Source organism: Pseudomonas sp. S3(2024), from assembly GCF_036861315.1.
GTDB lineage: Bacteria > Pseudomonadota > Gammaproteobacteria > Pseudomonadales > Pseudomonadaceae > Aquipseudomonas > Aquipseudomonas putida_A.
The window spans coordinates 767,493-879,947 of sequence record NZ_JAZAQQ010000001.1 but is presented as its reverse complement, the minus strand read 5'-3'; the positions used below and the strand labels follow the sequence as shown (position 1 = coordinate 879,947).

Sequence of the window (112,455 nt, the reverse complement as noted above, 5' to 3'; positions counted from 1 at the left end):
CTTCGCAACTGAGCATAGGCGTCAGGAAGTTATCCGGGTCGCCGTTGTCGCCCGCCCATCCGGCCGAAACCATGTCGTGCTCGCCGGCCTTGGCGCGTTTGAGCATTTCGCCCCATTCCATGACGCGGATGTCGATCTTGATTCCGACTTTCGCCAGGTCAGCCTGCATCATCTGCGCGCCGAGCATCGGATTCGGGTTGGTCGGGCCGCCGCCGTTACGGGTAAACAGGGTAAACACGGTGCCTTCCGGAACCCCGGCTTCCTTGAGCAGGGCGCGGGCCTTGTCCAGATCGCGTGGCGGGTTCTTCAGGTCGTGGTTGTAGCCCAGAAGGGTCGGCGGGTACGGGTTGACCGCTACGCTGGCGTTGCCTTTGCCGAACAGCGCGTTGACGTAGGCTTCCTTGTCGAAGGCGATGTCGATGGCCTTACGCACGCGCACGTCGCTGATGTACTTGTGCTGGGTGTTCATGGCGATGTACGAGACGGTCATCGCGTCCATCTCGTCGACTTTCAGGTTGCTGTCTTTCTTGATGCTCGGGATGTCATCCGGTTTCGGATACAGCGCGATCTGGCACTCGTTGGCCTTGAGCTTCTGCAGACGCACGTTGTTGTCGGTGGCAATCGCCAGGATCAGCGCGTCAGCCGGGGCCTTGCCACGGAAGTAGTCCGGGTTGGCCTTGAAGCGCACCTGCGCATCCTTGGCATAACGCTGGAAGATGAACGGGCCGGTGCCGACTGGTTTGTTGTTGAGGTCGCCGGTCTTGCCGGACTTGAGCAACTGGTCGGCGTATTCGGCCGGGTAGATCGAGGAGAAGGCCATGGCGATGTCGGCCAGGAACGGCGCTTCGCGGCGGGTCAGGGTGAACTTGACCGTGTTGTCGTCGACTTTCTCTACGCTTTTGAGCAGTTCCTTGAAGCCCATGCTTTCAAAGTACGGGAAGCCCACGCTCGACAGTTTGTGCCACGGGTGATTCGGGTCCAGCTGACGCTGGAAGCTCCAGACCACATCGTCGGCGTTCATGTCGCGGGTCGGCTTGAAGTATTCGGTGGTGTGAAACTTGACGCCTTTGCGCAGGTGGAACGTATAGGTCAGGCCGTCTTCACTGATGTCCCAGGATTCGGCCAGTGCCGGAATCACTTCGGTGGTGCCGGGCTTGAAGTCGGCCAGGCGGTTGAAGATCGTTTCGGCCACCGCATCGGCAGTGACTGCAGTTGTGTACTGGACCATATCGAAGCCTTCCGGACTGGCTTCGGTGCAGACCACCAAGGGTTTGGCCGAGACGCCGATGGCGGCGCTCAACAACGCGGCAGCGACGGCCGCACGTAGGGGAAGCATTTTCATCGATAACCCTCTGCAATCGGTTGAAGACAAAAAACCGAACGGCCGACTCGTCATGAGTCAGCCGTCGGTCGGCGGTTTTTACAGGATGTTGAATGGAATCGTGGTCACGAGACGGAACTCGTTGATGCTGCCATCGGACTGGTTTTCGCTGGCGCGGTGAGCGGTGTAGGTGCCACGGATGGTGGTCGCCTTGAGTGGGCCGCTCTGTACCGCGTAGGTTGCACCAATGCCGTATTCGTAGTGGTGCTCGCCGTCCATGTTGCGTACGTCATACGCAGTGCCAGTGTAATGAGTGCCGTCGATGCCCCAGCCGCGAGCCTGATAGATGTTGAACTTCAGACCTGGCACGCCGTATTCGGCCATGTTCAGACCGTAGGCAACCTGGAAGGATTTCTCGTTCGGGCCGTTGAAGTCCGACAGCAGGGAGTTGGCCAGGTAGATGCCGTTGGTTTCGTGCAGGTAGTCGAAGTACTCGTCACCGTTGATGGCCTGGTACGAGAAGGTCAGGCTGTGGGCCTGGTGAGTCAGGCCGAACGACAGCGAGTAAGTGTCGTTGTCGATTTCACCCATCTCTTTTTTGCCGGTATCGACGGTTTTGTAGTAGTTCAGGCCGGTAGTCAGGCTCACGACATTGCTGTCACCCAGTTCGTGGGTGGCGCCGAAGTAGTACTGGTTCCAGAAGTCTTCCACCTTGGAGGCGTACAGGCTGGTCTTCAGGCTTTTCAGCGGCTGATAGTTCAGGCCGACAATGCTGACGCGATCGGTTTCAGCGTTGTTGTTGGTGTACTCGGAGCGGAATTTCGACAGGCTTTCTTCGGTACGTGGCGATACGCGGTCGAAGCTGCCGGCGTCAAACGACAGGTTGTTCAGTTCTTCGCTGTGCAGGCTCACACCTTCAAAGCTCGAAGGCAGCGCACGGTTGCCGATGGTGTCGACGATCGGGGTGCTGAAGTTCTGGCGACCGGCGGTCAGGGTTGTGTTCGACACGCGGAACTTGACGTTGGCCAGGCCCAGTTTGCTCCACTGGCCTTCAGCGTCGCCGCCTTCTTTGGTCAGCGTACGGTTGTTGCCCGCGCCTGGACGAGAACCCGGTGCACCACCGTTGTTGGAGGCCAGATCCTTGCGATTACGCTCCAGTGCTACAGCGTTGTAAGCGGCAATTTCAGTGCTGACACCGACGGTGCCCTCAGTGAAGCCGGAGCTGAAGTTGACGATGGTGCCCTGTACCCAGTTGATACGACGATCGGTCGGGGTGGCGACGCCATCTTTGCGGTAGGTGAACTTGCCGCCGCGCTTGAGTTGCTCGTTGGCGTACCAGTTGCGGGTCGTGCCGCTGATTGTCGAACCTTCGAGGAAACCTTTGGCGTCAGCCTGGGCGCTCTTCTCGTTGACGGTCACCGGGGTGAACGCCTGGCTCTGCTCTTCCGCATACGCGGTGGCGGTGACGCTGCTTATGGCCAGGGCCAGGATTGCGGTGCTGCTCAGTTTCATGGGTGAAGCTCCTTTACTTTCTTTTTATGCCGGCTTTTTTGGGTGGGCCGGTTATTGGTTTAGAACTCATTTCACACATCGCAAACGTTTGCAAAATGCCGGATCGGCGAATTTCGGCAAAGCGCTTGCGTGAGGGGGTAGACAGTCCCCTCAGCGTTGCGGCTAATCGGTTGGGTTAATCGATACTGACGCCTGAAAACACATTGCGACCGAAGGGGCTGACCTTGAAGCCTTCAACCCGGGCGCTTAACGGCTGGTTGACCGTCGAGTGGGCGACAGGCGTGATCGGCACTTGCTGCTTGAGCAACTGCTGCGCCTGTTTGTAGAGCGTGGTGCGCTGGTCGCGGTCGGTGACGACCTTGGCCTCTTTGATCAGCTTGTCGTAAGCCGGATCGCACCACATGGAGTAATTGTTGCCGCCGATGGCATCACAGCTGTACAGGGTACCCAGCCAGTTGTCCGGGTCCCCGTTGTCGCCGGTCCAGCCGATCAGGCTGATATCGTGCTCGCCATTCTTGGTGCGCTTGATGTACTCGCCCCATTCGTAGCTGACGATCTTCACTTTCAGACCGATTTTCGCCCAGTCTGCCTGGAGCATTTCGGCCATCAGTTTGGCGTTCGGGTTGTATGGACGCTGTACCGGCATCGCCCACAGGGTGATCTCGGTGCCTTCTTTCACACCGGCAGCCTTGAGCAGCTCGCGGGCTTTTTCCGGGTTGTAGGCGGCGTCTTTGATGCTGTCGTCGTAGGACCACTGGGTCGGTGGCATGGCGTTGACCGCCAGTTGCCCGGCGCCTTGATAAACAGCGTTGAGAATCCCCTGTTTATTCACCGCCATGTCCAGCGCCTGACGTACTTCGAGCTGGTCGAAGGGCTTGTGACGCACGTTGTAGGCGATGTAGCCGAGGTTGAAGCCCGGCTTGGAAATCAGCTGCAGTTTCGGGTCGACCTTCAGTGCTTCGACATCGGCAGGGCGTGGATGCAGGGTGATCTGGCATTCGCCGGCCTTGAGCTTCTGCACGCGTACCGAAGCGTCGGTGTTGATCGCGAAGATCAGGTTCTTCAGCTTGACCCGGCTCGGGTCCCAGTAGTGCTCGTTACCGGTGTAACGGATATTCGAGTCTTTCTGATAGCTCTTGAACACGAACGGCCCGGTGCCGACCGGCTTCTGGTTGATGTCGCTCGGCTTGCCTTCGGCCAGCAGCTTGTCGGCGTATTCGGCGGACAGGATCGCAGCGAAGCTCATGGCGATGTTCTGGATGAACGCGGCGTCGACGCTGTTGAGCGTGAACTCCACGGTCAGCGGCCCGGTCTTTTCGACCTTGGCAATGTTCTTGTTCAGGCTCATCCCGTTGAAATACGGGAATTCGGTCGGATAAGCCTTACGGAATGGCTGTTGCGGATCGAGCATGCGGTTAAACGTGAACAGCACGTCGTCGGCGTTGAAATCGCGCGTCGGTTTGAAGTACGGCGTTGTATGAAATTTCACACCTTCACGCAGGTGAAAGGTGTACTTGAGACCATCCTCGGAAATATCCCACTTGGTTGCCAGTCCCGGTACGACGTTGGTCGCGCCTTTTTCAAACTCGACCAGGCGGTTGTACAGCGGCTCGGCGGCATCGTTATCGGTGGCCGTCGTGTATTGCGCGGTATCAAAACCCGCCGGGCTGCCTTCGGAGCAGAACACCAGGCTGTTGCTGGCGGCGTAACTGGCGGACGTGGCGGCCAACAGGCCGGCGCCCAGCAGTGCGGAAAAAACCAAGGTATGGCGCATGACGCTCCCTCTTTTTTGTAGTGTTGTTCAATGCACCGCGGTCCCGTCCAGGGACGTTGAGGTGGCATCGAGCTCAATCCAGCACGTACGGCAAGCCGGTGGCACACGCAGAAACTGGTCAGAACCCGACGGTAGGGGCCGTGGGTCTGGCAGTAAATGCGTAATTGCCTGAAAACTCGTAGGAAAAGTCGACACGTCCTATGCCACTGCAGTCATCCGCAGCGGAATTGGCTGTAGGCAAATTCCTGACTTCCCGGCAGCTAAAGCAAGGGCGACGTCATGAACGTCGCCCTTGCAATGGCTTAATTGCTGACGCTGACGCCGTAGAAGGAATTCAAGCCGAATGGGCTGATCTTGAAGTCCTGCACGTTGGCGCGCATGGGTTGATACACCGTCGAGTGAGCGATAGGTGTCATTGGGACTGCATCTTTGAGGACGTGTTGCGCCTGTTTGTACAGTTCGGTGCGCTTGCCCTGGTCGGTCGTGCGCTTGGCTTCCTTGACGAGGCCGTCGAACTTCTTGTCGCACCACTTGGAGAAGTTGTTGCCGCTGAGCGAGTCGCAGCCGAACAGCACGTTCAGCCAGTTGTCCGGATCACCATTGTCACCGCTCCAGCCAATGATCATGGCCTGGTTCTCGCCACCTTTGGAACGCTTGATGTACTCGCCCCACTCGTAGCTGGTGATCTTCACGTTCAGGCCGATCTTCTTCCAGTCGGACTGGAGCATTTCAGCCATCAGCTTGGCGTTCGGGTTGTACGGACGCTGCACCGGCATCGCCCACAGAACGATCTCGGTACCTTCCTTGACGCCAGCTTCCTTGAGCAGCTGTTTGGCTTTCTCAGGATCGTACTTGGCGTCCTTGATGGTGGTGTCGTAGGACCACTGGGTCGGTGGCATGGCGTTGACGGCCAGCTGGCCGGCGCCCTGGTAAACCGAATCGATGATCTGCGGCTTGTTCACCGCCATGTCCAGCGCCTGACGTACGCGCAGGTCAGCCAGCGGGTTAGCCTCGTTGCTGCCCTTGACCTTGTCCATCACGTTGTAGGCGATATAGCCCAAGTTGAAACCGGCCTGGTCAGGCATCTTCAGGGTCTTGTCGGCCTTGAGCGCCGCGAGATCCGCCGGACGCGGGAACAGGGTGACCTGGCACTCGTTCTTTTTCAGTTTCTGGATACGTACCGACGGGTCGGTGGTGATGGCGAAGATCAGGTTGTCGATCTTCACGTCCTCAGGTTTCCAGTAATCCTTGTTGCCGGTGTAGCGGATGTTCGAGTCTTTCTGGTAGCTCTTGAACACGAACGGACCAGTGCCGATCGGCTTCTGGTTGATGTCGGCAGCCTTGCCTTCCTTGAGCAGCTGGGCAGCGTACTCGGCGGACTGGATCGAGGCGAAGCTCATGGCCATGTTCTGGATGAACGCGGCGTCGACTTCTTTCAGCGTGAACTTAACGGTGTGGTCGTCGACTTTATCGATCTTGGTGATGTTGGTGTCCATCCCCATGTCGGTGAAGTACGGGAATTCGGTCGGGTACGCCTTACGGAACGGGCCATCCTTGTTAATCATGCGATTAAAGGTGAACAGCACGTCGTCGGCGTTGAACTCACGAGTCGGCTTGAAATACGGGGTGGTGTGGAACTTGACGCCTTCACGCAAGTGGAAGGTGTAAGTCAGGCCATCCGGGGAAATGTCCCAGCTGGTGGCCAGACCCGGGATAACGGCGGTGCCGCCACGCTCGAACTGACTCAGGCGGTTGAACATGGTTTCGGCTGAGGCGTCGAAGTCGGTTCCGGTGGTGTACTGGCCTGGATCAAAACCGGCCGGGCTCCCTTCGGAGCAGAACACCAGGTTAGTCGCAGCGGATGCGAAAGGTGCGGAGGCTAACAAGCCTGCGCCGACTAAAAACGGAATGACCGCGTGTTTAAGCATGTTGGCCTCATGATTTGTTGTCATTTTTTAATATTGAGGTACGACCTCGTGAGTCGTGCCTGCGGATACTTATGCAGGGGCCATACCCAATGCAAGATCCAGAGTGTGAGCGAGCGTTAAACGGTGGCACGTACGTACCTTAATGTCGCATCTGTATAACTTTTGACGCATTTGACCGTTTGCGGGTGCATTTTACGGTGCAAACGAAGCCCCAAAACGGTGCGCCGGTCACGTTGTGCGCGCCGCATTGGGGCTCGGTGTTACTTATTTATACCCACGCCGTAGAAGGGCGTAAGGCCAAACGGACTGATCTTGAAGTCGGTCACTTCCTTGCGCAGCGGCTGGAACACCGTGGAGTTGGCGATCGGGGTGATCGGCACCTGCTGTTTAAGGATCAGTTGCGCCTGTTGATACAGTTTTACCCGTTGCGCCTTGTCGGTGGTCACCTTGGCCTGCTGCACCAGTTTGTCGTAGGCCGGGTCGCACCACTTGGCGTAGTTGCTGCCCTTGACCGCGGCGCAGCTGTAGAGCACGCCGAGCCAGTTGTCCGGGTCGCCGTTGTCACCTGTCCAACCATAGATCATCGCGTCGTGTTCGCCATTTTTCGCACGCTTGATGTACTCGCCCCATTCGTAGCTGACGATGTTGGCCTTGATGCCGATTTTCTCCCAATCCTGCTGGATCATCTGCGCCGACATGCGTGCATTCGGGTTTGAGGCGCGCTGCACCGTCATCGCCCACAGGTTGATGGTGGTACCCGGCGCAACCCCGGCTTCCTTGAGTAGCGCCTTGGCTTTCGCCGGGTCGTATGGCGCGTCCTTGATGTTCGGGTCATACGACCATTGCGCCGGCGGCAAGGCGTTCTGCGCCAGTTGGCCGGCACTCTGGTAAACGGCTTTGATGATTGCCGGTTTGTCGATGGCCATGTCCAGTGCCTGACGGACCTTGAGCTGGTCCAATGGCGGGTGAGTGGTGTTGTAGGCGAGGAAGCCGAGGTTGAAACCGGGCTGCTTGAGCACGCGCAGATTCGGGTCTTGTTGCATCACTTCGATGTCGGCCGGGCGCGGGTAGCCGCTGACCTGGCATTCGCCGGCCTTGAGTTTCTGCAGGCGTACGGCGGCGTCGGGGGTGATCGAGAAGATCAGGTTGTCGATCTTCACGTCTTCCGGTTTCCAGTAGGTCGGGTTGGCGGCGTAGCGGATCTGCGAATCTTTCTGGTAGCGCTTGAATACGAACGGGCCGGTGCCCACCGGTTTTTGGTTGAGGTCGGCGGCTTTGCCTTCCTTTAGCAGTTGCGCGGCGTATTCGGCCGATTGCACCGAGGCGAAGCTCATGGCGAGGTTTTGCACGAACGCGGCGTCGACGTTGTTGAGGTTGAAGCGCACGGTCTGATCGTCGATTTTTTCTACCGATTTGATCGTGGTGTTCAGGCCCATGTCGGTGAAGTACGGGGACTCGGCGGGGTAGGCCTTGCGGAAGGCGTTGTCGGGGTCGAGCAGGCGCTGGAAGGTGAACAGTACGTCGTCGGCGTTGAAGTCGCGGGTCGGGGTGAAATATTCCGTTGTGTGGAATTTTACGCCTTGCCGTAGGTGGAAGGTGTACTGGAGGCCGTCCGGGCTTACGTCCCAGTTGGTTGCCAGGCCGGGTTCGACTTCGGTGCCACCGCGTTTGAATTGGGTGAGGCGGTTGAAGACGGTTTCGGCGGAGGCGTCGAAGTCGGTGCCGCTGGTGTATTGGCTGGGATCGAAGCCTGCCGGGCTGGCTTCGGAGCAGTAGACCAGGGTGGTGGCTGCGTTTGCGATCGGGGCTATGGCGGTTAGTGCGAGGGTGATTAGTAGTGGTTTTAGGGTGAATCTTTCCATGGAGTCCCCGGGATTTGGAGGTGGTTGTTTTTTCAGGTTAGCGGGGATTTGGGTGTGTTCGGAAATATCGTTTTTCCTGTTGAGATGTCTATCTCGGTATATCTGGGGCTTTTGGGTGCATATCCGTTGCTGCGGTAACGGCGGCTTGGGGTTCCGCCCTTACGGCGGGTCACTTTTTCCAGACGCCGAAAAAGTAACCAAAAAGGCTTGCTCCTGCGTTCGGCCCGCTCGCTGGGGCTCGGGGTGCCTTCGCTGCGGGATCGATCCGGGCGCAGCGCCTACGGTTTGCTTCGCTGCACCTCCTCTCGCTGTGTTTGGCTGCGCCAAACGGTCGCTGCGCTCCCACCCCCGGATCAATCCCTCCACTCAGCCTTCCGACGTCGCCCGTGGATCAAGATCAAAAGCGGTACTCGAGCTAACGCTCATCGTGTTGAGTGGTGAAAAGCGGGTGCGGCGACTGGCTAAGTGATGGCGGCCTGACAGCCGACCAATCTCTAACGGCCTGCACGCCATCCACTGTGGGAGCGGGGTTGCTCGCGAAGAGGCCCGTCCAGTCACCTGATAAAATTGGCTTGTTTAAAGTCGTTTCAAATAACCAGAACCTTCCCACAAGGTTTTCAGGTTGTCCCTCGGACGTCAGCTCTCTAGCCTTGAACTGTCGCTGAAAACTCAGCGACCGGGTGTGAGAACCCGCAGGAACTGTTAATCCACAATCAGTACCACCATAATTGCCGCCAGCATTTCTGCTGCTGCAATGTTCTATGGCGGCTGTGTGCGGGCGGGCTTCGGTCCGGCCGGGCTTGTTCCTACCGGTTTCTCACCCCGCACATTGCTGCCACCACTCCGCCGCGTGAGAAACGGCGAGTGAATGGCTATTGATTAGGAACGCTATCAATGTCCAAACCCGTCCCAGATCCACCGCTCGAACCCACAACCCCACTCACCGAAGCCCTCCACGCCGAAGACCTCGCAAAAAACCGCGAAGCGATCAAGCGCGCCCTCGACTTCTACCTCAGCCCCGAAGCCACAAAACCGCGTCCGCCCAGTTCGATGTTCCTCGTCCATCCGGGCATCGACACGGAAAGTCTGCTGGCCCACGCCTGTGAATCCCTGGCCTCGGCCAACACCATGGCCAGTGATTTCGCCGATCAGCTCAGTCGCCCGCAGCGCAACACGGCGCTGGCTATTCAGCAGATCATCATGCTCGCTGAGCTGGCGGTGAATCGGGCGCTGGATCGGGTTGATCCGTAGACCTGAGACCGCGTTATCGTTCATCGCGAGCAGGCTCACTCCTACAGGGGAACGCATTCCAAATTGTAGGAGTGAGCCTGCTCGCGATGGCGGCGGAACATTCACCACAAAATCCAGGCACAAAAAAACCGGCGATCATTCACTGATCGCCGGTTTGTCATTCAGCCCACATCAATTCACCGCATCAGCACTTCAATCGAGCCATCGGCGGTCAGGCTGACCTGGCTGGTGCCGGCTTCTACTTCCGGCGTGACCGGTGCCGAATCCGCCATGCCGGCGGCTTTCATCATCATCGGGGCGCGCATGTACGGTTGTGGATAACCGTTGCTGTTGAGGTTCAGGTTGACGATTTTGTACCCCTTGCCGCCCAGTGCGTCAGTGGCCAATTGCGCGCGGGCCTTGAAGGCGCTGACGGCTTCTTTCAGCAACTTGTCCTCGCTGGCCTTGCGGGTCGGCTCGGCGATGGCGAAGTCCATGCCGCCCATTTTCAGGTCGGTCAGCAGTTCGCCGGTGAGTTTGGACAGGGCGGCGAAGTCGGCGCTTTCCAGGCGCAGTTCGGCGCGTTCACGCCAGCCGGTGATCTTCTGGCCTTTGGTGTCGTAGATCGGGTAGCTGTTGCGGCTGCCCTGGCGCAGGGTGATGTCTTTGACTTGCTTGGCCTGTGCGAGTGCCTTGTTCATGGTGGTGCTGACGTCCGCGGCGAGTTTGGCCGGGTCGGTGTTTTGCGCTTCGGTGTAGAGCGTCACGATCATCAGGTCGCGGGCCACTTCCTGGCTGACTTCGGCGCGCAGGGAAATCTGGTTGTAGTGCAGCTCATCGGCGGCCAGCGCCGGAAGGCTGGCGATGCTGCCGACGGTCAGGGCGAGAAGGGCGGCGCTGCGGCGAAAGGTGTGCATGAAGGCTCCTTGAATAATGCGCAGGTGTTGGTTCGTCCCTGCGTGAAACCATCAGACTCTAGCTTCTGCGATCCGGTTCGCCCAGTTACAACTTCTATACAGATGCAGCGGGCCGCTGCGCGGCCATTCGCGAGCAGGCTCGCTCCCACTTTTGAAATGCATTCCTCTGTGGGAGCGAGCCTGCTCGCGAAGGCGCCCTTATAGCCGCCGAAAATGTTTTCGCCATGTGGTCATTTGCCGCACTTTCGCCTCTCAAAGGCGCGGCTTGGTTATACTCCGTGCGATCCGCCTGGAGCGCTCATCAGGAGAGCTCATGCTCGCCCCCGTACAACTGACTTCCGCCACTCGCCAGAACCTCTGGCGGCTGACCTTCATTCGCACCCTGGTGCTCGCCGCGCAGGCCGGTTCCGTCGGCCTGGCTTACTGGCTGCAACTGCTGCCGTTGCCGTGGGTGCAACTGGCGATGACCCTCGGCTGCTCGATTCTGCTGTGCGTGTTCACCGCCGTGCGCCTGCGCACTTCATGGCCGGTGACTGAACTCGAATATGCCCTGCAACTGGCCTGCGATCTGGTGATCCACAGTGCGTTGCTGTATTTCTCCGGCGGTTCGACCAACCCGTTCGTTTCCTATTACCTGGTGCCGCTGACCATCGCGGCGGTGACGTTGCCGTGGCGTTATTCGGTGATTCTGTCGGGTATCGCGCTGGCGCTGTACACCGTGATGCTCACGCGTTTCTATCCGCTGGAAACCCTGCCGGTGGCCCGCGAGAACCTGCAGATCTACGGCATGTGGCTGAGCTTCGCGCTGGCCGCTGCGGTCATCACGTTTTTCGCTGCGCGCATGGCTGAAGAGCTGCGCCGTCAGGAAGAATTGCGCGCGATTCGCCGCGAAGAAGGCTTGCGCGATCAGCAATTGCTCGCCGTCGCCACTCAGGCGGCCGGCGCCGCGCATGAACTCGGCACGCCGCTGGCGACCATGAGTGTGTTGCTCAAGGAAATGCAGCAGGATCATCCCGACGCGATGCTGCAGGATGATCTGAAGGTGCTGCAGGATCAGGTCAAACTCTGCAAAGAAACCCTGCAGCAACTGGTGCGCGCCGCCGAAGCCAACCGTCGTATGGCCGTGGAGATGCAGGACGTCACCCAATGGCTCGACGAAGCGCTGAACCGCTGGCACCTGATGCGTCCGGAAGCCAGTTACCGTTTCCAGCGTCTCGGCCAAGGCACCGTGCCGCGCATGGCGCCGCCGCCGGACCTGACCCAGGCGCTGCTCAATCTGCTGAACAACGCCGCCGACGCCTGCCCGGAAAACCTTCAGGTGACGCTGGACTGGGACGCGGAAACCGTGACCATCAGCATTCGTGACCACGGCGCCGGTGTGCCGCTGGCCATTGCCGAGCAGATCGGCAAACCGTTTTTTACCACCAAGGGCAAAGGTTTCGGCCTGGGCCTGTTTTTGAGCAAGGCCAGCGTGACACGCGCCGGCGGCTCAGTGAAACTCTATAGTCATGAGGAAGGCGGCACGCTCACCGAGCTGCGCCTGCCCCACGGCGCCCGAGGAGACCAACATGAGTGACGAAATCCAAGTCGAAGGCGAAGAACTGCCGCATTTGCTGCTGGTCGACGACGACGCAACGTTCACCCGAGTAATGGCCCGTGCCATGGCTCGTCGTGGCTTTCGCGTCAGCACCGCAGGTTCCGCCGAAGAAGGCCTGACCATCGCCCAGGCCGACCTACCGGACTACGCCGCGCTGGACCTGAAAATGGACGGCGACTCTGGCCTGGTGCTGCTGCCCAAGCTGCTGGAGCTGGATCCGGAAATGCGCGTGGTGATCCTCACCGGTTATTCGAGCATTGCCACCGCGGTCGAAGCGATCAAGCGCGGCGCCTGCAACTACCTGTGCAAACCGGCCGACGCCGATGACGTACTGGCCGCGCTGCTCTCCGAGCACGCCGACCTCGACAGCCTGGTGCCGGAAAACCCGATGTCGGTTGACCGTCTGCAATGGGAGCACATCCAGCGTGTGCTGACCGAGCATGAAGGCAACATTTCCGCCACTGCCCGCGCCCTGGGCATGCACCGCCGCACCCTGCAGCGCAAACTGCAGAAGCGCCCGGTTCGTCGTTGAAAGGTTTTCTGGCCAAATGAGCTGGATTGAATGAAACAGGCGCTACCCTGCATTCGGGTAGCGCCTGGGTTCAAGCTACGACCGTGAAGAACATTTTTGGCGATGAGTATTTTTTTCCACCCAGAGTCGCTTCGCATTGCGCGTAGAGATCCAGCCCCAACCAGCTTTTCACGGTAGCTTTTGATACCGGGAGAATGAGCTCGTTGTTTTTACCGCCTTTCTGTTCGGATTTCTTTTCGGAGGCATATCCGATCCAGGCAAGATGGATATCAACCTTGGGGTTATCGGAACTGAATTTGACTGTAATCCCCGAATCACTCACCTCACTGATAGACAGTTTGCCATTCTTGATCGAATCGCTGGTTGGAGCATTAAGCGGGTTTTCTACTTTGTTCATGACCAATTCCTTTCGTTGTCAGAGGGGTAACCTGCTCTCCTGATTCACAGCGAATTCCTTGCAGGAGGCCAGCCCAGTTGATCAGCCTGAATAGCCCCCCTCTACTGTCAACTCTGACAGTCCCGATGAACGGTACGTGCGCTCGCTGCGATACTGAAACCCCTGCAAATCTGAACAATCCCTGAATGAGCCAGTCCCACTCTGGCGATGAAACGAACCGATCAACTATGATCGGTGCGTGTCTGTTCTTTTCTTTATCGAGCCTTTTCCATGAATCAGAACGCTGAATATTCCGCGGTCAACGATGCTGTGCGCGGGCAGTTTTTTCGCAAGGTGTGGGCGATCATCACGCCCTACTGGCGCAGTGAAGAGAAGGGCAAGGCCTGGACGCTGCTGATCGCGGTGATCGCACTCTCGCTGCTGAGCGTGGGCATCTCGGTGTGGTTCAACACCTGGTACAAGGATTTCTACAACGCGCTGCAAAAGAAAGATGAGGCGGCGTTCTGGCGCTTGATTCTGTATTTCTGCGGGATTGCAGCGGTGGCGATTGTCGGTGCCGTGTACCGGCTGTATCTGACCCAGATGCTGACGATTCGCTGGCGGGCGTGGCTCACCGAAAAGCATTTTTCCCGTTGGCTTGCCGACAAGAATTACTACCAGCTGGAGCAGGGCGGTTACACCGATAACCCGGACCAGCGGATTTCCGAAGACCTCAATAACTTCACCTCCAACACCCTTGAACTGGGGATCGGCCTGCTGCGCAATATCGTCAGCCTGGTGTCGTTCTCGATCATTTTGTGGGGCGTGTCGGGCAGCATCGAAGTCTATGGCATCACCATTCCCGGCTACATGTTCTGGTGCGTGCTGGTCTACGCCGTGGTGGGCAGCTGGCTGACTCATTTGATCGGTCGTCGCCTGATCGGCCTGAATAACCAACAACAACGCTTCGAAGCCGACCTGCGTTTTTCCATGGTGCGGATTCGCGAGAATGCCGAAAGCATCGCGTTGTATAACGGCGAACCGAATGAGAACCGTCGCTTGAGCAACCGTTTCGGCATGGTCTGGCATAACTTCTGGGACATCATGAAAGTGTCCAAGCGCCTGACATTTTTCACTGCCGGTTACAGCCAGGCTGCGATCATTTTCCCGTTTATCGTTGCGTCGCCGCGTTACCTCGCCGGCAAGATCGAACTGGGTGAGCTGATGCAGATCAGCTCGGCATTCGGCAACGTCCAGGAGAGTTTCAGCTGGTTTATCAGTGCGTATCAGAGCCTCGCGTCCTGGCGTGCCACCTGTGATCGTCTGCTGAGTTTCCGTCAGGCCATGACCGATAACGAACAGCGTACGCCGGCCATCGACGTGCAGAATCAGGGCAGTGAATTGCAAGTGCACAACCTCGGTCTGGACTTGGCTGATGGTCGTCACCTGCTGACCAATGCCGACATGACGGTGGAGCCGGGCGAGCGGGTGATGCTCAGCGGCCGATCCGGCAGCGGCAAGTCGACATTGCTGCGAGCGATGGGACACCTGTGGCCGGCGGGGCACGGCAACATCCGGCTGCCAGCGGCGCGCTACCTGTTCCTGCCGCAGAAACCGTATCTGCCGATCGGCACCTTGCGCGAGGCCTTGAGTTATCCACAACCGGGCGATACCTACGCGACGGAACGTTACGCGCAGGTGCTGGAGACTTGCCGTCTGCCGCATCTGGTTGCGCGTCTGGACGAAGCCAATCACTGGCAGCGCATGCTGTCGCCGGGTGAGCAGCAACGCCTGGCCTTCGCCCGCGCCATGCTTTACGCGCCGCAATGGCTGTACATGGACGAAGCGACCTCGGCGATGGATGAAGAGGACGAGGCGACGCTGTATCAGGCGCTGATCGATCAGTTGCCGGGCCTGAGCATTGTCAGCGTCGGCCATCGCAGTAGCCTCAAGCGTTTCCACCCTAGACATGTGCGGATCGACAGCGGGCATCTGGTGGAGCAGGCCGTGACCGCTTGATCACCACAACCCCCTGTGGGAGTGGGCTTGCTCGCGAAGGCGTCTCTTCAGTCGACAAATCGGTTGCCTGACACACCGCCTTCGCGAGCAAGCCCGCTCCCACATGGGGTAATGTGAGGCGGGATGTGATCGTACAACTCGCCTGAGCTATGATGCTCACCAAGCCGAATTTTCGAGACCAGACGTTGACCATGGAAAACCCGATCGACACCCCACGCCTCCCACGCAAGCGCCGCAGCCTGGCTCAGGAGCTGGTGACGGTGCTGACCGAGCAGATCCGCGACGGTCTGCTCAAGCGCGGCGACAAATTGCCCACCGAGTCGGCGATCATGCAGGAGCACGGCGTCAGCCGCACCGTGGTGCGCGAGGCGATCTCCCGTTTGCAGGCCGCCGGCCAGGTGGAAACCCGCCACGGCATCGGCACCTTCGTGCTCGACACGCCGAGCCCCAGCGGTTTTCGCATCGACCCGGCCACGGTGGTCACCCTGCGTGACGTGCTGGCGATTCTCGAATTGCGCATCAGCCTGGAAGTGGAGTCCGCCGGCCTCGCCGCGCAACGCCGCAGTCCCGAACAACTGGCGACCATGCGCGCCGCCCTCGATGCGCTGAACGACAGCGTCGCCCACGCCAGCGATGCGGTGGCCTCGGACTTCGCCTTCCACCTGGAAATCGCCCTGTCCACCGGCAACCGCTACTTCACCGACATCATGACCCACCTGGGTACCAGCATCATCCCGCGTACGCGGCTGAATTCGGCGCGTCTGGCCCATGATGATCAGCAGCACTACATGAATCGTCTGAGCCGTGAGCACGAAGAGATTTATGACGCAATTGCCCGCCAGGATTCCGATGCGGCGCGGGCGGCGATGCGCCTGCATTTGACCAACAGCCGCGAAAGACTGCGCCAGGCTCATGAAGAGGCGCAGGCGCAGCGGGGATGAGTTTGCAGGTTTGATTCATGTGTTGATTGATCTCCCGCTTTCGCGAGCAAGCCCGCTCCCACCCTGGATTTTCGGTAAGCCCGGACTTTGAGTGCAGCCGAGATCCATTGTGGGAGCGGGCTTGCTCGCGAATGGGCCGCTGACTTCAGCGCGGCAATATCGAGCGATCCACCCTCACCGCCAGTTTCGCTTTACCCGGCTTGGCAGCAAACGCCACCTCGCCTGATTGATCCACAATACCCCGCGCAATCGGCTTGCCATCTGCCAGCAACTCCAATGGTGCACCTTGCAGCGACTGCCCCGACGCCAATTCCAGTTTCAATGTGATCGTCATGCTCATTCTCCTTGATTGACGTTGCCCGTCGGGTGGTAGTCCTTGAGCAGCAGGTAGGTGCTCCAGCCCCACCAGTCATCGATGGTGGCGGTGTCGTTGAGGTTGTTCACGTCTTTGCGCCGCAGCACCTTGCCGCCCTCGACGCGGAACAGCGGCGCGAAGTTATTCGAAAGATTCAGCACCGCCGTCAGATCCGGCAGGCGTTGCAGCGCGGCAAATGCCGAAGGGGCGGGCACGTTGCCGCTGAGGTAGGCAGCAAAGATTTCGTCCGCTGAAGCTTGCACCGCCAGATTGACCTGGGTGCGGTTGTCCGCATCGCTGGCCTCGAAGTAGCGTTTGTCGCCGTAGGCGCGCCATTGATCGCCATGGGCGTTGCGCACTTTGAGGCCGAATTTGCTGTCCTCGTCGTGCATGAAACGGGTCACCAGCGAGCCGAGATCGCTCGGCGTGACCACCGTCGCCATCTCTTTGCGCGGCACCCGCAGGTGGCCGGCAGAGAACAGGTCAGTGAGGAAGTGGTCGGCAAACGCGTTCATCGCATAGGCCCGTTTCAGTTGCTGCTCATCGTGAGTGGCGCGGGCCGCGACTGCGGTTTGCAGGGCGGCGGTGTGGCCAGCGATGTAGGCCAGTCTGGCCCATTCGCCGAAGTGGTCGGCGTTGTTCGCCGCCAGTTTCAGATAACGTCCGAGCGGGAACAGCGCGGAGACAAAACTGCCGCCACCGGTGATCTTGTTCCACTCTTCGGACAACGTATCTCCGAGCGCGTCGTAGGCTTCGTGCGGTGCTTTGCCGTCCTTGATCGCCTGCTTAACCGCGTCGATCTCTTTTTGCATGACCGCGAGAATCTGCGTGGCCTCGGCGCGGGAGGCCGGCAGCACGGCGAGAGAGTCGAAGGCAGCATTGAACCGGTTCAGGCGATCAGCCGGGGTCGCGCCTTCGTTGATCGGTCGATCGACAGCGCCGTAGAAATCTCCAGCCAGCGCCACCACCTGGCCGTAGGTCAGCGCTAGACCGTTGGGCAAGTGCAAGGGCAGGTTTTGCGCGCGAATCGGTTCGGCGTTTTCGCTGAAGCGCAGCAGGGTGTTATCGCCGATGGACGTGTGTTCAGCGCCTTCGAAGCGCAATGGCGGCCGAATATTCAACGTTTTGCCGGGGAGGGCGGTGGCCGGTTCGACATCGCTGTGGGCGTCGGCGATGTGCAGCAGCAGATGCGGATTGTCAGCGTTGAAGTGGATGCCATTGATAGTGAAAAGGTCATCGAAACGGGCGATGACCGGTTTGGGTCTTTCCTGTGGTTTTGCATGCAGTCCGGACATTTCTGGCTCCTTGATATGTCGTCGGTGGATTTATTTTTAGCTGTATGGATATACAGTCAAATCGAGCCTAGCCCAGATTTTTCCTACGTCAAGAACGAATCTTGTCCGACAAAAAGTGTGAGGCGACGATGAAATGCAGTTGACGGTTATCTTTTAAGTTGTACGATGACCTACAACTTCAGCGCTGGCTGAACCATAAAACTCACAAAAAATGTTGCTACCCAGGGTGTTCGAAAAATGAATCCACAAGAACTGAAGTCCATCCTCTCCGCCGGTCTGCTGTCGTTCCCGGTCACCGATTTCAATGCCCAGGGCGATTTCAACCGCGCTGGCTACATCAAACGTCTGGAATGGCTGGCCCCGTACGGCGCGTCGGCACTGTTCGCCGCCGGCGGCACCGGTGAGTTCTTCTCCCTGGCAGCCAGCGAATACTCGGAAATCATCAAGACCGCGGTCGATACCTGCGCCACCAGCGTGCCGATTCTGGCCGGTGTCGGCGGCTCGACCCGCCAAGCCATCGAGTACGCCCAGGAAGCCGAGCGTCTGGGCGCCAAAGGCCTGTTGCTGCTGCCGCACTACCTGACCGAAGCCAGCCAAGACGGCGTCGCCGCCCACGTTGAAGCGGTGTGCAAATCGGTGAACATCGGCGTGGTGGTCTACAACCGCAACGTCTGCCGCCTGACCGCGCCACTGCTGGAACGTCTGGCCGAGCGCTGCCCGAACCTGATCGGCTACAAGGACGGTCTGGGCGATATCGAGCTGATGGTGTCGATCCGTCGCCGCCTCGGTGATCGCTTCAGCTATCTGGGTGGTCTGCCGACCGCCGAAGTCTACGCCGCTGCCTATAAGGCTTTGGGCGTGCCGGTTTACTCGTCGGCGGTGTTCAACTTCATCCCGAAAACCGCGATGGATTTCTACCACGCGATTGCTCGCGAAGATCACGCCACCGTCGGCAAGATCATCGACGACTTCTTCCTGCCGTACCTCGACATCCGCAACCGCAAAGCCGGTTATGCCGTGAGCATCGTCAAGGCAGGCGCCAAGATCGCCGGCTATGACGCAGGCCCGGTGCGGGCGCCGCTGACCGACCTGACCGGCGAAGAGTACGAAATGCTCGCTGCGCTGATCGACAAGCAAGGCGCGCAATAAACACCGACCCACAAGGCCGCTGAGCAATCAGCGGCTTTTGCGTAGAGAGGAGAATTTTCTGTGGCTGATTCCAAGCGTTACGACAACTACATCAACGGTGAATGGGTCGCCGGTGCCGACTACTCGGCGAACATCAATCCGTCCGAGTTGAGCGACACCATCGGCGATTACGCCAAGGCTGACCTGACTCAGGTTCACGCCGCCATCGATGCGGCCCGCGCCGCGTTCCCGGCGTGGTCGACGTCGGGTATTCAGGCCCGTCACGATGCTCTGGATAAAGTCGGCACGGAAATCCTCGCCCGTCGCGAAGAACTCGGCACCCTGCTGGCCCGGGAAGAGGGCAAGACCCTGCCCGAAGCTATCGGCGAAGTGACCCGCGCCGGCAACATTTTCAAGTTCTTCGCCGGTGAATGCCTGCGTCTGTCCGGCGATTACGTGCCGTCGGTGCGCCCGGGCGTCAACGTTGAAGTGACCCGCGAAGCCCTCGGCGTGGTCGGTCTGATCACCCCGTGGAACTTCCCGATTGCGATCCCGGCATGGAAGATTGCTCCGGCATTGGCCTACGGCAACTGCGTGGTGCTGAAACCTGCGGATCTGGTACCGGGTTGTGCCTGGGCGCTGGCGGAAATCATCTCCCGTGCAGGCTTCCCGGCCGGCGTGTTCAACCTGGTAATGGGCAGCGGTCGAGTGGTCGGCGAAGCGCTGGTCAACAGCCCGAAAGTCGATGGCATCAGCTTTACCGGTTCGGTGGGCGTGGGTCGGCAGATCGCTGTTAATTGCGTGTCGCGCCAGGCCAAGGTGCAGCTGGAAATGGGCGGCAAGAACCCGCAGATCATTCTCGACGACGCCGACCTCAAACAAGCGGTCGAGCTCTCGGTGCAGAGCGCGTTCTACTCCACCGGCCAGCGTTGCACGGCGTCGAGCCGCCTGATCGTCACCGCCGGGATTCACGACAAATTCGTCGAAGCGATGGCCGAGCGCATGCAGTCGATCAAGGTCGGCCACGCGCTGAAATCCGGCACCGATATCGGTCCGGTGGTCTCCCAGGCGCAGCTGGAACAGGACATGAAGTACATCGACATCGGCCAGTCCGAAGGTGCACGTCTGGTCAGCGGCGGTGGTCTGGTGACTTGCGACACCGAAGGCTACTTCCTCGCGCCAACGCTGTTTGCCGACAGCGAGGCGTCGATGCGCATCAGCCGTGAAGAGATCTTCGGCCCGGTGGCCAACGTCGTTCGCGTGGCCGATTACGAGGCGGCGCTGGCGATGGCCAACGACACCGAGTTCGGTCTGTCGGCTGGTATCGCCACCACGTCGCTGAAGTACGCCAACCACTTCAAGCGTCATTCGCAGGCCGGGATGGTGATGGTCAACCTGCCGACCGCCGGTGTCGATTATCACGTTCCGTTCGGTGGCCGTAAGGGTTCATCCTATGGCTCACGTGAGCAAGGGCGCTATGCGCAAGAGTTCTACACCGTGGTGAAAACCGCCTACATCGCTTCCTGATACACGCAATACCTGTGGGAGCTGGCTTGCCAGCGATGCGGACGACGCGATATGCCCTCGTACCGCGGTGATGCCATCGCTGGCAAGCCAGCTCCCACAAAAGCAACACCAAAGAAGATTCACCCGCGCATAAAAATAATCAGTGGGAGTACATCTACATGCAATCGTCCAAGCCGACTCACGTCCGCTATTTGATCCTGCTCATGCTGTTTCTGGTGACCACGATCAACTATGCCGACCGCGCGACCATCGCCATCGCCGGTTCCAGCCTGCAAAAAGACCTCGGCATCGACGCGGTCACCCTCGGCTACATCTTCTCTGCTTTCGGCTGGGCCTACGTTGCCGGGCAGATTCCCGGTGGCTGGCTGCTCGATCGCTTCGGCTCGAAAAAAGTCTATGCCCTGAGCATTTTCACCTGGTCGCTGTTCACCGTGCTGCAAGGCTTTGTCGGTGAATTCGGCATGTCCACGGCGATCGTTGCGCTGTTCATGCTGCGCTTTCTGGTGGGCCTGGCCGAGGCGCCATCGTTCCCCGGTAACGCGCGGATTGTCGCGGCCTGGTTCCCGACTGCAGAACGCGGTACCGCCTCGGCGATCTTCAACTCGGCGCAATATTTCGCCACCGTGCTGTTTGCACCGCTGATGGGCTGGATCGTGTATCGCTTCGGCTGGGAGCACGTGTTCATCGTCATGGGCATCCTCGGTATCATCTTCTCGCTGGTCTGGCTCAAGGTTATCCACAGCCCGCGTCAACATCCGCTGGCCAACGAAGCCGAAGTGCAGTTCATCGCCGACAACGGCGGCATGGTCGACATGGACGTCAAGCAAGGCAAAAAATCCGACGGTCCGAAGTGGGATTACATCCGTCAGTTGCTGACCAACCGCATGATGCTCGGTGTATATCTGGGTCAGTACTGCATCAACGGCATCACCTATTTCTTCCTGACCTGGTTCCCGGTGTACCTGGTGCAGGAGCGCGGCATGACCATCCTCAAGGCCGGTTTCATTGCCTCGCTGCCGGCAATCTGCGGTTTCATCGGTGGTGTGCTTGGCGGGGTGATTTCCGATTACTTGCTGCGCAAAGGGCATTCGCTGACCTTCGCCCGCAAGGCACCGATCATCGCCGGTCTGCTGGTGTCCAGCAGCATCGTCGCTTGCAACTATGTTGATGTGGAGTGGATGGTGGTTGGCTTCATGGCTTTGGCATTCTTCGGCAAAGGCGTGGGCGCGCTGGGTTGGGCGGTGGTGTCCGACACCTCGCCGAAACAGATCGCCGGTCTGAGCGGTGGCCTGTTCAACACTTTCGGCAACATCGCTTCGATCACCACTCCGATCGTGATTGGCTACATCATCAGCTCCACCGGTTCGTTCAAATGGGCGCTGGTGTTCGTCGGTGCCAACGCACTGGTTGCGGTGTTCAGCTACCTGGTGATCGTCGGCCCGATCAAACGTGTGGTGCTCAAAGAGCCGCCAACCAACGGTGGTTCTGAAATCACCGGCAAATTGTCTCAAGCGCATTCCTGAGGAGCGGCGTCATGCAGTTGATTGAACATTCCGACTCGCCGCGCTACATCCGCCTGCACGAGCGGGACAACGTAGTGATTGTGGTCAACGATCAGGGCGTACCGGCCGGCACCGAGTTCCCGGACGGTCTGGTGACCGTGGACTTTGTGCCGCAGAGCCACAAGGTGACTCTTGAGGACATTCCCGAGGGCGGCCAGGTGATTCGCTACGGCCAGACCATCGGCTACGCGTTGCAGCCGATCCCGCGCGGCAGCTGGGTCAAGGAAGATCAACTGCGCATGCCGACCGCGCCGCCGCTGGACAGCCTGCCGCTGTCCACCGAAGTGCCGGCCGCGCAGGCCCCGCTGGAAGGCTTCACGTTCGAGGGTTATCGCAACGCCGACGGCACCGTCGGCACGCGCAATATTCTCGGGATCACCACCACGGTGCAGTGCGTGACCGGCGTGCTCGATCACGCGGTGAAACGCATCAAGGACGAGTTGCTGCCAAAATACCCGCATGTCGATGATGTGGTGGCGCTGACCCACAGTTACGGCTGCGGCGTGGCGATCACCGCCACTGACGCCTACATCCCGATCCGCACCGTGCGCAATCTGGCGCGCAACCCGAACCTCGGTGGCGAAGCGCTGGTGATCAGTCTGGGCTGCGAGAAATTGCAGGCCGGGCAGGTGATGCACGAGGACGATGCCTCGGTCGATCTCAGCGAGCCATGGCTGTATCGCCTGCAGGATTCCAGTCACGGTTTCACCGAGATGATCGAGCAGATCATGGCGCTGGCCGAAGTCCGTTTGAAGAAGCTCGACCAGCGCCGCCGCGAAACCGTGCCGGCCTCCGAGCTGATCCTCGGCATGCAGTGCGGCGGCAGCGATGCGTTCTCCGGCATCACCGCCAACCCGGCGCTGGGTTATGCCTCGGACTTGCTGCTGCGCGCAGGGGCGACGGTGATGTTTTCCGAAGTCACCGAAGTGCGCGATGCGATTTATCTGCTGACTTCCCGTGCCGAAACCAAAACCGTGGCGCAGGAACTGGTGCGTGAGATGGACTGGTACGACCGCTATCTGGCCAAGGGCGAAGCGGATCGCAGTGCCAACACTACGCCGGGCAACAAGAAGGGTGGGTTGTCGAACATTGTCGAGAAGTCGCTGGGTTCGATCGTCAAATCCGGTAGCAGCGCGATCAATGGCGTGCTCGGCCCGGGCGAGCGTTTCAAGCAGAAGGGTTTGATTTTCTGCGCCACGCCGGCGAGTGATTTTGTCTGCGGCACCTTGCAGTTGGCCGCGGGGATGAACCTGCATGTGTTCACCACCGGGCGGGGTACGCCGTATGGTTTGGCGATGGCGCCGGTGGTCAAGGTTTCGACCCGCACCGAGCTGGCGCAGCGCTGGCCGGACCTGATCGACATCGATGCCGGACGTATCGCCACCGGGCGCGCGACCATCGAGGAATTGGGCTGGGAGTTGTTCCACTACTACCTGGATGTGGCGAGCGGCAAGCAGCAGACGTGGGCGGAGAAGCACAAGCTGCATAACGACATCACCCTGTTCAATCCGGCGCCGATTACCTGATACCGCGTCATCGTTCTTCGCGAGCAGGCTCGCTCCCACATTTGAAATGCATTCCCCTGTGGGAGCGAGCCTGCTCGCGAAAGCGATCCAACAGACGCCAAAGGATCGGGTGGCTTATCATTAAGCCCTGACGACGCTCACCCAAAGGCTCCCCCGGCATGCTGGCAATCTTCCTCGAAACCCTGAACATCACCGCGCCGGTGTTCGCCATGCTGTTCCTCGGGGTGTTGCTCAAGCGCATCGACTGGATCAACGACAACTTCATCCACACCGCCTCGGCGCTGGTGTTCAACGTCAGCATGCCGGCGCTGCTGTTTCTCGGGATTCTGCATGCGGATCTGCACGCCGCACTGCAACCGGCGCTGCTGATCTATTTTGCGATCGCGACGCTGGTGAGTTTTGCCCTGGCCTGGGGCTGGGCGATCATCAAGTGCCCGCGTGAGGATCGCGGCATCTACACCCAGGGTGCGTTTCGCGGCAACAACGGGGTGATCGGTCTGGCGCTGGCGGCGAGCATGTACGGCGACTACGGGATTTCCCTCGGGGCGATTCTCGCGGCGCTGGTGATCCTGTTTTACAACACCCTGTCGACCATCGTGCTCGCGGTGTACAGCCCGGTGATCAAGTCCGATCCGTGGAGCATCTGCAAAAGCGTGTTCAGCAACCCGCTGATCATCAGCGTGATTGCCGCCGCGCCGTTCGCGTATTTTCAGATCAGCCTGCCCGGCTGGCTGGAAACCTCCGGCCAGTATCTGGCGCAAACCACCTTGCCGCTGGCGCTGATCTGCATTGGCGGCACGCTGTCACTGGCGGCGCTGCGCAAGAGCGGCAGCATGGCGCTGAGTTCGAGTCTGGTGAAGATGATCGGCCTGCCGGTGCTGGCAACGCTGGGGGCGTGGTTGTGGGGCTTTCGCGGGGCGGAGCTGGGGATTCTGTTTCTGTACTTCGGCAGCCCGACGGCGGCGGCCAGTTTCGTCATGGCCCGGGCGGCGCAGGGCAATCATGAGCTGGCGGCAGCGATCATTGTGCTGACCACGCTGATGGCGGCGGTGACCACCAATATCGGGATCTTTCTGTTGCAGTGGGGTGGGTGGATCTAGCCTGAGACTCGGGTTGCTCCTGCGGGCCTCTTCGCGAGCAAGCCCGCTCCCACAGGTTTTTGTGTTGTTAATCAGATTTCAACAACACCAAAGAACCCTGTGGGAGCGGGCTTGCTCGCGAAGGCGTCAGTCCTTTCACTCAGGTTTCTGGTAACTGTCGATCACTTCCTGCGCCGCACGAAACGCATCAATCGCCGCAGGCACCCCGGCATACACCGCGCAATGCAGCAGCGCCTCGCGAATCTCCTCGACCGTGCAGCCATTGTTCAGCGCACCCCGCACGTGGCCTTTCAATTCCTGTGGGCACTTCAACGCGGTCAGCGCAGCAAGGGTGATCAGGCTGCGGGTCTTCAGCGGCAGACCTTCGCGATTCCACACCCCGCCCCAGGCATGTTCATTGACGAAATCCTGCAACGGCTGAGTGAATTCGGTGGCGTTGCCCAGCGCGCGATCAACGAACGCATCACCCATTACCTGACGGCGGATTTCAACCCCGGTTTTCTGCGAATCGGTCATGGCACATCCCTCTTGTGGTGTTGGCGGCGCCAGGCGCGTACGGACGTGAACAACAGAAACGCCAGCAGCGTCGGCAGCACGTAGAACAGCATCAGTTTTTCCAGTTTGCCGGCCAGCGGCATGCCGGTGGTGAACGACACCACGTGCAGCCCGTAAGCCGCGTACAAACCGAGCAGCAACAAACCTTCGGCGCGGGTCACACGATAGCCGGAATAGAACACCGGCAGGCACAGCGCGGCGACGCCGAGCATCACCGGCAAGTCGAAATCCAGCGCATTGGGCGAGACCGACAACGGTGTCGGCGCAATCAACGCAGTGACCCCGAGCACCCCGAGCAGGTTGAACAGGTTGGCGCCAATCACGTTGCCCACGGCGATATCGCGTTGCCCGCGCAATGCCGCGATCAGCGAGGTGGCGAGTTCCGGCAGCGAGGTGCCGACCGCAACCACCGTCAGACCGATCACCCGTTCGGAGAAGCCCAGATCGGTCGCCACCGCCACCGCTGCGCCGAGCAGTAAATGTCCGGCGAACACCAACAGCGCGAGGCCGACGATGATCATCAGCAGACTGCTGAACCACGGCACCTGCGGAGGTTGTGGCGATTCCGAATGCGGGCGCGCCGAGTGTCGCGACTGGCGCAGCAACAGGCCCAGATACAACGCCAATGCCGCGAGCAACAGCACGCCGTCGAAGCGGCCGATCTGTTCATTCCAAGCAAGGACGAACACCAGCAGGCTGGCGCCGATCATCAGCGGAATATCCAGGCGCACCAGTTGCCGCGAGACTCGCAGCGGAATGATCAGCGCCGACAGGCCGAGGGTCACGAGGATGTTGAAGATGCTGCTGCCGATCACACTGCCGACGGCGATGTCGGGGTTGTGCGTCAGGGTTGCTTGCAGGCTGACCGCCATCTGTGGGGCGCTGCTGCCGAGGGCGACGATGGTCAGGCCGATGATCAGCGGTCGCACATGCAGGCGCGCGGCGAGACGCACGGCGGCGCGCACCATCAGTTCGGCGCCGAGGATCAGCAGGATCAGGCCGCTGAGCAACTCGATCACGTTGATCAGCGGTAAGTCGGCTAGAGCAAAAATGGTCAGCGCTCCATCAGTCGTCGAGGGCCTGAATGCGCACCCGCGCCGTGCCGCTACCGAGCATGCCGAGGCGTTCGGCGGCTTCACGCGAGACATCGATCAAGCGGCCGCGGGTGTGCGGGCCGCGATCGTTGATGCGCACAACGCAGGATTTGTCGTTTTTCAGGTTGGTGACCTTCACCCGGGTGCCGAATGGCAATTGGCGGTGGGCGGCGGTCAGGGAATGCTGGTTGAACGGCTCGCCACTGGCGGTGCGTTTACCGTGGTGCTTGGCACCGTAATAGGAGGCGACGCCGGTCTGGTCGTACCCGTGCGGGTCGATGATGTCGTTGCTGGCGCAACCGGCGAGCAAGGAGAGCAGGGCGCAGGCGCCGAGCAGACGTTTCATTCGAAAGCTCCCAAAATAATTGTGGCGAGGGAGCTTGCTCCCGCTCGGCCGCGAAGCGGTCGCAAAACCGGCAACCGTATTCTTTCTGGAAGAGTGCGGTTGCCGACTTGGGTCTGCTGCGCAGACCAGCGGGAGCAAGCTCCCTCGCCACAGGGGATCAGAGCCAGTAATAAATGCTGGCTCCATTGTGGTCAGCCTTCGAGCTTGCTTTTCAGCAGTTCGTTCACTTGCTGCGGGTTGGCTTTGCCTTTCGAAGCCTTCATGGCCTGACCGACAAAGAAGCCGAACATCTTGCCGCGTTTGGCTTCGTCTGCCGCACGGTATTGTTCGACCTGCTCGGCGTTGGCCGCGAGCATTTCGTCCAGCACCGCGGAGATCGCGCCGCTGTCGGTCACTTGCTTCAGACCGCGCTTGTCGATGATCTCGTCCGCCGTGCCTTCGCCGTTGGCCATCGCTTCGAACACCACTTTGGCGATCTTGCCGGAGATGGTGTTGTCCTTGATGCGCTGCAGCATGCCGCCCAACAGTTCAGCGGAAACCGGCGACTCGTCGATGTCCAGGCCTTGCTTGTTGAGCAGGCTGCCCAACTCGACCATCACCCAGTTCGCCGCCAGTTTGGCGTCGCCGCCGATGGCTGCGACCTTCTCGAAGTAGTCCGCTTGCTCACGGCTGGTGGCCAGCACGTTGGCGTCGTAGGCCGACAGACCGAACTGGCTCTGGAAGCGCTCGCGTTTTTGCGGTGGCAGTTCCGGCAGGGTGGCGCGCACCTCGCCGAGGAACGACTCTTCGATGACCACTGGCAGCAGGTCCGGATCGGGGAAGTAACGGTAGTCGTTGGCTTCCTCTTTGGAACGCATCGGACGGGTCTCGTCCTTGTTCGGATCGTACAGACGGGTCTGCTGGATCACTTTGCCGCCGTCTTCGATCAGCTCGATCTGCCGCTGGATCTCGGAGTTGATGGCCTTCTCGATGAAACGGAACGAGTTGACGTTCTTGATCTCGCAGCGGGTACCGAACTCGACCTGGCCTTTCGGGCGTACCGAGACGTTGCAGTCGCAACGCAGCGAGCCTTCGGCCATGTTGCCGTCACAGATGCCCAGATAACGTACCAACGCGTGGATCGCCTTGACGTAAGCCACGGCTTCCTTGGCGCTGCGCATGTCCGGCTCGGAAACGATTTCCAGCAGCGGCGTGCCGGCACGGTTCAGGTCAATGCCGGTGGCACCGTTGAATTCTTCGTGCAGGCTCTTGCCGGCGTCTTCTTCCAGGTGCGCGCGGGTGATGCCGACACGTTTGACGGTGCCGTCTTCCAGCGCGATGTCCAGGTGACCCTTGCCGACGATCGGCAATTCCATCTGGCTGATCTGGTAGCCCTTCGGCAGGTCCGGGTAGAAGTAGTTTTTGCGGGCGAACACGTTGTGCTGACCGATCTCGGCGTCAATCGCCAGACCGAACATCACCGCCATGCGCACCGCTTCCTGGTTCAGCACCGGCAATACGCCGGGCATGCCCAGGTCGATCAGGCTGGCCTGGGTGTTCGGCTCGGAGCCGAACTGGGTGGAACTACCGGAAAAGATTTTCGACCGGGTAGTGAGCTGAGTGTGAATCTCCAGCCCGATCACGACTTCCCATTGCATGTGTGTCTCCTCAGAAGCCGGTTGGGGTGCGGGTGTGCCAGTCAGTGTTCAACTGATACTGGTGCGCAACGTTGAGCAAACGGCCTTCCTGGAAATACGGCGCAAGCAACTGCACGCCCACCGGCAGACCGTCGACAAAACCGGCCGGCATCGACAGGCCCGGCAGGCCCGCGAGGTTGGCGGTGATGGTGTAGACGTCTTCCAGATAGGCAGCGACCGGGTCGCTGTTCTTCGCGCCGAGCTTCCAGGCCGGGTTCGGCGTGGTTGGGCCGAGGATGATGTCGACTTCATTAAAGGCCGCCATGAAGTCGTTCTTCACCAGACGACGGATCTTCTGCGCTTTCAGGTAGTAGGCGTCGTAGTAACCGGCAGACAGCGCGTAGGCGCCGACCATGATCCGGCGCTGCACTTCCGGCCCGAAGCCTTCGCCGCGGGAGCGCTTGTACAGGTCGATCAGGTTTTCCGGGTTCTCGCAGCGATGGCCGAAGCGCACGCCGTCGAAACGCGACAGGTTCGAGGACGCTTCGGCCGGGGCGATCACGTAGTACGCAGGAATCGCGTGCTGCATGTTCGGCAGGCTGATTTCCTTGATCACGGCACCGAGCTTCTGCAGCTCTTTGATGCTGTTCTGGATCAGCTCGGCGATGCGCGGGTCGAGACCGGCGCTGAAGTATTCCTTCGGCACGCCGATGCGCAGGCCCTGCAGCGAAGTGTTGAGGCTGGCGGAGTAATCCGGAACCGGCTCATCGATGCTGGTGGAGTCGTTCTGGTCGAACCCGGCCATACCTTGCAACAAAATCGCGCAGTCTTCGGCCGTACGCGCCAACGGGCCGCCCTGATCGAGGCTGGAGGCGTAAGCGATCATGCCCCAGCGCGAAACACGACCGTACGTCGGTTTCAGGCCTGTGAGGTTGGTGAATGCAGCGGGCTGACGGATCGAACCACCGGTATCGGTGGCCGTGGCCGCCGGCAACAGACGAGCGGCAACCGCCGCCGCCGAACCACCGGACGAACCGCCCGGCACGTGTTCCAGGTTCCACGGGTTTTTCACCGCGCCGTACCAGCTCGACTCGTTGGCCGAACCCATGGCGAATTCGTCCATGTTGGTCTTGCCCAGGGTCACGGCGCCGGCAGCGGCCAGTTTCGCGACCACGGTGGCGTCGTACGGGGCCTTGAAGTTGTCGAGCATCTTCGAACCGCAGCTGGTGCGGATGCCTTGAGTGCAGAACAGGTCCTTGTGGGCGATCGGCGCACCGAGCAGGGCGCCGCTCTCACCGTTGGCCCGGCGTGCATCGGCGGCTTTCGCCTGCTCGAGTGCCAGCTCTTCGGTGAGGCTGATGAAACTGTTGAGCTGCGGATCGAGCTGGGTAATACGCGCCAGCAGGACTTTGGTCAGCTCTTCGGAGGAAAACTTTTTATCGGCGAGACCGCGGGCGATCTCGGCCAGAGTCATTTGATGCATTGCAGGCTCTTTCCCTTTAGTCGATGACTTTCGGAACCAGATACAGGCCGTTTTCGACCGCTGGTGCGATGGACTGATAGGCCTCGCGGTGATTGGTCTCGGTCACGACGTCGGCGCGCAGGCGCTGACTGGCTTCCAGCGGGTGGGCCAAAGGCTCGATACCGTCGGTATCGACGGCCTGCATTTCGTCGACCAGCCCGAGAATGCTGTTGAGGGCGGAAGTAATGTGCGGAAGATCGGCATCATTCAGGCCAAGGCAGGCCAGATGTGCGATTTTTTCCACGTCGGAGCGTTCTAGCGCCATCGGGATTCTCCAGTGGAAAACAGAACGGACGGCGTCCGTGTGTTAGATTGTCGGAACACTACCGCACTTCTACGGTCATAAGGCCGCGATTGTGGGGCTTGGTGCACAGAAAAGCGGCCAATTTAACATATTGGCGCCTTGCCCAAAATCCCTGTCGTTGTTAGAGTTTGCCGCACTTTTTTACCCACGCGTTGCCTAGGGTCCCTTTCCCATGTTCAAGAAACTGCGTGGCATGTTTTCCAGCGATCTTTCCATTGACCTGGGCACTGCCAACACCCTTATTTACGTGCGCGAGCGCGGTATCGTCCTGAATGAGCCATCGGTTGTGGCCATTCGGACACACGGTAACCAGAAAAGTGTCGTTGCTGTCGGCACCGAAGCCAAGCGCATGCTCGGCCGTACGCCGGGCAACATTGCTGCCATTCGTCCGATGAAGGACGGCGTGATCGCCGACTTCAGCGTCTGCGAAAAGATGCTGCAATACTTTATCAACAAGGTTCACGAAAACAGCTTTCTGCAGCCCAGCCCTCGTGTGCTGATCTGCGTTCCATGCAAATCCACCCAGGTTGAGCGTCGTGCCATCCGTGAATCGGCCCTCGGTGCCGGTGCCCGTGAAGTGTTCCTGATCGAAGAGCCGATGGCTGCTGCGATCGGTGCCGGCCTGCCGGTTGAAGAAGCACGCGGTTCGATGGTCGTCGATATCGGTGGTGGTACCACTGAAATCGCGCTGATCTCCCTGAACGGTGTGGTCTACGCCGAATCCGTCCGCGTGGGCGGCGACCGCTTCGACGAAGCGATCATCACCTACGTGCGCCGCAACTACGGCAGCCTGATCGGTGAATCGACTGCCGAGCGCATCAAGCAGGAAATCGGCACGGCCTACCCGGGCGGCGAAGTTCGCGAAGTCGACGTTCGCGGTCGCAACCTGGCCGAAGGCGTTCCACGTGCATTCACCCTGAACTCCAACGAAGTGCTGGAAGCTCTGCAAGAGTCCCTGGCCACTATCGTTCAGGCGGTGAAAAGCGCGCTGGAGCAATCGCCGCCGGAACTGGCTTCCGACATCGCCGAGCGCGGCCTGGTGCTGACCGGTGGTGGCGCGCTGCTGCGTGACCTCGACAAGTTGCTGGCCCAGGAAACCGGTCTGCCGGTGATTGTTGCCGAAGATCCGCTGACCTGTGTTGCTCGCGGCGGTGGCCGTGCATTGGAAATGATGGACAAGCACACCATGGACCTGCTCTCCAGCGAATAAGCGCCGGTTTGCAATACGTGGGTGAGCGCACAGGCAGCACTTTGCAGTGCTGCCTGTTGGCGTTTATCTTCTGTCAGTCTTCATCCAGGCCGGTTTGATGCCGTATGAATAAACAGAACATTTGCCTGGGAGGAGCGGCTTATTAAACCGCTTTTCGCCAAAGGCCCTTCGTTGGGTGTGCGCCTGTTGGTGCTGGCCGTGCTGTCGGTCGCGCTGATGGTGGTCGATGCCCGCTTCGACCTGCTCAAACCCGCGCGCAAACAAGCGTCGCTGGTGTTGATGGACGCCTACTGGATCACCGACCTGCCCGGACGGCTGTGGGAAGGGATCGCCAGTCAGTTCGGCAGCCGCACCGAGCTGGTCGCCGAAAACGAAAAACTCAAGACCGAGAACCTGCTGTTGCAGGGGCGCATGCAGAAGCTTGCCGCCCTTACCGAGCAGAACGTGCGGCTGCGCGAGTTGCTCAATTCCTCCGCACTGGTCAACGAAAAGGTCGAGGTGGCCGAGTTGATCGGCATGGACCCCAATCCCTTCACCCATCGCATCATCATCAATAAAGGTGAGCGCGATGGCGTGGTGCTCGGTCAGCCGGTGCTCGATGCACGCGGCCTGATGGGCCAGGTGGTCGAGTTGATGCCGTACACCTCCCGGGTGCTGCTGCTGACCGACACCACTCACAGCATTCCTGTGCAGGTGAACCGTAACGGTCTGCGGGCGATTGCCAGCGGCACCGGTAACCCGGAACGCCTGGAACTGCGCCATGTCGCCGATACCGCCGACATCAAGGAAGGCGATCTGCTGGTCAGCTCCGGCCTCGGTCAGCGTTTCCCGGCCGGTTATCCGGTGGCGACGGTCAAGGAAGTCATTCACGATTCCGGCCAGCCGTTCGCGATTGTCCGCGCGGTGCCAACCGCTGCGTTGAACCGCAGCCGTTATCTGCTGCTGGTGTTCAGTGACAACCGCACCGCCGAAGAGCGCGCCAACGATGCGGCGCAGGCCCAGGAAAATCTCGATGCGCAGGGCGGTGGCCCGATGCTTCCGGCCACAGTGCCGAAAGTCGTCAACACACCGGCAGCGGCGGCAACGCCAGCTGCGCCGACCGCTCCAGCGCCCGCTGCTGCGGCCAGCACCACGCCGGCCAAACCTGCGGCCAAGCCAGCGGCGGCAAGCAAGCCGCCAGCTTCCCAGCCTGCTGCGCGTCCGGCGGCGAAACCGCCCGTAACTGCGCCGGGCAACACAGGGAGACAAGAATAATGGTCGGCGCTACCGCTTCGCGTAACGGCTGGATTGTCTGGCTGACGTTTGTCTTCGGCATCCTGCTCAGCGTTTCACCGCTGCCGATGTTCATGGAAATCCTGCGTCCCCTCTGGCTGGCCTTGCTGCTGACTTTCTGGGCGTTGTACATGCCGCATACGGTCGGCATGGTCACCGCGTTCTGCCTGGGGCTGGCCGAAGACGTGCTGCAGGGCGATCTGCTTGGCCAGAATGCCTTGATCCTGACGCTGATCACTTTCCTCGTGCTGTCGTTGCAGCAGCGTCTGCGGATGTTCCCGATGTGGCAGCAATGCCTGGTGATCCTGGTGATCTTCGGCCTCGCTCAACTGGTTCAACTGTGGCTCAGCGCCTTGACCGGCAATCGTCAGCCCACCCTGGCGCTGGTACTGCCGGCACTGGTCAGTGCCTTGCTCTGGCCTTGGGTCAGCTTCGCTTTGCGTGGATTGCGCCGGCGCTACAAAATCAACTGATTCGGTCAGGCATGTGCCCGCACCTCGACAAGGGAGATGTCTTGATGAAGCCGCTTTACCTCGCCTCTGGTTCGCCGCGTCGGCGTGAGTTGCTCACGCAGATCGGCGTGCCGTTCTCCGCCATCAGTGCGGACATCGATGAAACCCCGATCCCCGAAGAATCGCCCTCGGCCTATGTCGAACGCCTGGCGCGTGGCAAGGCCGAGGCCGGCCGACGCACGCTGGTGGCCGACGCGGCGTTTTGCGTTCTGGGCGCGGACACCGCCGTGGTGCTCGAAGGCAAAATTCTTGGCAAACCGGTGGACGAAGCCGATGCATGCGCCATGCTGATGATGTTGTCCGGCAAGGAGCATGAAGTGCTGACCGCCATCGCCGTGCTCGAAGGCGAGCGCTGTGAGTCGCGCGTGGTGCGCAGTCTGGTGCGGTTCCGCCCGATCAGCCGCGAAGAAGCTGCGGCCTACTGGGCCAGTGGTGAACCCCGGGACAAGGCCGGCGGTTATGGCATTCAGGGCCTCGGCGCGGTGTTTGTCGCCGGGCTCAATGGCAGCTATTCGGCGGTGGTCGGGCTGCCGGTTTGCGAAACCGCAGAACTGTTGGGCCATTTCGGCATACCCTGTTGGCAAAACCTGAACGCGCAATGAGCGTCGTACGAATCAAGATGCGGCCATTATCGTGAACATGCCTGAACGAGACCCTGCCATGAGTGAAGAGATTCTGATCAACATCACGCCGATGGAATCGCGCGTGGCGGTGGTCGAAAACGGTGTGCTGCAAGAAGTCCACGTTGAGCGCACGCAAAAACGCGGGATCGTCGGCAACATCTATAAGGGCAAGATTGTCCGGGTGCTGCCGGGCATGCAGGCGGCATTCGTCGACATCGGTCTGGATCGTGCGGCATTCATCCACGCCTCGGAAATCTCCCTTCGCGAAGGCCCGGCGGTGGAAAGCATCAGCGCGCTGGTACACGAAGGTCAGAGTCTGGTGGTACAGGTGACCAAGGACCCGATCGGTTCCAAGGGCGCGCGCCTGACCACGCAGCTGTCGATTCCGTCGCGTTATCTGGTGTACATGCCGCGCACCGCCCACGTCGGCATTTCCCTGAAAATCGAAGACGAAGCCGAGCGCGAGCGCCTCAAGCAGGTGGTCAGCGATTGTGTGGCCAAGGAAGGAATCAAGGAGGCCGGTGGCTTCATCCTGCGTACCGCCGCCGAAGGTGCCGGGGCCGATGAGATCCTCATGGACATCCGCTACCTGCGCCGCCTGTGGGATCAGATCAATGCGCAGATCCAGACCATCGGCGCGCCAAGTGTGATCTACGAAGACCTCGGTCTGGCCCTGCGCACGTTGCGCGATCTGGTCAGCCCGAAGATCGAGAAAATCCGCATCGACTCCAGGGAAACCTTCCAGAAAACCACGCAGTTTGTGGCCGAACTGATGCCGGAAATCGCCGATCGTCTCGAACACTATCCGGGCGAGCGGCCGATTTTCGACCTGTATGGCGTCGAAGACGAAATCCAGAAAGCCCTCGAGCGCAAGGTGCCGCTCAAGTCCGGCGGCTATCTGGTGGTCGATCCGGCGGAAGCCATGACCACCATCGACGTCAACACCGGCGCGTTTGTAGGCCATCGCAACCTTGAAGAAACCATCTTCAAGACCAACCTCGAAGCCGCCACCGCGATTGCCCGGCAGATGCGCCTGCGCAATCTGGGCGGGATCATCATCATCGACTTCATCGACATGGAAGATGAAGAGCATCAGCGCCAGGTGCTGCGCACCCTGGAAAAACAGCTCGAACGTGATCACGCCAAGACCAACATCATCGGCATCACCGAGTTGGGCCTGGTGCAGATGACCCGCAAGCGCACCCGCGAAAGTCTTGAACAAGTGCTGTGCGAGCCGTGCAGCAGTTGCCAGGGCCGGGGCAAGTTGAAGACCCCGGAAACCATCTGTTACGAGATTTTCCGCGAGATTCTGCGCGAAGCCCGCGCCTATCAGGCCGAAGGTTACCGGGTGCTGGCGAACCAGAAAGTGGTGGACCGTTTGCTCGATGAAGAATCCGGTAACGTCGCCGAGCTTGAAGGGTTTATCGGCCGCACCATACGCTTTCAGGTCGAAACCATGTATTCCCAGGAACAATATGACGTGGTGCTGCTCTGAACCCCTGCAGCACAACTAATCCACAACGGCTGGCCTCAGCTTTCAGTAGTTTTTTTGCCATGGGAGCCAACTGACATGGAGCGTCTGACACGCATTTTGGCCGCACTGACCCGCTGGGGGCTGGGCCTGTGCGCGTTGGTTCTGGTGTTGATGGCGTTGTACGTCAGCCTCGGTCGGGAACTGACGCCACTGGTGGCGGAATACCGCACCGATATCGAAGACAAGGCCACGGCTGCGCTCGGCATGCCGTTGCAGATCGGCGAACTGGAAGGCAACTGGAGCGGCTTCGCGCCGATTCTGCTGGCCCATGATGTGATGGTCGGTGACGGCGCCAATGCCTTGCGTCTGGATCGGGTGCGCGTGGTGCCTGACCTCTGGGCCAGTCTGCTGTCGCGCGAAGTGCGTATCGCCCATCTGGAATTGAACGGCCTGAAGATCAGTGTCAAAGAAGCACAGGACGGCACCTGGGCGCTGGAAGGCCTGCCGGTGCAGAACGACCAGCCGCTGGATCCCGAACAATTGTTCAAGCGCTCGCAGATGGTTCAGCAACTGTCGGTGCTCGACAGTCAGGTGACCGTGCAGCCGCTGGATCAGGCGCCGATGACCTTTACTTATGTCGGTCTAAATCTGAAAACTGGCAGCAGCCGTCAGCGTCTCGATGCTCGTCTGACCTTGCCCGATGGGCAACCAGTGGCGATGAGCCTGCGTACACGGATTCGCCCCTCTCAATTGCCGAACAGTTCGGTGGAAGGTTATGTCAGCCTGCCGCAAAGCGACTGGTCGAAGTGGCTGCCTGAGCGTGTGACTCAACAGTGGAATTTTTCCGAGATCAAAGCGGGCGGCGAGCTGTGGGTGAACTGGAACGACGGCGCTCTGCAAAGCGCCGCCATCCGTTTGAACGCACCACAGGTGACCGGCGCTTATGCCGAGCGCAAGCCGATCAAGATCAGCAATCTGGCGCTCAACGGCTATTACCAGCGCGATGACGAGGGCGCGATTGTCACTCTCGATTCGCTGGCGATGAACTTCGGCGAGACCCGCTGGGAATCCCATGTGCAGCTCAAGCAGACGGTGGCCACCGATAAAACCGATGAGTTGTGGCACTTGCAGGCCGACCGCCTCGACCTGACACCGATCACGCCGTTGCTCAATGCGCTGGGGCCGTTGCCCGAAAACGTCGCTACGGTCGTCGACCACCTGAAGGTGACGGGTGGACTGCGCAACGTGCTGCTGGATTTTCGTCCCAATGCCACCGACGGCTCGAAATTCGGCTTTGCGGCCAACCTCGATAATGTCGGTTTCGATGCCTATCACGGTGCCCCGGCGGCGCGAAACGTCAGTGGCAGCCTCAGCGGCAACCTCGACGGTGGCGAGTTACGCCTGGACAGCAAGGATTTCGTCCTGCACCTCGACCCGATCTTCGCCAAGCCATGGCAATACATCCAGGCCAATGCCCGACTGACCTGGAAGCTCGATAAAGAAGGTTTTACCCTGATCGCGCCGTACCTGAAAGTGCTGGGCGAAGAGGGCAAAATTGCCGGCGACTTCCTGATCCGCCTGCACTTCGACCATAGCCAGGAAGACTACATGGACCTGCGCGTCGGGCTGGTCGATGGCGATGGTCGCTACACCGCCAAATACCTGCCCGAAGTCTTGAGCCCGGCCCTCGACGAGTGGCTGCGTACAGCGATCCTCAAGGGCACCGTGGATCAGGGCTTCTTCCAGTACCAGGGTTCGCTGAGCAAAAACGCCAAGGACGTGGATCGCAGCATCAGCCTGTTCTTCAAGGTGCATGACGCCGAGCTGGCGTTCCAGCCGGGCTGGCCGCACGTGAGCAAGGTCAGCGGCGATGTGTTCATCGAGGACAGCGGCGTGCGCATCGTGGCCGACAAGGGCCAGTTGCTCGACACCCAGGTCAGCGACGTTTTCGTCAACATTCCCCATGTGCCGGCCGGGCAGCCCACCCATCTGTTGCTCGACGGCGGATTTGTCGGCGGGCTGGGCGATGGCTTGAAGATTCTGCAGACCGCGCCGATCGGTACCGGCGAAACCTTTGCCGGCTGGGAAGGCGAGGGTGATCTGCAGGGCAAGGTCAAACTCGACATTCCGCTGGAAAAGGGCGATCTGCCGAAGATCCTCGTCGATTTCAAAACCGCCAATGCGCGCCTGAAACTGGCCGAGCCGAAGCTGGAACTGAGCCAGCTCAAGGGCGATTTCCGTTTTGACAGCGCCAAGGGGCTGAGCGGGCAGAACATCGCCGCCAGGGCCTTCGACAAGCCGGTGACCGCGCAGATTTTCGCTGATGGCAGCCCGAACAAGCTCAAGACTCGGGTCGCGGCTTCCGGGCAGGTCGAGGTCAAGAAGCTCACTGACTGGCTGGGCGTGACTCAGCCGTTGCCAGTGTCCGGGATCCTTCCGTATCAGTTGCAGGTCAACCTCGACGGCACTGACAGTCAGCTCACTGTCAGCTCCAGCATGAAAGGTGTGGCAGTGGATCTGCCGGCACCGTTCGGCATGTCGGCCGAGCAGGGTCGTGACACGGTGTTCCGCATGACGTTGCAAGGTGCGGAGCGGCGTTACTGGGTCAACTACGATCAACTGGCGAGCTTCACCTTCGCCGCGCCGCCGAGCAATATCGCCGATGGTCGCGGTGAGCTGTTCCTCGGTACCGGCGACGCACTCCTGCCGGACGCCAAGGGCCTGCGCATCCGCGGTGTACTGTCAGAGCTGGACGTCGCGCCGTGGCAGGATCTGGTCAGCAAATACGCCGGCAACGATCCGGGCGGCAGTGCCAAACAATTGCTCAACAGTGCCGACTTCAAGGTGGGCAAGCTCACCGCCTTCGGCACCACGCTGGATCAGGCAGCGGTACAGGTCAATCGCAAACCTTGGGCGTGGAATCTGGCGCTCGACAGCCAGCAGGCCAAGGGCTCGGCCAGCCTGCCGGACGCCAAAGGCGCGCCGATCGCGGTCAATCTGCAATACGTACGTCTGCCGGCGCCGGATCCGACGGTGCAGGCTGACGAGAATTCGCCTGATCCGCTGGTTTCGGCCGACCCGACGAAGATTCCCGCGCTGGATATCACCATCAATCAGTTGTTTCTGGGCCAGGATCTGGTGGGCGGCTGGTCGCTCAAGGTTCGACCGACGGCCAAAGGCATTGCCCTGAGCAATCTCGATATGGGCCTCAAGGGCATCCTGTTGCAGGGCAATGGCGGCTGGGAAGGGGCGCCGGGTTCGACCAACAGTTGGTTCAAGGGCCGGATCAGCGGCAAGAACCTTGCCGATGTGCTCAAGGGCTGGGGCTTTGCGCCGAGCGTGACCAGTGAAGAGTTCCACATGGATGTCGATGGCCGCTGGCCGGGCTCGCCGGCATGGCTGGCAACCAAGCGCTTCTCCGGCACCCTGGATGCCTCGCTCAATAAAGGTCAGTTCGTTGAAGTTGAGGGCGGCGCGCAGGCGTTGCGGGTGTTCGGTCTGCTCAACTTCAACTCCATCGGCCGTCGTCTGCGTCTGGACTTCTCCGACTTGTTTGGCAAAGGCTTGAGCTACGATCGGGTCAAGGGCCTGTTGGTGGCTAATAACGGCGTGTATGTCACCCGCGAGCCGATTCGCCTGACCGGTCCTTCGAGCAACCTTGAGCTGGACGGTACGCTGGATCTGGTCGGCGATCAGGTCGACGCCAAATTGCTGGTGACCTTGCCGGTGACCAACAACCTGCCGATTGCCGCGTTGATCGTCGGCGCGCCGGCGGTCGGCGGGGCGTTGTTCCTGATCGACAAGCTGATCGGCGACCGCGTGGCACGCTTCGCCAGCGTCAAGTACACCGTCAAAGGCCCGTGGAAAGAGCCGAAAATCACCTTCGACAAGCCTTTTTGAACAGCCACATCCCAGGCCTATGGAGTAGCATGGCCGCATACCTGTCACGGAGTGCGCCATGTCTTTAGCGGTGATTCAAATGGTCAGCCAGAGTGATGTGCTGGCCAATCTGGCGCAGGCTCGACGCCTGCTCGAACAGGCCGCGGCCGGCGGCGCGAAGCTGGCGGTGCTGCCGGAAAACTTCGCTGCCATGGGCCGTCGCGACATCGCCGACATCGGCCGTGCCGAAGCGCTTGGCGAAGGTCCGATCCTGCCATGGTTGAAACAGACCGCCCGCGACCTCAAGTTATGGATAGTGGCCGGCACCTTGCCGTTGCCGCCGCTTGGGCAACCGGACGCCAAGTCGCATGCCTGTTCGCTGCTGGTCAACGATCAGGGTGAAACCGTGGCACGCTATGACAAGTTGCACCTGTTCGATGTTGATGTGGCGGACAATCGCGGGCGGTATCGCGAATCCGATGACTATGCTTATGGCAGTGGCGTGGTGGTCGCAGACACGCCGGTTGGCCGAGTCGGCCTGACCGTGTGTTACGACCTGCGCTTTCCGGAGCTGTACAGCGAATTGCGCGCCGCCGGTGCCGAGTTGATTACCGCCCCGTCGGCCTTCACCGCAGTGACCGGTGCGGCGCACTGGGATGTGCTGATTCGCGCCCGGGCCATCGAGACGCAGTGTTATGTGTTGGCGGCAGCACAGGGCGGGACCCACCCGGGACCGCGTGAGACCTTCGGTCATGCGGCGATCATCGATCCGTGGGGCCGTGTGCTGGCGCATCAGGATCAAGGCGAGGCGGTATTGTTGGCCGCACGCGACAGTGATGAACAAGCGTCTATCAGGGCGCGAATGCCGGTGACGAGTCATCGGCGGTTTTTCTCGCAGGGCGCCCAGCGGCCTGCTTCAGAACATGAATTTAAGGCGTAAACCTATGAGCGAGTTGTTGTCCTCAGTCAGTGATCACCTGTTGGCGCCCGGCGGCGTGACCATCGAGAGCCTGCAAGGTGTGCTCGGCGATCTGGCCGGCCCGGGCATCGATGCTGCCGATCTGTATTTCCAGGGCCAGATCTCCGAGTCGTGGTCGCTGGAGGACGGTATCGTCAAGGAAGGCAGCTTCAACCTCGACCAAGGTGTTGGCGTGCGTGCGCAGTCCGGCGAGAAAACCGGTTTTGCCTACAGCAACGCGATCACCCTCGAAGCCCTGGGCGCTGCGGCCCGTGCCGCCCGCTCGATTTCCCGCGCCGGGCAGAACGGCACGGTGCAGGCGTTCAGCACCCAGGACGTCGCGCAGTTGTATGCGCCGGACAATCCGCTGGAAGTGCTGAGCCGCGCCGAGAAAGTCGAGCTGCTCAAGCGCATCGACGTCGCCACCCGCGCCCTCGATCCACGGATTCAGCAGGTCAGCGTGAGCATGGCCGGGGTCTGGGAACGGATTCTGGTGGCGTCCACCGACGGTGGCCTGGCCGCTGATGTGCGTCCGCTGGTACGTTTCAACGTCAGCGTGATCGTCGAGCAGAATGGCCGTCGCGAGCGCGGCGGACATGGCGGCGGCGGGCGTACCGACTACCGTTATTTCCTCGCCGAAGACCGTGCCATGGGCTATGCCCGTGAAGCACTGCGTCAGGCCCTGGTGAATCTGGAAGCGATTCCGGCACCGGCCGGCACCTTGCCTGTCGTCCTCGGTTCGGGCTGGTCCGGTGTGCTCCTGCACGAAGCGGTCGGTCACGGTCTGGAAGGCGACTTCAACCGCAAGGGCAGTTCGGCCTATAGCGGGCGCATGGGCGAAATGGTTGCCTCCAAGCTCTGCACCATTGTCGATGACGGCACGTTGAGCGGTCGTCGCGGCTCGCTGAGCGTCGACGACGAAGGCACTCCGACCGAGTGCACCACGCTGATCGAAAACGGCGTGCTCAAGGGCTACATGCAGGACAAGCTCAACGCACGCCTGATGGGCGTAGCCCGTACCGGCAACGGTCGTCGCGAGTCCTACGCGCATCTGCCGATGCCGCGCATGACCAACACCTACATGCTCGGAGGCGAGAGCGATCCGGCGGAAATCATCGCTTCGGTGAAGAAGGGCATCTACTGCGCCAACCTTGGCGGCGGTCAGGTCGACATCACCAGCGGCAAGTTCGTGTTCTCCACCAGTGAGGCGTACCTGATCGAGGACGGCAAGATCACCGCGCCGGTCAAGGGCGCGACGTTGATCGGCAACGGCCCCGAGGCGATGAGCCGGGTGTCGATGGTCGGTAACGATCTGGCGCTGGACAGCGGTGTGGGCACGTGCGGCAAGGACGGGCAGTCGGTGCCGGTGGGTGTCGGTCAGCCGACGCTGAAGATCGATGCGATTACCGTGGGTGGCACGGGCGCATAAATAAACCAGCTGTAGGAGCTGCCGCAGGCTGCGATCTTTGCTTTTTCAAGATCAAAAGATCGCAGCCTGCGGCAGCTCCTACAAGAGCGAGATATCAACGCAGGCCGCGTTGGGTATCGTCCAGCTCACGGATGTACTTGAAGATCTTGCGGCTGGAAGCAGGAGGTTTGTTGTGTGCAACCTCGTGCTGAGCCTGACGGATCAGGGAACGCAGTTGCTGGCGATCGGCGTCGGGGTATTCGACGACGAATTTCTCCAGCACGGCATCGTCACCGGCGATCAGGCGGTCACGCCAGCGTTCGAGGTTGTGGAAACGCTCGTTGTACTGACGGGTGGAGGCATCGAGTTGATCGAGCAGGACCAGAATCGCGTCAGTGTCCTGATCGCGCATCAGTTTGCCGATGAACTGCAGGTGCCGTTTACGCGCGATGTTCGCGGTGTGCTTCGGCGCATCAGCCAGGGCCCGGCGCAAGGCGTCGGTCAATGGCAGTTTTGCCTGCAAGTCGGGCTTGAGTGTTGTAAGGCGCTCGCCAAGGTCAACCAGAGCATGCAGCTCGCGTTTGACCTGAGATTTGCTTTTTTCTCCCGTATCGAGGGAGTCGTCGTAAGAATCAACCATGGTGGCAGTCCGCAAAGAAACGCCGCCATGATAACCAGTCGGGGGCCGCTTGTCCGGCCCGGTCGCTCAATGGCCCCAGCCGAAAGCAGAATTTGAGTGGAGATGAGCATGAGTGCAGTTCAAAGCGTCGGCCCGCAAGCATTGCCGGCACTGCAGGAACAGGTCGAGCAGATCATCGCCGAAGCCAAGCGTCAGGGCGCCAGTGCCTGCGAAGTCGCGGTGTCGCTGGAGCAGGGTTTGTCGACGTCGGTGCGCCAGCGTGAGGTCGAGACGGTCGAATTCAATCGCGACCAGGGCTTTGGCATCACCCTGTACGTCGGCCAGCGCAAAGGCTCGGCCAGCACGTCCGCCACCGGGCCGGACGCGATTCGTGAAACCGTTGCCGCTGCACTGGCGATCGCCAAACATACCTCTGAAGACGAAGCCTCGGGCCTCGCCGATGCCGCGCTGATGGCCAGGGATGTGCAGGATTTCGACCTGTTCCACGAATGGGACATCACCCCGGAACAGGCCATCGAGAAGGCGTTGCTCTGTGAAGCCGCCGCGTTCGACGCCGATGCGCGAATCAAGAACGCCGACGGCACCACCCTCAGCACCCATCAAGGCTGTCGCGTGTATGGCAACAGCCACGGTTTCATCGGTGGTTACGCGTCGACCCGGCACAGCCTGAGCTGCGTGATGATCGCCGAAGCCGACGGCCAGATGCAGCGCGATTACTGGTATGACGTCAATCGTCAGGGCAGTTTGCTGGCGGATCCGGTGAGCATCGGCCAGCGTGCCGCGCAACGTGCCGCGAGCCGTCTGGGCGCGCGTCCGGTACCCACCTGCGAAGTGCCGGTGCTGTTTTCCGCCGAGCTGGCGGGCGGCTTGTTCGGCAGCTTCCTGTCGGCGGTGTCTGGCGGCAGTCTGTATCGCAAATCGTCGTTCCTCGAAGGCACGCTGGGGCAGAAGCTGTTCCCCGAATGGCTGACCATCGATGAGCGTCCGCACCTGATGCGCGCCATGGGCAGTGCGTCCTACGACGGTGATGGTCTGGCCACCTACGCCAAACCGTTCGTCGAGAAGGGCGAGTTGGTGTCGTACATCCTCGGCACGTACTCCGGGCGCAAACTCGGCATGCCGAGCACCGCCAACGCGGGTGGCGTGCACAACCTGTTCGTCACTCACGGTGATGAAGACCAGGCGGCGCTGTTGAAGCGCATGGGCCGTGGCCTGTTGGTTACCGAGTTGATGGGCCATGGCTTGAACATGGTCACCGGCGACTATTCGCGTGGGGCGGCGGGGTTCTGGGTCGAGAACGGCGAAATCCAGTTCGCGGTGCAGGAAGTGACCATCGCCGGCAACATGCGCGACATGTTCAAGCAGATCGTTGCAGTCGGTAATGACCTGGAGTTGCGTAGCAATATTCGCACGGGTTCGGTGCTGATCGAGCGGATGACTGTCGCGGGCAGCTAAGCCCCAGCGGTCAGACAAGAAAGGCGCGCCACCTCATCGGGTGGCGCGCCTTTTTTCTTGGCTCCGCACAAAACCTTGTGGGAGCGAGCCTGCTCGCGAAAGCGATAGCAGTCTACTGCAGCGGTGACTGACACGACGCCTTCGCGAGCAGGCTCGCTCCTACAATGGAGTCTGTGTAACCAGGTGCTCTTGTTTTGGTTCTCATTATCATCTAATAATAAATCTCATCTCCGAACGAGTCCCGGATCATGAGTTCTGCCTTGCACGAGCAGCCGTACCTCGAAAGCTGGCGCTGGATGAGTCGCCAGATCCGTTGCGCGATGGATCCTGACGAACCGCGCCTGATCGAACATTACCTGGCCGAAGGCCGTTATCTGGCCTGCTGTACGGCGACTTCCCCGTGGACCATCGCTGAAACCTCCTTCCGTCTGCTGCTCGACACGGCCACCGACATCGCGTTGCCGTGGCACTGGCGCAGCCTGTGTCTCGATCAAGCCTGGCGGCCGTTGCGTGAAATGGAGCGCCTGTCGCTGTGCAACTGCCGGCTCCAACGCTGGCAGCGCTACACCTGGCAACTGGCGACCTGCGAGTTGCTTCCCTCGATCCCTCTCATTGAATTAGTCCAAGGATTTACCGATGACCAAGACACGTATTGAGCGCGACAGCATGGGCGAATTGCAGGTGCCGGTGGACGCTCTCTACGGCGCGCAGACCCAGCGCGCAGTGGATAACTTCCCGATCAGCGGCAAACCGATGCCGACGCAATTCATTCGCGCACTGATCCTCGCCAAAGCCGCTGCCGCCCGGGCCAACGTCGAACTCAATCAGCTTAGCGCCGCGCAAGGCAAAGCCATCAGCGATGCCGCGCAAGGCCTGCTCGAAGGCGATTTCATGCAGCATTTCCCGGTGGATATCTTCCAGACCGGCTCCGGCACCAGCTCCAACATGAACGCCAACGAAGTGATTGCGACCCTCGCCAGCCGCCTGCTCGGCGAGCCGGTCAACCCGAACGATCACGTCAACTGCGGCCAGAGCAGCAACGACATCATTCCGACCACCATCCACGTCAGCGCGGCGTTGGCGTTGCACGAACAACTGCTGCCGGCGCTGTTGCATCTGGTGCAGGTCATCGAAAACAAAGCCGATCAGGTGCACCACCACGTCAAAACCGGCCGTACGCACTTGATGGACGCGATGCCGGTGCGCATGAGCCAGGTGCTCAATGGCTGGGCGCAGCAGCTCAAGGCCAACATCGGTCATCTGCAGGATTTACTGCCGAGCCTGCAATCGCTGGCGCAGGGCGGTACGGCGGTCGGCACCGGGATCAATGCGCATCCGGAATTCGCCGCGCGTTTCAGCCGCCAGCTCAGCCAACTGACGAATGTGCAATTCACTCCGGGCAAGGATCTGTTCGCCCTGATCGGCTCGCAGGACACCGCCGTCGCCGTCTCCGGTCAGCTCAAGGCCACCGCCGTGTCGCTGATGAAAATCGCCAACGACCTGCGCTGGATGAACTCCGGTCCGCTCGCCGGCCTTGGCGAGATCGAACTGGAAGCCCTGCAACCGGGTTCGTCGATCATGCCGGGCAAGGTGAATCCGGTGATCCCGGAAGCCACCGCCATGGTCGCCGCACAAGTGATCGGTAACGATTCGGTGGTCACCATCGCCGGCCAGTCGGGCAATTTCGAACTGAACGTGATGCTGCCGATCATCGCCCAGAACCTGCTGAGCAGCATCGAACTGCTGGCCAATGCCAGTCGTCTGCTCGGCGACAAGGCCATCGCCAGCTTCAAGGTCAACGAGTCGCGGCTCAAGGAAGCGTTGTCGCGCAACCCGATTCTGGTGACCGCGCTCAATCCGATCATCGGTTATCAGAAAGCCGCGGAAATCGCCAAGCAGGCCTACAAGCAAGGGCGTCCGGTGATCGACGTCGCCCTGGAACACACCGACCTGTCGCGCAGCCAACTGGAAGAGTTGCTCAACCCCGAGAAACTCACCGCCGGCGGCGTGTAAACCCCGCAACCGCTTTGGAGGCTCACCATGGAGCACTGGAAACGCACGATCGAACGGGCCAATCGCTGCTTCATGTTGGGCGAGCTGATTGATGCCCGTGAAGCTTATCTGCAAGCCCTGGCCCTGGCGCAAGTACTGTTCGAACGCTGGGCGGACGCCGACGAAGCGGTGGCGGCCTGCGTCATCTCCCACCACAACCTCGCGGATCTGCACCTGCGCCTGAATCAGCCGGAGGAGAGCGCCGAGTACCTCTGCGCGATTCATCAACGGCTGTTGCAGACCATGCAGGACGAGCGCCTGCGCCCGGCCCTGCGTGAGGCGGCGTTGCGCCAGAGCAGCAAGACCTACGTCGAACTGCTGAATTTCATCAGCGAATACGGCGAATACCCGCGCACCCAGCGCCTGCTGCACCCGGACACCGGCAATGCACGCCGCGCGTCAGCCTCACATCACCATGGAGTCCACTGAAATGGCTTTTACCTTGCCTGCCTTGCCGTACGCCTACGATGCCCTGGAACCGCACATCGATGCGCAAACCATGGAGATCCACTACACCAAGCACCACCAGACCTACATCAACAACCTCAATGCCGCCGTCGAAGGCACTGAGTACGCCGAATGGCCGGTGGAAAAACTGGTCGCCAGCGTTCAGCAGTTGCCGGAAAAACTCCGCGCGGCGGTGATCAATCAGGGTGGCGGGCATGCCAACCATTCGCTGTTCTGGGAAGTCATGGTGCCCAACGGCGGTGGTAAGCCGGACGGCGCGCTGGCCAAGGCCATCGAGGCGCAACTGGGCGGCCTCGACAGCTTCAAGGAAGCCTTCACCAAAGCCGCGTTGACCCGTTTCGGCAGCGGCTGGGCCTGGCTCAGCGTGACCCCGGAGAAAAAACTGGTCGTGGAAAGTAGCGGCAATCAGGACAGCCCGTTGATGAACGGCAACACGCCGATTCTCGGTCTGGATGTTTGGGAACACGCCTATTACCTGCTTTATCAGAACCGTCGCCCGGAATACATCAACGCGTTCTACAACGTGATCAACTGGCCGGAAGTTGCTGCGCGCTACCAGGCTGCACTGGTTTAAGTCTTCTATAAAAACAATCCAGGGCTGACTATGGGCACTGAAACACTGGCGATTGGCGGTGGGCGTATGTTTCGTTACGCGGTCGGGTCGCTGTTGCTGCTGGCGGGCATGACCCTGCTGGCCGTGCACGGGCTGGAATGGCTGGATCTGCAGCCGCGATTGTCACGCGCATTGCAGGGCGGCGCGATCTGCGCCCTCGGCACGGCGCTCGGCGCGGTGCCGGTGCTGGTGATCCGGCGTATGCCGCAGAGGCTCAGCGATACGCTACTGGGTTTCGGCGCCGGCGTGATGCTGGCGGCGACCGCGTTTTCGCTGATCGTGCCGGGCATCGCTGCTGCCGAAAGTCTGGGCCTGACACCGTTGGCCGCCAGCGGGCTGATTTGCTTCGGCATCATGCTCGGTGCGTTCGGTTTGTATCTGGTGGATCTGAAACTGTCCGGCGCCTCACCGGAAATGCTCGTCGGTACCCCCGAGCACCCGGTGATTCCGCCGGGCATCTGGCTGTTCGTCTTCGCCATCATTGCTCACAACATCCCGGAAGGCATGGCGGTGGGGGTGTCCGCTGGCGGCGGCATGCCGGATGCCGACAGTCTGGCGATGGGCATCGCCTTGCAGGATGTGCCAGAGGGATTGGTGATTGCGCTGGTACTGGCGGGGGCAGGAATGTCGCGGGTCAAGGCATTCTTGATCGGCGCGGCGTCAGGACTGATCGAACCGGTGTTTGCACTGCTCTGTGCCTGGCTGGTCAGTCTGGCGGAGCTGTTATTGCCGTTGGGGCTGGCGCTGGCAGCGGGGGCGATGTTGCTGGTGGTGACGCACGAAGTCATTCCGGAATCGCGCCGCAATGGTCATGACAAGCTGGCCAGTCTTGGCTTGCTGATCGGGTTTTGTCTGATGATGGTGATGGATACGGCGTTGGGTTGAATATCAAAAGATCGCAGCCTGCGGCAGCTGTTGCCAAGGCTGCGATCTTCGGTGCTGGGCTGTCAGCCCCCTTCATCGAAGTAGTTGTTGATCAGCTCCACCAAAGCAATCATGGCCTCCTCAGCCTGTTCACCTTCGGTGCTCAAATGGATCTTGGTGCCCTTGCCGGCCGCGAGCATCATCATCGCCATGATGCTTTTGCCGTCTACTGCTGTCTCGGGTGTGCGACCGACTCTTATCGTGGTCTCCGGAAACTTGCCGGCCACGCCGACGAATTTGGCCGATGCCCGGGCATGCAGACCCAATTTGTTGATGATTTCGATTTCACGAGCAGGCATCGCGGTGTGAATCCTTTAAGTGAGGTCGCGGTGGCGAACCTGGACGTTCTTCAGGGTTTTCTGCAGGGCCTGACCCAGGCGTTCGGTCAGGTAAACGGAGCGGTGATGCCCGCCGGTGCAGCCAATGGCAATGGTGACGTAGGCGCGGTTGCTCGCGGCAAAACGCGGCAGCCATTTGTACAGGTAGCCGTAGATGTCTTGAAACATCTCCTCAACCTCCGGTTGCGCAGCCAGGTACTCGGCGACCGGTGCGTCGAGACCCGATTGTGCACGCAGTTCCGGTTTCCAGTAAGGATTGGGCAGACAGCGCACATCAAACACCAGATCCGCGTCCACCGGCATGCCGCGCTTGAAGCCGAACGACTCGACCAGAAACGCCGTACCCGGCTCCGGCTGGTTCAGCAGGCGCAGTTTGATGGTGTCACGCAACTGGTACAGATTCAGATTGGTGGTGTTGACCTTGAGGTCGGCCAGGTCGGCGATCGGGCCGAGCAGGGCGGTTTCATCTTCGATCGCTTCGGCCAGCGAGCGGTTGGCAGTGCTCAATGGATGGCGCCGGCGGGTTTCCGAGAAGCGCTTGAGCAGGGTTTCTTCGTCGGCATCCAGATACAGCACATCGCACTGGATGTGCCGGGCACGGACTTCTTCAAGCAGTTCGGGGAAACGCGACAGGTGGCTCGGCAGATTGCGTGCATCGATCGACACGGCCACCAGCGGCTGGGCCAGTTCGGTGTGAATCAGGGCGCGTTCGGCGAGCTCCGGCAGCAGACCGGCCGGCAGGTTGTCGATGCAGTAGTAGCCGTTGTCCTCAAGGACATTCAGGGCGGTACTTTTACCCGAGCCGGAGCGGCCGCTGACGATGATCAAACGCATGATTAATGACCGTTCTGCTCGCTCAGGACGACCTGATACAAGGCTTCGTTGCTCGGTGCGCTGCGCAGTTTTTCGCGCACTTCCTTGCGATCGAGCATGCTGGCGATCTGGCGCAGTAATTCCAGGTGGGCATCGGTGGCCGCTTCCGGGACCAGCAGTACAAACAGCAGGTCGACCGGTGCGCCGTCAATGGCATCGAAATCGATGGGGGCATCAAGGTGCATCAACGCGCTGATAGGCGCTTCGCAGCCTTTGAGGCGGCAGTGGGGAATGGCGATGCCGTTGCCGAAACCGGTGGATCCGAGTTTCTCACGGGCTACCAGGCTCTCGAAAACATCCTGCATGGCCAGATCCGGCACTTCTTTATGGATGAGGTTGGCAATCTGTTCGAGGGCTTTCTTTTTACTGCCGCCCGGCACGTTCACCAGGGAACGGCCGGGGGTCAGGATACTTTCAAGTCGGATCATGGGTTGGGAGTGTTAACGACCTGTCGCGCCCTGAAGGAGGCTCTGGGTCTTTTCCTTATGCTTTTTGAGTTGGCGATCCAGCTTGTCGGTCAGTGAGTCGATCGCAGCGTACATGTCGGTATCTTCTGCGTTGGCGACCACTTCGCTGCCGGGTATATGCAAGGTGGCTTCGATTTTCTGCTTGAGCTTTTCGACGCACATCGTGACTTGCACGTTGGTGATCTTGTCGAAATGGCGCTCCAATCGTTCGAGTTTCTCGTTGATGTAGGTGCGCAGAGGTTCGGTCACTTCCAGTTGGTGTCCACTGATGTTGACTTGCATACAGCTTCTCCTTCGTTGCCAGTGCATAAAGCGGCAGGCCGAAGAGCCTGCCACTGGAACGCTGTAACGTGGCTTACATCAACCGCTTGCGTTCGCTCGAAGGCGCGATCCCGAGGGATTCGCGGTACTTGGCGACGGTGCGGCGAGCCACCTGAATGCCTTGTGCCTCCAGTAAACCAGCGATCTTGCTGTCACTCAACGGCTTTTTCTGATTTTCCGCCGCAACCAGTTTTTTGATGATCGCGCGGATCGCCGTCGACGAGCATTCACCGCCTTCGGAGGTGCTGACGTGGCTGGAGAAAAAGTATTTCAGTTCATAAATACCGCGCGGGGTATGCATGAATTTCTGCGTGGTGACCCGGGAAATCGTCGATTCGTGCATGCCGACCGCCTCGGCGATGTCATGCAGGACCAACGGCTTCATGGCTTCATCGCCATACTCCAGGAAGCCGCGCTGATGCTCGACGATCTGGGTGGCCACCTTCATCAGGGTTTCGTTGCGGCTTTGCAGGCTCTTGATGAACCAGCGTGCCTCTTGCAACTGGTTGCGCATGAAGGTGTTGTCGGCGCTGGTGTCGGCGCGACGGACGAAACCGGCGTACTGCGCATTGACCCGCAGACGGGGCACTGACTCCTGATTCAGCTCGACCAGCCAGCGTTCGTTATCCTTGCGCACAATGACGTCGGGCACCACGTACTCGGCTTCGGTCGATTCGATCTGCGAGCCCGGACGCGGATTGAGGCTTTGCACCAGTTCGATGACCTGACGCAACTCGTCTTCCTTGAGCTTCATACGCCGCATCAACTGGCTGTAGTCGCGACTGCCGAGCAGATCGATGTAATCGCTGACCAGACGTTTGGCTTCGTTGAGCCACGGGGTCTTGGCCGGGAGCTGACGCAGTTGCAGCAGCAGGCATTCGCCGAGGTTGCGCGCGCCGATACCGGCCGGTTCGAACTGCTGAATGCGGTGCAGAACGGCTTCGATCTCGTCCAGCTCGATGTCGAGCTCCGGATCAAAGGCGTCGAGAATTTCTTCGAGGGTTTCGTCCAGGTAGCCCTGATTGTTGATGCAATCGATCAGGGTCACGGCGATCAGGCGGTCGGTGTCGGACATCGGCGCCAGGTTCAATTGCCACAGCAGATGGCTTTGCAGGCTTTCGCCGGCGGACGTGCGGGTGGTGAAGTCCCACTCGTCGTCATCGCTGCTGGGCAGGCTGCTGGCGCTGGTCTGGTAGACGTCTTCCCAGGCGGTATCGACTGGCAGTTCGTTAGGGATGCGCTCGTTCCATTCGCCATCTTCCAGGTTGTCCACCGTCGGGGCGGCTTCCTGATAGGACGGTTCCTGAATGTCGGTGTTGGGTTTTTGTTCGGCGTTGTCGGCCAAAGGATCGGTATTGTCGAAGTCGTCGCCTTCTTCCTGGCGTTCGAGCATCGGATTGGATTCCAGGGCCTCCTGGATTTCCTGTTGCAGGTCCAGGGTCGACAATTGGAGCAGGCGGATGGCCTGTTGCAGCTGCGGTGTCATCGTCAGCTGCTGGCCCATTCTCAAGACTAGCGATGGTTTCATGGCAGGGGCTTAACACCTTATTCGCCGGCGCGCATGCGCCATCCACTACAGGGCGCCGGAGCGCCAAACTTAAGCAAATTATATGCCTGAAACTGTCGTGTTTGCCTAGAGCGCTGTAACAATAAAAGCGTATAAAACTTTGTTGACGCATCGCGTCGGAGCACGGTGAACATCTTTGAGGCGTCGTGTCTGCCTAGAGCGCTGTAACAATAAAAGCGTATAAAAGCCTGCTTCATCGATACAGCACCCGGAGGCTGGCCAAGTGCCTTGGTGCTTACAGGCGGAACTCGTGGCCCAGATACACTTCCTTCACCAGATCGTTGGCAAGGATGGTCGCAGCATCGCCTTCGGCGATCAGTTGACCGTCGTTGACGATGTAGGCGGTTTCGCAGATATCCAGGGTCTCACGCACGTTGTGGTCGGTGATAAGAACACCGATGCCCTTGGCCTTGAGGTGATGGATGATCTGCTTGATGTCGCCGACCGAAATCGGGTCGACACCGGCGAACGGTTCGTCGAGCAGGATGAATTTCGGTGCGGTCGCCAGGGCGCGGGCGATTTCCACCCGGCGGCGTTCACCACCGGACAGGCTCATGCCGAGGTTGTCGCGGATGTGGCTGATGTGGAATTCCTGCAGCAGGCTTTCCAGTTCCTTGCGACGACCGGCCTTGTCGAGTTCCGTGCGGGTTTCGAGGATGGCCATGATGTTATCGGCCACCGACAATTTGCGGAAGATCGACGCTTCTTGCGGCAGATAGCCGATACCGGCCTTGGCACGGCCGTGCATCGGCTGATGGCTGACGTCCAGATCATCGATCAGCACGCGACCCTGATCGGCCTGCACCAGACCGACGATCATGTAGAAGCAGGTGGTCTTGCCGGCGCCGTTCGGGCCGAGCAGGCCAACGATCTGGCCGCTGTCGATCGACAGGCTGACGTCGCGCACAACCTGGCGGCTTTTATAGGCCTTGGCCAGGTGTTGAGCTTTCAGAGTTGCCATTACTGGGTTTTCTCGTCGGTTTTCTTCTTCGGCTGGATCACCATGTCGATACGCGGACGCGCTTCGGTGACTTTGCTGCCGGTAGCGCGACCGGCACTGGCCAGTTTCTTCACCGTGTCATAGACGATTTTCTCGCCCTGAGTGGTGTTGTTGTCCTTGTCGACAACCTTGGCCTTGTCGATCAGCACGACGCGGTTTTGCGCGGCGTGGTACTGAATCGTCACGCCCCAGCCCTGAACAGGCTTGGCGTCACCCTGGGTTTGCAACTGCTCGAAGTAGGCAAGGTTGCCCACCGAGGTCACCACGTCGATATCGCCGGTCGGAGTACGGGTGATGGTCACCGTATTGCCCTTAACGATCATCGAGCCCTGGGTGATGATCACATCACCTTTATAGGTGGCGATGCCGTTCTTGTCGTCCAGCTGGGCGTCGTCGGCCTGAATGCGGATAGGTTGCTGCTGATCGTTCGGCAGAGCCCAGGCGCTCACGCTTCCCAGTGCTGCGCCCAGACTGAGCAAAATAGGGAGGGTTTTAACGAGCCTCATACTGTCCTCTTACGTTCGATTGCAGGTGTATCCTGCTTTCCTTCAAATACGCCTTCATTCCCACGCCAGTCGATACACCGCCAGCGCCGTCGATTCTAACGGGTTGCTCGGTCTGCGCATATTGCTGCTGAGGGAACACCGTCATGCGTGTGCTGGTGATCAGGGTGTCGCGTTTCTTTTCATCGGTGCGCTTGATGCGTACCGAGTCGATCAATTCTACCTGCGTTCCGTCCGGATTCACTTCACCGCGCTCGCTGGTCACGTGCCACGGAAACTCGGTGCCGCGATACATGTTGAGGTCGGGTTTGGTAACCAGAGTCACATCCGTCGCTTTCAGGTGTTCGGCCTTGTCCGACGTCATTTCGTACTGCACTTTGCCGTCCGGCAGATATTGCAGGGTATGCGTATTGGTGGCGTACCAGTCGATGGCAGTGTCTTCGACCTTGGCCACAGGCTTGTCGAGGAAACGTTCCGGACTGATGTTCCAGTAGCCGACCGCCGCAAACATCGCAGCGATGCAGCCGAACAGCAGGAAGTTGCGAAATTTTTTGCTAAACATGATTTGGCTCACAGGTACGCGGCGTTGGCCGCATCGAGGCGGCCCTGGGCGCGCAGGATCAATTCGCAGAATTCACGAGCGGCACCTTCGCCACCGCGGGCCCGAGTGACGCCATGGGCGTGTTCGCGCACGAAGTCGGCAGCATTGGCAACGGCCATGCCCAGGCCTACGCGGCGGATCACCGGCAAGTCAGGCAGGTCGTCACCCAAGTAGGCGACCTGTTCATAGCTTAGGCCCAGTTGCGCCAGCAGGCCGTCCAGAACCACCAATTTGTCTTCGCGACCCTGAAACAGGTGCGGGATACCGAGGTTCTTCGCCCGGCGTTCAACCACCGGGGTCTTGCGGCCACTGATGATGGCAGTCTCGACACCGGCATTCATCAGCATCTTGATACCCTGGCCGTCGAGGGTGTTGAAGGTCTTGAATTCGCTGCCGTCTTCGAGGAAGTACAGGCGCCCGTCGGTGAGGACGCCGTCGACGTCGAACACCGCCAGTTTGATCGCTTTGCCGCGTTGCAGCAGATCGGTGGTCATTACATCACTCCTGCACGCAGCAGATCGGAGAGGTTGAAGGCGCCGATCGGGCGATCTTCTTCGTCCACGACAACCAGTGCGTTGATTCGGTGGTCTTCCATGATTTTCAGGGCTTCGGCGGCGAGCATCTCGGGCCGTGCGGTCTTGCCGTGTGCGGTCATGACCTGGTCGATGGTGGCGCTGCGGATGTCGATGCTGCGGTCCAGCGTGCGGCGCAAATCGCCGTCGGTGAAGATTCCGGCCAGTTTGCCATCGGCTTCAACGATCGCGGTCATGCCCAGACCCTTGCGGGTCATTTCCACGAGCGCGTCCTTGAGCAGGGTGCCGCGCTGCACTTGCGGCAGCTCTTGCCCGGCATGCATGACGTTTTCCACTTTCAGCAGCAGGCGTCGACCCAGAGCGCCGCCCGGGTGTGAAAAGGCAAAATCTTCGGCGGTGAAACCACGCGCTTCCAGCAGCGCCACGGCCAGGGCATCGCCCATGACCAGCGCGGCGGTGGTCGAGGAAGTCGGTGCCAGGTTCAGCGGGCAGGCTTCGTGTTCGACATGAACGTTGAGATTGACTTCGGCAGCTTTGGCCAGCGGCGACTGCGGATTGCCGGTGAGGCTGATCAACTGGATGCCGAGGCGCTTGATCAATGGCAGCAGGGTGACGATTTCGTTGGTCGAGCCGGAGTTGGAGAGGGCGAGGATCACGTCGTCGCGGGTGATCATGCCCATGTCGCCATGGCTGGCTTCGGCCGGGTGGACGAAAAATGCCGGGGTGCCGGTGCTGGCCAGGGTCGCGGCAATCTTGTTGCCGACGTGCCCGGATTTGCCCATGCCGACCACGACCACACGGCCTTTGCTGGCCAGAATCATCTCGCAAGCGCGTACGAAATCGGCGTCGATATGGGGCAACAAGCCTTGTACGGCTTCCACTTCGAGGCGGATGGTGCGTTGTGCCGATTGAATCAGGTCGCTGGATTGGCTCATGTCAGAAATCGTATAGCCCGATGAAAAGGCGGCGATTATAGCGGTTATGTTGAAAAGCCTCACGCAAGTTCGTCGTGCTTTGTCATTCCGCGTCAGCAAAACCCCGAAAAAGTGCCATCAGGCCTGTCATATCGTTGAACGCGGAGGGGCGGGGCCTTGGGCGCTTGGCGTTTGCAGTGATATAGTTCGCCGCCAGTTCGGCCTGCCCGGGAGGTATGTGCTTTCTGCGGAAAGCCAGGCGTCCGAGTGAGAGGCTGCATCGCAAGGAGTTTAGATGAGTGCCGATAACGCCTACGCGGTCGAGCTGAAGGGAGTCTCCTTCAAGCGCGGTGCGCGCAGCATTTTCAATAACGTCGATATTCGCATCCCGCGTGGCAAGGTTACCGGCATCATGGGACCTTCCGGGTGCGGCAAGACCACTTTGTTGCGCCTGATGGGTGCGCAGTTGCGTCCATCCAGCGGCGAAGTCTGGGTCAACGGCCAGAACCTGCCGACGCTGTCGCGCAGTGATCTGTTCGATGCGCGCAAGCACATGGGTGTGCTGTTTCAGAGCGGCGCGCTGTTCACCGATCTCGATGTCTTCGAGAACGTCGCTTTCCCCCTGCGCGTTCATACCCAATTGCCGGATGAAATGATCCGCGACATCGTCCTGCTCAAATTGCAGGCGGTCGGTTTGCGCGGTGCCATCGAGCTGATGCCTGACGAGCTGTCCGGCGGCATGAAGCGTCGGGTCGCCCTGGCCCGGGCGATTGCGCTCGATCCGCAGATTCTCATGTATGACGAGCCTTTCGTCGGCCAGGATCCGATCGCCATGGGCGTGCTGGTACGCCTGATCCGTCTGCTCAACGATGCGCTGGGGATCACCAGTATCGTGGTCTCCCACGATCTGGCCGAAACCGCGAGCATCGCCGACTACATCTATGTAGTGGGTGATGGTCAGGTGCTGGGTCAGGGCACGCCGGACGAATTGATGAACTCGGATGAACCGCGTATTCGCCAGTTCATGACCGGCAACCCCGATGGCCCGGTGCCGTATCATTTTCCAGCGACGGATTACCGCGCAGATCTTCTGGGGAAGCGCTGATGCGCAGAATTTCATTGATAGAACGCGTACGCCGGTTCGGCGAGGCGGCGATCGACGCCGTCGCGGTGTTTGGCCGCGCGACCCTGTTCCTGTTTCACGCCCTGCTCGGTCGTGGCGGTATCAGCGGCGGTTTCGGCCTGCTGGTCAAGCAGTTGCATTCGGTCGGCGTGATGTCGCTGGTGATCATCGTCGTGTCGGGGATTTTCATCGGCATGGTGCTGGCGCTGCAGGGCTTCAGTATTCTGTCGAGCTACGGTTCGGAGCAGGCGGTGGGGCAGATGGTGGCCCTGACGTTGCTGCGTGAACTGGGGCCAGTCGTGACGGCGCTGTTGTTTGCCGGGCGTGCCGGTTCGGCGCTGACCGCAGAAATTGGCAACATGAAGTCCACCGAACAGCTTTCCAGCCTGGAAATGATCGGTGTCGATCCGCTCAAATACATTATTGCCCCGCGTCTGTGGGCCGGTTTCATTTCCCTGCCGGTGCTGGCGATGATTTTCAGCGTGGTGGGAATCTGGGGCGGTTCGTGGGTGGCTGTCGACTGGCTTGGCGTGTATGAAGGCTCCTACTGGGCGAACATGCAGAACAGCGTGAACTTCACCAGCGATGTGCTCAACGGCGTCATCAAAAGTATCGTTTTCGCCTTCGTCGTGACCTGGATCGCCGTATTCCAAGGCTATGACTGTGAGCCCACTTCCGAGGGCATCAGTCGCGCCACCACCAAGACCGTGGTATTCGCCTCGCTGGCGGTACTGGGCCTGGACTTTATTCTGACCGCTTTGATGTTTGGAGATTTCTGATGCAAAACCGCACCCTGGAAATCGGTGTCGGCCTGTTCCTGCTGGCAGGGATCCTGGCTTTGTTGCTACTGGCTCTGCGGGTCAGTGGCCTGTCTCCGACCTCGACCACCGACACCTATAAACTGTATGCCTACTTCGACAATATCGCCGGTTTGACGGTCAGAGCCAAAGTGACCATGGCTGGCGTAACCATCGGCAAGGTCACGGCTATCGATCTGGATCGCGACAGCTTCACCGGTCGGGTAACCCTGCAAGTGGATAAAAAGGTCGACAACCTGCCGACCGACTCCACAGCGTCTATCCTGACCGCTGGCCTGTTGGGCGAGAAGTACATCGGTATCAGCGTGGGCGGCGAAGACACCCGTCTGAAGGATGGTGGAACCATCCACGACACCCAGTCGTCTCTGGTACTGGAAGACCTGATCGGTAAATTCCTGCTCAATACCGTTAGCAAAGACGCCAAATGAGGAGCTTTTGAATGATCTCTACCTTGCGACGTGGCCTGTTGGTGTTGCTTGCGGCACTGCCGATGCTGGCTAGCGCTGCGCCCGGACAGTCGGCGCACGACCTGATTCAGGACACCACGAACCGGATGCTGGCCGACCTGTCGGCCAATAAAGAGAAGTACAAGAAGGATCCGCAGGACTTCTACACGGCGCTGAACACCATCGTCGGACCTGTGGTGGATGCCGAAGGCATTTCCAAGAGCATCATGACGGTCAAGTATTCGCGCAAGGCCACGCCGGCGCAGATGCAGACCTTCCAGGAAAACTTCAAGCGCGGCCTGTTCCAGTTCTATGGCAATGCCTTGCTCGAATACAACAACCAGGGCATCACCGTTGATCCGGCCAAGGATGAGTCCGGCGATCGCACCAGCGTCGGCATGACCGTCAAGGGCAACAACGGCGCGATCTACCCTGTGCAGTACACGCTGGAGAAGATCAATGGCGAGTGGAAACTGCGCAATGTGATCATCAACGGCATCAACATCGGCAAGCTGTTCCGTGATCAGTTCGCCGACGCGATGCAGCGCAATGGCAACGATCTGGACAAGACCATCAACAATTGGGCTGGCGAAGTGGCCAAGGCCAAGGAAACCACCGAGAAAGCTGCCGAGAAGCCAGCGCAATGAATGAGGCGGCAGTTCGTATAAGTGATGTCGACGAGCTATTGCTCAGCGGAGTGCTGGACTATCGCACAGGTCCCGACCTGCGCAAGGAAGGCCAGGCGCTGATCAAGTCCAGCAAGGCGGCATCGCTGGTCATCGATTGCTCGGCAGTGAAGAAGTCCAGCAGCGTCGGCTTGTCCTTGCTGCTGTGCTTCATGCGCGATGCCCAGGCGGCCGGCAAAGCCGTCAGCATCCGTGCGATGCCGGAAGACATGCGCGAAATCGCTCAGGTCAGTGAACTGACCGAGTTGCTGGCGCACCCCTGAACCCGCATCGATAAACAAGCCCCCCGTCAGAGTCCTGCCAATGCGGGGTTCGCAGGCGCGGGGCTTTTTTGTATGATGTCCGACCCGTGCGCACAGGGCGCCGATTGAGGTTGAGCATGCAGGCCGTAGAAGTGAAGAGCTTCCTTGAAGGAAAGCTGCCAGGAACGCAGGTGGAAGTTGAAGGCGAAGGCTGCAACTTCCAGCTGAACGTGATTAGTGATGAACTGGCGGCGTTGAGCCCGGTCAAGCGTCAGCAAAGCATCTATGCCCATTTGAACCCTTGGATCGCCGATGGCAGCATCCACGCGGTCACTATGAAATTTTTCAGCAGCGCGGCCTGGGCCGAGCGCACCTGAGCCCTAGGGCGTCGAGATTCTTATGGATAAATTGATTATTACCGGTGGCGTTCGTCTTGATGGCGAAATCCGTATCTCCGGGGCGAAGAACTCCGCCCTGCCGATTCTGGCTGCCACCCTGCTGTGCGATGGCCCGGTGACCGTTGGCAACCTGCCGCACCTGCACGACATTACCACCATGATCGAGCTGTTCGGTCGCATGGGCATCGAGCCGGTGATCGACGAGAAGCTCAGCGTCGAAATCGACCCACGCACCATCAAGACCCTGATCGCGCCGTACGAACTGGTGAAAACCATGCGTGCCTCGATCCTGGTACTGGGCCCGATGGTTGCGCGTTTCGGTGAAGCCGAAGTCGCCCTGCCTGGCGGTTGCGCCATCGGTTCGCGTCCGGTCGACCTGCACATTCGTGGCCTCGAAGCCATGGGCGCGGTGATCGACGTCGAAGGCGGCTACATCAAGGCCAAGGCGCCTGAAGGCGGTCTGCGCGGTGCGCACTTCTTCTTCGATACCGTCAGCGTGACCGGTACCGAAAACATCATGATGGCAGCCGCCCTGGCCAAGGGTCGCAGCGTGCTGCAGAACGCTGCGCGCGAGCCTGAAGTGGTTGACCTGGCGAACTTCCTCAACGCCATGGGCGCCAAGGTATCCGGCGCCGGTACCGACACCATCACCATCGATGGCGTCGAGCGTCTGGGTTCGTGCTTCTACAAAGTCATGCCCGACCGTATCGAAACCGGCACCTACCTGGTGGCCGCTGCGGTCACCGGTGGCCGCGTGAAGGTCAAGGACACTGATCCGACCATTCTTGAAGCGGTCCTGGAAAAGCTCCGTGAGTCCGGTGCGGAAATCACCTGCGGTGAAGACTGGATCGAGCTGAACATGCACGGCAAGCGCCCGAAAGCGGTCAACGTGCGTACCGCGCCGTACCCGGCGTTCCCGACCGACATGCAGGCGCAGTTCATCTCGCTCAACGCCATTGCCGAAGGCACCGGTGCAGTGATCGAGACGATCTTCGAAAACCGTTTCATGCACGTGTACGAACTGCACCGCATGGGCGCCAGGATCCAGGTCGAAGGCAACACCGCGATCGTCACCGGTACTGAAGTCCTGAAGGGCGCGCCAGTGATGGCCACCGACCTGCGTGCTTCGGCCAGCCTGGTGATCTCGGCACTGGTGGCCGAAGGCGACACCCTGATCGACCGCATCTACCACATAGACCGTGGTTACGAGTGCATCGAAGAAAAACTGCAGATGCTGGGCGCCAAGATCCGTCGCGTTCCGGGCTGATTGCTGCATGCGGACACAGGGACGTGTCCACTGAATTTGTTTCGAGTCGAGCCGGTATCCGGCTCGATGTGTGTCCGGCGCCGATTGCGACCGGACATGAGTACCTTGATAAGGACTGACGTTTCCCATGTTGACCATCGCACTGTCCAAGGGCCGCATCCTTGACGACACTTTGCCGCTTCTCGCTGAAGCCGGCATCGTGCCGACCGAGAATCCGGACAAGAGCCGCAAGCTGATCATCCCCACCACTCAGGATGACGTACGTCTGTTGATCGTGCGTGCCACCGACGTGCCGACCTATGTCGAGCATGGCGCGGCCGACCTTGGCGTCGCCGGTAAAGACGTGTTGATGGAATACACCGGCCAGGGCCTGTACGAGCCGCTGGATCTGCAGATTGCCCAGTGCAAGCTGATGACCGCCGGCAAGATCGGCGCGGCCGAGCCCAAGGGCCGCCTGCGCGTGGCGACCAAGTTCGTCAACGTCGCCAAGCGTTACTACGCCGAGCAGGGCCGTCAGGTCGACATCATCAAGCTCTACGGCTCGATGGAACTGGCGCCGCTGATCGGTCTGGCCGACAAGATCATCGACGTGGTCGACACCGGCAACACCCTGCGCGCCAATGGCCTGGAACCTCAGGAACTGATCGCCACGATCAGCTCGCGCCTGGTGGTCAACAAGGCTTCGATGAAGATGCAACACGCCCGAATCCAGGCGTTGATCGATACCCTGCGCAACGCAGTGGAATCGCGACACCGCGGCTGATGTACCTGCCCGACCCCTGGTCGCGCCGTCTATCCGCCTCATAGCCAGAATTCTCAGGTGCCCAAGCGGATCGAATGATAGTTTCGGGCGCCTGAGTTTTTTGCCATTCCTATGAGGCTCTCGCTATGACCGCACCGACTGCAATTCGCCGACTCAACGCTGCTGACCCGGATTTCGCGCATCATCTGGATCATCTGCTGAGCTGGGAAAGTGTGTCTGACGACTCGGTCAATCAGCGCGTGCTGGACATCATCAAGGCGGTGCGCGAGCGCGGCGACGCGGCGCTGGTCGAGTTCACCCAGAAGTTCGACGGCCTCGAAGTCGCCTCGATGGCTGACCTGATCCTGCCGCGCGAGCGTCTGGAACTGGCCCTGACCCGCATCACCGTGGCACAGCGCGAAGCGCTGGAAAAAGCCGCGGCGCGGGTGCGCAGCTATCACGAAAAACAGAAACAGGACTCCTGGAGCTACACCGAGGCCGACGGCACGGTACTCGGGCAGAAAGTCACGCCGCTGGATCGCGCCGGCCTGTACGTACCGGGCGGCAAGGCGTCGTACCCGTCGTCGGTGTTGATGAACGCGATTCCGGCCAAGGTCGCTGGCGTGACCGAAGTGGTCATGGTCGTGCCGACCCCGCGCGGTGAGCTCAATGAACTGGTGCTGGCGGCGGCGTGCATTGCCGGCGTTGATCGGGTGTTCACCATCGGCGGTGCGCAAGCGGTTGCCGCGCTGGCTTACGGCACCGAAAGCGTGCCGCAGGTGGACAAGGTCGTCGGCCCGGGCAACATCTATGTGGCCACCGCCAAGCGTCACGTGTTCGGTCAGGTCGGCATCGACATGATCGCCGGCCCGTCGGAAATCCTTGTGGTGTGCGACGGCCAGACCGATCCGGACTGGATCGCCATGGATCTGTTCTCCCAGGCCGAGCACGACGAAGACGCGCAGGCGATTCTAGTCAGCCCGGACGCCGAATTCCTCGACAAGGTCGCTGCGAGCATCGACAAACTGCTGCCGACCATGGACCGCGCAACCATTATCGAAACCTCGATCAATGGTCGCGGTGCACTGATTCATGTGCGCGACATGGCGCAAGCCATCGAAGTCGCCAACCGTATCGCCCCGGAACACTTGGAGCTGTCGGTCGCTGATCCACAAGCGTGGTTGCCGCAGATCCGTCACGCCGGTGCGATCTTCATGGGCCGTCACACCTCCGAGGCGCTGGGCGACTACTGCGCTGGCCCGAACCACGTGTTGCCGACCTCCGGCACCGCGCGGTTCTCCTCGCCGCTGGGTGTGTACGACTTCCAGAAACGTTCGTCGATCATCTTCTGCTCCGAGGCCGGTGCTTCCGAGCTGGGCAAGACCGCTTCGGTGCTGGCCCGTGGCGAATCCCTGAGTGCGCACGCACGCAGCGCCGAATACCGCATCAAAGCTGAGCAGAAGGGGAACTGATCATGAGTAAATTCTGGAGCCCGTTCGTCAAGGATCTGGTGCCGTATGTGCCGGGCGAGCAGCCAAAGCTGACCAAACTGGTCAAGCTCAACACCAACGAAAACCCCTACGGCCCGTCGCCAAAAGCCCTGGCGGCGATGCAGACCGAACTCAACGACAACCTGCGTCTGTACCCGGACCCGAACAGCGATCTGCTGAAAAACGCCGTCGCCAACCACTACGGCGTGCAGAGCAATCAAGTGTTCCTCGGCAATGGTTCGGACGAAGTGCTCGCGCACATCTTTCACGGTCTGCTGCAACACGAGCAGCCGCTGCTGTTCCCGGACATCAGCTACAGCTTCTATCCGGTGTATTGCGGTCTGTACGGGATCCAGTTCGATGCCGTGCCGCTGGACGCGCAGTTCCAGATCAACCCGGCGGACTACGCCAAACCGAACGGCGGGATCATTTTCCCCAATCCGAACGCACCGACCGGTTGCCTGCTGGCGCTGGAGGCGGTCGAGCAGATCCTCAAGGCCAGCCCTGATTCGGTGGTCGTGGTGGATGAGGCCTACATCGACTTCGGCGGCGAAACCGCGATCAGTCTGGTGGACCGTTATCCGAACCTGCTGGTGACCCAGACCCTGTCCAAGTCGCGCTCGCTGGCCGGCTTGCGCGTCGGTCTGGCGGTGGGGCACCCGGATCTGATCGAGGCGCTGGAGCGAATCAAGAACAGCTTCAACTCCTATCCGCTGGATCGTCTGGCGATTGTCGGCGCGGCGGCGGCGTTCGAGGATCGCGAGTACTTCGACAGGACCTGCCGTCTGGTGATCGAGAGCCGTGAATGGGTGATCGCGCAATTGCAGGCCAAGGGCTTTGAAGTGCTGCCTTCGGCGGCGAACTTCATCTTCGCCCGTCACCCGCAACACGATGCCGCGGGTCTGGCGGCCAAGCTGCGCGAGCAGGGTGTGATCGTGCGTCACTTCAAGCAGGAGCGGATTGCCCAGTTCCTGCGGATTTCGATCGGTACGCCGGAGCAGAATCAGGCGCTGATCGACGGCCTCGGCAACCTCTGACCCGCCGCTGAACCTGTGGGAGCGAGCCTGCTCGCGAAAGCGGTTTTTCATTCAACATCCTTGCTGAATGTTTTGCCCCCTTCGCGAGCAGGCTCGCTCCCACATTGGTTTTGTGTTGGTTATTCGTGATGCGGTTCGCCAAGGAACGTCAGCGAACTGAACAGCCCGCGACTGTTCACATCCGCGCTGTCCTTCACCGGCACTTCCACCTGCGCCGCAATCACATTCAACCCTTCATTACGCACCAGCACTTGCGCACGACCGTCCTTGTCCGTTTCAGTGTTCAGGGTGTTCGGTGCATTGCGATAGTCGCCAATCAGCTTCACGCCCGCTGCCGGTTTGCCATCGAGCAGCACCCGTACCGGCAGTGATTTGCCCGGGCCGACGGTCAGCGGGTCGACCTCCGGCAAAATCAGCAACTTGATCTGCTCAAGCCTGGGCAACTTTGCTCCCGGTTGATAAATCGCCAGGCTGTACTTGAGCGTCTCGGTGGCTTCGACAGCACCCGGCACTTTGCTGCGGCCTTCGTTGATCCATTTTCTGTCGGCGGTTTGCGACCACATGCCGTTGTTCAGTGCGACGGCCATGACCGCCGGTGTTTTTAGCGGCTTCAGGAGCGCGTGATCGGGCAGGCGTTCGACACTCACCGGGATCATTTTGCCGCTTGTGTCATAGGCCCAGGTGCCGCTGATTTTCTGCGCCTTGAAGGCATTGTCCTCGGCGCCGTGGCCGTAGATCACTTCGATGTTGCCGCGCCGTTGTTCGGTCCACAGGCCGTGGGCCGAGGCCTGAGTGGCGAACAGGGCGGCGATGATCAGTAGGGTTTTGCCGTATTGCATGGTGACGTCCTTTTACAGGTTGAGTGTCAGGCTGACGGTGAAATTGCGCGGCTCGCCGGGGTTGACCCAGTAGTTGCTGTAGGAGCGCTCGTAGTATTTTTCGTCGAAGAGGTTGTTCAGGTTCAGGCCAACCGTGACGTTGTCGCTGGCCTTGTAATGGGCCAGCAGATCGACGGTGTGATAGGCCGGCATTTCAAAATCACCGCCGGCTTCACCGGAGCGATCGCCGACATAGGTGAACGCCGCGCCGACGTCCGAGCCGCGCAAATGGCCGTCCTGAAATTCGTACACACCGAGCAGGCTGCCACTGCGCTTGGCCACGCCGAGGATGCGGCTGCCGGTCGGGATTGCCGCGTCGCCCTTGGTCACTTCAGCGTCGATGTAAGCGAAGGCACCCATCACCCGCACGGCATCGGTCACTTGCCCGGTCACTTGCCAGTCGAAACCGCGACTGCGCGCCTTGCCCATTGCACGGCTGGTATCGGTGTTCGGATCGAGGGCGAGGACGTTTTCCTTGTCGATGTGGAAGAAGGCGAGGGTGCTGCTCAGGCGCTCGTCGAACAGTTCGTTCTTGATCCCGATTTCGTAGCCGACACCTTCTTCGGGATCGAAGGATTTGCCGGAGGCGTCGAGGCCGTTATTCGGTTTGAACGAGGTCGAGGTGTTGGCGAACAGGCCGGTGTTCGGCGTCAACTGATAGAGCAGGCCGGCGCGTTGGGTGAGGGCGTCGTGAGTCTGCTGGCTTTTGGCATCGCGGGTGTGATCGTCGATGCGTTGATCAAAGTGTTCGAAGCGTGCGCCGATCATCCCGCGCAGTTTGTCGGTGAAGATGATTTGATCCTGCAGGTTCAGTGCGTGGCTTTCGACGTGTTCGAAGAAGTCAGTACCCGAGCGTGGGCCGTTGGGTTTCGGTTGGCCGTAGATCGGCTTGTAGATGTCGATGGCGTAGGGACCGCCGGCGATGGTAGTGACGCGTTCGTTCTTGCGGTAGTTCTCGTACTCGGTGCCGATCAGCAGTTCGTGCTGCCATGGGCCGAGGTCGAACAGACCGCGCAGCTCCAATTGGGTGATGCTGTCGTGCCAGTTAGTGTCCCGTTCGCGGTAACGTCGGTTGACCGTGTGACCATCGGCGTTCAGCGCACGACTTTCAGACGCGTCGCCCCACAGTTTGCCTTCCTTGTAGTGGCTGGCCAGACGCAGTTTCCAGCTGTCGTTGAGGTGATGTTCGAGGGTGGCCTGGAGCAGGTTGTTGTGGTTGTCGATGTTGCCGTCGTTCGGTTCACCGAGGAAGGTCGAGCGCGAAACGCCGCTCCATTTGTTGTTCGGTGCGACGATTCCTCGGTCGAACGTGGAGTTGTGCCGGACGATTTCGCTTTCCACCAACAACGAAGTGTCCGGGCTCAGTTGCCAACTGATCGAAGGTGCGACGAAGACCCGCTGGCTGTCGACGTGATCACGGAAGCTGTGGTTGTCTTCGACCGCAAGGTTGATTCGCGAGAGCACGTCCCCCTGCTCGTCGAGCTGCGTGTTGACGTCCAGAGCCGTGCGATAACGATCCCAACTGCCAGCGCTGGTCTGCAGGGTGGTGAACGCTTCGGGCTGCGGCTTTTTGGTGACGATGTTCACCGTGCCGCCAGGATCGCCACGGCCATACAGGCTCGCGGCCGGTCCTTTGAGGACTTCGATGCGCTCCACATTGGCCGCGTCCGGCGTGCTCGGGTAGCCGCGATTGGCGCTGAAACCGTCCTTGTAGAACTCCGAGGTGATGAAGCCGCGTACGCTGTATTCGTACAGCGTCAGGCCGCCAAAATTGTTCTGCTTCGACACGCCGCCGGCAAATTCCAGTGCGCGTTCGACATTGTGGCTGCCCAGATCCTTGAGCACGCTGGCCGGCACCACGCTGATCGCTTGGGGAATGTCGCGGATGGCGGTGTCGGTTTTGGTTGCACTGGCGGAGCGCGTCGCGCGGTAGCCGCTGACCGGCCCGCTGGGGGATTCATAATCGGAAGTGACGCTGATGGCGTCGAGTTCGAGGGGTTGCGGATCTTCGGCGAAGACCGGATCGCCCAGCAGGCCCAGGGTCAGGCCAAGCAGCGAAGCCTTTTTTCGAGACGACATGTTATGTTGTTCCAATCGTTAAATTGAAACAATATAACATGCCTGTTGAGAGTGTCTTTCATTCGCGCACTCGGCGCGAATAAAGTTTTACTCTTCTTCTTTCACCGGTGCAGGCGGCGGACGCAGGCCGATTTCAGCGGTGAGCTTCAGTTCTTTGCCGTTGCGCATGACCTGAATGGTCACTTTGTCAGTCGGCTTGATCCGCGCCACCTGGTTCATGGACTTGCGGCCATCACCGGCCGGTTCGCCGTCGATACTTAGAATCACGTCACCCAGTTGCAGGCCGGCCTTCTGTGCCGGGCCATCGCGGAAGATCCCCGCCACGACAATCCCCGGACGCCCGGACAGGCCAAACGACTCGGCCAGTTCCTGGGTCAGCGGTTGCACTTCAATACCGAGCCAGCCACGAATCACCTGACCGTGCTCGATGATCGATTTCATTACTTCCATCGCCAGTTTCACCGGGATCGCAAAACCGATGCCCTGCGAGCCGCCGGACTTGGAGAAGATCGCCGTATTGATGCCGGTGAGGTTGCCGTTGGCATCGACCAGCGCGCCGCCGGAGTTGCCCGGGTTGATCGCCGCGTCGGTCTGGATGAAGTCTTCGTAGTTGTTCAGGCCCAACTGGTTACGCCCGGTGGCACTGATGATGCCCATGGTCACGGTCTGGCCGACGCCGAACGGGTTGCCGATGGCCAGCGCGACATCGCCGATGCGGATGCTGTCGGAGCGGCCGACGGTGATCGCCGGCAGGTTTTTCAGGTCGATCTTCAGCACCGCGAGGTCGGTTTCCGGATCGCTGCCGATCACCCGGGCGAGGGTTTCGCGACCGTCCTTGAGTGCCACCACGATCTGGTCGGCGCCGGTGGTCACGTGGTTGTTGGTCAGAATGTAGCCTTCCGGGCTCATGATCACCCCGGAACCGAGGCTCGATTCCATGCGTTTCTGCTTCGGCGAGTTGTCACCGAAAAAACGCCGGAACTGCGGGTCTTCAAACAGCGGGTGCGCCGGTTTGTTGATGACCTTGGTGGTGTAAAGGTTGACTACCGAGGGTGCGGCGATGGTCACTGCGTCGGCATAGGACACCGGCCCCTGCTGCACGCTGGTGGTCTGCGGAGCCTGTTGCAGGTTGACATCGAGGCTCGGCAGCCCGACCCACTGCGGGTAACGCTGAATAATCAACAGAGCGATAAGCACACCGGCCAACAGCGGCCAGCCGAAAAAACGCAGCGCCTTGAGCATTAAGCACGTCCTGGAAAAGTTGCAGGCGGGGTCAGACCGCCCATAATGTCGCGCATTATACGAGGCCGCGCGCGCCTCTGAACGGGATTTTCAGGAGTCTTTCATGGCCGTCGCCCTCAGCACCCTCGTCGAAGAAGCCGATCGTTACCTCGGCAGTGCGAAAATCGCCGATTATTGCCCCAACGGCCTGCAGGTCGAAGGCCGTCCACAGGTGATGCGCATCGTCAGTGGCGTCACCGCCAGTCAGGCCTTGCTTGACGCGGCGGTGGAGGCCGAGGCGGATCTGGTGCTGGTGCATCACGGTTATTTCTGGAAAGGCGAGAACCCGTGCATCACCGGCATGAAGCAGCGGCGCTTGAAGACTTTGCTCAAGCACGACATCAGTCTGCTCGCCTATCACTTGCCGCTGGATCTGCATCCGGAGGTCGGCAACAACGTGCAACTGGCGCGTCAGCTGGACATTACCGTTGAAGGGCCACTGGATCCGGACAACCTCAAAATTGTCGGACTGGTCGGGTCGTTGAGCGAGCCAATGACCCCAAGGGATTTCGCCCGCAAGGTTAAAGACGTCATGGGCCGCGAGCCGCTGCTGGTCGAGGGCAGTGGGATGATTCGTCGGGTCGGCTGGTGCACCGGTGGCGGGCAGGGCTATATCGATCAGGGCGTGGCGGCGGGTGTCGATCTGTTCCTCAGTGGTGAAGCCTCCGAGCAGACCTTCCACAGCGCGCGGGAAAACGACATCAGCTTCATCGCCGCCGGCCACCATGCTACCGAGCGCTATGGCGTGCAGGCGTTGGGTGACTATCTGGCGAAGCGCTTCGCCCTCGAACACATCTTCATCGATTGTCCGAACCCGATCTAAGGCTAAACCTTATTTCAGTGTGGGAGCGGGCTTGCTCGCGAATGCGGTGGTTCAATCAGCGGCGATGTTGGATGACACACCGCTTTCGCGAGCAAGCCCGCTCCCACAGGAACAGCATTGCCCGGCCGAACCGGCAGGCATATTCATATGCCCTTTCGATCTAGTAGGCGTCCTGATTAGAAGAGGTCGCTGTGCTAGGATTCCCCGCTCGAACACGGCCCGCTGGCCGTTCATAAGAAAGCTTTCGTGAGTAGCCATGGTCGACAAACTGACGCATCTGAAACAGCTGGAGGCGGAAAGCATCCACATCATCCGCGAGGTGGCCGCCGAGTTCGACAACCCGGTGATGCTGTACTCCATCGGTAAAGACTCCGCCGTGATGCTGCATCTGGCGCGCAAGGCGTTCTTCCCGGGCAAACTGCCGTTTCCGGTGATGCACGTCGACACTCGCTGGAAATTCCAGGAGATGTACAAGTTCCGCGACAAGATGGTCGAAGAGCTGGGCCTGGACCTGATCACCCACATCAACCCCGATGGCGTGGCGCAGAACATCAACCCGTTCACCCACGGCAGCGCCAAACACACCGACATCATGAAGACCGAGGGCCTGAAACAGGCGCTCGACAAGCATGGTTTCGACGCCGCGTTCGGCGGCGCCCGTCGCGATGAAGAGAAATCCCGTGCCAAAGAGCGCGTGTACTCGTTCCGCGACAGCAAGCACCGCTGGGACCCGAAAAACCAGCGCCCTGAGCTGTGGAACGTCTACAACGGCAAGGTCAACAAGGGCGAATCCATTCGGGTGTTCCCGTTGTCGAACTGGACCGAACTGGACATCTGGCAGTACATCTACCTCGAAGGCATCCCGATCGTGCCGCTGTACTTCGCCGCCGAGCGCGAAGTGATCGAGAAGAACGGCACGCTGATCATGATCGACGACGACCGTATCCTCGAACACCTGTCTGACGAGGACAAGGCACGCATCGTCAAAAAGAAAGTGCGTTTCCGTACCCTTGGCTGCTACCCGTTGACGGGCGCGGTGGAGTCCGAGGCTGAAACCCTCACGGACATCATTCAGGAAATGCTCCTGACGCGAACTTCCGAGCGCCAGGGCCGGGTCATCGACCACGATGGCGCAGGCTCGATGGAAGACAAGAAACGTCAGGGTTATTTCTAAGGGGTTGTCATGTCGCACGCATCTGATTTGATCAGCGAGGACATCCTCGCCTACCTGGGCCAGCACGAACGTAAAGAGCTGCTGCGCTTTTTGACCTGCGGTAACGTCGATGACGGCAAGAGCACCCTGATCGGGCGCCTGCTGCACGACTCCAAGATGATCTACGAAGATCACCTGGAAGCGATCACTCGCGATTCGAAGAAAGTCGGCACCACCGGTGACGACATCGACCTGGCGTTGCTGGTCGATGGCCTGCAGGCTGAGCGTGAGCAGGGCATTACCATCGATGTCGCCTACCGCTATTTCTCCACCGCCAAACGCAAATTCATCATTGCCGACACCCCTGGCCATGAGCAGTACACCCGCAACATGGCCACCGGTGCCTCCACCTGTGACCTGGCGATCATCCTGGTCGACGCCCGTTACGGCGTGCAGACCCAGACCCGCCGCCACAGCTTCATCGCCTCGTTGCTGGGCATCAAGCACATCGTCGTCGCCATCAACAAGATGGACCTGAAAGACTTCGATGAAGGCGTGTTCGAGTCGATCAAGGCCGACTACCTGAAGTTCGCCGAAGGCTTGAAGATGAAGCCGACCAGCATGCACTTCGTGCCGATGTCTGCCCTCAAGGGCGACAACGTGGTGAACAAGTCCGAGCGCTCGCCTTGGTACAAAGGCCAGTCGCTGATGGAAATCCTCGAGACCGTGGAAGTGGCGGGCGACCGCAACTTCACCGATTTGCGTTTCCCGGTGCAGTACGTCAACCGTCCGAACCTGAACTTCCGCGGTTTCGCTGGCACCCTCGCCAGCGGCATCGTGCACAAGGGCGACGAAGTGGTGGTTCTGCCGTCGGGCAAGAGCAGCCGCGTCAAATCCATCGTCACCTTCGAAGGTGAGCTGGAGCAGGCCGGCCCGGGTCAAGCGGTGACGCTGACCATGGAAGACGAAATCGACATCTCCCGTGGCGACCTGCTGGTGCATGCCGACAACGTGCCGCCGGTCACCGACAGCTTCGAAGCGATGCTGGTGTGGATGGCTGAAGAGCCGATGCTGCCGGGCAAGAAATACGACATCAAGCGCGCCACCAGTTACGTGCCGGGCTCGATTGCCAGCATCGTCAACAAGGTCGACGTGAACACCCTCGAAGAAGGCCCGGCGAGCGCGTTGCAGCTCAACGAAATCGGCAAGGTGAAGATCGCGCTCGACGCGCCGATCGCCCTCGACGGTTACGACAGCAACCGCACCACCGGCGCGTTCATCGTCATCGACCGTTTGACCAACGGCACCGTCGGCGCCGGCATGATCGTCGCTCAGCCAGTGGCTCATGGGACTGCCTCGCACCACGGCAAACTGGCTCACGTTGCCACTGAGGAACGTTCCCAGCGTTTCGGTCAGCAGCCAGCGACCGTGCTGTTCAGCGGCCTGTCGGGCGCGGGCAAGAGCACGCTGGCCTACGCGGTCGAGCGCAAGCTGTTCGACATGGGCCGTGCGGTGTTTGTGCTCGATGGTCAGAATCTGCGTCACGACCTGAACAAAGGGCTGCCGCAGGATCGTGCCGGTCGTACCGAGAACTGGCGGCGTGCTGCGCATGTGGCGCGTCAGTTCAACGAGGCGGGTCTGTTGACTCTGGCGGCGTTTGTGGCGCCGAGCGCCGAAGGTCGCGAGCAGGCCAAGGATCTGATCGGCAAGGAGCGTCTGCTCACGGTTTATGTGCAGGCTTCGCCGGCGGTATGTGCCGAGCGTGATCCGCAGGGCTTGTATGCTGCGGGTGGCGATAATATTCCGGGTGAGTCGTTCCCGTATGACGTGCCGCTGAATGCTGATCTGGTGATCGACACGCAGTCGCTGTCGTTGGAAGAGAGCGTCAAGCAGGTGCTGGATCTGCTGCGCAAGCGTGGCGCGATTTAAGCTTTAGCCGGAAATGAAAGGCCCGCGGATGAGTGATCATCGGCGGGCTTTTTTATTGGAGGCGATTTGGTTTTCGGCGATGGCGGCCTTTGGGCCGACCATGCTTTGGGTGGGTTGTGTGAATATCCGTTTCTTCGGGTGTTGCTGATTGCGGTTCCGCCCTTACGGCGGGTCACTTTTTACAAACGCCTAAAAAGTAACCAAAAAGGCTTGCTCCTGCGTTCGGCCCGCTCGCTGGGGCTCGGGGTCCCTTCGCTGCGGGATTGATCCGGGCGCAGCGCCTACGGTTTGCTTCGCTGCACCTCCTCTCGCTGTGTTTGGCTTCGCCAAACGGTCGCTGCGCTCCCACCCCCGGATCAATCCCTACGCTCAGCCTTCCGACGTCGCCCGTGGATCAAGATCAAAAGCTTTCGGCGAGCTGACACTCGGCCATTTGAGTGTTGAAAAGCGTGCGCCTGGCTTTAGCTTTTCCTGTGGGAGTTGGCTTGCCAGCGATGGCGGCCTGACAGCCGACCAATCTCTACCTGAATACACCGGTTTCAAACTGTGGGAGCGGGCTTGCTCGCGAAGGCGGCCTGACAGCCGACCAATTTCTACCTGAATACACCAGGTTCAAACTGTGGGAGCCTGGCTTGCCAGCGAAGGTGGTCTGACAGCCGACTAATCTCTACCTGAATACACCGTGTGCAAACTGTGGGAGCGGGCTTGCTCGCGAAGGCGGCCTCACAGCCGACCAAGCTCTAACTGAATGCACTCCATCCAACTGTGGGAGTGAGCCTGCTCGCGATAGCGGTATGTCGTTCAACATTGGGAGTGGCTGTTCCACCGCTATCGCGAGCAGGCTCGCTCCTACAGGGGATTAGCGTTTGTCTGGGAATTCGCGGTGCATCTGCTCCAGCAGCGCATCCTTGTCCTGCCACAGCTGGTTGATCCAGCCCTGGAATTGCAGGCGATATTCGCCGTCCTGGTCGTAGTTCTTGCCGATGAAGGCCGGCGGGATTTTCAGTTCTTCAAAGTGCACCACCACGTCGCGTACGTTGCCGCACAGCAGATCCCAGAAACCCGGACGCCCTCCTGGATAGTGAATGGTCACGTTGACGATCGACTCCAACTGCTCACCCATCGCATCGAGCACAAAGGCGATGCCACCCGCCTTGGGTTTGAGCAGGTATTTGAACGGCGATTGCTGCTGCACATGTTTGCCTTCGGTGAAGCGTGTGCCTTCGACGAAGTTGAAAATCCCCACCGGGTTGTTGCGGAATTTCGCGCAGGTCTTGCGCGTGGTTTCCAGGTCTTTGCCTTTCTTCTCCGGGTGCTTTTCCAGATAGGCCTTGGAGTAGCGCTTCATGAACGGGAAGCCCAGCGCCCACCAGGCCAGACCGATCACCGGAACCCAGATCAGCTCCTGCTTGAGGAAGAATTTCAGCGGCTGGATGCGGCGGTTGAGCACGTATTGCAGCACCAGGATGTCGACCCAACTCTGGTGGTTGCTGGTGATCAGGTATGAGTGTTGGTAGTCCAGACCTTGCAGGCCGCTGATGTGCCAGCGGGTGCGGCGCACCAGGTTCATCCAGCCTTTGTTGTTGCTGATCCAGGCTTCGTGGGTGTGGCTCATCAGCCACAGTGAGGCGCGGCGGGCGAGGTCGAAGGGCAGCACTTTGATCAGCGCCACGCAGAACAGGAACGAGCACAGCAGAATCGTATTGAGCGCCAACAGCAGCGCGGCGATCACGCCGCGAATCGGGGCGGGCAGGAAGTCCAGCATTTACACATCCATAGGTCGGTTGGCGGCTTGAATCGCGGTCAGGGCGATGGTGTAGACGATATCGTCGACCTGCGCGCCGCGCGGCAGATCGTTCACCGGTTTGCGCAGGCCTTGCAGCATCGGGCCGAGGCTGACGCAGTCGGCGCTGCGCTGCACGGCTTTGTGGGTGGTGTTGCCGGTGTTCAGGTCGGGGAACACGAATACCGTGGCGCGCCCGGCCACCTGGCTGTTCGGCGCCAGTTGCCGGGCGACGTCTGCGTTGGCAGCGGCGTCGTATTGCAGCGGGCCGTCGATCAGCAGCGAGTGCTGTTGCTCGTGGGCGAGCAGGGTGGCTTCGCGGACTTTCTCGACTTCTTCACCGCTGGCGGATTCGCCGCTGGAGTAACTGATCATCGCCACGCGCGGGGTGATGCCGAATGCTGCTGCGGAATCAGCGCTTTGCAGGGCGATCTCCGCCAGTTCGGCGGCGCTCGGGTGCGGGTTCATCACGCAGTCGCCGTAGACCAGCACTTCTTCGGGGAACAGCATGAAAAACACCGACGACACCAGCGTACAGCCCGGTGCGGTCTTGATCAGTTGCAGGGCCGGGCGGATGGTGTTGGCGGTGGTGTTGATCACGCCCGAGACCAGGCCGTCGACCTCATCCAGCGCGAGCATCATGGTGCCGATCACCACGGTGTCTTCCAGTTGCTGTTCGGCCATCGGCGCGTTGAGGCTTTTGCTTTTGCGCAGGGCGACCATCGGCTCGATGTAGCGCTCGCGGATCAAGTCCGGATCGAGGATCTCCAGCCCCGGCGGCAACTCGATACCTTGCGCACGGGCCACGGCTTCGACGTCTTCGGGTTTGGCCAGCAGCACGCAACGGGCGATGCCGCGCTCCTGGCAGATCGCCGCCGCTTGCACGGTGAGCGGCTCGCTGCCTTCGGGCAGCACGATGCGTTTGTTCGCCGACTGCGCCCGTTGAATCAGTTGGTAGCGGAATACCGCTGGCGACAGACGCATTTCCCGTGGTGTGCCGCAGCGTTGATGCAGCCATTTGGCGTCGAGATGGCTGGCGACGAAGTCAGTGATGATCTCCGCACGTTCGCGGTCATCGATGGGGATTTCCTTGTTCAGGCCATTGAGCAGGTTGGCGGTGTCGTAGGAGCCGGTGCTCACCGACAACACCGGCAGGCCAGCCTGCAACGCGCCTCGGCACAAATCCATGATGCGTGGATCGGGCAGGGTGTCGCTGGTCAGCAACAGCCCGGCCAGCGGTACGCCATTGAGTGCCGCGAGGCTGACCGCGAGGATGATGTCGTCGCGATCACCCGGGGTCACCACCAGTACGCCGGGCTTGAGCAGCTCCACAGTGTTGCGCATGGTCCGTGCGCAGATGATGATTTTGGTCATGCGCCGGGTTTCGTAATCGCCGGCGTTCAGCACCTGCGCGCCCATCAGGTCGGCGACGTCGCGGGTACGCGGTGCATTGAGTTCGGGTTGAAACGGAATGCAGCCGAGCAGGCGGAAATCACCGCTGCGCAACAACGGCGAATGCTCCTTCAATCGTGTGGCGAAGGCATCCATGCTCTCCTCGGTCTTGACCTTGTTGAGGATTACGCCGAGGACTTTTGGATCTTTCGGGCCGCCGAACAATTGCGCCTGCAATTCCACGCGACCGGAAAGTTCGGCGAGCACTTCGTTTTCCGGGGCCGAGACCAGAATCACCTCGGCATCCAGGCTTTTCGCCAGGTGCAAATTGACCCGCGCGGCGTAGCTGGCGCTACGGGTCGGCACCATGCCTTCGACCACCAGCACGTCTTTGCCGATGGCAGCTTGCTGATACAAGGCGATGATTTCTTCGAGCAACTCGTCAAGCTGACCGTCGCCGAGCATCCGCTCGACATGGGCCAGGCCCAGTGGCTGCGGCGGTTTCAGGCCGTGGGTGCGCGCCACCAGTTCGGTGGAGCGCTCCGGGCCAGTGTCGCCCGGATGCGGCTGGGCAATCGGTTTGAAGAAGCCGACTTTCAATCCGGCCCGCTCCAGGGTACGCACCAGCCCGAGGCTGATGGAGGTCAGACCCACGCCAAAATCGGTGGGCGCGATAAAAAAAGTTTGCATGCGGATTCTCTAAAGGTGCATGGCAATGGTGGCGATCTATACGTGACCGCCTACCGCAATTCAGTCGCCAAGGTTATCGCTAACCGAGCCTTGTGCGCACCAACCGCAGGCAAAGGGTTGGCCTATTTTTTCAATACGTTGCGCCGGGTCCAGGACCCATGGCCGCGATTGCCACGGCGGCTGGTGACGCAGGTGCTGGGTGTGGCCACAGGAAAGCTCGGCCACCCAGTGACCGTCTTCATCCTGATGGAAGCCGGCGATTGTCGAATCCCGTTTGTCCGGGTTGTGTTCGCTTTCGCGCGATTGCTTCGCTAAACTTGGCCTTTCTATATTCTTATGCAAAAGGTCTCGCCCCATGCTGATCGCCGCCAATAAGGCTGTCTCCATCGACTATACCCTGACCAACGACGCTGGTGAGGTCATCGACAGCTCCGCCGGCGGCGCTCCGCTGGTCTACCTGCAAGGCGCAGGCAACATCATCCCGGGCCTGGAAAAAGCTCTGGAAGGCAAAGCTGTTGGTGATGAGCTGGAAGTGTCCGTTGAGCCGGAAGACGCTTACGGCGAATATGCTGCCGAACTGGTCAGCACCCTGAGCCGCAGCATGTTCGAAGGCGTTGACGAGCTGGAAGTCGGCATGCAGTTCCACGCTTCGGCGCCGGACGGCCAGATGCAGATCGTGACCATCCGTGACCTGGACGGCGACGACGTCACCGTCGACGGCAACCACCCACTGGCCGGTCAGCGCCTGAACTTCAAAGTGAAGGTCGTTGCTATCCGTGACGCCAGCCAGGAAGAAGTCGCTCATGGCCACGTCCATGGCGAAGGTGGCCATCACCACTGATTTTCTGCGCTAAGCTTCGAGTACTGGAGAGGCGCCTGCGGGCGCCTTTTTAGTCCGCGGCTGTCCTTGGTGCTCTCGCCAAGTGGCTGTTTCGAGTAGAACACGGGAATCTGGAGTCCGTCATGAGTGCTTTTCACGACCTTAAGTTGACAGCCCTGGATGGTCAGGAGCTACCGCTGGCGCCTTTCAAAGGCCAAGTCGTGCTGGTGGTCAACGTCGCCTCCAAATGCGGCTTGACCCCACAGTACGCGGCGCTGGAAAACCTCTACCAGCAATTCAAGGGCAAGGGCTTCAGTGTGCTGGGCCTGCCGTGCAACCAGTTTGCCGGTCAGGAGCCAGGTACCGAACAGCAAATCCAGGAGTTCTGCAGCCTGAACTATGGCGTGACGTTCCCGTTGTCGAGCAAGCTTGAAGTCAACGGCCATGATCGTCATCAGCTGTACCGCTTGCTGGCGGGCGAGGGGGCGGAGTTTCCGGGGGATATCACCTGGAACTTCGAGAAATTCCTGCTCGGCAAGGATGGCCGGGTATTGGCGCGATTCTCGCCGCGCACGCCGCCGGATGATCCGACCATTGTCCACGCGATTGAAAAAGCGCTGGGCTGAAACACAAAAATCGCAGCCATCGAGCTGCGATTTTTTTTGCCTGACTTTTGACCCTTAATCATTCAGATCAATAGTGCTGTTCAGAGGCGCTGACGGTTCATATTATCGCCGTCATAAAGTCATTCCCTGTGGAGCCTTCCAATGCCGGTGCAAGCCCTGTTCAAACCGTTCCACCTCGGTGCCCTCGAACTGCCGACCCGCGTGGTGATGGCGCCGATGACCCGCTCGTTTTCCCCGGGTGGCGTACCCAATTCCAAAGTGATCGAGTACTACCGTCGCCGCGCTGCGGCCGGTGTTGGCCTGATCATCACCGAAGGCACCACCGTCGGTCACAAGGCTTCCAACGGTTACCCGAATGTGCCGCAGTTCTTCGGCGAAGCGCCACTGGCCGGCTGGAAAAAAGTCGTCGACGCGGTGCATGCCGAGGGCGGCAAGATTGTTCCGCAACTGTGGCATGTCGGCAGCGTGCGCCGCATCGGCACCGAGCCGGACGCCAGCGTCCCGGCTTACGGCCCGACGGAAAAACTCAAGGATGGTCAGGTCGTGGTGCACGGCATGACCAAACAGGACATTCAGGACGTGATCGCCGCGTTCGCCCAGGCCGCCAAAGATGCGCAAGGCATCGGCATGGACGGCGTGGAAATTCACGGCGCCCACGGTTACCTGATCGACCAGTTCTTTTGGGAAGGCAGCAACCAGCGTACCGACGAATACGGCGGTAGCCTGGCCAACCGTTCGCGCTTCGCCATCGAGCTGATTCAAGCGGTGCGTGCGGCAGTCGGTGAAGGCTTCCCGATCATCTTCCGTTTTTCGCAGTGGAAGCAGCAGGATTACACCGCGCGTCTGGTGCAGACCCCGGAGGCGCTGGGCGAATTCCTCAAGCCTTTGTCGGATGCCGGCGTGGATATTTTCCACTGCTCGACGCGGCGTTTCTGGGAGCCTGAGTTCGACGGTTCCGAGCTGAACCTCGCCGGCTGGACGCGCAAGCTGACCGGCAAACCGACCATCACCGTAGGCAGCGTCGGTCTGGACGGCGAGTTCCTGCAGTTCATGGTCAACACCGACAAGGTCGCGCAACCGGCAAGTCTGGAGAAACTGCTGGAGCGTCTGAATAACGACGAGTTCGATCTGGTGGCAGTGGGCCGTGCGCTGCTGGTGGATCCGGACTGGGCGCTGAAAGTCCGTGAAGGGCGTGAGCAGGACATTCTGCCGTTCAGCCGTGAGGCGTTGATGACCCTGGTTTAGGCGTCGCCATTACCGACCCCTTCGCGAGCAGGCTCGCTCCCACAGGTTTCTCTGGGTTCACAGAATCTGTGTTCACTGAAGATCCCTTGTGGGAGCGAGCCTGCTCGCGAAGGCAGGTTCAAAATCAGCAAAGATCTAAGGTAATGTCTGCGCATTCGGCAACACCTGCTCCCGCAGACACGCGCCACGCAAATGCTTTTCAAACTGCTCGATGATCGCCGCCCACCCTTGGCGACTGGCATGCTGGCGCGCATTCAGGCGCACGCAACGCAAGGTCTCATCCTCCTCCAGCAACCACGCCGCCGCATCGCAGAACGCATCCTCATCTCCGGGCATCGCCAACACGCCGTTGTAACCGTGGCGAATGTGCTGCGCTGCCGCAGCCTGATCGTACGCCACCACCCCCAGCCCTGACGCCAGAGCTTCCAGCACCACATTGCCGAAGGTTTCGGTCATGCTTGGGAACAGGAAGATATCGCCGGACGCATAGTGCGCCGCCAGCGCTTCGCCGCGTTGTGAACCACAGAAGATCGCCTCGGGCAGCTCCTTTTCCAGCGCAGGCCGTTGCGGCCCGTCGCCGACCACGATCAGCTTCAGCTTGCGCTGTGGATAAGTGCGGCACAGGGTGTCGAAGCAGCGCTTGAGCAGGCCGAGGTTCTTTTCCGGGGCCAGCCGGCCGACGTGAATCACCGCGATGTCCTGCTCGCTCAGGCCCCATTGCTCACGCAAGCCGTTCAGGCGCTTGGCCGGGTGAAACAATTGGCTGTCCACGCCGCGAGAGAGCAGGGCGAGGCGGTCGAAATGCCGACGCTCCAGTTCCAGGCGCTGACTGACGCTCGGCACCAGGGTCATTGCCGAGCGATTGTGAAACCAGCGCAGATAATGGGTGAGCAAGCGCGTCAGCAAACTCAGTCCGTACTGGTTGGTGTACTGCTGAAAATTGGTGTGAAAGCCGCTGACCACCGAGATCCCCAGGCGTCGCGCCGCACGCAACGCCGACAAACCGAGCGGGCCTTCGGTGGCGATGTACAAAACGTCCGGGCGATGACGCTTCCAGCGCCGCAGCAGCTTGTGCATCGACGACTGTCCCCATTGCAGACCGGGATAACCCGGCAACGGCCAGCCTCGACACAACAGCAAGGCATCGTCCTCGACGCGCTGCGGATCTCCCGCCTGGCGCGGTCGCACCAGTTCCACCTGATGCCCACGCGCGCGCAAGCCATCGCACAAGCGACCAAGGGTATTGGCCACCCCGTTGATTTCCGGTGGGAAGGTTTCGCTGATCAGGGTGATATGGAGAGCTGTCGTCATGACCTCAGTGTCGGCTGAGGCCATGTCGTGCTTGTGACGTTCGGATGATGGATTTGTGACCGGCTCAGCTCTGCGCGACAAGATTCTCCGCACCGCGTTCACGCACCCAGAACAACGTCGCCCCGGCCACTGCAGCCGGCATCATCAGAATGTTCACCACCGGAATCAGCAGCGCCAGATAGACGATCCCGCCAAAACTCATGCTCTGCCAGCGTTTCTGCCGCAGCCAGGCGAGCATCTCGTTCCAGCCCAGTTTGTGGTTGTCTGCCGGGTAGTCAATGTACTGGATCGCCATCATCCACACGCCGAACAGCAGCCACAGCGGGGCGGCGACGATGTTCACTACCGGGATGAACGAGAGAATGAACAGGCCGATCGCCCGCGGCAGGAAGTAGCCGAGTTTGCGCATTTCCCGGGCGAGGGTGCGCGGGATCATCGCAATCAGTTCGCCCCAGCTGAAGGCCGGGAAATCATCGGTGCCGCGTACCACCACTTCGACTTTTTCCGCGAGGAAACCGTTGAACGGCGCAGCGATCACGTTGGCGAGCATGGTGAAGGTGAAGAACACCATCAACGCCACCAGCACCACGAACAGCGGCCAGAGGATGTAGCTGAGGAAACTCAGCCAGTCGGGCAGCGACGGCATCAGGCTGTCGACCCACAGGCTGAACTGATGGCCGGCCAGATAGATCAATCCGACGAACAGCACCAGGTTGATCGCCAGTGGCAGCAACACGAACAGGCGCAGGCCCGGGCTGAGAACCAGTTTGAGGCCTTCGCGCAGGTATTGCGGGCCGGACAGAACAGGGGCGGGCATAAGGTGCTCCGAGCAAGGGTAAACGCGCCGACCTTACCGACTTTGCAACAGGTGCTAAAGCGCGGCAGAGCGATCGACATTCACTGTAACAAAGACGTCGATCTGGTCGGAGTCTGCGTATAGAGACCACCTATGAGCTGGATTGTTAATCCGTATTTCCTTAATCTTGCCCCCCTCGATACGCTGCACCCAACTTTTTACAGGACTGTAGAGCTCATGCCTTCCCCAAGGTTATCCACAGTCCTTTTTTATTCCCGCCGGCAGTCCGGCGTTCCGCGCCAGTGTTTCGGCCCGGTCAACAGGAGCAGGTCATGTCTGAAGTCCGTCATTCGCGAGTGATTATTCTCGGTTCCGGCCCTGCCGGTTACAGCGCTGCGGTCTACGCCGCCCGTGCCAACCTCAAGCCACTGCTGATCACCGGCATGCAGGCCGGCGGTCAGCTGACCACCACCACCGAAGTCGACAACTGGCCAGGCGACGTGCACGGCCTGACCGGTCCGGCCCTGATGGAGCGGATGCGTGAGCACGCCGAGCGTTTTGAAACCGAGATCGTTTTCGATCACATCAACGCCGTGGACTTCGCTGCCAAGCCGTACACCCTGACCGGCGACAGCGCGACTTACACCTGCGACGCCCTGATCATCGCTACCGGTGCCAGCGCTCGTTATTTGGGCCTGCCGTCGGAAGAGGCGTTCATGGGCAAAGGCGTTTCGGCCTGCGCGACCTGCGACGGTTTCTTCTACCGCAACAAGCCAGTGGCTGTGGTCGGCGGCGGCAACACCGCTGTAGAAGAGGCGCTGTACCTGGCCAACATCGCCAGCACCGTGACCCTGATCCACCGTCGCGAAACCTTCCGCGCCGAGAAGATCCTGATCGACAAGCTGAACGCCCGCGTGGCCGAAGGCAAGATCATCCTCAAGTTGAACGCCAACCTCGACGAAGTGCTGGGCGACAACATGGGCGTGACCGGTGCGCGCCTCAAGAACAACGACGGCAGCTTCGACGAGATCAAAGTCGACGGCGTGTTCATCGCGATCGGCCACACTCCGAACACTTCGCTGTTCGAAGGCCAGTTGACCCTGAAAGACGGTTATCTGGTGGTGCAGGGCGGTCGTGACGGCAACGCCACTGCCACCAGCGTCGAAGGTATCTTTGCTGCCGGTGACGTGGCTGACCACGTTTACCGTCAGGCCATCACCTCGGCCGGCGCCGGCTGCATGGCAGCACTGGACACCGAGCGTTACCTGGACGGTCTGCAGAACGCTTCGTTCTAAATCGCAGGCACAAAAAAACCGGCTTCGGCCGGTTTTTTTATGCCCGTATTTCCGCTACATCGCATAACCCTGTGGGAGCGGGCTTGCTCGCGAAAGCGGTGTGTCAGACAAAGAAAAGTCGCCTGGCACGGCGCCTTCGCGAGCAAGCCCGCTCCCACAGGGGATGGCGTTGGCTATGGAAATCAGCGACGGGTCAGGGGCTGCGTTTCGAACTTCACACCCGCCAGACCGTGCTTGATCAGCGCGCGAATATTGCCGTGGTCGCTGCCTTCAGGCGTCGCCACCACCGAGCGGTAATGCTCGCCGAATGCCAGCAGCGCTTCTTCATCGCTCAAGCCTTCCAGTAGCGCCAGACCCAGGGTCTTGCACGAACCTTCGTTCTGCCCGGCGGCGTTTTCCACGCCACCGTTGTTGAACGCCTGAGGCTGATAGTCGTAACCGGCGGCGATGAAAGCCAGGGTGTCGGCGAAAAGGTGTTCGCCGCTCTTGAGGCTGGCGCGCAGGGTGTTCAGATCACTCATTGGGTTTTCCTTTGGCGAACGCCGCCTGTTGTTCGGCGCTGGCTTCTTGCTGGTATTGGGCTTTCCATTCGGCATAAGGCATGCCGTAAACCACTTCACGGGCGTCGTCGAGGCTGACCTCGATCTGACGGTCATCGGCGGCAGCCTTGTACCATTTGGACAGGCAGTTGCGGCAGAATCCGGCGAGGTTCATCAGGTCGATGTTCTGCACGTCCTTGCGGCTGTCCAGATGGGCGACCAGCCGGCGGAAAGCGGCGGCTTCGAGTTCGAGGCGTTGTTGCTCGGTCATGGGAGTCTCTGCGAGACAGCTTCAAGCGACGAGCTTCAAGCTGCAAGATGGGTGGCGTTGATATGAAGTTTACAGCTTGCCGCTTGAAGCTTGAAGCTAGCGGCTCGCTGCAAGCGTTATTGACACCGACTCGGCAAAACGCAGCGCATGCGGCTTGTCGACTTCGACTTCGGCGTACAGCACTGCAGCATGAGTCATCACCAGATCCAGCAGTTCCTGGGTCAGGCGTTCGAGCAGCGCAAAACGATTGCCCTCGACGTGGGCGATGATCGCCTTGGTGATGGTGCGGTAATTCAGCGCGTGATCGATGTCGTTGTCGCGCACCGCTTCCTGCGCTGCGTACAGGATGGTCAGGTTGATCAGCACATCCTGCTTGTTGAGGATCTCGTCCTCGTTGATCCCGATAAAGGTGCGCAAGCGCAGATCCTTGACCCGGATGCGCGCCATTCCCGGTTGAAGTTGTGACATTTACTTGCTCCGTCCAATCAATTGCAGGAACTCCTGGCGGGTGTTGCTCGAGTCGCGAAAGGCGCCGAGCATGACCGAGGTGTTCATGGTCGAATTCTGTTTCTCGACACCGCGCATCATCATGCACATGTGCCGGGCCTCGATGACCACCGCGACGCCGGCGGCATCGGTGACCTGTTGCACCGCATCGGCAATCTGCCGGGTGAGGTTTTCCTGAATCTGCAGGCGCCGGGCGAACATGTCCACCAGCCGCGCGATCTTCGACAGCCCCAGCACCTTGCCTGTCGGAATATAAGCCACGTGGGCCTTGCCGATGAAGGGCAGCAGGTGATGTTCGCACAACGAGTAGAGCTCGATGTCGGCGACGATGATCATCTCGTCACTGTTGGAGGCAAACAGCGCGCCGTTGACGATCTGATCCACACTCTGCTCGTAGCCGTGACACAGGTATTGCATGGCCTTGGCCGCGCGCACCGGGGTATCGAGCAGACCTTCGCGGTCGGGGTCTTCGCCGAGGCCGATGAGGATCTCGCGGTAATTCTCGGGCAGGGAACGGCTCATGGGTGATCCTCGCGCAGCAGCTTATTTGACGTGCCGTCCGCCGTTGACGGTCAGGGTTGTGCCGGTGACATAGGGGTTGTCGAGCAGATAGCGCAGGCTCTGGTAGATCACTTCGCTGCCGGGTTCGATGCCCAGCGCGGATTTGGCCAGCGCCCTGGCGCGGTACGCCGCGTCGTCGTCGGGATTGAACAATAGCAGGGCCGGCGCGATGCCGTTGACTTTGATTGCCGGCGCATAGCGCGCGGCGAAGGACAGGGTCAAGCTGTCGAGCCCGGCCTTGCTGGCGCAATAACCGATGTGCTTGCTGCTGCCCTTGCGCGTGACGTCGTCGCTGATGTGGATGATGTCGGCCGGGATCGAGCGCTTGAGCAGGTCGGCGCAGTGCAGGTTGATCAGATACGGCGCGAGCATGTGTACGTTGAGCATACGCGAGAAGGCCTCGGCTTCACTGCCCGGGGTTTCCGCCAGCCATTCGGAGGCGTTGTGGACGATGGCGCGCAGGCAGTCGGTGTGGCTTTTCAGTTCATCGATGAAGGCGAGGATGGTGGCTTCGCTGGAGAAGTCCGCGAACACCGCGACAGCGCCCAGATCTCGCAGGGCTTGTACGCCCGGACGTTCGCTGCGGTAGGTGAAGATGACCCGATGGCCGTCTTCAAGCAAACGCTGTGCGCAGTGCAGACCGACACGCTGGCCGGCACCGGTGATGAGGATCGGGGCGGAGGATATGGACATGAACGGCTCGCGTCGCGGTTGGAGCAAAAACTATAACAGCGACATGAGCCATGCACCTATCGTCGGCCTTACCAATACCTGTGGGAGCGAGCCTGCTCGCGAATGCGGTGTCTCAGTCGACATCAATGTTGAATGGCAGTCCGTATTCGCGAGCAGGCTCGCTCCCACACAGAGATCATCGATTCTGCGTAGAGGGTGTTGCAGGCAAAGGTCGCGCAGGCACAGCGTTCAACCAGTTCGCCAGCAACCGCGTCGACAACGGAATAAAGAAATACACCATCAATGGCGTCAGGCACGCCGTGCTGATCAATACCCGTGGCAGCAGGCTCATCTCGCCGAGCAGCGGTCCGAGGACAAAGTTGAACAGCAGCGACACCGGGAAGAACGCCAGCCAGATCGCCACAGCCTGTTTCCAGCGTGGTGGCCGTTGACCGGCAGCGCCGAACCAGCCTTCGATGCCGCTGACCCGATGCTCCTTGGGATGCTCGAACAGATCGCTGCCCCGCGCCAGCCACGCGGTACGCGAGACCGAGTGCTCCCAAGCGTGCAGGGTCTGCTCGTCGACGAAGCGGAAAATGATCTGGAATTCGTTGTCACCGGGTGGCGGAGCGAGCACGCCGGAACCCAGATAACCGGGAAAGTCCGTGGCCAGTTGTTCGCCTTCGCGCAGCCAGGCAATCAGGTCCTGATAGCGGCCGTCGGCGACGCGACGCGCAACCATCAGCGTGACGGGGGAAGTAGACATTGTGTATCTCCATATTTCGAGTGCGGCGCTCCGGGTAGGAGGTTTCGCAATGCGCAAGCCGGGGTGGGGCCTGCGCTTTTCAACAAGCAAGGATTATTCCCGATTTTGATGACAGTTTCAGAGACTTTCGTCTCTGTTTATTGGGTTGAACCGACAGAGGGCATCGGATGTAGAATGGGATCCAAATTTACCGAGCGGACACACCAGCACCATGGCTGTTATCACGGACGCTAACCCTGCCTCGCAGGCTTCTGTCGCACTTGAGCGCGAAGAGTTGTTCCCTATTCGGGAGGTGTCGCGGCTGACCGGCGTCAACCCGGTAACGCTGCGTGCATGGGAGCGCCGCTACGGTTTGATTCAGCCGACGCGCACCGAAAGCGGGCACCGGTTGTATTCGATGACCGAAATCGAGCGCGTGCGCAGCATCGTCGACTGGATCGATCGCGGCGTGGCCGTGAGCAAGGTCGGCAAGATCCTGGCGAGGACCGAGCCGCTGAAAGCCTTGGCCCATATCATCCCCGATGATCTGGTCCAGGCCGATTACGCGCAATGGCAGCAGCAGGTGCAATTGGCCGTCAGTTCGTTCGACGACCGCGCGCTGGATCAGGTTTACAACCAGATCTTCTCGTCCTACTCGCTGCCGGTAGTGTTTCAGAACATTCTCATGCCTTTGTGGCTGCAGATGTTGCAGCGCCAGGATGCCTTCGGGCAGACCAGCGAGTGGCTGTTTTTCGACGGGTTCCTGCGGGCGCGGGTGTTGCAGCGGATCGTCGCGCTGCGCGGCACCCAGCCGCGCAAAGTGATTGTCAGCGCGCTGGCCGGCCAATGCCGCGAGCTTGAGTTACTGGTTGCCGCGTTGTTTCTCAGCGGCAATGATGCGGGCGTGCGGGTGCTGACCACCGGCCAGCCATTCGATGAGTTGGCGCTGGTGTGCGAGCGGATCAAGCCGCAGGCGCTGGTGCTGTTTTCCAACCATGCCCCCACCGCGGATTTGCCGCGCCGTCTGAATCGACTGGCCTTGAGTCTCGACTGTCAGGTAATGCTCGCCGGCGACGCTGCCGATCTGGCACAGGACAGTCTGGCCGGATCGTCGATCGGTTGTCTGGGCAATGAAGGAGCGACGATGCGTCAGCGCATGACGCAATTTCTCGCAGGTACGCTGGATACCTGAATATCAGGTGTGCAGGGCGGGGTGGGTCAGACGGTGTTGTTGCAGGATGAACTGGCGCAGCCGTTCGGTTTCATCGGCGTCGGTCTGGCTCAGCTCGTAGGCGTAGAAGCCGTGCTCGGTTTCGCGCTCGAAGTTGCCGCGCAGGGAAATCCGCTCGTAACCTGAAGGGCTGAACCACAGCGCGAAATGCTTGGGCGGTTTGGTCTTGTTGCGCATTTCCAGCAGCACGCCTTTGTGCGACACCTCGTGCACCCACATCATGCCCGGTTGGCCTTTGGCATTTTCCAGCGCGACCGGCTCTTCGAGAGTCAGGCGCCATGGGCGAATCATCGGCCCGTCTTCGTAAATGCTCGGCACGCCCAGGCGCAGGTGCAACGCGTGGAATTCGTCTTCCACCAGGTGCAGCGGAAAGGTCATTTGCTGATTTTCGAAATTGGCCTGAATGGTCACTTGCTCGTGAGCCGCCAGGCGTGTGAGCAGGTCACGGATCTGCGAACCTCCATTGACCAACAGGCTCGACGTCGCATCCCGCACATTGAGCTGCGGGTTGTGCTGCATGGTCTGGATGAAATCCAGCTCATCCTGGGTCAGGAGTGCGTCGCGTTGCATGGCCTGGCTCGAAAGAAATAGTTACAAAGTCATTGGTGATTGTAGTTACTGACACTTAGTTCGCAGTTTTGTTTGCGCCGTTCGTCGCTTTCAGGGCGGCGAGTTCGGCTTGCAAGGCGGCAACTTGTGCTTCCAGTTGTGCAACGCGTTGCTGCGCCTTGACCTGAACCGTGACATCTTTCTGCACACCGACGAAATAAGTCTGGCCGTCATCAGCGTTTTTCACCGTCGAAAGCGACAGTTCGTTCCAGAACGGGGTGCCATCCTTGCGATAGTTGCGCAGGATTTCCCGGCACGCCCCGCCGTTGTGCAAGGTGTCGCGAATCAGCGACAGACCGGCTTGATCGCGGTCTCCTGACTGCAGAAAGCGGCAGTCCTGATAAAGTATCTCTTCACTGCTGTAACCGGTCAGGCGTTCGAAGGCCGGGTTCACGTAAATCAGGATGTTGTCCTGCTCGCCTTCCTTTTCGGCCACCACGATTCCATCGTTCGACGCGTTGATCACCATTTGCAGCAGACTGGCGTTGATCATCAATGAATCCTTTCAGTGTCGATAATGGCTGGCATTCTAGAAGTTCCAACGCCGCTGTCTACTGGCTATCACGGCGAATCGGGGCTGGATCGCGGCTTTTGCGTCGGACTGCTACTATCGCCGCTCTTTTTTTCAGCTTCAGGATCAGATTGATGAAAGTCGCCATCCTCTCCGGCTCGGTTTACGGCACGGCCGAAGAAGTCGCCCGTCACGCGCAGAACCTGCTGAAAGACGCCGGTTTTGAAACCTTCTACAACTCGCGCGCCAGCCTGGCGGATATTCAGGCGTTCGCACCTGAAGTGTTTCTCGCGGTGACGTCTACCACTGGCATGGGCGAGTTGCCGGATAACCTGCAGCCGTTGTATTCGGCGATTCGCGACCAGTTGCCAGCCGCGTGGCGCGGTTTGCCGGGCGCGGTGATCGGTTTGGGCGATGCCAGTTACGGCGATACCTTCTGCGGTGGCGGCGAACTGATGCGTGAATTGTTCGCCGAGCTGGGTGTGCGCGAGGTGCAAGAGATGCTGCGTCTGGACGCCAGCGAAAGTGTGACCCCGGAAACCGACGCCGAGCCATGGCTGGCGCAACTGATCGCCACGCTCAAGGGCTGATCGCGCGCTCACGCAGCAGAGCCAGCCAGGCCTGCGCGGCTTTCGACAGATAGGCGCCCCGGCGCCAGATGAAGGCGATGTCCCAGCGCAGATACTCTGGCGCGCGCAAGGTCAGGCGCACCACGCCCGGACGCTCCAGTGCCCGGGCGACCACGCTGGGCAGCAGCACCACGCCTTGCCCGGCGGCCACCAGTGCCACGAGAAAATCCGCCTGCCCGCTGCGCCCGCCTTCTTTCGGGGTAAAGCCCAATTGCTGGCAGGCCTGCAGTAAACGGTCATTGAGCACGAAGCTGCGCTGATACAACAGGAACGGCGTGTCGGCCAATTCCTCAAGGCCAATCTCGCCGCGCCCCGCCAACGGATGATCCACCGGCAATAACGCATCGAGTTTCTCATCGCAGAACGGCTGGAAATCGAACTGCGGATCTTTCGGCAGCAGGCTCCCGCCTAACTCCAGTTCGCCGCTGAGCACCGCTTGCTCGACATTGCGGCTGCCGCCTTCAAGCAATTGAATGCTGATGTTCGGATAGCGCCGCCGATACTCGGCGAACAACCCGGCGAACAGTGCATCACTGCCCAACAGCGGCAGACCGAGGCGCAATTCGCCGCGTGCCAGTTGGCTCAGATCATCCAGTTCACTGAGCAATTCATTGCGCAGGCGCAACATGCCCTCGGCGCGTTGCAGCACCACGCTGCCCGCAGCGGTCAGGCGCAGTTGCGAGCCGAGTCGTTCGAGCAACGGCGTGCCGAGGCTCTGTTCCAGTTGCGCGACTTGCTTGCTCACCGCCGACTGGCTGATGTGCAGGGTTTTCGCCGCCTGGGTGAAACCGCCCTGATGCATGACTTCGACAAAACTGCGCAGCTGTTTGAATTCCATCATCCGATTCCATTGTGGAATAGGGCTGAGTCTAACAATTCGCTTCTGGGATGACAGGCCGCTTCGTAAAATAAGCCCCTGTAAGGAGCCCATCATGAACGCCGCATCCCTCAAATACCTGTCCCGTCTATTCGCAGAACTGGCCGTGTTGCTCGGTCTCTACCTGCTCGGCTGCCAGATCGCCGCGTGGCTGGCCTGGCCGATTCCCGGCGGCGTGATCGGCATGGCCCTATTGCTGCTGGCATTCGCGTTTGGCTGGGTCAAACCGGCGGCGCTGCAACTGGGTGCTGGATTGCTGATGGCCGAGATGCTGCTGTTCTTTATTCCGGCGCTGATGAGTCTGCTCGACTACGGCGCGCTGTTGCGCGATGACGGCTGGCGGATTTTGCTGGTGATCGGCGCCAGCACCCTGATGGTGATGCTGGTGACAGCCTTCACCGTGGAGCTGGCCGTGCGCCTGAGGCGGTCCCATGAAGCTTGAATGGATGCCGATGTTCTGGCTCGCCTTTACCCTGTTGGCGTACCTGTTCAGTCGCTGGATTTACCGGCGCACCGGGCGTTACTTGCTGTCGCCGCTGATTCTGGTGCCGGCACTGCTGCTGGCGCTCGCCGTGCCGCTGCACACCGCCTATGCCGAATACGCCAGCAACACCCATTGGTTGATGCTGGTGCTCGGGCCGGTGACGGTCGCCTTCGCCGTGCCGATCTGGCAGCAGCGGCGTCTGCTGGTGCGGCACTGGTCAGCGCTGCTGTTGGGTATGCTCGCCGGCAGCGCGGCGTCGATCGCTACGTCGTTCGGCCTGGCCAAGGCGTTGGCGCTGGATAGCTCGGTGACGATGTCGCTGGTACCGCGCTCGATCACCACGCCGTTCGCCATGCCGCTGGCGCAGGATCTCGGTGGCGTGCCGGAACTGACTGCCGTGTTCGTGATGTTTACCGGTGTGTTCGGCGCGATGCTCGGCGGCGTATTGCTCAAGTGGCTGCCGTTGCGCAGTGCGTTGGCGCGCGGCGCGTTGTTCGGGGTTGGCGCGCACGGCGCAGGCGTCAGTCGGGCGCATGAAGTGGGTGGTGAGGAAGGCTCGGTTGCGGGGCTGGTGATGGTGCTGACCGGGCTGCTCAATCTGTTCGCCGCACCTTTGTTGGCGTCGTTGCTTTGACATGGATCCAAGGAGTTTGCCTGGCTGACCCGCTCAGTCATCAAGCTGGCTGGCAATGCAACTACGCGATCCTCTGCGCCTGACTAGACTGCTCGTACGTGCAGAACAATAAGAACGCAGAGGTGCATACAGTGAGCGTAGCCCCCGTCCAATTGTCCCTTGATGTCAAAGACCAGGTCAGTGCCGCGGAATGGCAGACCCGGGTCGATCTCGCCGCCTGTTATCGGCTGGTTGCGCTACATGGCTGGGATGACCTGATCTTCACCCACATCTCGGCCAAGGTCCCGGGCACCGAAGACTTCCTGATCAACCCGTTCGGGTTGATGTTCCATGAGATCACCGCATCCAGCCTGGTCAAAGTCGATCAGGCCGGCAACAAGCTCATGGACAGTCCCTACGAAATCAATCCCGCCGGTTACACCATCCACAGCGCCGTGCACGAAGTGCGGCACGATGTGGTTTGCGTGCTGCACACCCACACCGCCTCCGGTGTAGCCGTTTCCGCGCAAAGACAGGGTGTGTTGCCGATCAGCCAGCAGTCGCTGTTCGTGCTGTCGAGCCTGGCCTATCACGCCTATGAAGGTGTGGCGCTGAATCACGAAGAGAAGGCGCGCTTGCAGGCGGACCTTGGCGAGAACAATTTCCTGATGCTGCACAACCACGGGTTGCTGACCTGCGGCGGTACCATCGCCGACACCTTTCTGATGATGTTCACCTTCCAGCGCGCCTGCGATATTCAGGTCATGGCGCAAACCGGTGGTGCTGAACTGATCGGCATCGAACCGCAGATCCTGGCGGGCGCCAAAGCGATGATCGCCGGCGTCACCAAAAGTGCTCAAGGCATGGGCGGCGCGCTGGCCTGGCCGGCGTTGCTGCGCAAACTCGATAAACAAGACCCCGGATATAAACTCTGATGCCTCTTGCCGAGATCCCTCTGTGTGTCTGGCGCAAACGCAGCCGGACGTTTGTCTTTCGCGGCCTGTCGATCCGTTACTGGACGGCGGGGCAGGGTGAGCCGCTGCTGCTGATCCACGGTTTCCCGACGGCCAGTTGGGACTGGCACTACCTGTGGCAGCCGCTGGCCCAGCGCTATCGGGTGATCGCCTGTGACATGCTCGGTTTCGGGGATTCGGCCAAACCATTGCATCACCGCTACAGCCTGCTGGAACAGGCCGACCTGCAACAGGCGCTGCTGGCGCATCTTCAGGTCGAGCAAGCTGTGCATGTGCTGGCCCACGATTACGGCGACAGCGTTGCCCAGGAGTTGCTCGCCCGGCATTACGAAAACCGGATCGAGGTGGCCAGTTGTGTCTTTCTCAATGGCGGGCTGTTCCCCGAAACCCATCGTCCTGTGCTGATGCAAAAGCTGCTGCTCAGCCCGCTGGGCTGGATGATCGGCCGGGCGTTCAGCCGTGATGCACTGGTGAAAAGTTTCCGCCAGATCTTCGGCCCGCAGACCGGCCCCAGCGAAAGTGAACTGGATGATTTCTGGAGCCTGATCGAAACCCATCGTGGCCCACGCATCCTGCACAAACTGATCGGCTACATCCCTGAGCGGCGGGTGCAACGTGATCGCTGGGTGACGGCGATGCAACGCGGCGAGGTGTCGCTGCGAGTTATTGACGGTGAGGTCGACCCGATCTCCGGTGCGCACATGGTCGAGCGCTACCGCGAGCTGATTGCCGACGCCGATACGGTGCTGTTGCCGGGCATCGGCCACTATCCGCAGATCGAAGCGCCGGTGCAGGTGCTCAAGCATTANCGTGCCGGGCGAACAGCAAAGCGTGCGCTCGCCCCAGGCCACCACCGGCGCCGGTGACGATCACGACTTTATCTTCGAAACGTACGGACTCATTCATCGCAGGAACTCCAGCAGGCCAGTATTGAGTCCGAGTGTCAGGCACAGGGCTTTGGGTCACAACGAATACGGCTGAGGCTGAATGGTGCGCGATAAGGGTGAGGGATGATGAGGGCGTCGACAGATCAAAAGATCGCAGCCTGCGGCAGCTCCTATACCGATCTTCTGTAGGAGCTGCCGCAGGCTGCGATCTTTTGATCTTTTGACGCCCTCATCATCCCTCACCCTTATCGCGCACCATTCAGCCTCAGCCGTATTCGTTGTGACCCAAAGCCCTGTGCCTGACACTCGGACTCAATACTGGCCTGCTGGAGTTCCTGCGATGAATGAGTCCGTACGTTTCGAAGATAAAGTCGTGATCGTCACCGGCGCCGGTGGTGGCCTGGGGCGAGCGCACGCTTTGCTGTTCGCCCGGCACGGTGCCAAAGTGCTGGTCAACGACCTCGGCGGCTCGACCCAGGGCGAAGGGGCCAACGCCTCCGCCGCCGACCGTGTGGTGGCGGAGATTCGCGAAGCCGGCGGCGTCGCCGAGGCCAACCACGACTCGGTCACCGACGGCGACAAACTGGTGCAGAACGCTCTCGATGCGTTTGGCCGTGTCGATGTGGTGGTGAACAACGCCGGGATTCTGCGCGACAAGACCTTTCACAAGATGGACGACGCCGACTGGGATCTGGTTTACCGCGTCCACGTCGAAGGCGCCTACAAAGTGACCCGCGCCGCGTGGCCGCACTTGCGCGAGCAAAACTACGGAAGGGTGATCTTCACCGCCTCGACCTCGGGCATCTACGGCAACTTCGGCCAGTCCAACTACGGCATGGCCAAACTCGGCCTCTACGGCCTGACCCGTACCCTGGCCATCGAAGGTCGCAAGAACAATATTCTGGTCAATGCCATCGCGCCTACCGGCGGCACGCGCATGACCGAAGGCCTGATCCCGCCGCAAGTGTTCGAACAGCTCAAACCGGAACTGGTCAGCCCGCTGGTGGTGTACCTGGCCAGTGAACAGTGCCAGGAAACGTCCGGCCTGTTTGAAGTCGGTGGCGGCTGGATGGGCAAGGTGCGCTGGGAACGCAGCCTCGGTGCTGGCTTCGATCCCCGCAGCGGCTTCTCCCCGGAAGATGTCGCGGCGCACTGGCAGCAGATCTGCGATTTCGAAGGCGCGGCGCATCCGAAGGACAACATTGAAGCGCTGAAGGAAATGATGGCGAATTTGCAGAAGTATTCGCTGTAACGTTTGCCACGCCCCGCAAATACCGATCCCGTCGGTAATGCCTTCGCCCATAAAAAAGGCCGCTGCAAACGCAGCGGCCAAGGTAAGACGTTGGATCAAGGAGCTACAAATCAACGTCAGTGAACACCGGGGCGATCAATCGAAGCATCGACTCATCTGAAATCGGTCAGCGCTGGCGCGAGTTGCTCAGCAGCCAAGGCTTGGTGCTTTGCGGCGTGTGCCTGAAAGCCCGCTCAGAATAAGCACTTGAACCCGAAGGAAAAATAGCGATTCCGGACATGCACTGTTACCGGGCGTGCAACAGTCTTGATCGCGCCACAGGATCCTGCACGGACTGCGCAAAGTGTTCGCGCCCGGAAATATATCGCTTCGCTGTCTATTCTGGATGGTTGAGTTAGTTACTTTGTATGAGGCTTTTGTGCGGATTATTTGTTTGTGAATTTGTCATTTTTTACAGGTGGTTTTTTTGTTTCGGTTAATACCTTGTAATCTATATTTGTTGAAATGAACTGGCGCTTCTTGTTTGTTAAAAATAAAACTATCTTTCGCTATCGCAGTGATGCGGGGTTGCGTTCACTGAACTTGAAAGATAGGACTTGAATATGGATAAGTTATACAAAAGCTTGATGCGAGGTTCTGAAGGTGCAGAAGTAACCTGGAGGGCTGAGTGGGTAAAGGCCGCTGCCGCGCAGAATGATTTGTTCGCTATTGTTGAGGCGATCCCTACAGTTCGGCAGATTGCTCGGCAGGCATTGCAGCAAGAATTGCAGCAGCGGCAGAAGAATATCGATATCGATAATGTTTTTATAAATATTACCGATCAGTCCAATGAGATTGAACGTCGTCCTTCGGGGAAACTGTCTGAGGTATTGCTTCATTGTCTTGATAACAATGTGCTGCCGAGCTATCTGGCTGGCGGCGGGGACGGCGTCTTTCACCTGCCCGATACCGTTGGCGAAGAGATGAGAGTCAAAGGCTTCAGTATTATCGAGGCTGAGGAGGCTATTACTTATGCGCTGCGAAATCTGGAAAGCAGCCTGCGTTCGGAGATGGCCAAGTATTGGGCGGCACCCGTAAAAGTCGCAACAACTGAAAAGACCGGGCTGACAAATAAACAGGCCTTGCAGCAGGCTTATAACGTTGTGCTGACAGCGGAGCTTTCTTTAAAAGCCATGGCGGGATTTCTGGATCACGGCATGGCGACGCGTTATTGCTACTTGTTGAACCTGGAAAACGGAGCCGCCGCTTATAACGTTGTGGTGAGTCCTGAATCCGACTATCGCACTTCGCTTGTCCCGGGGGTTGTCCTCGATAATGCGATGCGGGCGGATCCGCAAATGAAACTGATCGATGAATCCACCGGCTATGTCATTCACACGCCAGGCAACGGCTTTGAATACTTCGCCAGGAATATCGACGCGCACGCAACGCTGCTGGCGCGTGTATCGGCGTCCGGTAGCAAAATCGCTTTCCCTAAAGCCACGCAAAGTGTGTCTGCTTATTGTGTCGACGCTTACTTGAAGGGACAACTTGAGACGCTTGCAAGTCTGATGCGTGATCGCAATGGCCAGACTCGAGCGTTCAGCCGGGTATTGCAGGACAATCAGATGTTGTCGGTGATGCGTGCTGACATCGGTCGTCGATTCGATCAAGTGCAGGCAGAACTCAAGCGGACCGAATGGCCACTCTGGCTGAAGAACGGTGGTGACGCTCTTCAGCAGCGTTACGTCGAGCTTGAGCACTCGATGGAGAAATATCACTCTGACTACCGGGTGGTTTTCGACAGGTGTTTCTCTTTTAAAGATTATGTCTTGCGTTGTTTTTCCGAGTGGGCGATGAGCGCGTTGGGTGAGCAACTGGAAGCCGAGACGATAAAGGTGCGCAGCGTCCACAAGATGCAACTGGGCGGCCGCACCCTCGAGCAGGTCGACAGTCGGACCCTGACGGAATTCATCATCTTCGGTCTGCATGACGAGGGGTATAAAGCCGAAATCAGCCTCACCGGGCTGCCGTCCGGCAGCAGGCTGTCCGTTGCTGCACTTGAGCAATGGTTGAACAACATCAACGTGCGCTCGCAGTTCGTATCCAGTCTTCCAACTGATCCATCGCCGGAGTTTGCGCAGGCGTATCGCGACCACTTGCACAGCAACATCGAGTTCGCGCTTTTCGTTGCGCGCCATTCGGGCGTCTTCAGTGAAACCGAAGCGAAGGTAATCGAAAGGGCGCTGGCAGGTGACTCGTCGGTGTCTATCCGGGGATTGAAACTGAGCCTGCAGATTCCAGGGCCCGCCTTGAAAGGTGTGATGATTTTTCAGGCACCGGAGACTCGGAACTATCTTGTTTATCTGATAACACCTGCAGGCAAGTCTGTTTTCATGACGTTTGCGGATGTATTCGCTCTGAACAAATGGTTTGAATCGGCCATGACCGCTGATCGTCAATACGCGGCGTCATTGATTCATCCGGACTATTTGCACGATGCCGGATCCTTGCGCGGTATCAGCCGTCACTCCACCCATTATCTGTACAAGCTGGATACCCAATACCCGGACCTTTTCCCCAATGGCACAGCGCCGTTGCTCAATGACGTCAATCTCGCTTTTCAGTCTGAACTGGCGTTACACAGGACCATTGCGCCTGCGCCTTACCGCTACCTCGGGATTGAGCCGCGCAAACGTTACGCTCGATTGAATACCGAACTGAAAGCGCTCTCCACCGTAGAGGCAAGGGACAATGCGTTCCCTTCTTTCGAACGCTTTACCCACGATGCGGTAAAGCAGAATCTTGAAAGTCTGTTGCGTTCGCGAGGACGAAATGTCGAGATCAATCCCGATCAGATTATTGTCCAGACTGACGATTTTCAGAAAAGCGTAACGGATCTGCTCATCGAAGGGCTGTCGTTTGAAGCTGCCAATCCGGCTTATCCGAGCAAGTATGACCCGAGGTATTTTTTGACGGACGGCCATCCGGCCATTGATCAACTGGATATTCGCGATCTGTCCTCGTTATCGAAAACATTCCGTCCTGGCGACAGGTATACGGAAATGCTCAAGACCGACTATCTGGACGGGAAGCATCCTGACTACGCCTTCAAGCGCGCCGTTCACGCAAAAAAAGTTCGCTGTCAGATGCATTACGATCTGCTCTCCAACTACATTGATGGCAGGTTTGGCTCTGAAATCTTTATAGCGCTACAACGGGTTGTCGGCAGTTTGAAAGAGGATGTCTATCACTACCCGATCAATGATTCGTCCGCAGAAGGTGATGAAGGTCTTTACGAATTCAATATCGGGAAAACCGGCTTGACCAAGGCGGGGGATCGTACGGTTGCGGGTGTCTATATCCTGCGGATGAACATTCTCGGCCAGTTCCACGACTGGTTATATACGCCCGATGCGCCGGATGGCGTTGCTTATCGACCCATCAACGATTTCATTCCATCGATTCGTTTCCAATACGGACCGATGCGCGATTACTACTTTGACCGGGTTGCGATCGTCGATCAAAAAGTAATCAATGATTATTTTGACGATCTTGCCGCAAGCGGGAAACCCCTGCCTCCGGTCAAGACGCAAGAACGCGCCAAGTTGAACAACCTCTTCACGTTCCATGATCGGAGAGTGCGTCGCGCATTGAGCGATATCGATGAGCGAACCACCAGTTTGAAGGAGGTTATCGCGGGACTGGTTTACGATGTCCTGATCAAAGTGGTGAATGTCATCAGTCTCGCCGTGCCGCCTATTGGCTCCGTGGCCGTTGCGGTGCAGATGATGAAAAGTGTTTACGACGGAGCCCAGGCGCAACGGCGAGGTGACTACTCGGCGGCTCTGGGATTCGGCGCGGACGCGTTGATCGGACTATTTACGCTCGGCCAGGCGGCCACAGCCGGTGCGAGCGCAGAGGTGATCAAGCAGGTGACCAACGTTCAACGATCGTTTCTCGGTCTGGTCGATGATGCACGGTCGGCGGCGCAATTCGTCGCCGAGGCGGCGGGTCATAAAGCGGCAGATCAACAGTTGATCGATTTCTTCACTGAATTGATGAAGGATCGGGCAACCAGCATCAGCCAGACCATCGTGCGCTGATCCGGGCTGGCGCTTGGAGATCGCCTGACTCAACCGGCTTGCTCATACCCCATTCGCCAGCTCACGGCCCGCGACGCCGCCAGTAACCGCTGCGCCGCCGGGCCGTCTTCATCAGCGTGGAACAGTGAAGTCGGGCCGACGATGGTCAGCACCGCCGCGATCTGCCCGACTGCGTTGAACACCGGGGCTGACAACGCGTCCACCCCAGGCATCAACAAGCCGTGCACATGATGCAGACCGCGTTCGCGGATCTGCTCGCACAAACCGCTGTAGGCATTTTGATCGGCCAGTGGATGGCCGGCGACGGCGATTTCCTGCTCGCGCAACTCATCGGTTTCCCGATGCGGCAGAAAGGCACTGAACACCAGCCCGGTGGACGAGCTGAGTAACGGCAACACCGAACCCAGTTGCGTCACCACCGTCACCGCGCGCACCGCCGGTTCGATGTGCACCACGGTCGCGCCCTGATTGCCCCACACCGCCAGAAAACAGGTTTCGTTCAGTTCATCGCGCAACTCGGACAGGGGCAGGGCGGCGACTTTCAACACGTCCATACTGTTCAGGGCCGCCAGGCCCACGCGCAACGCTTCACGGCCGAGTCCGTAATGGTTGGTGGCAGCGTTCTGCTCGGCGAAACCACTGGCGATCAGTGCCTGGAGATAGCGGTGCACCTTGCTCGCCGGCATCTGCACATGTTCGGCCAATCGCGATAGTGAGGTAGAGGGCGACAACTCGGCCAACGCCTTGAGGATGTCGGTGCCGACCTCGGCGGAGCGGACTTTCTGTTTGCCGTTGCTGTCGCTGGTTTTTTCCATGGTGCGGCCGGGATCCGAAAACGAATGGGCGTCTTTATAGCTTGACGCTGGATAGCGAGCAAATTACGTTATGCGTAATCGAATTACGATAATAACAACCCCGGCGTGCGCAAAGCTCTGAGCCAGAGCGATGGGCCACTGCCGACTCCCTGTTCAGGAGGCTCCATGAACCTCGATTCAAACGCGTCGGAGCTGGCGTACCAGTCCGGTTTCGGCAACGAATTCAGCAGTGAAGCGTTGCCCGGCGCCTTGCCCATCGGCCAGAACTCCCCGCAAAAAGCCCCGTACGGCCTCTATACCGAATTGCTCTCCGGCACTGCGTTTACCATGACCCGCAGTGAAGCCCGGCGTACCTGGATGTACCGGATTCAGCCGTCGGCCAATCACCCGGCGTTCGTCAAACTGGAGCGGCAACTGGCCGGCGGCCCGTTGGGTGAAGTGACGCCCAATCGCCTGCGCTGGAATCCTCTGGATATCCCGGCCGAGCCGACTGATTTCATCGACGGTCTGGTCGGCATGGTGGCCAACTCGGCAGCGGAAAAACCGGCCGGCATCAGCATCTATAACTATTGCGCGAATCGCTCGATGGAGCGGGTGTTCTACAACGCCGACGGCGAACTGCTGTTGGTGCCGCAACTGGGGCGGCTGCGAATTGCCACTGAACTCGGCGTGCTCGAAGTCGCGCCGCTGGAAATTGCTGTGCTGCCGCGTGGCCTGAAATTCCGCGTCGAGCTGCTTGATCCGCAGGCGCGCGGTTACGTTGCCGAGAACCACGGCGCGCCGCTGCGCCTGCCGGACCTGGGGCCAATCGGCAGCAACGGCCTGGCCAATCCACGGGATTTCCTCGCGCCGGTCGCGTCTTATGAAAACCTGCAGCAGCCGACGACGCTGGTGCAGAAATTCCTCGGCCAGTTGTGGGGCACCGAGCTCGATCATTCGCCGCTGAACGTGGTCGCCTGGCACGGCAACAACGTGCCGTACAAATATGATCTGCGCCGTTTCAACACCATCGGCACCGTGAGCTTCGATCACCCGGATCCGTCGATCTTCACCGTGCTGACCTCGCCGACCAGCGTGCACGGTCTGGCCAACCTCGACTTCGTGATCTTCCCGCCACGCTGGATGGTCGCCGAGAACACCTTCCGTCCGCCGTGGTTCCATCGCAACCTGATGAACGAATTCATGGGCCTGATTCAGGGCGAGTACGACGCCAAGGCTGAAGGTTTCGTGCCCGGCGGTGCGTCGCTGCACAGCTGCATGAGCGCCCACGGCCCGGATGGCGAAACCTGCACCAAAGCGATCAACGCGGAACTCAAACCGGCGAAGATCGACAACACCATGGCCTTCATGTTCGAGACCAGTCAGGTACTGCGCCCAAGCCGCTTCGCCCTCGACTGCCCGCAACTGCAATCCACATACGACGCCTGCTGGGCCACGCTGCCCGCCACGTTCGACCCGACCCGGAGATAACCCATGACTCAGACTTCCATTACCCGCAGCTGGGTTGCTTCGGCCAATGGCCACGCGGATTTCCCGCTGCAGAACCTGCCGCTGGGCGTGTTCAGCACTGGCGGCTCGGCGCCGCGCGCGGGCGTGGCGATCGGTGAACATATTTTCGATCTGCAGGTGGCGCTTGAAGCCGGCCTGTTCGACGGCCCGGCACGCAGCGCGGTCGAAGCCATGCACGGCGGTCTGCTGAACGCCTTCTTCGACCTCGGTCGTGAAGCCCGCGTAGCCTTGCGCAGCCGCTTGCTGGAATTGTTCGGCGAGGGCAGCACTCATCGCGGCGCCATCGAAGCCCAAGGCGCAAAACTGCTGCCACTGGCTGCCGATTGCCAGATGCACCTGCCGGCGCGCATCAACGATTACACCGACTTCTACGTCGGCATCGAGCACGCGCAGAACGTCGGCAAACTGTTCCGTCCGGACAACCCACTGCTGCCCAACTACAAGCACGTGCCGATCGGTTATCACGGTCGTGCCTCCACCGTGCGCGCTTCTGGTACCGACGTGCGCCGCCCGAAAGGCCAGACCCTGCCGGCCGGTGCGAGCGAGCCGACCTTCGGCCCGTGCGCACGACTGGACTACGAGCTGGAACTGGGCATCTGGATCGGTCAGGGCAACGACATGGGCGAGCCGATTGCCATTGGTGACGCCGCCGAACACATCGCCGGTTTCTGCCTGCTCAACGACTGGTCGGCCCGCGATATCCAGGCCTGGGAATACCAGCCACTCGGCCCGTTCCTCTCCAAGAGTTTTATCACCAGTGTTTCGCCATGGGTGGTGACCGCCGAAGCGCTGGAGCCATTCCGCATGGCGCAACCTGCGCGCCCGGAAGGTGATCCGCAGCCGCTGCCATACCTGTTCGACAAACGTGATCAAGATGGCGGCGCCTTCGACATCGAACTGGAAGTGCTGCTGCTCACCGAAGCCATGCGCGAACAGAATCTGCCAGCCCATCGGCTGACCCTGAGTAACACTCGCTACATGTACTGGACCGTCGCACAAATGGTCGCGCACCACAGCGTCAACGGCTGCCAGTTGCAGGCGGGTGACCTGTTCGGTTCGGGGACTTTGTCCGGCCCGCAAAACGGTCAGTTCGGCAGCCTGCTGGAAATCACCGAGGGCGGTAAAAAGCCGATCGAACTGGCCTCCGGCGAAGTGCGCAAATTCCTCGAAGACGGCGACGAAATCATTCTGCGTGCGCGCTGCGCCCGTGACGGTTTTGCCTCGATCGGCTTCGGCGAATGCCGCGGCAAAGTGCTGGCGGCGCGCTGACAGGAGCGGATCATGGATCTCTACACCTATTACCGCTCGACCTCGTCTTATCGGGTGCGTATCGCGTTGGCGCTGAAAGGGCTCGACTACACCGCGTTGCCGGTCAACCTGATTGCGCCGTCGGGAGGCGAGCATCGCCAGCCGGCGTATCTGGCGATCAATCCGCAGGGCCGGGTGCCGGCCCTGCGCACCGATGACGGCGAGCTGCTGATTCAGTCGCCGGCGATCATCGAGTACCTGGAAGAGCGTTATCCACAGCTGCCATTGCTGCCCGAAGACCTCGCTGCCCGTGCTCATGTGCGCGGTGTGGCGGCGGTGATCGGCTGCGACGTGCATCCGTTGCACAACGTCAGCGTGCTCAATCGCCTGCGTCAGTTGGGCCACGAAGAGCCGCAGGTGGTGGAGTGGATCGCGCACTGGATCAGTCAGGGGCTGGCGGCCGTCGAGCAATTGATCGGTGACAGCGGTTTCTGTTTCGGTGAGTGGCCGTGTGTGGCGGATGTTTATCTGATTCCGCAGTTGTATGCGGCCGAGCGCTTCGGTGTTTCGCTGGAGGCTTACCCACGGATTCGGCGGGTGGCGGCGTTGGCGGCTGAGCATCCGGCGTTCATCAAGGCGCATCCGGCCAATCAGCCCGATACCCCTTAAAGCTCTACCTCGCCCCATGTAGGAGTGAGCCTGCTCGCGATAGCGGAGTGTCAGATACGGGGATGTTGACTGACACACCGCTATCGCGAGCAGGCTCACTCCTACAAGGGATCAGGGCCGCACACAAAAAACATAAAAACAAAACAGGTACCTTGCGATGCACAACCAGATTGCCAGCTTTCGCGCGGCACTCGACGCCCGTCCTGTGTCCCGCTATCAGTGGTTATTGCTGATCCTGCTCGCCTTGCTGCTGGTCACCGACGGCTATGACGCCCAGGTGCTCGGTTACGTGGTGCCGGCCCTGGCTCAGGACTGGGGGCTGGAGAAAGCCGCGTTCGGGCCGGTTTTCAGCGCCAACCTGTTGGGCCTCACGCTCGGCTCGCTCGCGGTGACGCCGCTGGCCGATCGCTTCGGCGTGCGGCGAATCCTGCTCGCCTGCGTGCTGATCTACGCCAGCCTGACGGTGTTGATGGTGTTCGCCGATTCTCTGAACACCTTGATGATCGCGCGCTTCATCTGCGGTATCGGCATGGGCGGTGCGATGCCCAGTGCCATGGCCTTGATGTCGGAATATTCACCGCCTCGTCTGCGCACCTTGATGGTGACGCTGGCCGCTTGTGGGTTTTCGTTTGGCGGTGCTGCGGGTGGTTTTGTTGCTGCGGGCTTCATCGACCGCTTTGGCTGGCAAGCGGTGTTCCTTGCCGGTGGTGTCACGCCGTTGCTGCTGTTCCCGTTCCTGTGGTGGATGCTGCCGGAGTCGCTGCCACGTCTGCTGCGCGATGCACCGCCCTATGCGCGCCTGCGCAAAGTCACCGCGCGAATGCTGCCGGACTGGCAACCGCCGGCCGCGTCCGTCGAACAGAACAAGCGCGAGCAGGGCAGCAAATTGACCGTGGTCGAGCTGTTCCGCAACGGTTATGCGCGCCCGACCCTGCTGATCTGGGCGACGTTTTTTGTCAGCCTGATTCTGTTGTATTTCATGATCAGCTGGCTGCCGACGCTGTTGCTGGAAAGCGGTCTGAAACTCAATGAAGCCAACCTGGTGACCTCGATGTTCCTGTTCGCCGGCACCTTGGGCGCGGTGTGCATGGCGTGGTTCGCCGACCGTTTGAAACGCAAGGTGCGGCTGCTCTGCGCGGTGTTGGCCGGGGCGGCGCTGTGCACGATTCTGCTGGGCTTGAACCACGACAACCCGCGCTATCTGGTGGCCTGCGTGTTTGCCGCCGGGTTCTGCATCATCGGTGGGCAACTGACGCTGAACGCCTTCGCCAGTAATTTCTACCCGGCGCATGTGCGGGCCACGGGCACGGGCTGGGCGTTGGGGGTAGGGCGCTTCGGTTCGATCCTCGGGCCGTTGTTCGGCAGCATGCTGCTGGCGATGCACATTCCGGTGACGCAGATTTTCTTCTTCTGCGCGATTCCGGCGGTGATTGCGGCGCTGCTGATCATCCAGGTGCGCTCGCCTTCAGATATCCCGCAATCCAATGTGGGAGCGAGCTTGCTCGCGAAGAACGATAACGCAGTCTGACAGGAACAACGGTGGCGCCTGCTTCGCGGGCAAGCCACGCTCCCACAAGGGATCGTTGTGATGCAGAAGAATGGGGCCACGCTGAACCCTGTGGGAGCGGGCTTGCTCGCGAAGGCGATTCAGGTTTCGATGCATTCATCGCTGACACGACGCTTCGCGAGCAGGCTCACTCCTACAAAAAGCGTTTAGTGCACAACGGAATTGGGTGGCAGGTGGCCGAGGCGTTCAGTCAGGCGCAGGCGCTGGATCGGATCGTCGCTGAGCAGCAGCGCATGTTCCAGGTCGAAGCGCTCGGCGTTCGGGCAATCAAGCCGTTGATACAGGCTGGCGCGGGCCAGATAATCGGCGGCGCTGGCACCGCCCAGTTCCAGCACGCGTTCAGCATCGATCAGCGCGGCGATGTAATCCTCATGGGCCAGATGCAACTGCCGCAGGTTGCGTGACAGGCGCTGGAGCATCTGCTCTGGGCTGGCGGTGGCCAGATGGTCAGCGTTGAGTTTGAGGTGCGCGCCGTACTGACGTTGCAACAACTCGCGACAGTCATTGGGGTACAGCCGCCGACCGCCGCAGGGATCCAGCAGGTGATCAGCACCGGGTACCCGCAGCAGGAAATGCCCGGGGAAGTTCACCCCGACCAGCGGAATCTCCAGACCACGGGCCAGTTCCAGAGCAATCAGGGACAGGGTCAGCGGCTGGCCGCGACGGGTCTGCAACACTTTGTGCAACAGCGCGACCTGCGGGCGCAGCGGCAGAAAGTCATCCTGAGAGAAGCCCAGATCATTCATCCGCCGCAGCAACGGTTGCGCCAGTTCGCTGACTGGCAGCATCGGCAAGCCGTAACTGACGCGCTGTAGCAGCTCCTTGAAGTCCTGTTGCAGCGCTTCGACATCCAGGCCTTTTTCGTGCTCGGCAGCCATCCACAGCGCCGCTTCGAACAGCGCGGGCGGTGAACGGTGCAGACACTCGAAAAAACGTTGGCGCGGACTCATCGAAATCTCCGGGGAATGCCTCGTTTTAGCCCCGTCCGCGCCATTCGTCCAGTACCGGCCAGGTTATGCCGCAAAGTCGCCGTCGAAGCGGGCGCTTATTCCGGTGCGCTTCAGCAATTTTTGGGCGCAAGCCTATACTGGCGTCTACCAGAAGTGATTCGGGAGCCTGCCGATGTTCGCTCTCATGCAAAGCACTCGCCTGGAATCGCTGCACCTCAGCGTTGACCCGGTCACCGGGTTGAAGGCGGTCATTGCCATTCATAACAGTCGCCTCGGGCCTGCCCTGGGCGGTTGCCGTTATCTTGCCTATCCCAATGACGAATCTGCAGTCGAGGACGCCATTCGCCTCGCGCAAGGCATGAGCTACAAGGCTGCCCTGGCCGGGCTTGATCAGGGCGGCGGAGTGGCGGTGATCGTGCGGCCGGCGCATGTGGAAAACCGCGCTGCGTTGTTCGAAGCGTTTGGCCGCTGCATCGAGCAGCTCGACGGTCGCTACATCACCGCCATCGACAGCGGCACTTCGGTAGCGGACATGGATTGCATTGCCCAGCAGACCCAGCATGTCACCAGCACCACCTCGGCCGGCGACCCGGCGCCGCATGCGGCGATGGGCGTGTTCACAGGGATTCGCGCCACCGCCATGGCGCGGCTGGGCAGCGACAACCTCGAGGGCCTGCGCGTGGCGATTCAGGGCTTGGGCAATGTCGGTTACGCACTCGCCGAGCAATTACACGCGGCAGGGGCTGAATTGCTGGTCAGCGACATCGACCACGGCAAGGTGCAACTGGCGATGGAACAGCTTAACGCGCATCCGATCGCCAACGACGCCTTGCTCAGTACACCCTGCGACATCCTTGCGCCGTGCGGCCTCGGCGGGGTGCTCAACAGTCACACGGTGACGCAACTGCGCTGCTCGGCGGTGGCCGGTTCAGCGAACAATCAACTGACGCATCTGGACGTGGCCGATCAACTGGAGCGGCGCGGGATTCTGTATGCGCCGGATTATGTGATCAACGCGGGCGGGTTGATTTATGTCTCGCTCAAGCATCGCGGCGAAGAGCTGGGGACGATTACTGCGCACCTGTCGAAGATCAGTTCGCGGCTGACCGAAGTGTTTGCCCATGCGCAGGCCGAGAAGCGCTCGCCGGCGCGGGTAGCGGATGAGTTGGCAGAGAAAGTCCTGTATCGCTGAAAAGCAAAAGATCGCAGCCTGCGCCAGCTCCTACATATGGAATGCGTATTCCCTGTAGGAGCTGCCGCAGGCTGCGATCTTTTCGATTCAAACGTGGTTACTTGGCAGCTTTCGCCGCTTTAACCGGCTTCACTGGAGCTTCTTCCGGCTCAGCCGCTGCGTCTTTTTCGACTACTTCTGCCGGTGCATTGATCAGCTCCGACAGCGCATCAGGCTGGCTCTTGAAGGCCTTGGCGAACACATCGCGGTTCTTCGCCATGTAGATTCCGACTTCTTCAACCTGCTGCTCGTTCAGCGACGGCACGGCTTTTTGCAACACTTCGGACAGCATCTCGGCCAGTTCGAGCATTTTGTCATGACGGTCAGCTTCGGCTTTATCCATGAACAAGCGCTCCAGATCTCGGCTGCTGCGGTATACCACTTCGACGGCCATTCACCACCTCACATGCCTTCACATTAGTTGTCTTAGCGACTACTGTATTTATATACAGCGAAAGGATAAGCGAATCCCTGCGCTTTGGGTAGTGGCTTTTCAATGTAGACCGGATTCGGCATTTTTCCTGATGCACGCGCCTCAAACAAAACGACCCGCACACGGCGGGTCGTTGGTTTTTTTGATTTCAGAACTTGCCGCTGGCGTAACCACCATCGATAGGCATGATCACACCCGTGACGTATGCGGATTGATCGCTGAGCAGCCAGAGCACCGCGTTGGCCACTTCGTCCGCCGTGCCGAAGCGCTTCATCGACGTCACGTTGATTTTACGCTGAGTGTTTTCCGGTGCGGCTTTCAGGCGTGCCTCGCTATTCATGCCGCCGAGGATCGGCCCCGGGGCGACCGCATTGACGCGAATGCAGCCGCCGTCTTCCAGCCGCGCATTCTCGATCGACGCCACCTGGGTCATGCCGTTGATCGCCTGCTTGCTGGCGACATAGGCGACCTGGCCGCCAATCGGTACCACGCCGGCGCAGGACGAGGTATTGACGATGGCCCCGGTGCCGCGGGTGAGCATCAGTTGCAGTTCATGGCGCATGCAGTGGTAGGTGCCGTTGACGTTGATGTTCATCACCTTCATCCAGTCCTCCGGGCACGATTGCGCGAGCGCTCCGTATTTGGCGGTCACGCCGGCATTGTTGAACGCGCAATCGAGGCGGCCGTAGGCCGAACGAATGGTCGCGAACGCCTGCTCGACCTGCTCCGGATCACCGACATCGCAGGCGATAAAGCGGCAGTGTTCACCCAGCCGCTCAGCCAGCGCCGCGCCTTTTTCTTCGTCCCGACCGAACACGATCACATCGGCGCCGGCCTTGATCAGGCGTTCGCTGACGGTTTCGCCAATGCCGCTGGTGCCGCCGGTGACCAGGCAGACTTTTCCCAGAAAATCGTACATGTGTCGCATCTCCTTATGCCAACGCGGGGCGTAAATATTTCGGGTTTACGCAGCAATACACCCGATCCAGTCGCGGATTGCTTTTGTCACTGAAGCACTGGCTGTCCCATCGGCATTTGTGGATGTCGGCGGAGCGGCCCTGCAGGGTTTTATTGATCAGGTCGTTGTCGGCAAACAGCGCCCGCGACATCCCCACCCAATCGCATACGCCGTCGGCGAGCAACTGCTCGGCCTTGTCCAGACCGTCGATGAAACCGGCGTAACCCACCGGTACTGTCGACACCGACTTGATCGCCCGCACTCCGGCTTGCAGGTAATGGTCCATGGTCTCCGAATGCACAATCAACTGGCCGAAGGTCGCGCCCATGCACATCGAACATTCCAGCGCGGCAACGCCGGCCTGACAGAGCGCCTGCACGGTTTCCTTGAGGTCCGGATATTGCAGCCCTTCAGCGCCCAGACGGTCGTCGATGCCCAGACGAATAGTGACGATCAGTTGGCCCTGGGTGCGCTCGCGGATGGCCTTGACCACGTCGAGCAACAGTCGCGCACGGTTCTCTTCGCTGCCGCCATATCGGTCAGTGCGCTTGTTGGTGTGCGGCGAAAGAAAACTGCTCAGCAGGTAGCCGTTGGACGCCTGCAACTGCACCAGACGTGCGCCGTTGGTCCAGGCCAGCCAGGCGGAATGGGCGAATTGCTCGATCACCTGAGCGATGTCGCTTTCGTCCATGATCCGCACGCGGTAATCCGGATCAAGTTTCGACACGCGCGGACAGGGCACGCCACTCGGGGTCAGCACGGCAACGCCGGTGTGGGTGGTGGTGCCCTGACCGCCGTAATGCTGCAATTGCACACCTACCGGCGTGTTGACCTGCTCGGCCATCGCGAACATCGCCTTGAGCGATTCGCCCTGCTGCTGTTCGAACAGGCCGAGCCCGGTGCTCTGCAGACGCGATTGCGGCGAGACCGTGGCGTTGCACAGAAACGCCATGGAGCAGCCGCCCTCCATGATGCCCTGATAGAACTCGATCATGGCGGGCGTCACGCATCCGCTGTGATCGGCCAGGTCCACGCCCATCGACGCGAAGAACAGTCGATTGCGCAACTCCAGCCCGCCGGCCAGCCGCAGCGGCTCCAGCACGTGGGGATAGCGTGGCATCATGCTTCCTTCCTTTGTTCGGGCATCGCCGAAGCCTGGTCGAAGGTCATCCACAACGGTTGGCCGAGGACAGGCGCCGGAACCGGGGCGGTTTCTTCGTGGGAGAAGTAAGCGAACTGTTTGAGCACTTCGCGCCACTTGAAGCGCAACGGTGAATCCAGCTCTGCCAGGTGCAGTTTGAGCGTGCCGGCATTTGTCGCGTCGCTGGCGTGCAGTGATTGCAACGGCAGGCTGATCATCCCTTCGTTTTCCAGGTACAGGTAGACGTGTCCGCGCTCGGAAGCCTCGAGCGGGCTGTCGCATTGCACTTGCAGGCCGGCCATCGACAGCAGCTCAAGGCGGGCGGAGAGGTGACGACCTGAATCCAGGCGCACCAGCACTTCATGGCGTATGCCCTTGAGCGGACGGAACCAGCAGGCGGGGTCGATGTTGATATTCCGCATGCGCTTGAACACCGGCATCTTGATCACTTCACCGTGCAGGCGAATGTCGGCCACCAACTCGCCCCGCTGGAAGAATCGCGCACGCTTGTCGACCTTGCGCGCCCGCGGCTGGGCCATGCCTTCGTAGTCGCCAACCAGCACATCCACCTGAAACGAAGACTCGGTGTAACGGGGAAAACTCGACAGCAGATCAACGATGGAAATCGACACCTCACCGCGGGCATAACCGCTGTGCTCGTAGAACTGCGCGTACATGGCCTGGCGTGCCGCTTCGATCAGCATCAGGCCGGGCACGTGCTCGTGGTGCTTGCGGTAGAAAAAGTAATTGGCGGTGTCGTTGAACAGGGTGAAATAGAGCAGACCCTGCTGCGGGCAGCCGTCCAGGTTTTTCAGGACATCATGTACCAGCCGGCGCTGATCGAGGCTCAGGCCGTTGCCGCAACCGGGCAGTCGAGCCAGTTTGGCCTCGGTGCTTTCCAGCACCCAGATGCCGCTGAGGATCAGGTGGTCGGTGGCCTTTTCGTAATTCGTCAGCAGTTCTGGCAGACAGTCCGACAGGCCTGCCTGTTCGAGCTCTTCCAGGTCAATGATGGTTGGCAGCGAGCGCAGCACCAGACGCTCGCTGTCGAGCCGATAGGCCTGATTGACGATCTCCAGATCCATTGGATCAAGGTTCGCCCGTTGCACGATGGCGGCCGGCAGCCAGGCCGGCAGCAAGTGGTGAGCGTCGTAAATCAGCACGTCGTCATCGTGGCCCTTGTGGACGATGTCTTTGGCAACTTTCCTGTGCATGTCGATCATGATCATCCCTCTGTGTTGAACGTTGGTTGTAAGGCAGTTGCTATCCATGGCGTGAAATCGACCCACACCGAAAGGTGCTGCTCGACGCGTGTCAGCAGCTTCAGTTGATGTGTTTTCTTGTTTTCTTGTTATCGAGTGTCGGGCAGGTTTACTGCACCGTGATGTAGCAGGCGCCCAGGGTTCGGTTGTCCAGAACCTGCAGCGGCGCCAGCCATTTGTAGTCGATGCCGCCACGTCTGAGCAGGCGTCCGATGGCAACCGGGGACACTGACACCAGATGTGAAACGCCGCAGGTTCGGGCGTACTCCAGCGTGGCCATGAACAGGCCAACGGTGTTTTCGTCGGATATCATCTGTTCGTTTTTGCCGCCCTCGGCATCGAGGTCCAGTGAGGTGAAACGCGACAGCTCCCAGATGTCATCGCCGCACGGGGCAGGCTTGTCGCCGAGCAACGAGGTGAACACCTCACTCAGCAGATACGGCTGGGTGGTGGGCAGCAGGCGGGCGCATCCCTTGATGTTGCCGTCGTGTTCTTCGGCGACAATGTAGTGAGTGCCGCTGTGATCAAATTGGTCGAATTCGAAATCGTCCGGCGTGGATAATTGCCAGCCGAGGCGTTCGACGAACACCTGATAGCGATATTGAGCCAAGCGTTGACGCTTTAGTGTCGTCAACTCGTCATAACGTCCTGACAAGTAATCCATCACAGATTCCGTTTAGTGATTGGTTGGGTGGCGATTAAAGTGCACACTGCGCTCGCATACTACCTGTCACCCTTGACAGCTAGCGGAAACATTTGGAAATATGCTAGGCATGTTGGCAAGAGGCCGGCAGCATTAACTGTGGGAAAGGAATCTCTATGTCATATTGGCAGGCTGAACTGTTGGAAAACGCCATGTCTGCAACGGATGTCGAGTTGTTGTTCGACAGTATCAAGACCGTCGCCAGGCAGTTGGAGTTTGATTATGTGGCTTACGGGTCACGCCGGCTTTTCCCCATCACCAAACCCTGTCTTTTTCTCGCCAATAATTATTCGCCCGCCTGGCAAGCTGCCTATTCCGCCAATCGTTACCTGGACATCGATCCTTACGTCCAGCGCGCAATGCGCAGCGTGAAACCGGTGCTGTGGGACGCTGAACTCAAGGCTCAGATGCCCGAATTCTGGCAGGATGCGCAGGCTCACGGGCTCTCGGAGGGCTGGGGGCAGACGCTGCTCAACAGCGAAACGCAAGGGCTGGTGACCTTTGCCCGGGGCAGCGGGACGATCACCGCGCAGGAACTCGAAACCAAACAGGCGCAGCTGTCCTGGCTGGCCCAGATTACTCACCTGGGGCTGACGCGCCTGCAGATGCGCGGCGCCGATTCGGTGCTCCCGGTACCGATAGAACTGTCGCTGAGGGAAAAGGAAATCCTGCAATGGACCGCTGACGGAAAGTCATCGGACGATGTTTCGGTGATCCTCGGTATCAGCAAAAGGACAGTAAACTTCCATATTAATCATTGCCTGAAAAAACTCGGTTGCCAAAACAAGATCGCCGCTGCAGTTAAAGCTTCGCTGATGGGCCTGCTGTGGAAATAATTACCCTGATAATTTATTGGATAACTAACTGGTGAATAACCGGAGTGTGTGTGCGCGAGTTCACAGATTTTCCCGATTAATAACATTTCATTTATAAGCTAATGCCTTTTCAAGCGTAACGAATTCATCAAGAAACTTCAGTTATACCGTCACAAACATTCCTGTCGACGGTGCCTGTTCAACGGTGCGACCAAACGCCACGGCGCAGGTTTCATGCCGGCTCGCCATGATGCGTGGCCTCGTTTCTGCATGGCGCATAGCGCATACGGAAAACCGTCACGTCCAACCGGCATCATCCGCTCGCATCGGGCTAAGGAACATCATCGTGAAAATCAACTGGGCCGAGAAACTGCGGCAAAACGTGCATCAACTGGCCGAGTCCCTGGGCAACCTGTTCGTCGAGACCTTCCACTACCTGGCGCTGTTCGCCATTGGTGCGGTGACCGCATGGGCGGCGGTGATGGAATTTCTCGGCATGCTCGAAGAAGGCCACATCAAGATCGATGACATTCTGTTGCTGTTCATCTATCTGGAACTGGGGGCGATGGTCGGGATTTACTTCAAGACCAACCACATGCCGGTGCGCTTCCTGATCTACGTGGCGATCACTGCGCTGACCCGCCTGCTGATCTCCAACGTTTCGCACCACAACCCGCCGGACATGGGCATCATCTACCTGTGCGGCGGCATTCTGCTGCTGGCGTTCTCGATCCTGGTGGTGCGTTACGCCTCGTCGCAATTTCCGTCGGTGAAGATCGAAAAACCGCAACGCAAGCTCGGCGCCGGCTCCGGTGAACACCCCGAGATCGAGAAGGGCGAGCTTTAAAGCCCCATCGACGGCCGAGGCTGGCCGTTGCTCTGCTGCGGTGGCGGAGGCAGCCCGTCGCCGCTGGTCATCGCTTCAAGGATCGCCATGGCGCTGTGGCCCTGTTCGATGGCGATGCCGAACTGAATGCTTTGCACCAGCCGCTTGAGCCGTACCGGATCGTTGCGCTGTTCGGCGCTGATCATCCGTTTGGCGACGATTCGGCCGCTGTTGGACAGGGTCAGCATGATGCTGCCGTCCAGCCCCTGAATGCTCAGGTTGATCTGATAGTCCGGCGCGAAGGCATCGGTAATGATCTGAAAAGGGTTGTCCATGATGCGTCACCGCCTGATTGAACGTGCAGTTGTTGACCGGCCGTGATCGGGTTGGTTCGCAATACCTGATCATCGGCGATTCCGTGGCCTGTGTTGTTGCTTTATGTGGGAGCTGCCGCAGGCTGCGATCTTTTGCTCTGCAGCGTCTTGATGTGCGTCATGCAGATCAAAAGATCGCAGACTCGTTGCACTCGACAGCTCCTGCACAGGTCATAGCAAGGGCTGTGCCGGGAAAATTGTTGGACAATGGATACGGCATAAAAAAGGCGAGCGCATGGCTCGCCTTTGTCATTTGTGGCCCGTTTCAGGGCAGAACCGAGTAGATGATCGCCGACAGTGCAATCAGGCCGATCAGCACCACGAACACGTTGGACGCCTGTCCCGAGTACTGGCGCAAGGCTGGCACACGGCGGATGGCGTACATCGGCATCAGGAACAACAGGCAGGCAATCACTGGCCCGCCGAGGGTTTCGATCATGCCGAGGATGCTCGGGTTGAACGTCGCCACGGCCCAGCAGCTGAGGATCATGAACAGCGCGGTCGCACGGTTCAGCCAGCTCGCCGACATCACCTTGCCACGGCCGCGCAGGCTCTTGACGATCATGCCCTGAAAGCCTTCGCTGGCGCCGATGTAGTGGCCGAGGAAGGATTTGGTGATCGCCACCAGCGCGATCAGCGGCGCGGCGTAAGCGATGACCGGGGTCTGGAAGTGGTTGGCCAGGTACGACAGGATCGAAATGTTCTGCGCCTTCGCTGCTGCCAGATCGGCCGGCGACAGCGCCAGCACACAGCTGAAGCAGAAGAACATCACCGTCACCACCATCATCCCGTGGGCCATGGCGAGGATGCCGCTGCTCTTGCGTTCGGCCTCGGCGCCGTAGCGCTGCTTCTGGTCAACCGCGAAGGCGGAGATGATCGGCGAGTGGTTGAACGAGAACACCATCACCGGGATCGCCAGCCACAGGGTCTTGAGGAACGTCGACAGCGGCATAGGCTCTTGAGCGCTGGCGAAGAACGCGCCGTTCCAGTTGGGGATCAGGCTCAGGCCGAGCAACAGCAGCGCGGCGACGAACGGATAGACCAGCACGCTCATGGCTTTGACGATCACGTTCTGCCCGCAGCGCACGATCGCCATCAGGCCGAGGATCAGCACCAGCGACAGGATTGCCCGAGGTGGAGGCGCGATGTGCAATTGATGTTCGAGAAAACTGCTCAGGGTGTTGGTCAGTGCAACGCTGTACACCAGCAGGATCGGGAAGATCGCGAAGAAGTACAGCAGGGTGATCAGCTTGCCGGCACCGATGCCGAAGTGTTCTTCCACGACTTCGGTGATGTCGCCCGAACGCCCGGACAAGACGAAGCGGGTCAGGCCCCGGTGGGCGAAAAAGGTCATCGGGAACGCCAGTAACGCCAGAATCAGCAATGGCCAGAAACCGCCGACACCGGCATTGATCGGCAGGAACAACGTGCCTGCACCAATCGCGGTGCCGTACAGACCGAGCATCCAGGTGGTGTCGGATTTGCTCCAGCCCTTGTGGGCAGTTTCGGTGTTGCGTGTGCGATCTACAGCGGGATTTTCGGCAGCAGGTGTACGTACATCGGTCATCGTTTTTGCCTCGTTATTATTTTTGCTCGGGCTCACGGTTGGCGGG

The 112,455-nt window shown here is 60.1% G+C and carries 106 protein-coding genes and 3 pseudogenes (1 of these 109 cut by a window edge); 56 read left to right on the top strand and 53 right to left on the bottom strand.

What is annotated here, in order from left to right; all coding sequences use genetic code 11:
• The 5 genes from VLA07_RS04155 to VLA07_RS04135 form a co-directional block, all read right to left on the bottom strand.
• A protein-coding gene (locus VLA07_RS04155; RefSeq protein ID WP_150370269.1) for an ABC transporter substrate-binding protein crosses the window boundary here: on the bottom strand, positions 1 to 1,342 show its 5' portion. The gene continues 254 nt to the left of window position 1, outside the view; the window shows 1,342 of its 1,596 coding nt (coding positions 1-1,342); the start codon lies at positions 1,340 to 1,342; its stop codon lies beyond the left edge, outside the window.
• Between the two features lie 78 nt (positions 1,343 to 1,420).
• The gene (locus VLA07_RS04150) at positions 1,421 to 2,833 is read right to left on the bottom strand and encodes an OprD family porin (protein ID WP_247267923.1); all 1,413 of its coding nucleotides are present in this window, start codon (positions 2,831 to 2,833) and stop codon (positions 1,421 to 1,423) included.
• A gap of 175 nt (positions 2,834 to 3,008) precedes the next feature.
• Entirely contained in the window at positions 3,009 to 4,607 is a 1,599-nt protein-coding gene (locus tag VLA07_RS04145) for an ABC transporter substrate-binding protein (RefSeq protein ID WP_027610815.1), read from the bottom strand.
• Positions 4,608 to 4,909: 302 nt separating this feature from the next.
• Positions 4,910 to 6,535, bottom strand: coding sequence for an ABC transporter substrate-binding protein (locus VLA07_RS04140; RefSeq protein ID WP_333988451.1), 1,626 nt, complete (start codon positions 6,533 to 6,535; stop codon positions 4,910 to 4,912).
• A gap of 260 nt (positions 6,536 to 6,795) precedes the next feature.
• Positions 6,796 to 8,397, bottom strand: coding sequence for an ABC transporter substrate-binding protein (locus VLA07_RS04135; protein ID WP_333988450.1), 1,602 nt, complete (start codon positions 8,395 to 8,397; stop codon positions 6,796 to 6,798).
• A gap of 894 nt (positions 8,398 to 9,291) precedes the next feature.
• On the opposite strand from VLA07_RS04135, the gene VLA07_RS04130 reads away from it, so the two are divergent.
• The gene (locus VLA07_RS04130; RefSeq protein ID WP_333988449.1) at positions 9,292 to 9,648 is read left to right on the top strand and encodes a DUF6124 family protein; all 357 of its coding nucleotides are present in this window, start codon (positions 9,292 to 9,294) and stop codon (positions 9,646 to 9,648) included.
• Positions 9,649 to 9,824: 176 nt separating this feature from the next.
• Here the strand turns inward: VLA07_RS04130 and VLA07_RS04125 are convergent, their stop codons facing one another.
• A complete protein-coding gene (locus VLA07_RS04125) occupies positions 9,825 to 10,544 on the bottom strand; it encodes an SIMPL domain-containing protein (protein WP_333988448.1) in 720 nt (239 codons plus the stop codon).
• A gap of 313 nt (positions 10,545 to 10,857) precedes the next feature.
• Here VLA07_RS04125 and VLA07_RS04120 point away from each other — a divergent pair, with 313 nt between their 5' ends.
• Together VLA07_RS04120 and VLA07_RS04115 are read left to right on the top strand one after the other, a co-directional pair.
• Entirely contained in the window at positions 10,858 to 12,120 is a 1,263-nt protein-coding gene (locus VLA07_RS04120; RefSeq protein WP_027610820.1) for an ATP-binding protein, read from the top strand.
• Positions 12,113 to 12,673, top strand: a complete 561-nt coding sequence (locus VLA07_RS04115) for a response regulator transcription factor (RefSeq protein WP_003221630.1) — start codon at positions 12,113 to 12,115, stop codon at positions 12,671 to 12,673. The genes VLA07_RS04120 and VLA07_RS04115 overlap by 8 nt, the downstream gene beginning before the upstream one ends.
• A 70-nt stretch (positions 12,674 to 12,743) precedes the next feature.
• Here VLA07_RS04115 and VLA07_RS04110 read toward each other — a convergent pair whose 3' ends face one another.
• Positions 12,744 to 13,070 carry a hypothetical protein gene (locus VLA07_RS04110; RefSeq protein WP_247267920.1) on the bottom strand — a complete coding sequence of 109 codons (327 nt, stop codon included), beginning with the start codon at positions 13,068 to 13,070 and terminating at the stop codon, positions 12,744 to 12,746.
• Positions 13,071 to 13,340: 270 nt separating this feature from the next.
• Between VLA07_RS04110 and VLA07_RS04105 the strand changes: the two genes are divergently transcribed.
• Entirely contained in the window at positions 13,341 to 15,068 is a 1,728-nt protein-coding gene (locus VLA07_RS04105) for an ABC transporter ATP-binding protein/permease (RefSeq protein WP_247842308.1), read from the top strand.
• Between the two features lie 191 nt (positions 15,069 to 15,259).
• Entirely contained in the window at positions 15,260 to 16,009 is a 750-nt protein-coding gene (locus tag VLA07_RS04100) for a FadR/GntR family transcriptional regulator (RefSeq protein ID WP_178085273.1), read from the top strand.
• A gap of 145 nt (positions 16,010 to 16,154) precedes the next feature.
• Here the strand turns inward: VLA07_RS04100 and VLA07_RS04095 are convergent, their stop codons facing one another.
• Both VLA07_RS04095 and VLA07_RS04090 read right to left on the bottom strand, forming a co-directional pair.
• Positions 16,155 to 16,343 (bottom strand): hypothetical protein, encoded by a 189-nt coding sequence (locus VLA07_RS04095; protein ID WP_333988447.1) that lies wholly within the window; start codon positions 16,341 to 16,343, stop codon positions 16,155 to 16,157.
• Between the two features lie 2 nt (positions 16,344 to 16,345).
• On the bottom strand, positions 16,346 to 17,659 hold the full coding sequence (locus VLA07_RS04090) for a phospholipase (RefSeq protein ID WP_333988446.1): 1,314 nt from the start codon (positions 17,657 to 17,659) through the stop codon (positions 16,346 to 16,348).
• 237 nt (positions 17,660 to 17,896) lie between these two features.
• Here VLA07_RS04090 and kdgD point away from each other — a divergent pair, with 237 nt between their 5' ends.
• The 5 genes from kdgD to VLA07_RS04065 all read left to right on the top strand — a co-directional run bounded on the left by kdgD (position 17,897) and on the right by VLA07_RS04065 (position 24,502).
• The gene (kdgD, locus tag VLA07_RS04085) at positions 17,897 to 18,808 is read left to right on the top strand and encodes a 5-dehydro-4-deoxyglucarate dehydratase (RefSeq protein ID WP_007981458.1); all 912 of its coding nucleotides are present in this window, start codon (positions 17,897 to 17,899) and stop codon (positions 18,806 to 18,808) included.
• Positions 18,809 to 18,868: 60 nt separating this feature from the next.
• A complete protein-coding gene (locus VLA07_RS04080; RefSeq protein WP_333988445.1) occupies positions 18,869 to 20,314 on the top strand; it encodes an aldehyde dehydrogenase family protein in 1,446 nt (481 codons plus the stop codon).
• 158 nt (positions 20,315 to 20,472) lie between these two features.
• Positions 20,473 to 21,837 carry an MFS transporter gene (locus VLA07_RS04075; RefSeq protein WP_027610828.1) on the top strand — a complete coding sequence of 455 codons (1,365 nt, stop codon included), beginning with the start codon at positions 20,473 to 20,475 and terminating at the stop codon, positions 21,835 to 21,837.
• An 11-nt stretch (positions 21,838 to 21,848) separates the two neighbouring features.
• A complete protein-coding gene (garD, locus tag VLA07_RS04070) occupies positions 21,849 to 23,402 on the top strand; it encodes a galactarate dehydratase (protein WP_027610829.1) in 1,554 nt (517 codons plus the stop codon).
• 158 nt (positions 23,403 to 23,560) lie between these two features.
• On the top strand, positions 23,561 to 24,502 hold the full coding sequence (locus VLA07_RS04065) for an AEC family transporter (RefSeq protein WP_134785438.1): 942 nt from the start codon (positions 23,561 to 23,563) through the stop codon (positions 24,500 to 24,502).
• A gap of 135 nt (positions 24,503 to 24,637) precedes the next feature.
• Here the strand turns inward: VLA07_RS04065 and VLA07_RS04060 are convergent, their stop codons facing one another.
• The 6 genes from VLA07_RS04060 to gatC form a co-directional block, all read right to left on the bottom strand.
• Positions 24,638 to 25,018 carry a carboxymuconolactone decarboxylase family protein gene (locus tag VLA07_RS04060; RefSeq protein WP_003221648.1) on the bottom strand — a complete coding sequence of 127 codons (381 nt, stop codon included), beginning with the start codon at positions 25,016 to 25,018 and terminating at the stop codon, positions 24,638 to 24,640.
• A complete protein-coding gene (locus tag VLA07_RS04055; protein ID WP_247842311.1) occupies positions 25,015 to 26,076 on the bottom strand; it encodes a calcium/sodium antiporter in 1,062 nt (353 codons plus the stop codon). Before VLA07_RS04055 ends, VLA07_RS04060 begins: the two co-directional genes overlap by 4 nt.
• A gap of 46 nt (positions 26,077 to 26,122) precedes the next feature.
• Positions 26,123 to 26,497 carry a septal ring lytic transglycosylase RlpA family protein gene (locus VLA07_RS04050; RefSeq protein WP_007966094.1) on the bottom strand — a complete coding sequence of 125 codons (375 nt, stop codon included), beginning with the start codon at positions 26,495 to 26,497 and terminating at the stop codon, positions 26,123 to 26,125.
• Positions 26,498 to 26,688: 191 nt separating this feature from the next.
• Positions 26,689 to 28,134: an Asp-tRNA(Asn)/Glu-tRNA(Gln) amidotransferase subunit GatB gene (gene gatB / locus VLA07_RS04045; RefSeq protein WP_007961565.1), complete on the bottom strand. Its 1,446-nt coding sequence runs from the start codon at positions 28,132 to 28,134 to the stop codon at positions 26,689 to 26,691.
• A 10-nt stretch (positions 28,135 to 28,144) separates the two neighbouring features.
• Positions 28,145 to 29,596, bottom strand: a complete 1,452-nt coding sequence (gene gatA, locus VLA07_RS04040) for an Asp-tRNA(Asn)/Glu-tRNA(Gln) amidotransferase subunit GatA (RefSeq protein ID WP_097090387.1) — start codon at positions 29,594 to 29,596, stop codon at positions 28,145 to 28,147.
• A gap of 16 nt (positions 29,597 to 29,612) precedes the next feature.
• Positions 29,613 to 29,900 carry an Asp-tRNA(Asn)/Glu-tRNA(Gln) amidotransferase subunit GatC gene (gatC, locus tag VLA07_RS04035; protein WP_003221657.1) on the bottom strand — a complete coding sequence of 96 codons (288 nt, stop codon included), beginning with the start codon at positions 29,898 to 29,900 and terminating at the stop codon, positions 29,613 to 29,615.
• Between the two features lie 211 nt (positions 29,901 to 30,111).
• On the opposite strand from gatC, the gene mreB reads away from it, so the two are divergent.
• The 8 genes from mreB to tldD all read left to right on the top strand — a co-directional run bounded on the left by mreB (position 30,112) and on the right by tldD (position 41,296).
• The gene (mreB, locus tag VLA07_RS04030) at positions 30,112 to 31,149 is read left to right on the top strand and encodes a rod shape-determining protein MreB (RefSeq protein ID WP_002555108.1); all 1,038 of its coding nucleotides are present in this window, start codon (positions 30,112 to 30,114) and stop codon (positions 31,147 to 31,149) included.
• Between the two features lie 141 nt (positions 31,150 to 31,290).
• Positions 31,291 to 32,403 (top strand): rod shape-determining protein MreC, encoded by a 1,113-nt coding sequence (gene mreC / locus VLA07_RS04025; protein WP_333988508.1) that lies wholly within the window; start codon positions 31,291 to 31,293, stop codon positions 32,401 to 32,403.
• A complete protein-coding gene (gene mreD / locus VLA07_RS04020) occupies positions 32,403 to 32,894 on the top strand; it encodes a rod shape-determining protein MreD (protein ID WP_096795347.1) in 492 nt (163 codons plus the stop codon). The genes mreC and mreD overlap by 1 nt, the downstream gene beginning before the upstream one ends.
• A gap of 44 nt (positions 32,895 to 32,938) precedes the next feature.
• Positions 32,939 to 33,535 carry a Maf family protein gene (locus VLA07_RS04015; RefSeq protein ID WP_247267912.1) on the top strand — a complete coding sequence of 199 codons (597 nt, stop codon included), beginning with the start codon at positions 32,939 to 32,941 and terminating at the stop codon, positions 33,533 to 33,535.
• A gap of 58 nt (positions 33,536 to 33,593) precedes the next feature.
• A complete protein-coding gene (gene rng / locus VLA07_RS04010; protein ID WP_007961585.1) occupies positions 33,594 to 35,051 on the top strand; it encodes a ribonuclease G in 1,458 nt (485 codons plus the stop codon).
• A gap of 75 nt (positions 35,052 to 35,126) precedes the next feature.
• Positions 35,127 to 38,930, top strand: a complete 3,804-nt coding sequence (locus VLA07_RS04005) for a YhdP family protein (RefSeq protein ID WP_333988444.1) — start codon at positions 35,127 to 35,129, stop codon at positions 38,928 to 38,930.
• A 58-nt stretch (positions 38,931 to 38,988) separates the two neighbouring features.
• Positions 38,989 to 39,849 (top strand): carbon-nitrogen hydrolase family protein, encoded by an 861-nt coding sequence (locus VLA07_RS04000; protein ID WP_285375547.1) that lies wholly within the window; start codon positions 38,989 to 38,991, stop codon positions 39,847 to 39,849.
• Positions 39,850 to 39,853: 4 nt separating this feature from the next.
• The gene (gene tldD, locus VLA07_RS03995; protein ID WP_007961588.1) at positions 39,854 to 41,296 is read left to right on the top strand and encodes a metalloprotease TldD; all 1,443 of its coding nucleotides are present in this window, start codon (positions 39,854 to 39,856) and stop codon (positions 41,294 to 41,296) included.
• 94 nt (positions 41,297 to 41,390) lie between these two features.
• Here the strand turns inward: tldD and yjgA are convergent, their stop codons facing one another.
• On the bottom strand, positions 41,391 to 41,915 hold the full coding sequence (gene yjgA, locus VLA07_RS03990; protein ID WP_007961589.1) for a ribosome biogenesis factor YjgA: 525 nt from the start codon (positions 41,913 to 41,915) through the stop codon (positions 41,391 to 41,393).
• Between the two features lie 108 nt (positions 41,916 to 42,023).
• Between yjgA and pmbA the strand changes: the two genes are divergently transcribed.
• The 6 genes from pmbA (at position 42,024) to VLA07_RS03960 (ending at position 47,388) form a co-directional block, all read left to right on the top strand.
• Complete coding sequence (gene pmbA / locus VLA07_RS03985) at positions 42,024 to 43,370, top strand: metalloprotease PmbA (protein ID WP_027610838.1); 1,347 nt, start codon at positions 42,024 to 42,026, stop codon at positions 43,368 to 43,370.
• A gap of 248 nt (positions 43,371 to 43,618) precedes the next feature.
• Positions 43,619 to 44,026: a FagA protein gene (locus tag VLA07_RS03980; RefSeq protein ID WP_123587254.1), complete on the top strand. Its 408-nt coding sequence runs from the start codon at positions 43,619 to 43,621 to the stop codon at positions 44,024 to 44,026.
• A complete protein-coding gene (locus VLA07_RS03975) occupies positions 44,007 to 45,383 on the top strand; it encodes a class II fumarate hydratase (RefSeq protein WP_333988443.1) in 1,377 nt (458 codons plus the stop codon). The genes VLA07_RS03980 and VLA07_RS03975 overlap by 20 nt, the downstream gene beginning before the upstream one ends.
• A 27-nt stretch (positions 45,384 to 45,410) precedes the next feature.
• The gene (locus tag VLA07_RS03970; RefSeq protein WP_333988442.1) at positions 45,411 to 45,851 is read left to right on the top strand and encodes a hypothetical protein; all 441 of its coding nucleotides are present in this window, start codon (positions 45,411 to 45,413) and stop codon (positions 45,849 to 45,851) included.
• A 1-nt stretch (position 45,852) separates the two neighbouring features.
• Complete coding sequence (locus tag VLA07_RS03965) at positions 45,853 to 46,464, top strand: superoxide dismutase (protein ID WP_247267908.1); 612 nt, start codon at positions 45,853 to 45,855, stop codon at positions 46,462 to 46,464.
• A gap of 30 nt (positions 46,465 to 46,494) precedes the next feature.
• A complete protein-coding gene (locus VLA07_RS03960) occupies positions 46,495 to 47,388 on the top strand; it encodes a ZIP family metal transporter (RefSeq protein ID WP_333988441.1) in 894 nt (297 codons plus the stop codon).
• Positions 47,389 to 47,450: 62 nt separating this feature from the next.
• On the opposite strand, the gene VLA07_RS03955 is transcribed toward VLA07_RS03960, so the two are convergent.
• The 10 genes from VLA07_RS03955 to VLA07_RS03910 form a co-directional block, all read right to left on the bottom strand.
• On the bottom strand, positions 47,451 to 47,726 hold the full coding sequence (locus tag VLA07_RS03955) for an HPr family phosphocarrier protein (protein ID WP_333988440.1): 276 nt from the start codon (positions 47,724 to 47,726) through the stop codon (positions 47,451 to 47,453).
• Between the two features lie 15 nt (positions 47,727 to 47,741).
• Positions 47,742 to 48,599, bottom strand: coding sequence for an RNase adapter RapZ (rapZ, locus tag VLA07_RS03950; protein ID WP_027610844.1), 858 nt, complete (start codon positions 48,597 to 48,599; stop codon positions 47,742 to 47,744).
• Between the two features lie 2 nt (positions 48,600 to 48,601).
• The gene (gene ptsN / locus VLA07_RS03945; protein WP_027610845.1) at positions 48,602 to 49,066 is read right to left on the bottom strand and encodes a PTS IIA-like nitrogen regulatory protein PtsN; all 465 of its coding nucleotides are present in this window, start codon (positions 49,064 to 49,066) and stop codon (positions 48,602 to 48,604) included.
• Positions 49,067 to 49,078: 12 nt separating this feature from the next.
• Positions 49,079 to 49,387 carry a ribosome hibernation-promoting factor, HPF/YfiA family gene (hpf, locus tag VLA07_RS03940; protein ID WP_025109458.1) on the bottom strand — a complete coding sequence of 103 codons (309 nt, stop codon included), beginning with the start codon at positions 49,385 to 49,387 and terminating at the stop codon, positions 49,079 to 49,081.
• A gap of 73 nt (positions 49,388 to 49,460) precedes the next feature.
• On the bottom strand, positions 49,461 to 50,954 hold the full coding sequence (locus tag VLA07_RS03935) for an RNA polymerase factor sigma-54 (RefSeq protein ID WP_027610846.1): 1,494 nt from the start codon (positions 50,952 to 50,954) through the stop codon (positions 49,461 to 49,463).
• A 274-nt stretch (positions 50,955 to 51,228) separates the two neighbouring features.
• Positions 51,229 to 51,954 (bottom strand): LPS export ABC transporter ATP-binding protein, encoded by a 726-nt coding sequence (gene lptB, locus VLA07_RS03930; protein WP_007967211.1) that lies wholly within the window; start codon positions 51,952 to 51,954, stop codon positions 51,229 to 51,231.
• On the bottom strand, positions 51,954 to 52,499 hold the full coding sequence (gene lptA, locus VLA07_RS03925) for a lipopolysaccharide transport periplasmic protein LptA (RefSeq protein WP_096795357.1): 546 nt from the start codon (positions 52,497 to 52,499) through the stop codon (positions 51,954 to 51,956). Before lptA ends, lptB begins: the two co-directional genes overlap by 1 nt.
• Positions 52,486 to 53,058, bottom strand: a complete 573-nt coding sequence (gene lptC, locus VLA07_RS03920) for an LPS export ABC transporter periplasmic protein LptC (protein ID WP_027610848.1) — start codon at positions 53,056 to 53,058, stop codon at positions 52,486 to 52,488. Before lptC ends, lptA begins: the two co-directional genes overlap by 14 nt.
• A gap of 8 nt (positions 53,059 to 53,066) precedes the next feature.
• A complete protein-coding gene (locus VLA07_RS03915; RefSeq protein WP_007967216.1) occupies positions 53,067 to 53,591 on the bottom strand; it encodes a KdsC family phosphatase in 525 nt (174 codons plus the stop codon).
• Positions 53,591 to 54,565, bottom strand: a complete 975-nt coding sequence (locus tag VLA07_RS03910) for a KpsF/GutQ family sugar-phosphate isomerase (protein ID WP_333988439.1) — start codon at positions 54,563 to 54,565, stop codon at positions 53,591 to 53,593. The genes VLA07_RS03915 and VLA07_RS03910 overlap by 1 nt, the downstream gene beginning before the upstream one ends.
• Positions 54,566 to 54,839: 274 nt before the next feature.
• On the opposite strand from VLA07_RS03910, the gene VLA07_RS03905 reads away from it, so the two are divergent.
• The 10 genes from VLA07_RS03905 (at position 54,840) to hisC (ending at position 62,793) form a co-directional block, all read left to right on the top strand.
• Positions 54,840 to 55,649 carry an ATP-binding cassette domain-containing protein gene (locus VLA07_RS03905; RefSeq protein WP_003221703.1) on the top strand — a complete coding sequence of 270 codons (810 nt, stop codon included), beginning with the start codon at positions 54,840 to 54,842 and terminating at the stop codon, positions 55,647 to 55,649.
• A complete protein-coding gene (gene mlaE / locus VLA07_RS03900) occupies positions 55,649 to 56,446 on the top strand; it encodes a lipid asymmetry maintenance ABC transporter permease subunit MlaE (RefSeq protein ID WP_003221704.1) in 798 nt (265 codons plus the stop codon). The genes VLA07_RS03905 and mlaE overlap by 1 nt, the downstream gene beginning before the upstream one ends.
• Positions 56,446 to 56,913 (top strand): outer membrane lipid asymmetry maintenance protein MlaD, encoded by a 468-nt coding sequence (gene mlaD, locus VLA07_RS03895; RefSeq protein ID WP_007967220.1) that lies wholly within the window; start codon positions 56,446 to 56,448, stop codon positions 56,911 to 56,913. Before mlaE ends, mlaD begins: the two co-directional genes overlap by 1 nt.
• 11 nt (positions 56,914 to 56,924) lie before the next feature.
• Entirely contained in the window at positions 56,925 to 57,578 is a 654-nt protein-coding gene (locus VLA07_RS03890; RefSeq protein ID WP_027610852.1) for an MlaC/ttg2D family ABC transporter substrate-binding protein, read from the top strand.
• Positions 57,575 to 57,880, top strand: coding sequence for an STAS domain-containing protein (locus VLA07_RS03885; RefSeq protein WP_333988438.1), 306 nt, complete (start codon positions 57,575 to 57,577; stop codon positions 57,878 to 57,880). Before VLA07_RS03890 ends, VLA07_RS03885 begins: the two co-directional genes overlap by 4 nt.
• A gap of 116 nt (positions 57,881 to 57,996) precedes the next feature.
• A complete protein-coding gene (locus tag VLA07_RS03880; RefSeq protein ID WP_007953556.1) occupies positions 57,997 to 58,236 on the top strand; it encodes a BolA family protein in 240 nt (79 codons plus the stop codon).
• A 22-nt stretch (positions 58,237 to 58,258) separates the two neighbouring features.
• The gene (gene murA / locus VLA07_RS03875) at positions 58,259 to 59,524 is read left to right on the top strand and encodes a UDP-N-acetylglucosamine 1-carboxyvinyltransferase (RefSeq protein WP_027610854.1); all 1,266 of its coding nucleotides are present in this window, start codon (positions 58,259 to 58,261) and stop codon (positions 59,522 to 59,524) included.
• A gap of 127 nt (positions 59,525 to 59,651) precedes the next feature.
• Entirely contained in the window at positions 59,652 to 60,287 is a 636-nt protein-coding gene (hisG, locus tag VLA07_RS03870) for an ATP phosphoribosyltransferase (RefSeq protein WP_007967226.1), read from the top strand.
• Positions 60,288 to 60,412: 125 nt separating this feature from the next.
• On the top strand, positions 60,413 to 61,738 hold the full coding sequence (gene hisD / locus VLA07_RS03865; RefSeq protein ID WP_027610855.1) for a histidinol dehydrogenase: 1,326 nt from the start codon (positions 60,413 to 60,415) through the stop codon (positions 61,736 to 61,738).
• 2 nt (positions 61,739 to 61,740) lie between these two features.
• Entirely contained in the window at positions 61,741 to 62,793 is a 1,053-nt protein-coding gene (hisC, locus tag VLA07_RS03860) for a histidinol-phosphate transaminase (protein WP_333988437.1), read from the top strand.
• Positions 62,794 to 62,912: 119 nt separating this feature from the next.
• Here the strand turns inward: hisC and VLA07_RS03855 are convergent, their stop codons facing one another.
• The 3 genes from VLA07_RS03855 to algW all read right to left on the bottom strand — a co-directional run bounded on the left by VLA07_RS03855 (position 62,913) and on the right by algW (position 66,992).
• Positions 62,913 to 63,632, bottom strand: coding sequence for a DUF4198 domain-containing protein (locus tag VLA07_RS03855; protein WP_333988436.1), 720 nt, complete (start codon positions 63,630 to 63,632; stop codon positions 62,913 to 62,915).
• A 12-nt stretch (positions 63,633 to 63,644) separates the two neighbouring features.
• Positions 63,645 to 65,750, bottom strand: a complete 2,106-nt coding sequence (locus VLA07_RS03850) for a TonB-dependent siderophore receptor (RefSeq protein WP_333988435.1) — start codon at positions 65,748 to 65,750, stop codon at positions 63,645 to 63,647.
• Positions 65,751 to 65,837: 87 nt separating this feature from the next.
• Positions 65,838 to 66,992 (bottom strand): Do family serine endopeptidase AlgW, encoded by a 1,155-nt coding sequence (gene algW, locus VLA07_RS03845; protein WP_096795365.1) that lies wholly within the window; start codon positions 66,990 to 66,992, stop codon positions 65,838 to 65,840.
• Between the two features lie 103 nt (positions 66,993 to 67,095).
• Here algW and VLA07_RS03840 point away from each other — a divergent pair, with 103 nt between their 5' ends.
• The 3 genes from VLA07_RS03840 (at position 67,096) to cysN (ending at position 70,936) form a co-directional block, all read left to right on the top strand.
• On the top strand, positions 67,096 to 67,854 hold the full coding sequence (locus VLA07_RS03840; RefSeq protein WP_027610860.1) for a Nif3-like dinuclear metal center hexameric protein: 759 nt from the start codon (positions 67,096 to 67,098) through the stop codon (positions 67,852 to 67,854).
• A gap of 256 nt (positions 67,855 to 68,110) precedes the next feature.
• A complete protein-coding gene (cysD, locus tag VLA07_RS03835) occupies positions 68,111 to 69,028 on the top strand; it encodes a sulfate adenylyltransferase subunit CysD (protein ID WP_003221715.1) in 918 nt (305 codons plus the stop codon).
• 9 nt (positions 69,029 to 69,037) lie between these two features.
• Positions 69,038 to 70,936 (top strand): sulfate adenylyltransferase subunit CysN, encoded by a 1,899-nt coding sequence (cysN, locus tag VLA07_RS03830; RefSeq protein WP_027610861.1) that lies wholly within the window; start codon positions 69,038 to 69,040, stop codon positions 70,934 to 70,936.
• Positions 70,937 to 71,795: 859 nt separating this feature from the next.
• On the opposite strand, the gene VLA07_RS03825 is transcribed toward cysN, so the two are convergent.
• Genes VLA07_RS03825 through VLA07_RS03815 form a run of 3 tightly spaced genes read right to left on the bottom strand, consistent with a single transcriptional unit; the run spans position 71,796 to position 75,188 of the window.
• Positions 71,796 to 72,701 (bottom strand): acyltransferase, encoded by a 906-nt coding sequence (locus VLA07_RS03825; protein WP_333988434.1) that lies wholly within the window; start codon positions 72,699 to 72,701, stop codon positions 71,796 to 71,798.
• Positions 72,702 to 74,801 (bottom strand): phosphate acetyltransferase, encoded by a 2,100-nt coding sequence (gene pta, locus VLA07_RS03820; protein ID WP_098967230.1) that lies wholly within the window; start codon positions 74,799 to 74,801, stop codon positions 72,702 to 72,704.
• Positions 74,802 to 74,861: 60 nt separating this feature from the next.
• Complete coding sequence (locus VLA07_RS03815; protein ID WP_333988433.1) at positions 74,862 to 75,188, bottom strand: DUF3565 domain-containing protein; 327 nt, start codon at positions 75,186 to 75,188, stop codon at positions 74,862 to 74,864.
• Here VLA07_RS03815 and VLA07_RS03810 point away from each other — a divergent pair.
• From VLA07_RS03810 to VLA07_RS03800, 3 genes are all read left to right on the top strand, one after another.
• Entirely contained in the window at positions 75,157 to 75,642 is a 486-nt protein-coding gene (locus VLA07_RS03810) for an FKBP-type peptidyl-prolyl cis-trans isomerase (RefSeq protein ID WP_007968032.1), read from the top strand. The genes VLA07_RS03815 and VLA07_RS03810 overlap by 32 nt on opposite strands.
• A gap of 122 nt (positions 75,643 to 75,764) precedes the next feature.
• On the top strand, positions 75,765 to 76,247 hold the full coding sequence (locus VLA07_RS03805) for a glutathione peroxidase (RefSeq protein WP_027610864.1): 483 nt from the start codon (positions 75,765 to 75,767) through the stop codon (positions 76,245 to 76,247).
• A 141-nt stretch (positions 76,248 to 76,388) separates the two neighbouring features.
• Complete coding sequence (locus VLA07_RS03800; RefSeq protein WP_330208006.1) at positions 76,389 to 77,492, top strand: NADH:flavin oxidoreductase; 1,104 nt, start codon at positions 76,389 to 76,391, stop codon at positions 77,490 to 77,492.
• Positions 77,493 to 77,627: 135 nt separating this feature from the next.
• Here VLA07_RS03800 and VLA07_RS03795 read toward each other — a convergent pair whose 3' ends face one another.
• Both VLA07_RS03795 and cysZ read right to left on the bottom strand, forming a co-directional pair.
• Entirely contained in the window at positions 77,628 to 78,827 is a 1,200-nt protein-coding gene (locus VLA07_RS03795) for a glycosyltransferase family 4 protein (RefSeq protein ID WP_333988432.1), read from the bottom strand.
• A gap of 40 nt (positions 78,828 to 78,867) precedes the next feature.
• The gene (gene cysZ / locus VLA07_RS03790) at positions 78,868 to 79,620 is read right to left on the bottom strand and encodes a sulfate transporter CysZ (protein ID WP_330208004.1); all 753 of its coding nucleotides are present in this window, start codon (positions 79,618 to 79,620) and stop codon (positions 78,868 to 78,870) included.
• A gap of 311 nt (positions 79,621 to 79,931) precedes the next feature.
• Between cysZ and trxB the strand changes: the two genes are divergently transcribed.
• Positions 79,932 to 80,894 (top strand): thioredoxin-disulfide reductase, encoded by a 963-nt coding sequence (trxB, locus tag VLA07_RS03785; RefSeq protein WP_003221727.1) that lies wholly within the window; start codon positions 79,932 to 79,934, stop codon positions 80,892 to 80,894.
• 182 nt (positions 80,895 to 81,076) lie between these two features.
• Here the strand turns inward: trxB and VLA07_RS03780 are convergent, their stop codons facing one another.
• From VLA07_RS03780 to VLA07_RS03755, 6 genes are all read right to left on the bottom strand, one after another.
• On the bottom strand, positions 81,077 to 81,415 hold the full coding sequence (locus VLA07_RS03780; protein WP_247267899.1) for a HopJ type III effector protein: 339 nt from the start codon (positions 81,413 to 81,415) through the stop codon (positions 81,077 to 81,079).
• Positions 81,408 to 81,704 (bottom strand): DUF1244 domain-containing protein, encoded by a 297-nt coding sequence (locus VLA07_RS03775; protein WP_007968038.1) that lies wholly within the window; start codon positions 81,702 to 81,704, stop codon positions 81,408 to 81,410. Before VLA07_RS03775 ends, VLA07_RS03780 begins: the two co-directional genes overlap by 8 nt.
• A 96-nt stretch (positions 81,705 to 81,800) precedes the next feature.
• Positions 81,801 to 82,172, bottom strand: coding sequence for a dihydroneopterin triphosphate 2'-epimerase (gene folX, locus VLA07_RS03770; RefSeq protein ID WP_007968040.1), 372 nt, complete (start codon positions 82,170 to 82,172; stop codon positions 81,801 to 81,803).
• Positions 82,173 to 82,733: a GTP cyclohydrolase I FolE gene (gene folE, locus VLA07_RS03765; RefSeq protein ID WP_333988431.1), complete on the bottom strand. Its 561-nt coding sequence runs from the start codon at positions 82,731 to 82,733 to the stop codon at positions 82,173 to 82,175. It abuts the gene before it with no gap.
• A gap of 21 nt (positions 82,734 to 82,754) precedes the next feature.
• A complete protein-coding gene (folM, locus tag VLA07_RS03760) occupies positions 82,755 to 83,459 on the bottom strand; it encodes a dihydromonapterin reductase (protein WP_442962678.1) in 705 nt (234 codons plus the stop codon).
• A 181-nt stretch (positions 83,460 to 83,640) separates the two neighbouring features.
• The gene (locus VLA07_RS03755) at positions 83,641 to 84,210 is read right to left on the bottom strand and encodes an antibiotic biosynthesis monooxygenase (protein ID WP_027610870.1); all 570 of its coding nucleotides are present in this window, start codon (positions 84,208 to 84,210) and stop codon (positions 83,641 to 83,643) included.
• A 211-nt stretch (positions 84,211 to 84,421) separates the two neighbouring features.
• On the opposite strand from VLA07_RS03755, the gene VLA07_RS03750 reads away from it, so the two are divergent.
• Entirely contained in the window at positions 84,422 to 85,381 is a 960-nt protein-coding gene (locus tag VLA07_RS03750) for a MerR family transcriptional regulator (RefSeq protein ID WP_096795375.1), read from the top strand.
• A 3-nt stretch (positions 85,382 to 85,384) separates the two neighbouring features.
• Here VLA07_RS03750 and VLA07_RS03745 read toward each other — a convergent pair whose 3' ends face one another.
• On the bottom strand, positions 85,385 to 85,990 hold the full coding sequence (locus tag VLA07_RS03745) for a hypothetical protein (RefSeq protein ID WP_027610872.1): 606 nt from the start codon (positions 85,988 to 85,990) through the stop codon (positions 85,385 to 85,387).
• Positions 85,991 to 86,045: 55 nt separating this feature from the next.
• Positions 86,046 to 86,522, bottom strand: a complete 477-nt coding sequence (locus VLA07_RS03740) for a PAS domain-containing protein (protein ID WP_027610873.1) — start codon at positions 86,520 to 86,522, stop codon at positions 86,046 to 86,048.
• Positions 86,523 to 86,674: 152 nt separating this feature from the next.
• On the opposite strand from VLA07_RS03740, the gene VLA07_RS03735 reads away from it, so the two are divergent.
• Complete coding sequence (locus VLA07_RS03735; protein ID WP_333988430.1) at positions 86,675 to 87,130, top strand: flavodoxin; 456 nt, start codon at positions 86,675 to 86,677, stop codon at positions 87,128 to 87,130.
• Here VLA07_RS03735 and VLA07_RS03730 read toward each other — a convergent pair.
• The gene (locus VLA07_RS03730; protein ID WP_330208000.1) at positions 87,120 to 88,007 is read right to left on the bottom strand and encodes a LysR family transcriptional regulator; all 888 of its coding nucleotides are present in this window, start codon (positions 88,005 to 88,007) and stop codon (positions 87,120 to 87,122) included. The two genes, VLA07_RS03735 and VLA07_RS03730, sit on opposite strands and share 11 nt — an antisense overlap.
• A 94-nt stretch (positions 88,008 to 88,101) precedes the next feature.
• Between VLA07_RS03730 and VLA07_RS03725 the strand changes: the two genes are divergently transcribed.
• The 4 genes and pseudogenes from VLA07_RS03725 to VLA07_RS03710 form a co-directional block, all read left to right on the top strand.
• Positions 88,102 to 88,488, top strand: coding sequence for a CidA/LrgA family protein (locus tag VLA07_RS03725; RefSeq protein WP_027610876.1), 387 nt, complete (start codon positions 88,102 to 88,104; stop codon positions 88,486 to 88,488).
• Positions 88,478 to 89,164 carry an LrgB family protein gene (locus tag VLA07_RS03720; protein WP_027610877.1) on the top strand — a complete coding sequence of 229 codons (687 nt, stop codon included), beginning with the start codon at positions 88,478 to 88,480 and terminating at the stop codon, positions 89,162 to 89,164. Before VLA07_RS03725 ends, VLA07_RS03720 begins: the two co-directional genes overlap by 11 nt.
• A gap of 131 nt (positions 89,165 to 89,295) precedes the next feature.
• Entirely contained in the window at positions 89,296 to 90,078 is a 783-nt protein-coding gene (locus VLA07_RS03715) for a class II aldolase/adducin family protein (RefSeq protein WP_333988429.1), read from the top strand.
• A pseudogene (locus tag VLA07_RS03710) lies at positions 90,078 to 90,938 on the top strand (alpha/beta fold hydrolase); the annotation flags it as partial. The gene VLA07_RS03715 and the pseudogene VLA07_RS03710, both read left to right, overlap by 1 nt.
• On the opposite strand, the pseudogene VLA07_RS03705 reads toward VLA07_RS03710, so the two are convergent.
• A pseudogene (locus VLA07_RS03705) lies at positions 90,928 to 91,023 on the bottom strand (serine/threonine protein kinase); the annotation flags it as partial. The pseudogenes VLA07_RS03710 and VLA07_RS03705 sit on opposite strands and share 11 nt — an antisense overlap.
• Before the next feature lie 321 nt (positions 91,024 to 91,344).
• Here VLA07_RS03705 and VLA07_RS03700 point away from each other — a divergent pair.
• Both VLA07_RS03700 and VLA07_RS03695 read left to right on the top strand, forming a co-directional pair.
• The gene (locus tag VLA07_RS03700; protein WP_333988428.1) at positions 91,345 to 92,256 is read left to right on the top strand and encodes an SDR family oxidoreductase; all 912 of its coding nucleotides are present in this window, start codon (positions 91,345 to 91,347) and stop codon (positions 92,254 to 92,256) included.
• 602 nt (positions 92,257 to 92,858) lie between these two features.
• Positions 92,859 to 96,341, top strand: coding sequence for a dermonecrotic toxin domain-containing protein (locus VLA07_RS03695; RefSeq protein WP_333988427.1), 3,483 nt, complete (start codon positions 92,859 to 92,861; stop codon positions 96,339 to 96,341).
• 29 nt (positions 96,342 to 96,370) lie between these two features.
• On the opposite strand, the gene VLA07_RS03690 is transcribed toward VLA07_RS03695, so the two are convergent.
• Positions 96,371 to 97,156 (bottom strand): IclR family transcriptional regulator, encoded by a 786-nt coding sequence (locus tag VLA07_RS03690; RefSeq protein ID WP_027610880.1) that lies wholly within the window; start codon positions 97,154 to 97,156, stop codon positions 96,371 to 96,373.
• A 165-nt stretch (positions 97,157 to 97,321) separates the two neighbouring features.
• Between VLA07_RS03690 and hmgA the strand changes: the two genes are divergently transcribed.
• The 4 genes from hmgA to VLA07_RS03670 all read left to right on the top strand — a co-directional run bounded on the left by hmgA (position 97,322) and on the right by VLA07_RS03670 (position 102,110).
• Positions 97,322 to 98,626, top strand: a complete 1,305-nt coding sequence (gene hmgA / locus VLA07_RS03685) for a homogentisate 1,2-dioxygenase (RefSeq protein WP_333988426.1) — start codon at positions 97,322 to 97,324, stop codon at positions 98,624 to 98,626.
• 3 nt (positions 98,627 to 98,629) lie between these two features.
• A complete protein-coding gene (fahA, locus tag VLA07_RS03680; protein ID WP_333988425.1) occupies positions 98,630 to 99,934 on the top strand; it encodes a fumarylacetoacetase in 1,305 nt (434 codons plus the stop codon).
• A gap of 12 nt (positions 99,935 to 99,946) precedes the next feature.
• The gene (maiA, locus tag VLA07_RS03675) at positions 99,947 to 100,582 is read left to right on the top strand and encodes a maleylacetoacetate isomerase (protein WP_103369122.1); all 636 of its coding nucleotides are present in this window, start codon (positions 99,947 to 99,949) and stop codon (positions 100,580 to 100,582) included.
• 157 nt (positions 100,583 to 100,739) lie between these two features.
• On the top strand, positions 100,740 to 102,110 hold the full coding sequence (locus VLA07_RS03670; protein WP_333988424.1) for an MFS transporter: 1,371 nt from the start codon (positions 100,740 to 100,742) through the stop codon (positions 102,108 to 102,110).
• A gap of 185 nt (positions 102,111 to 102,295) precedes the next feature.
• Here the strand turns inward: VLA07_RS03670 and VLA07_RS03665 are convergent, their stop codons facing one another.
• A complete protein-coding gene (locus tag VLA07_RS03665) occupies positions 102,296 to 103,099 on the bottom strand; it encodes a SirB1 family protein (protein ID WP_330207993.1) in 804 nt (267 codons plus the stop codon).
• A gap of 172 nt (positions 103,100 to 103,271) precedes the next feature.
• On the opposite strand from VLA07_RS03665, the gene VLA07_RS03660 reads away from it, so the two are divergent.
• A complete protein-coding gene (locus tag VLA07_RS03660; protein ID WP_047597781.1) occupies positions 103,272 to 104,291 on the top strand; it encodes a Glu/Leu/Phe/Val dehydrogenase family protein in 1,020 nt (339 codons plus the stop codon).
• Between the two features lie 178 nt (positions 104,292 to 104,469).
• Here the strand turns inward: VLA07_RS03660 and VLA07_RS03655 are convergent.
• The 5 genes and pseudogenes from VLA07_RS03655 to VLA07_RS03635 all read right to left on the bottom strand — a co-directional run.
• A pseudogene (locus tag VLA07_RS03655) lies at positions 104,470 to 104,724 on the bottom strand (YebG family protein); the annotation flags it as partial.
• A gap of 187 nt (positions 104,725 to 104,911) precedes the next feature.
• Positions 104,912 to 105,682 carry an SDR family NAD(P)-dependent oxidoreductase gene (locus VLA07_RS03650; protein WP_333988423.1) on the bottom strand — a complete coding sequence of 257 codons (771 nt, stop codon included), beginning with the start codon at positions 105,680 to 105,682 and terminating at the stop codon, positions 104,912 to 104,914.
• Between the two features lie 13 nt (positions 105,683 to 105,695).
• Positions 105,696 to 106,844, bottom strand: coding sequence for an oxidoreductase (locus tag VLA07_RS03645; protein WP_097090416.1), 1,149 nt, complete (start codon positions 106,842 to 106,844; stop codon positions 105,696 to 105,698).
• Positions 106,841 to 108,085 carry an AfsA-related hotdog domain-containing protein gene (locus VLA07_RS03640; protein ID WP_247267886.1) on the bottom strand — a complete coding sequence of 415 codons (1,245 nt, stop codon included), beginning with the start codon at positions 108,083 to 108,085 and terminating at the stop codon, positions 106,841 to 106,843. Before VLA07_RS03640 ends, VLA07_RS03645 begins: the two co-directional genes overlap by 4 nt.
• A 148-nt stretch (positions 108,086 to 108,233) precedes the next feature.
• Positions 108,234 to 108,788, bottom strand: a complete 555-nt coding sequence (locus VLA07_RS03635; RefSeq protein ID WP_333988422.1) for an acyl-homoserine-lactone synthase — start codon at positions 108,786 to 108,788, stop codon at positions 108,234 to 108,236.
• Positions 108,789 to 108,943: 155 nt separating this feature from the next.
• Between VLA07_RS03635 and VLA07_RS03630 the strand changes: the two genes are divergently transcribed.
• A complete protein-coding gene (locus tag VLA07_RS03630; protein WP_330206267.1) occupies positions 108,944 to 109,663 on the top strand; it encodes an autoinducer binding domain-containing protein in 720 nt (239 codons plus the stop codon).
• Between the two features lie 325 nt (positions 109,664 to 109,988).
• On the top strand, positions 109,989 to 110,489 hold the full coding sequence (locus VLA07_RS03625; protein WP_003221775.1) for a phosphate-starvation-inducible protein PsiE: 501 nt from the start codon (positions 109,989 to 109,991) through the stop codon (positions 110,487 to 110,489).
• On the opposite strand, the gene VLA07_RS03620 is transcribed toward VLA07_RS03625, so the two are convergent.
• Together VLA07_RS03620 and VLA07_RS03615 are read right to left on the bottom strand one after the other, a co-directional pair.
• Positions 110,486 to 110,803: a DUF3509 domain-containing protein gene (locus VLA07_RS03620; protein WP_007968083.1), complete on the bottom strand. Its 318-nt coding sequence runs from the start codon at positions 110,801 to 110,803 to the stop codon at positions 110,486 to 110,488. The genes VLA07_RS03625 and VLA07_RS03620 overlap by 4 nt on opposite strands.
• Before the next feature lie 304 nt (positions 110,804 to 111,107).
• Positions 111,108 to 112,409, bottom strand: coding sequence for an HAAAP family serine/threonine permease (locus VLA07_RS03615; RefSeq protein ID WP_108181721.1), 1,302 nt, complete (start codon positions 112,407 to 112,409; stop codon positions 111,108 to 111,110).
• Between the last annotated feature and the right edge of the window lie 46 nt (positions 112,410 to 112,455).

Bases quoted from the DNA above. Each gene is read 5' to 3' on its own strand.
- VLA07_RS04150 (WP_247267923.1), bottom strand. From the start codon at position 2,833: ATGAAACTGAGCAGCACCGCAATCCTGGCCCTGGCCATAAGCAGCGTC.
- VLA07_RS04145 (WP_027610815.1), bottom strand. From the start codon at position 4,607: ATGCGCCATACCTTGGTTTTTTCCGCACTGCTGGGCGCCGGCCTGTTG.
- VLA07_RS04140 (WP_333988451.1), bottom strand. From the start codon at position 6,535: ATGCTTAAACACGCGGTCATTCCGTTTTTAGTCGGCGCAGGCTTGTTA.
- VLA07_RS04135 (WP_333988450.1), bottom strand. From the start codon at position 8,397: ATGGAAAGATTCACCCTAAAACCACTACTAATCACCCTCGCACTAACC.
- VLA07_RS04130 (WP_333988449.1), top strand. From the start codon at position 9,292: ATGTCCAAACCCGTCCCAGATCCACCGCTCGAACCCACAACCCCACTC.
- VLA07_RS04125 (WP_333988448.1), bottom strand. From the start codon at position 10,544: ATGCACACCTTTCGCCGCAGCGCCGCCCTTCTCGCCCTGACCGTCGGC.
- VLA07_RS04120 (WP_027610820.1), top strand. From the start codon at position 10,858: ATGCTCGCCCCCGTACAACTGACTTCCGCCACTCGCCAGAACCTCTGG.
- VLA07_RS04115 (WP_003221630.1), top strand. From the start codon at position 12,113: ATGAGTGACGAAATCCAAGTCGAAGGCGAAGAACTGCCGCATTTGCTG.
- VLA07_RS04110 (WP_247267920.1), bottom strand. From the start codon at position 13,070: ATGAACAAAGTAGAAAACCCGCTTAATGCTCCAACCAGCGATTCGATC.
- VLA07_RS04105 (WP_247842308.1), top strand. From the start codon at position 13,341: ATGAATCAGAACGCTGAATATTCCGCGGTCAACGATGCTGTGCGCGGG.
- VLA07_RS04100 (WP_178085273.1), top strand. From the start codon at position 15,260: ATGGAAAACCCGATCGACACCCCACGCCTCCCACGCAAGCGCCGCAGC.
- VLA07_RS04095 (WP_333988447.1), bottom strand. From the start codon at position 16,343: ATGACGATCACATTGAAACTGGAATTGGCGTCGGGGCAGTCGCTGCAA.
- VLA07_RS04090 (WP_333988446.1), bottom strand. From the start codon at position 17,659: ATGTCCGGACTGCATGCAAAACCACAGGAAAGACCCAAACCGGTCATC.
- kdgD (WP_007981458.1), top strand. From the start codon at position 17,897: ATGAATCCACAAGAACTGAAGTCCATCCTCTCCGCCGGTCTGCTGTCG.
- VLA07_RS04075 (WP_027610828.1), top strand. From the start codon at position 20,473: ATGCAATCGTCCAAGCCGACTCACGTCCGCTATTTGATCCTGCTCATG.
- garD (WP_027610829.1), top strand. From the start codon at position 21,849: ATGCAGTTGATTGAACATTCCGACTCGCCGCGCTACATCCGCCTGCAC.
- VLA07_RS04065 (WP_134785438.1), top strand. From the start codon at position 23,561: ATGCTGGCAATCTTCCTCGAAACCCTGAACATCACCGCGCCGGTGTTC.
- VLA07_RS04060 (WP_003221648.1), bottom strand. From the start codon at position 25,018: ATGACCGATTCGCAGAAAACCGGGGTTGAAATCCGCCGTCAGGTAATG.
- VLA07_RS04050 (WP_007966094.1), bottom strand. From the start codon at position 26,497: ATGAAACGTCTGCTCGGCGCCTGCGCCCTGCTCTCCTTGCTCGCCGGT.
- gatB (WP_007961565.1), bottom strand. From the start codon at position 28,134: ATGCAATGGGAAGTCGTGATCGGGCTGGAGATTCACACTCAGCTCACT.
- gatA (WP_097090387.1), bottom strand. From the start codon at position 29,596: ATGCATCAAATGACTCTGGCCGAGATCGCCCGCGGTCTCGCCGATAAA.
- gatC (WP_003221657.1), bottom strand. From the start codon at position 29,900: ATGGCGCTAGAACGCTCCGACGTGGAAAAAATCGCACATCTGGCCTGC.
- mreB (WP_002555108.1), top strand. From the start codon at position 30,112: ATGTTCAAGAAACTGCGTGGCATGTTTTCCAGCGATCTTTCCATTGAC.
- mreD (WP_096795347.1), top strand. From the start codon at position 32,403: ATGGTCGGCGCTACCGCTTCGCGTAACGGCTGGATTGTCTGGCTGACG.
- VLA07_RS04015 (WP_247267912.1), top strand. From the start codon at position 32,939: ATGAAGCCGCTTTACCTCGCCTCTGGTTCGCCGCGTCGGCGTGAGTTG.
- rng (WP_007961585.1), top strand. From the start codon at position 33,594: ATGAGTGAAGAGATTCTGATCAACATCACGCCGATGGAATCGCGCGTG.
- VLA07_RS04005 (WP_333988444.1), top strand. From the start codon at position 35,127: ATGGAGCGTCTGACACGCATTTTGGCCGCACTGACCCGCTGGGGGCTG.
- VLA07_RS04000 (WP_285375547.1), top strand. From the start codon at position 38,989: ATGTCTTTAGCGGTGATTCAAATGGTCAGCCAGAGTGATGTGCTGGCC.
- tldD (WP_007961588.1), top strand. From the start codon at position 39,854: ATGAGCGAGTTGTTGTCCTCAGTCAGTGATCACCTGTTGGCGCCCGGC.
- yjgA (WP_007961589.1), bottom strand. From the start codon at position 41,915: ATGGTTGATTCTTACGACGACTCCCTCGATACGGGAGAAAAAAGCAAA.
- pmbA (WP_027610838.1), top strand. From the start codon at position 42,024: ATGAGTGCAGTTCAAAGCGTCGGCCCGCAAGCATTGCCGGCACTGCAG.
- VLA07_RS03980 (WP_123587254.1), top strand. From the start codon at position 43,619: ATGAGTTCTGCCTTGCACGAGCAGCCGTACCTCGAAAGCTGGCGCTGG.
- VLA07_RS03975 (WP_333988443.1), top strand. From the start codon at position 44,007: ATGACCAAGACACGTATTGAGCGCGACAGCATGGGCGAATTGCAGGTG.
- VLA07_RS03970 (WP_333988442.1), top strand. From the start codon at position 45,411: ATGGAGCACTGGAAACGCACGATCGAACGGGCCAATCGCTGCTTCATG.
- VLA07_RS03965 (WP_247267908.1), top strand. From the start codon at position 45,853: ATGGCTTTTACCTTGCCTGCCTTGCCGTACGCCTACGATGCCCTGGAA.
- VLA07_RS03960 (WP_333988441.1), top strand. From the start codon at position 46,495: ATGGGCACTGAAACACTGGCGATTGGCGGTGGGCGTATGTTTCGTTAC.
- VLA07_RS03955 (WP_333988440.1), bottom strand. From the start codon at position 47,726: ATGCCTGCTCGTGAAATCGAAATCATCAACAAATTGGGTCTGCATGCC.
- rapZ (WP_027610844.1), bottom strand. From the start codon at position 48,599: ATGCGTTTGATCATCGTCAGCGGCCGCTCCGGCTCGGGTAAAAGTACC.
- ptsN (WP_027610845.1), bottom strand. From the start codon at position 49,066: ATGATCCGACTTGAAAGTATCCTGACCCCCGGCCGTTCCCTGGTGAAC.
- hpf (WP_025109458.1), bottom strand. From the start codon at position 49,387: ATGCAAGTCAACATCAGTGGACACCAACTGGAAGTGACCGAACCTCTG.
- VLA07_RS03935 (WP_027610846.1), bottom strand. From the start codon at position 50,954: ATGAAACCATCGCTAGTCTTGAGAATGGGCCAGCAGCTGACGATGACA.
- lptB (WP_007967211.1), bottom strand. From the start codon at position 51,954: ATGGCAACTCTGAAAGCTCAACACCTGGCCAAGGCCTATAAAAGCCGC.
- lptA (WP_096795357.1), bottom strand. From the start codon at position 52,499: ATGAGGCTCGTTAAAACCCTCCCTATTTTGCTCAGTCTGGGCGCAGCA.
- lptC (WP_027610848.1), bottom strand. From the start codon at position 53,058: ATGTTTAGCAAAAAATTTCGCAACTTCCTGCTGTTCGGCTGCATCGCT.
- VLA07_RS03915 (WP_007967216.1), bottom strand. From the start codon at position 53,591: ATGACCACCGATCTGCTGCAACGCGGCAAAGCGATCAAACTGGCGGTG.
- VLA07_RS03910 (WP_333988439.1), bottom strand. From the start codon at position 54,565: ATGAGCCAATCCAGCGACCTGATTCAATCGGCACAACGCACCATCCGC.
- VLA07_RS03905 (WP_003221703.1), top strand. From the start codon at position 54,840: ATGAGTGCCGATAACGCCTACGCGGTCGAGCTGAAGGGAGTCTCCTTC.
- mlaE (WP_003221704.1), top strand. From the start codon at position 55,649: ATGCGCAGAATTTCATTGATAGAACGCGTACGCCGGTTCGGCGAGGCG.
- mlaD (WP_007967220.1), top strand. From the start codon at position 56,446: ATGCAAAACCGCACCCTGGAAATCGGTGTCGGCCTGTTCCTGCTGGCA.
- VLA07_RS03890 (WP_027610852.1), top strand. From the start codon at position 56,925: ATGATCTCTACCTTGCGACGTGGCCTGTTGGTGTTGCTTGCGGCACTG.
- VLA07_RS03885 (WP_333988438.1), top strand. From the start codon at position 57,575: ATGAATGAGGCGGCAGTTCGTATAAGTGATGTCGACGAGCTATTGCTC.
- VLA07_RS03880 (WP_007953556.1), top strand. From the start codon at position 57,997: ATGCAGGCCGTAGAAGTGAAGAGCTTCCTTGAAGGAAAGCTGCCAGGA.
- murA (WP_027610854.1), top strand. From the start codon at position 58,259: ATGGATAAATTGATTATTACCGGTGGCGTTCGTCTTGATGGCGAAATC.
- hisG (WP_007967226.1), top strand. From the start codon at position 59,652: ATGTTGACCATCGCACTGTCCAAGGGCCGCATCCTTGACGACACTTTG.
- hisD (WP_027610855.1), top strand. From the start codon at position 60,413: ATGACCGCACCGACTGCAATTCGCCGACTCAACGCTGCTGACCCGGAT.
- hisC (WP_333988437.1), top strand. From the start codon at position 61,741: ATGAGTAAATTCTGGAGCCCGTTCGTCAAGGATCTGGTGCCGTATGTG.
- VLA07_RS03855 (WP_333988436.1), bottom strand. From the start codon at position 63,632: ATGCAATACGGCAAAACCCTACTGATCATCGCCGCCCTGTTCGCCACT.
- VLA07_RS03850 (WP_333988435.1), bottom strand. From the start codon at position 65,750: ATGTCGTCTCGAAAAAAGGCTTCGCTGCTTGGCCTGACCCTGGGCCTG.
- algW (WP_096795365.1), bottom strand. From the start codon at position 66,992: ATGCTCAAGGCGCTGCGTTTTTTCGGCTGGCCGCTGTTGGCCGGTGTG.
- VLA07_RS03840 (WP_027610860.1), top strand. From the start codon at position 67,096: ATGGCCGTCGCCCTCAGCACCCTCGTCGAAGAAGCCGATCGTTACCTC.
- cysD (WP_003221715.1), top strand. From the start codon at position 68,111: ATGGTCGACAAACTGACGCATCTGAAACAGCTGGAGGCGGAAAGCATC.
- cysN (WP_027610861.1), top strand. From the start codon at position 69,038: ATGTCGCACGCATCTGATTTGATCAGCGAGGACATCCTCGCCTACCTG.
- VLA07_RS03825 (WP_333988434.1), bottom strand. From the start codon at position 72,701: ATGCTGGACTTCCTGCCCGCCCCGATTCGCGGCGTGATCGCCGCGCTG.
- pta (WP_098967230.1), bottom strand. From the start codon at position 74,801: ATGCAAACTTTTTTTATCGCGCCCACCGATTTTGGCGTGGGTCTGACC.
- VLA07_RS03810 (WP_007968032.1), top strand. From the start codon at position 75,157: ATGCTGATCGCCGCCAATAAGGCTGTCTCCATCGACTATACCCTGACC.
- VLA07_RS03815 (WP_333988433.1), bottom strand. From the start codon at position 75,188: ATGGAGACAGCCTTATTGGCGGCGATCAGCATGGGGCGAGACCTTTTG.
- VLA07_RS03805 (WP_027610864.1), top strand. From the start codon at position 75,765: ATGAGTGCTTTTCACGACCTTAAGTTGACAGCCCTGGATGGTCAGGAG.
- VLA07_RS03800 (WP_330208006.1), top strand. From the start codon at position 76,389: ATGCCGGTGCAAGCCCTGTTCAAACCGTTCCACCTCGGTGCCCTCGAA.
- VLA07_RS03795 (WP_333988432.1), bottom strand. From the start codon at position 78,827: ATGGCCTCAGCCGACACTGAGGTCATGACGACAGCTCTCCATATCACC.
- cysZ (WP_330208004.1), bottom strand. From the start codon at position 79,620: ATGCCCGCCCCTGTTCTGTCCGGCCCGCAATACCTGCGCGAAGGCCTC.
- trxB (WP_003221727.1), top strand. From the start codon at position 79,932: ATGTCTGAAGTCCGTCATTCGCGAGTGATTATTCTCGGTTCCGGCCCT.
- VLA07_RS03780 (WP_247267899.1), bottom strand. From the start codon at position 81,415: ATGAGTGATCTGAACACCCTGCGCGCCAGCCTCAAGAGCGGCGAACAC.
- VLA07_RS03775 (WP_007968038.1), bottom strand. From the start codon at position 81,704: ATGACCGAGCAACAACGCCTCGAACTCGAAGCCGCCGCTTTCCGCCGG.
- folX (WP_007968040.1), bottom strand. From the start codon at position 82,172: ATGTCACAACTTCAACCGGGAATGGCGCGCATCCGGGTCAAGGATCTG.
- folE (WP_333988431.1), bottom strand. From the start codon at position 82,733: ATGAGCCGTTCCCTGCCCGAGAATTACCGCGAGATCCTCATCGGCCTC.
- VLA07_RS03755 (WP_027610870.1), bottom strand. From the start codon at position 84,210: ATGTCTACTTCCCCCGTCACGCTGATGGTTGCGCGTCGCGTCGCCGAC.
- VLA07_RS03750 (WP_096795375.1), top strand. From the start codon at position 84,422: ATGGCTGTTATCACGGACGCTAACCCTGCCTCGCAGGCTTCTGTCGCA.
- VLA07_RS03745 (WP_027610872.1), bottom strand. From the start codon at position 85,990: ATGCAACGCGACGCACTCCTGACCCAGGATGAGCTGGATTTCATCCAG.
- VLA07_RS03740 (WP_027610873.1), bottom strand. From the start codon at position 86,522: ATGATCAACGCCAGTCTGCTGCAAATGGTGATCAACGCGTCGAACGAT.
- VLA07_RS03735 (WP_333988430.1), top strand. From the start codon at position 86,675: ATGAAAGTCGCCATCCTCTCCGGCTCGGTTTACGGCACGGCCGAAGAA.
- VLA07_RS03730 (WP_330208000.1), bottom strand. From the start codon at position 88,007: ATGGAATTCAAACAGCTGCGCAGTTTTGTCGAAGTCATGCATCAGGGC.
- VLA07_RS03725 (WP_027610876.1), top strand. From the start codon at position 88,102: ATGAACGCCGCATCCCTCAAATACCTGTCCCGTCTATTCGCAGAACTG.
- VLA07_RS03720 (WP_027610877.1), top strand. From the start codon at position 88,478: ATGAAGCTTGAATGGATGCCGATGTTCTGGCTCGCCTTTACCCTGTTG.
- VLA07_RS03700 (WP_333988428.1), top strand. From the start codon at position 91,345: ATGAATGAGTCCGTACGTTTCGAAGATAAAGTCGTGATCGTCACCGGC.
- VLA07_RS03695 (WP_333988427.1), top strand. From the start codon at position 92,859: ATGGATAAGTTATACAAAAGCTTGATGCGAGGTTCTGAAGGTGCAGAA.
- VLA07_RS03690 (WP_027610880.1), bottom strand. From the start codon at position 97,156: ATGGAAAAAACCAGCGACAGCAACGGCAAACAGAAAGTCCGCTCCGCC.
- hmgA (WP_333988426.1), top strand. From the start codon at position 97,322: ATGAACCTCGATTCAAACGCGTCGGAGCTGGCGTACCAGTCCGGTTTC.
- fahA (WP_333988425.1), top strand. From the start codon at position 98,630: ATGACTCAGACTTCCATTACCCGCAGCTGGGTTGCTTCGGCCAATGGC.
- maiA (WP_103369122.1), top strand. From the start codon at position 99,947: ATGGATCTCTACACCTATTACCGCTCGACCTCGTCTTATCGGGTGCGT.
- VLA07_RS03670 (WP_333988424.1), top strand. From the start codon at position 100,740: ATGCACAACCAGATTGCCAGCTTTCGCGCGGCACTCGACGCCCGTCCT.
- VLA07_RS03665 (WP_330207993.1), bottom strand. From the start codon at position 103,099: ATGAGTCCGCGCCAACGTTTTTTCGAGTGTCTGCACCGTTCACCGCCC.
- VLA07_RS03660 (WP_047597781.1), top strand. From the start codon at position 103,272: ATGTTCGCTCTCATGCAAAGCACTCGCCTGGAATCGCTGCACCTCAGC.
- VLA07_RS03650 (WP_333988423.1), bottom strand. From the start codon at position 105,682: ATGTACGATTTTCTGGGAAAAGTCTGCCTGGTCACCGGCGGCACCAGC.
- VLA07_RS03645 (WP_097090416.1), bottom strand. From the start codon at position 106,844: ATGATGCCACGCTATCCCCACGTGCTGGAGCCGCTGCGGCTGGCCGGC.
- VLA07_RS03640 (WP_247267886.1), bottom strand. From the start codon at position 108,085: ATGATCGACATGCACAGGAAAGTTGCCAAAGACATCGTCCACAAGGGC.
- VLA07_RS03635 (WP_333988422.1), bottom strand. From the start codon at position 108,788: ATGGATTACTTGTCAGGACGTTATGACGAGTTGACGACACTAAAGCGT.
- VLA07_RS03630 (WP_330206267.1), top strand. From the start codon at position 108,944: ATGTCATATTGGCAGGCTGAACTGTTGGAAAACGCCATGTCTGCAACG.
- VLA07_RS03620 (WP_007968083.1), bottom strand. From the start codon at position 110,803: ATGGACAACCCTTTTCAGATCATTACCGATGCCTTCGCGCCGGACTAT.
- VLA07_RS03615 (WP_108181721.1), bottom strand. From the start codon at position 112,409: ATGACCGATGTACGTACACCTGCTGCCGAAAATCCCGCTGTAGATCGC.